This window comes from Gordonia rhizosphera NBRC 16068 (assembly GCF_000298195.1).
GTDB classification, from domain to species: Bacteria; Actinomycetota; Actinomycetes; order Mycobacteriales; family Mycobacteriaceae; genus Gordonia; species Gordonia rhizosphera.
In genome coordinates this window covers 1-115,343 of record NZ_BAHC01000197.1, presented here as the reverse complement: position 1 = coordinate 115,343, position 115,343 = coordinate 1, and the positions used below count along the sequence as shown (strand labels likewise).

Annotated in this window: 98 protein-coding genes, 1 tRNA gene and 1 pseudogene (1 of these 100 running past the window's edge); 37 read left to right on the top strand and 63 right to left on the bottom strand. The window is 67.3% G+C overall.

Features of this window, described 5'->3' with window-relative positions; genetic code table 11:
* Window positions 1–598, bottom strand: the 5' portion of a protein-coding gene (locus GORHZ_RS24100) for a sugar porter family MFS transporter (protein WP_006337739.1). It extends 869 nt beyond the left edge of the window; only the first 598 of its 1,467 coding nucleotides appear in the window; the start codon lies at window positions 596–598; the stop codon falls past the left edge of the window.
* A 195-nt stretch (window positions 599–793) separates the two neighbouring features.
* Here GORHZ_RS24100 and GORHZ_RS24095 point away from each other — a divergent pair.
* Window positions 794–1,810, top strand: a pseudogene (locus GORHZ_RS24095) (Gfo/Idh/MocA family oxidoreductase).
* Window positions 1,811–2,175: 365 nt separating this feature from the next.
* Here GORHZ_RS24095 and GORHZ_RS24085 read toward each other — a convergent pair.
* The 6 genes from GORHZ_RS24085 to iolC form a co-directional block, all read right to left on the bottom strand.
* On the bottom strand, window positions 2,176–3,672 hold the full coding sequence (locus GORHZ_RS24085) for a CoA-acylating methylmalonate-semialdehyde dehydrogenase (protein WP_006337736.1): 1,497 nt from the start codon (window positions 3,670–3,672) through the stop codon (window positions 2,176–2,178).
* Window positions 3,673–3,913: 241 nt separating this feature from the next.
* Complete coding sequence (locus GORHZ_RS24080) at window positions 3,914–4,972, bottom strand: Gfo/Idh/MocA family protein (protein WP_006337735.1); 1,059 nt, start codon at window positions 4,970–4,972, stop codon at window positions 3,914–3,916.
* Window positions 4,969–6,984: a 3D-(3,5/4)-trihydroxycyclohexane-1,2-dione acylhydrolase (decyclizing) gene (iolD, locus tag GORHZ_RS24075; protein WP_006337730.1), complete on the bottom strand. Its 2,016-nt coding sequence runs from the start codon at window positions 6,982–6,984 to the stop codon at window positions 4,969–4,971. The genes GORHZ_RS24080 and iolD overlap by 4 nt, the downstream gene beginning before the upstream one ends.
* A gap of 102 nt (window positions 6,985–7,086) precedes the next feature.
* The gene (gene iolB, locus GORHZ_RS24070; protein WP_006337722.1) at window positions 7,087–7,962 is read right to left on the bottom strand and encodes a 5-deoxy-glucuronate isomerase; all 876 of its coding nucleotides are present in this window, start codon (window positions 7,960–7,962) and stop codon (window positions 7,087–7,089) included.
* Between the two features lie 7 nt (window positions 7,963–7,969).
* Window positions 7,970–8,902 carry a Cgl0159 family (beta/alpha)8-fold protein gene (locus GORHZ_RS24065; RefSeq protein WP_006337720.1) on the bottom strand — a complete coding sequence of 311 codons (933 nt, stop codon included), beginning with the start codon at window positions 8,900–8,902 and terminating at the stop codon, window positions 7,970–7,972.
* A complete protein-coding gene (gene iolC / locus GORHZ_RS24060; RefSeq protein WP_006337718.1) occupies window positions 8,895–9,881 on the bottom strand; it encodes a 5-dehydro-2-deoxygluconokinase in 987 nt (328 codons plus the stop codon). Before iolC ends, GORHZ_RS24065 begins: the two co-directional genes overlap by 8 nt.
* A 186-nt stretch (window positions 9,882–10,067) precedes the next feature.
* Here iolC and GORHZ_RS24055 point away from each other — a divergent pair, with 186 nt between their 5' ends.
* The 6 genes from GORHZ_RS24055 to GORHZ_RS24030 all read left to right on the top strand — a co-directional run bounded on the left by GORHZ_RS24055 (window position 10,068) and on the right by GORHZ_RS24030 (window position 17,073).
* Window positions 10,068–11,291: a Gfo/Idh/MocA family protein gene (locus GORHZ_RS24055; RefSeq protein WP_006337716.1), complete on the top strand. Its 1,224-nt coding sequence runs from the start codon at window positions 10,068–10,070 to the stop codon at window positions 11,289–11,291.
* Window positions 11,261–12,706 (top strand): MFS transporter, encoded by a 1,446-nt coding sequence (locus GORHZ_RS24050; protein WP_006337715.1) that lies wholly within the window; start codon window positions 11,261–11,263, stop codon window positions 12,704–12,706. The genes GORHZ_RS24055 and GORHZ_RS24050 overlap by 31 nt, the downstream gene beginning before the upstream one ends.
* Window positions 12,707–12,826: 120 nt before the next feature.
* Window positions 12,827–13,837 (top strand): sugar ABC transporter substrate-binding protein, encoded by a 1,011-nt coding sequence (locus GORHZ_RS24045; RefSeq protein ID WP_006337713.1) that lies wholly within the window; start codon window positions 12,827–12,829, stop codon window positions 13,835–13,837.
* Between the two features lie 24 nt (window positions 13,838–13,861).
* Window positions 13,862–14,920 carry an ABC transporter permease gene (locus GORHZ_RS24040; RefSeq protein WP_006337712.1) on the top strand — a complete coding sequence of 353 codons (1,059 nt, stop codon included), beginning with the start codon at window positions 13,862–13,864 and terminating at the stop codon, window positions 14,918–14,920.
* 4 nt (window positions 14,921–14,924) lie between these two features.
* Window positions 14,925–15,737, top strand: coding sequence for an ATP-binding cassette domain-containing protein (locus tag GORHZ_RS24035; protein WP_006337711.1), 813 nt, complete (start codon window positions 14,925–14,927; stop codon window positions 15,735–15,737).
* A 139-nt stretch (window positions 15,738–15,876) separates the two neighbouring features.
* Window positions 15,877–17,073, top strand: coding sequence for a LacI family DNA-binding transcriptional regulator (locus GORHZ_RS24030; protein ID WP_006337710.1), 1,197 nt, complete (start codon window positions 15,877–15,879; stop codon window positions 17,071–17,073).
* A gap of 63 nt (window positions 17,074–17,136) precedes the next feature.
* Here GORHZ_RS24030 and GORHZ_RS24025 read toward each other — a convergent pair whose 3' ends face one another.
* From GORHZ_RS24025 to GORHZ_RS24005, 5 genes are read right to left on the bottom strand one after another with little or no spacing between them, the layout of a single operon-like run.
* Window positions 17,137–18,135, bottom strand: a complete 999-nt coding sequence (locus GORHZ_RS24025) for a Gfo/Idh/MocA family protein (RefSeq protein ID WP_006337709.1) — start codon at window positions 18,133–18,135, stop codon at window positions 17,137–17,139.
* Window positions 18,132–19,022, bottom strand: a complete 891-nt coding sequence (locus GORHZ_RS24020; protein WP_006337708.1) for a sugar phosphate isomerase/epimerase family protein — start codon at window positions 19,020–19,022, stop codon at window positions 18,132–18,134. The genes GORHZ_RS24025 and GORHZ_RS24020 overlap by 4 nt, the downstream gene beginning before the upstream one ends.
* Window positions 19,019–20,065 carry a Gfo/Idh/MocA family protein gene (locus GORHZ_RS24015; RefSeq protein WP_006337707.1) on the bottom strand — a complete coding sequence of 349 codons (1,047 nt, stop codon included), beginning with the start codon at window positions 20,063–20,065 and terminating at the stop codon, window positions 19,019–19,021. Before GORHZ_RS24015 ends, GORHZ_RS24020 begins: the two co-directional genes overlap by 4 nt.
* A complete protein-coding gene (locus tag GORHZ_RS24010) occupies window positions 20,065–20,871 on the bottom strand; it encodes an SDR family oxidoreductase (protein WP_006337706.1) in 807 nt (268 codons plus the stop codon). Before GORHZ_RS24010 ends, GORHZ_RS24015 begins: the two co-directional genes overlap by 1 nt.
* Before the next feature lie 32 nt (window positions 20,872–20,903).
* Entirely contained in the window at window positions 20,904–22,079 is a 1,176-nt protein-coding gene (locus GORHZ_RS24005; RefSeq protein ID WP_006337705.1) for a phytanoyl-CoA dioxygenase family protein, read from the bottom strand.
* Window positions 22,080–22,221: 142 nt separating this feature from the next.
* Here GORHZ_RS24005 and GORHZ_RS24000 point away from each other — a divergent pair, with 142 nt between their 5' ends.
* Window positions 22,222–23,250, top strand: a complete 1,029-nt coding sequence (locus tag GORHZ_RS24000) for a LacI family DNA-binding transcriptional regulator (RefSeq protein ID WP_006337704.1) — start codon at window positions 22,222–22,224, stop codon at window positions 23,248–23,250.
* A 54-nt stretch (window positions 23,251–23,304) separates the two neighbouring features.
* Entirely contained in the window at window positions 23,305–24,042 is a 738-nt protein-coding gene (locus GORHZ_RS23995; protein ID WP_006337703.1) for a GntR family transcriptional regulator, read from the top strand.
* 95 nt (window positions 24,043–24,137) lie between these two features.
* Here GORHZ_RS23995 and rsgA read toward each other — a convergent pair whose 3' ends face one another.
* The 5 genes from rsgA to GORHZ_RS23970 form a co-directional block, all read right to left on the bottom strand.
* A complete protein-coding gene (gene rsgA, locus GORHZ_RS23990) occupies window positions 24,138–25,178 on the bottom strand; it encodes a ribosome small subunit-dependent GTPase A (protein WP_006337702.1) in 1,041 nt (346 codons plus the stop codon).
* A 31-nt stretch (window positions 25,179–25,209) separates the two neighbouring features.
* The gene (aroA, locus tag GORHZ_RS23985) at window positions 25,210–26,475 is read right to left on the bottom strand and encodes a 3-phosphoshikimate 1-carboxyvinyltransferase (protein ID WP_006337701.1); all 1,266 of its coding nucleotides are present in this window, start codon (window positions 26,473–26,475) and stop codon (window positions 25,210–25,212) included.
* Between the two features lie 66 nt (window positions 26,476–26,541).
* A complete protein-coding gene (locus tag GORHZ_RS23980; RefSeq protein ID WP_006337700.1) occupies window positions 26,542–26,937 on the bottom strand; it encodes a VOC family protein in 396 nt (131 codons plus the stop codon).
* Between the two features lies 1 nt (window position 26,938).
* Entirely contained in the window at window positions 26,939–27,175 is a 237-nt protein-coding gene (locus GORHZ_RS23975) for a hypothetical protein (RefSeq protein ID WP_006337698.1), read from the bottom strand.
* Window positions 27,176–27,228: 53 nt separating this feature from the next.
* Window positions 27,229–30,372 (bottom strand): ATP-binding protein, encoded by a 3,144-nt coding sequence (locus GORHZ_RS23970; RefSeq protein WP_006337697.1) that lies wholly within the window; start codon window positions 30,370–30,372, stop codon window positions 27,229–27,231.
* A 245-nt stretch (window positions 30,373–30,617) separates the two neighbouring features.
* Between GORHZ_RS23970 and GORHZ_RS23965 the strand changes: the two genes are divergently transcribed.
* The 4 genes from GORHZ_RS23965 to GORHZ_RS23950 all read left to right on the top strand — a co-directional run bounded on the left by GORHZ_RS23965 (window position 30,618) and on the right by GORHZ_RS23950 (window position 34,494).
* Complete coding sequence (locus tag GORHZ_RS23965) at window positions 30,618–31,763, top strand: LLM class flavin-dependent oxidoreductase (protein WP_006337696.1); 1,146 nt, start codon at window positions 30,618–30,620, stop codon at window positions 31,761–31,763.
* Between the two features lie 104 nt (window positions 31,764–31,867).
* The gene (locus GORHZ_RS23960; protein WP_006337695.1) at window positions 31,868–33,613 is read left to right on the top strand and encodes an acyl-CoA dehydrogenase family protein; all 1,746 of its coding nucleotides are present in this window, start codon (window positions 31,868–31,870) and stop codon (window positions 33,611–33,613) included.
* Window positions 33,614–33,739: 126 nt separating this feature from the next.
* A complete protein-coding gene (locus GORHZ_RS23955; RefSeq protein WP_006337694.1) occupies window positions 33,740–34,108 on the top strand; it encodes a cupin domain-containing protein in 369 nt (122 codons plus the stop codon).
* Window positions 34,109–34,113: 5 nt separating this feature from the next.
* Window positions 34,114–34,494 carry a nuclear transport factor 2 family protein gene (locus tag GORHZ_RS23950; protein ID WP_245551503.1) on the top strand — a complete coding sequence of 127 codons (381 nt, stop codon included), beginning with the start codon at window positions 34,114–34,116 and terminating at the stop codon, window positions 34,492–34,494.
* Window positions 34,495–34,498: 4 nt separating this feature from the next.
* On the opposite strand, the gene GORHZ_RS23945 is transcribed toward GORHZ_RS23950, so the two are convergent.
* Complete coding sequence (locus tag GORHZ_RS23945; RefSeq protein ID WP_006337691.1) at window positions 34,499–36,202, bottom strand: nucleobase:cation symporter-2 family protein; 1,704 nt, start codon at window positions 36,200–36,202, stop codon at window positions 34,499–34,501.
* Between the two features lie 115 nt (window positions 36,203–36,317).
* Here GORHZ_RS23945 and GORHZ_RS23940 point away from each other — a divergent pair, with 115 nt between their 5' ends.
* A complete protein-coding gene (locus tag GORHZ_RS23940; RefSeq protein WP_040533234.1) occupies window positions 36,318–36,797 on the top strand; it encodes an NUDIX hydrolase in 480 nt (159 codons plus the stop codon).
* A gap of 97 nt (window positions 36,798–36,894) precedes the next feature.
* Here GORHZ_RS23940 and GORHZ_RS23935 read toward each other — a convergent pair whose 3' ends face one another.
* A complete protein-coding gene (locus GORHZ_RS23935) occupies window positions 36,895–38,391 on the bottom strand; it encodes an aldehyde dehydrogenase (protein ID WP_006337679.1) in 1,497 nt (498 codons plus the stop codon).
* 177 nt (window positions 38,392–38,568) lie between these two features.
* On the bottom strand, window positions 38,569–40,089 hold the full coding sequence (locus tag GORHZ_RS23930) for an APC family permease (RefSeq protein WP_006337678.1): 1,521 nt from the start codon (window positions 40,087–40,089) through the stop codon (window positions 38,569–38,571).
* 141 nt (window positions 40,090–40,230) lie between these two features.
* On the opposite strand from GORHZ_RS23930, the gene GORHZ_RS23925 reads away from it, so the two are divergent.
* Both GORHZ_RS23925 and GORHZ_RS23920 read left to right on the top strand, forming a co-directional pair.
* Window positions 40,231–41,136, top strand: a complete 906-nt coding sequence (locus GORHZ_RS23925; RefSeq protein WP_006337677.1) for a LysR family transcriptional regulator — start codon at window positions 40,231–40,233, stop codon at window positions 41,134–41,136.
* A 175-nt stretch (window positions 41,137–41,311) separates the two neighbouring features.
* The gene (locus GORHZ_RS23920; RefSeq protein ID WP_006337676.1) at window positions 41,312–42,997 is read left to right on the top strand and encodes an HNH endonuclease signature motif containing protein; all 1,686 of its coding nucleotides are present in this window, start codon (window positions 41,312–41,314) and stop codon (window positions 42,995–42,997) included.
* A gap of 103 nt (window positions 42,998–43,100) precedes the next feature.
* On the opposite strand, the gene GORHZ_RS23915 is transcribed toward GORHZ_RS23920, so the two are convergent.
* Complete coding sequence (locus tag GORHZ_RS23915) at window positions 43,101–45,203, bottom strand: oxidoreductase (RefSeq protein WP_006337675.1); 2,103 nt, start codon at window positions 45,201–45,203, stop codon at window positions 43,101–43,103.
* A gap of 247 nt (window positions 45,204–45,450) precedes the next feature.
* On the opposite strand from GORHZ_RS23915, the gene GORHZ_RS23910 reads away from it, so the two are divergent.
* The gene (locus GORHZ_RS23910) at window positions 45,451–46,053 is read left to right on the top strand and encodes a TetR/AcrR family transcriptional regulator (RefSeq protein ID WP_006337674.1); all 603 of its coding nucleotides are present in this window, start codon (window positions 45,451–45,453) and stop codon (window positions 46,051–46,053) included.
* 3 nt (window positions 46,054–46,056) lie between these two features.
* On the opposite strand, the gene GORHZ_RS23905 is transcribed toward GORHZ_RS23910, so the two are convergent.
* Genes GORHZ_RS23905 through GORHZ_RS23885 form a run of 5 tightly spaced genes read right to left on the bottom strand, consistent with a single transcriptional unit; the run spans window position 46,057 to window position 51,101 of the window.
* On the bottom strand, window positions 46,057–47,460 hold the full coding sequence (locus tag GORHZ_RS23905) for an aspartate ammonia-lyase (RefSeq protein ID WP_006337671.1): 1,404 nt from the start codon (window positions 47,458–47,460) through the stop codon (window positions 46,057–46,059).
* Between the two features lie 5 nt (window positions 47,461–47,465).
* Window positions 47,466–48,626, bottom strand: a complete 1,161-nt coding sequence (locus GORHZ_RS23900) for a M20 family metallopeptidase (RefSeq protein WP_006337669.1) — start codon at window positions 48,624–48,626, stop codon at window positions 47,466–47,468.
* Complete coding sequence (locus GORHZ_RS23895; protein WP_006337667.1) at window positions 48,623–49,297, bottom strand: DUF1028 domain-containing protein; 675 nt, start codon at window positions 49,295–49,297, stop codon at window positions 48,623–48,625. The genes GORHZ_RS23900 and GORHZ_RS23895 overlap by 4 nt, the downstream gene beginning before the upstream one ends.
* Complete coding sequence (locus tag GORHZ_RS23890; protein ID WP_040533228.1) at window positions 49,294–49,746, bottom strand: RidA family protein; 453 nt, start codon at window positions 49,744–49,746, stop codon at window positions 49,294–49,296. Before GORHZ_RS23890 ends, GORHZ_RS23895 begins: the two co-directional genes overlap by 4 nt.
* A gap of 41 nt (window positions 49,747–49,787) precedes the next feature.
* Window positions 49,788–51,101 carry a flavin-containing monooxygenase gene (locus GORHZ_RS23885; protein WP_006337650.1) on the bottom strand — a complete coding sequence of 438 codons (1,314 nt, stop codon included), beginning with the start codon at window positions 51,099–51,101 and terminating at the stop codon, window positions 49,788–49,790.
* Window positions 51,102–51,402: 301 nt separating this feature from the next.
* On the opposite strand from GORHZ_RS23885, the gene GORHZ_RS23880 reads away from it, so the two are divergent.
* The 8 genes from GORHZ_RS23880 to GORHZ_RS23845 are packed head-to-tail and all read left to right on the top strand — an operon-like array spanning window position 51,403 to window position 60,242.
* Complete coding sequence (locus GORHZ_RS23880) at window positions 51,403–52,623, top strand: XdhC family protein (protein ID WP_006337648.1); 1,221 nt, start codon at window positions 51,403–51,405, stop codon at window positions 52,621–52,623.
* 10 nt (window positions 52,624–52,633) lie between these two features.
* A complete protein-coding gene (locus tag GORHZ_RS23875; protein ID WP_006337646.1) occupies window positions 52,634–53,521 on the top strand; it encodes an FAD binding domain-containing protein in 888 nt (295 codons plus the stop codon).
* 34 nt (window positions 53,522–53,555) lie between these two features.
* The gene (locus GORHZ_RS23870; RefSeq protein WP_006337627.1) at window positions 53,556–54,086 is read left to right on the top strand and encodes a (2Fe-2S)-binding protein; all 531 of its coding nucleotides are present in this window, start codon (window positions 53,556–53,558) and stop codon (window positions 54,084–54,086) included.
* Window positions 54,083–56,482 (top strand): aerobic carbon-monoxide dehydrogenase large subunit, encoded by a 2,400-nt coding sequence (locus tag GORHZ_RS23865; RefSeq protein ID WP_006337626.1) that lies wholly within the window; start codon window positions 54,083–54,085, stop codon window positions 56,480–56,482. The genes GORHZ_RS23870 and GORHZ_RS23865 overlap by 4 nt, the downstream gene beginning before the upstream one ends.
* Before the next feature lie 53 nt (window positions 56,483–56,535).
* Window positions 56,536–57,513, top strand: coding sequence for an XdhC family protein (locus GORHZ_RS23860; protein ID WP_006337623.1), 978 nt, complete (start codon window positions 56,536–56,538; stop codon window positions 57,511–57,513).
* A complete protein-coding gene (locus tag GORHZ_RS23855; protein WP_006337621.1) occupies window positions 57,510–58,124 on the top strand; it encodes a nucleotidyltransferase family protein in 615 nt (204 codons plus the stop codon). Before GORHZ_RS23860 ends, GORHZ_RS23855 begins: the two co-directional genes overlap by 4 nt.
* Window positions 58,121–59,005 (top strand): AAA family ATPase, encoded by an 885-nt coding sequence (locus GORHZ_RS23850; RefSeq protein WP_006337619.1) that lies wholly within the window; start codon window positions 58,121–58,123, stop codon window positions 59,003–59,005. Before GORHZ_RS23855 ends, GORHZ_RS23850 begins: the two co-directional genes overlap by 4 nt.
* A gap of 49 nt (window positions 59,006–59,054) precedes the next feature.
* Complete coding sequence (locus GORHZ_RS23845; RefSeq protein WP_245551502.1) at window positions 59,055–60,242, top strand: vWA domain-containing protein; 1,188 nt, start codon at window positions 59,055–59,057, stop codon at window positions 60,240–60,242.
* 46 nt (window positions 60,243–60,288) lie between these two features.
* Here the strand turns inward: GORHZ_RS23845 and GORHZ_RS23840 are convergent, their stop codons facing one another.
* The 8 genes from GORHZ_RS23840 to GORHZ_RS23805 all read right to left on the bottom strand — a co-directional run bounded on the left by GORHZ_RS23840 (window position 60,289) and on the right by GORHZ_RS23805 (window position 69,320).
* Window positions 60,289–61,257, bottom strand: a complete 969-nt coding sequence (locus tag GORHZ_RS23840; protein WP_006337617.1) for a LysR family transcriptional regulator — start codon at window positions 61,255–61,257, stop codon at window positions 60,289–60,291.
* Window positions 61,258–61,296: 39 nt separating this feature from the next.
* The gene (locus GORHZ_RS23835; protein ID WP_006337616.1) at window positions 61,297–61,905 is read right to left on the bottom strand and encodes a TetR/AcrR family transcriptional regulator; all 609 of its coding nucleotides are present in this window, start codon (window positions 61,903–61,905) and stop codon (window positions 61,297–61,299) included.
* A gap of 50 nt (window positions 61,906–61,955) precedes the next feature.
* Window positions 61,956–63,767: a hydroxysqualene dehydroxylase gene (locus tag GORHZ_RS23830; protein ID WP_051999051.1), complete on the bottom strand. Its 1,812-nt coding sequence runs from the start codon at window positions 63,765–63,767 to the stop codon at window positions 61,956–61,958.
* A gap of 110 nt (window positions 63,768–63,877) precedes the next feature.
* Window positions 63,878–65,407 carry a PH domain-containing protein gene (locus tag GORHZ_RS23825; protein ID WP_006337611.1) on the bottom strand — a complete coding sequence of 510 codons (1,530 nt, stop codon included), beginning with the start codon at window positions 65,405–65,407 and terminating at the stop codon, window positions 63,878–63,880.
* Window positions 65,394–65,894, bottom strand: coding sequence for a PH domain-containing protein (locus GORHZ_RS23820; RefSeq protein ID WP_040533259.1), 501 nt, complete (start codon window positions 65,892–65,894; stop codon window positions 65,394–65,396). Before GORHZ_RS23820 ends, GORHZ_RS23825 begins: the two co-directional genes overlap by 14 nt.
* 196 nt (window positions 65,895–66,090) lie before the next feature.
* On the bottom strand, window positions 66,091–67,881 hold the full coding sequence (selB, locus tag GORHZ_RS23815; RefSeq protein ID WP_006337609.1) for a selenocysteine-specific translation elongation factor: 1,791 nt from the start codon (window positions 67,879–67,881) through the stop codon (window positions 66,091–66,093).
* 1 nt (window position 67,882) lies between these two features.
* Entirely contained in the window at window positions 67,883–69,199 is a 1,317-nt protein-coding gene (gene selA, locus GORHZ_RS23810; protein WP_006337608.1) for an L-seryl-tRNA(Sec) selenium transferase, read from the bottom strand.
* 26 nt (window positions 69,200–69,225) lie between these two features.
* A tRNA-Sec gene (locus tag GORHZ_RS23805) sits at window positions 69,226–69,320 on the bottom strand.
* A 67-nt stretch (window positions 69,321–69,387) separates the two neighbouring features.
* Here GORHZ_RS23805 and selD point away from each other — a divergent pair.
* Window positions 69,388–70,386 (top strand): selenide, water dikinase SelD, encoded by a 999-nt coding sequence (gene selD / locus GORHZ_RS23800; protein ID WP_040533222.1) that lies wholly within the window; start codon window positions 69,388–69,390, stop codon window positions 70,384–70,386.
* 252 nt (window positions 70,387–70,638) lie between these two features.
* Here selD and GORHZ_RS23795 read toward each other — a convergent pair whose 3' ends face one another.
* The 7 genes from GORHZ_RS23795 to GORHZ_RS23760 all read right to left on the bottom strand — a co-directional run bounded on the left by GORHZ_RS23795 (window position 70,639) and on the right by GORHZ_RS23760 (window position 81,076).
* Window positions 70,639–71,871: an HNH endonuclease signature motif containing protein gene (locus GORHZ_RS23795; protein WP_006337606.1), complete on the bottom strand. Its 1,233-nt coding sequence runs from the start codon at window positions 71,869–71,871 to the stop codon at window positions 70,639–70,641.
* 367 nt (window positions 71,872–72,238) lie between these two features.
* On the bottom strand, window positions 72,239–73,327 hold the full coding sequence (gene nrfD, locus GORHZ_RS23790) for an NrfD/PsrC family molybdoenzyme membrane anchor subunit (RefSeq protein WP_006337605.1): 1,089 nt from the start codon (window positions 73,325–73,327) through the stop codon (window positions 72,239–72,241).
* A complete protein-coding gene (locus GORHZ_RS23785; RefSeq protein WP_006337602.1) occupies window positions 73,324–74,322 on the bottom strand; it encodes a 4Fe-4S dicluster domain-containing protein in 999 nt (332 codons plus the stop codon). Before GORHZ_RS23785 ends, nrfD begins: the two co-directional genes overlap by 4 nt.
* Window positions 74,323–77,487, bottom strand: a complete 3,165-nt coding sequence (gene fdnG / locus GORHZ_RS23780; protein ID WP_006337601.1) for a formate dehydrogenase-N subunit alpha — start codon at window positions 77,485–77,487, stop codon at window positions 74,323–74,325. It lies immediately after the preceding gene.
* A gap of 142 nt (window positions 77,488–77,629) precedes the next feature.
* Window positions 77,630–78,394, bottom strand: a complete 765-nt coding sequence (locus tag GORHZ_RS23770) for an SGNH/GDSL hydrolase family protein (RefSeq protein WP_006337600.1) — start codon at window positions 78,392–78,394, stop codon at window positions 77,630–77,632.
* Between the two features lie 42 nt (window positions 78,395–78,436).
* A complete protein-coding gene (locus GORHZ_RS23765; protein ID WP_006337599.1) occupies window positions 78,437–79,198 on the bottom strand; it encodes an SDR family NAD(P)-dependent oxidoreductase in 762 nt (253 codons plus the stop codon).
* Window positions 79,199–79,264: 66 nt separating this feature from the next.
* On the bottom strand, window positions 79,265–81,076 hold the full coding sequence (locus tag GORHZ_RS23760; protein WP_006337598.1) for an acyl-CoA dehydrogenase: 1,812 nt from the start codon (window positions 81,074–81,076) through the stop codon (window positions 79,265–79,267).
* A 113-nt stretch (window positions 81,077–81,189) separates the two neighbouring features.
* Between GORHZ_RS23760 and GORHZ_RS23755 the strand changes: the two genes are divergently transcribed.
* The 3 genes from GORHZ_RS23755 to GORHZ_RS23745 all read left to right on the top strand — a co-directional run bounded on the left by GORHZ_RS23755 (window position 81,190) and on the right by GORHZ_RS23745 (window position 83,838).
* A complete protein-coding gene (locus GORHZ_RS23755; protein ID WP_006337597.1) occupies window positions 81,190–81,777 on the top strand; it encodes a TetR/AcrR family transcriptional regulator in 588 nt (195 codons plus the stop codon).
* 109 nt (window positions 81,778–81,886) lie between these two features.
* Window positions 81,887–82,909 (top strand): zinc-dependent alcohol dehydrogenase family protein, encoded by a 1,023-nt coding sequence (locus GORHZ_RS23750; RefSeq protein ID WP_006337596.1) that lies wholly within the window; start codon window positions 81,887–81,889, stop codon window positions 82,907–82,909.
* Between the two features lie 56 nt (window positions 82,910–82,965).
* Window positions 82,966–83,838, top strand: a complete 873-nt coding sequence (locus tag GORHZ_RS23745; RefSeq protein ID WP_006337595.1) for a helix-turn-helix transcriptional regulator — start codon at window positions 82,966–82,968, stop codon at window positions 83,836–83,838.
* A 585-nt stretch (window positions 83,839–84,423) separates the two neighbouring features.
* Here the strand turns inward: GORHZ_RS23745 and GORHZ_RS23740 are convergent.
* The 17 genes from GORHZ_RS23740 to GORHZ_RS23660 form a co-directional block, all read right to left on the bottom strand.
* The gene (locus GORHZ_RS23740; RefSeq protein ID WP_006337594.1) at window positions 84,424–85,548 is read right to left on the bottom strand and encodes a helix-turn-helix transcriptional regulator; all 1,125 of its coding nucleotides are present in this window, start codon (window positions 85,546–85,548) and stop codon (window positions 84,424–84,426) included.
* A 135-nt stretch (window positions 85,549–85,683) separates the two neighbouring features.
* Entirely contained in the window at window positions 85,684–87,075 is a 1,392-nt protein-coding gene (locus tag GORHZ_RS23735; protein ID WP_006337593.1) for an FAD-binding oxidoreductase, read from the bottom strand.
* A gap of 66 nt (window positions 87,076–87,141) precedes the next feature.
* Window positions 87,142–87,552 carry a RidA family protein gene (locus GORHZ_RS23730; protein ID WP_040533216.1) on the bottom strand — a complete coding sequence of 137 codons (411 nt, stop codon included), beginning with the start codon at window positions 87,550–87,552 and terminating at the stop codon, window positions 87,142–87,144.
* Between the two features lie 452 nt (window positions 87,553–88,004).
* Window positions 88,005–89,789 carry a sigma-54-dependent Fis family transcriptional regulator gene (locus tag GORHZ_RS23725; protein WP_006337591.1) on the bottom strand — a complete coding sequence of 595 codons (1,785 nt, stop codon included), beginning with the start codon at window positions 89,787–89,789 and terminating at the stop codon, window positions 88,005–88,007.
* Window positions 89,790–89,980: 191 nt separating this feature from the next.
* Window positions 89,981–91,630 carry a chaperonin GroEL gene (groL, locus tag GORHZ_RS23720; RefSeq protein WP_006337590.1) on the bottom strand — a complete coding sequence of 550 codons (1,650 nt, stop codon included), beginning with the start codon at window positions 91,628–91,630 and terminating at the stop codon, window positions 89,981–89,983.
* A gap of 63 nt (window positions 91,631–91,693) precedes the next feature.
* Window positions 91,694–92,719, bottom strand: a complete 1,026-nt coding sequence (locus tag GORHZ_RS23715; RefSeq protein WP_006337589.1) for an NAD(P)-dependent alcohol dehydrogenase — start codon at window positions 92,717–92,719, stop codon at window positions 91,694–91,696.
* The gene (locus GORHZ_RS23710) at window positions 92,716–93,495 is read right to left on the bottom strand and encodes an iron-sulfur cluster assembly protein (protein ID WP_006337588.1); all 780 of its coding nucleotides are present in this window, start codon (window positions 93,493–93,495) and stop codon (window positions 92,716–92,718) included. Before GORHZ_RS23710 ends, GORHZ_RS23715 begins: the two co-directional genes overlap by 4 nt.
* Window positions 93,492–94,538: an amidohydrolase family protein gene (locus tag GORHZ_RS23705; protein WP_006337587.1), complete on the bottom strand. Its 1,047-nt coding sequence runs from the start codon at window positions 94,536–94,538 to the stop codon at window positions 93,492–93,494. Before GORHZ_RS23705 ends, GORHZ_RS23710 begins: the two co-directional genes overlap by 4 nt.
* A gap of 151 nt (window positions 94,539–94,689) precedes the next feature.
* Window positions 94,690–95,028 (bottom strand): propane 2-monooxygenase effector subunit MimD, encoded by a 339-nt coding sequence (gene mimD / locus GORHZ_RS23700; protein WP_040533255.1) that lies wholly within the window; start codon window positions 95,026–95,028, stop codon window positions 94,690–94,692.
* An 8-nt stretch (window positions 95,029–95,036) separates the two neighbouring features.
* Entirely contained in the window at window positions 95,037–96,143 is a 1,107-nt protein-coding gene (locus tag GORHZ_RS23695) for an aromatic/alkene monooxygenase hydroxylase subunit beta (RefSeq protein ID WP_006337585.1), read from the bottom strand.
* A gap of 31 nt (window positions 96,144–96,174) precedes the next feature.
* The gene (locus GORHZ_RS23690; protein WP_006337584.1) at window positions 96,175–97,215 is read right to left on the bottom strand and encodes a 2Fe-2S iron-sulfur cluster-binding protein; all 1,041 of its coding nucleotides are present in this window, start codon (window positions 97,213–97,215) and stop codon (window positions 96,175–96,177) included.
* Between the two features lie 221 nt (window positions 97,216–97,436).
* On the bottom strand, window positions 97,437–99,074 hold the full coding sequence (locus GORHZ_RS23685; protein ID WP_006337583.1) for an aromatic/alkene/methane monooxygenase hydroxylase/oxygenase subunit alpha: 1,638 nt from the start codon (window positions 99,072–99,074) through the stop codon (window positions 97,437–97,439).
* Between the two features lie 264 nt (window positions 99,075–99,338).
* Complete coding sequence (gene acmB, locus GORHZ_RS23680) at window positions 99,339–100,541, bottom strand: methyl acetate hydrolase AcmB (RefSeq protein WP_006337582.1); 1,203 nt, start codon at window positions 100,539–100,541, stop codon at window positions 99,339–99,341.
* 138 nt (window positions 100,542–100,679) lie between these two features.
* The gene (locus GORHZ_RS23675) at window positions 100,680–101,858 is read right to left on the bottom strand and encodes a pyridoxal phosphate-dependent aminotransferase (RefSeq protein ID WP_006337581.1); all 1,179 of its coding nucleotides are present in this window, start codon (window positions 101,856–101,858) and stop codon (window positions 100,680–100,682) included.
* A 22-nt stretch (window positions 101,859–101,880) separates the two neighbouring features.
* The gene (locus tag GORHZ_RS23670; RefSeq protein WP_006337580.1) at window positions 101,881–102,717 is read right to left on the bottom strand and encodes an aldo/keto reductase; all 837 of its coding nucleotides are present in this window, start codon (window positions 102,715–102,717) and stop codon (window positions 101,881–101,883) included.
* A gap of 55 nt (window positions 102,718–102,772) precedes the next feature.
* Window positions 102,773–103,702, bottom strand: coding sequence for a quinone oxidoreductase family protein (locus tag GORHZ_RS23665; protein ID WP_006337579.1), 930 nt, complete (start codon window positions 103,700–103,702; stop codon window positions 102,773–102,775).
* Window positions 103,703–103,790: 88 nt separating this feature from the next.
* Entirely contained in the window at window positions 103,791–104,264 is a 474-nt protein-coding gene (locus GORHZ_RS23660; protein ID WP_006337578.1) for an NUDIX hydrolase, read from the bottom strand.
* A 119-nt stretch (window positions 104,265–104,383) separates the two neighbouring features.
* Between GORHZ_RS23660 and GORHZ_RS23655 the strand changes: the two genes are divergently transcribed.
* The 5 genes from GORHZ_RS23655 (at window position 104,384) to GORHZ_RS23635 (ending at window position 106,655) form a co-directional block, all read left to right on the top strand.
* Window positions 104,384–104,869 carry a hypothetical protein gene (locus tag GORHZ_RS23655; protein ID WP_157205342.1) on the top strand — a complete coding sequence of 162 codons (486 nt, stop codon included), beginning with the start codon at window positions 104,384–104,386 and terminating at the stop codon, window positions 104,867–104,869.
* A 62-nt stretch (window positions 104,870–104,931) separates the two neighbouring features.
* Window positions 104,932–105,141 carry a hypothetical protein gene (locus tag GORHZ_RS23650; RefSeq protein ID WP_006337576.1) on the top strand — a complete coding sequence of 70 codons (210 nt, stop codon included), beginning with the start codon at window positions 104,932–104,934 and terminating at the stop codon, window positions 105,139–105,141.
* Window positions 105,142–105,150: 9 nt separating this feature from the next.
* Window positions 105,151–105,666 (top strand): O-acetyl-ADP-ribose deacetylase, encoded by a 516-nt coding sequence (locus GORHZ_RS23645; protein WP_006337575.1) that lies wholly within the window; start codon window positions 105,151–105,153, stop codon window positions 105,664–105,666.
* Window positions 105,667–105,705: 39 nt separating this feature from the next.
* Complete coding sequence (locus tag GORHZ_RS23640; RefSeq protein ID WP_157205341.1) at window positions 105,706–106,329, top strand: hypothetical protein; 624 nt, start codon at window positions 105,706–105,708, stop codon at window positions 106,327–106,329.
* Between the two features lie 35 nt (window positions 106,330–106,364).
* Window positions 106,365–106,655: a hypothetical protein gene (locus GORHZ_RS23635; RefSeq protein WP_006337573.1), complete on the top strand. Its 291-nt coding sequence runs from the start codon at window positions 106,365–106,367 to the stop codon at window positions 106,653–106,655.
* Window positions 106,656–106,671: 16 nt separating this feature from the next.
* Here the strand turns inward: GORHZ_RS23635 and GORHZ_RS23630 are convergent, their stop codons facing one another.
* Both GORHZ_RS23630 and GORHZ_RS23625 read right to left on the bottom strand, forming a co-directional pair.
* Window positions 106,672–108,516: an MFS transporter gene (locus GORHZ_RS23630; RefSeq protein WP_006337572.1), complete on the bottom strand. Its 1,845-nt coding sequence runs from the start codon at window positions 108,514–108,516 to the stop codon at window positions 106,672–106,674.
* Window positions 108,517–108,600: 84 nt separating this feature from the next.
* The gene (locus GORHZ_RS23625) at window positions 108,601–109,050 is read right to left on the bottom strand and encodes a MarR family winged helix-turn-helix transcriptional regulator (RefSeq protein WP_006337571.1); all 450 of its coding nucleotides are present in this window, start codon (window positions 109,048–109,050) and stop codon (window positions 108,601–108,603) included.
* Between the two features lie 232 nt (window positions 109,051–109,282).
* Between GORHZ_RS23625 and GORHZ_RS23620 the strand changes: the two genes are divergently transcribed.
* Window positions 109,283–109,555, top strand: coding sequence for a GlsB/YeaQ/YmgE family stress response membrane protein (locus GORHZ_RS23620; RefSeq protein WP_006337570.1), 273 nt, complete (start codon window positions 109,283–109,285; stop codon window positions 109,553–109,555).
* A gap of 96 nt (window positions 109,556–109,651) precedes the next feature.
* Here the strand turns inward: GORHZ_RS23620 and GORHZ_RS23615 are convergent, their stop codons facing one another.
* Entirely contained in the window at window positions 109,652–111,043 is a 1,392-nt protein-coding gene (locus GORHZ_RS23615) for a NarK family nitrate/nitrite MFS transporter (RefSeq protein ID WP_006337569.1), read from the bottom strand.
* Between the two features lie 329 nt (window positions 111,044–111,372).
* Between GORHZ_RS23615 and GORHZ_RS23610 the strand changes: the two genes are divergently transcribed.
* Both GORHZ_RS23610 and GORHZ_RS23605 read left to right on the top strand, forming a co-directional pair.
* Window positions 111,373–112,020, top strand: coding sequence for an SDR family oxidoreductase (locus tag GORHZ_RS23610; RefSeq protein WP_006337568.1), 648 nt, complete (start codon window positions 111,373–111,375; stop codon window positions 112,018–112,020).
* Between the two features lie 68 nt (window positions 112,021–112,088).
* Window positions 112,089–113,462 carry an FAD-binding oxidoreductase gene (locus GORHZ_RS23605; RefSeq protein WP_006337567.1) on the top strand — a complete coding sequence of 458 codons (1,374 nt, stop codon included), beginning with the start codon at window positions 112,089–112,091 and terminating at the stop codon, window positions 113,460–113,462.
* Window positions 113,463–113,565: 103 nt separating this feature from the next.
* Here GORHZ_RS23605 and GORHZ_RS23600 read toward each other — a convergent pair whose 3' ends face one another.
* Window positions 113,566–114,855 carry an MFS transporter gene (locus GORHZ_RS23600; protein WP_006337566.1) on the bottom strand — a complete coding sequence of 430 codons (1,290 nt, stop codon included), beginning with the start codon at window positions 114,853–114,855 and terminating at the stop codon, window positions 113,566–113,568.
* Window positions 114,852–115,298 (bottom strand): RidA family protein, encoded by a 447-nt coding sequence (locus GORHZ_RS23595; RefSeq protein ID WP_006337565.1) that lies wholly within the window; start codon window positions 115,296–115,298, stop codon window positions 114,852–114,854. The genes GORHZ_RS23600 and GORHZ_RS23595 overlap by 4 nt, the downstream gene beginning before the upstream one ends.
* Window positions 115,299–115,343 lie beyond the last annotated feature (45 nt).

The window sequence follows — 115,343 nt, the reverse complement described above, 5'->3', positions numbered from 1 at the left end:
TGGCGGGCAGCGCCGCGACGGCCAGCATGATGCGCCAGACGCCCTCGTGCTCACCCCACACGTTGCCGATGATCGCGTTGACGACGAACGCGGCCAGCTGGCCCACGACGATCATCACCTCGTTGCGGCCGGCGAGCGATCCGCGGATCTCGTAGGGCGCGAGTTCGGCGAGATAGACCGGAACGACGGTGGACGCGGCGCCGACCGCGAGGCCGAGGATGACGCGACCAAGGACCATCACTCCGAAACCCGGGGCGAACACACAGGTGAGTGCGCCGATCAGGAAGAGAGCCGCGAGCAGGACGATGGCCTTGCGGCGCCCCCAGGAATCCGACAGGCGGCCGCCGATCATGGCGCCGAACGCCGCCGCAAATAGGAGCGAACTCGTCACGACGCCTTCAGTGAAGGCCGTCAGGCCGAGGTCGGTCTTCATCGGCTCGAGTGCGCCGTTGATCACGCCGGTGTCGTAGCCGAAGAGCAGGCCGCCCAGAGTGGCGATGAGCGCGACCGAGTGGAGACGGCGACGGAAAGGACCGTGTCCCAGCGGGGGTAGTGCGGCTCGTTCTCTGGCGAGCTCTGCATGCTCGGCTGTGGACATCGGCGCTCCTTCGTTGGGTTACATCGGGCCGTTGACGTGACTGTGGTCACGCGCTGAGTTAACCGTAAGTGTCTTAATGTCCTAACAATCTGTCAAGTCGTGTAGATCACGATTGTAGAGCCCCCTCGAGGCGTGGTAGCGCGCATAAGCAGCAGATTTGTCAAGAATATGTCAGTACAAATTGAGGAGAAATTGATGAGACTGGGACCGGTCGGATACGGGGTGGGCGGTCGACTCCTCCACGCCCCGTACATCGACGCGGTGCCCGAGATCGAACTCGTCGGTGTGGTGACCCGCAATGCGGAGCGTCGTCGAGAGGTTGCCGAGGACCTGCCCGGTGTCGCGGTGTTCGATTCGCTGGGCGCCCTGCTCGACACCGGGGTCGACGCGGTGACGATTACGACACCGCCGCAGACGCGTCGCGAGTTGGTCCTGGAGGCGGTGAAGCGGGGCGTGCACGTCGTCGCCGACAAACCTTTCGCACCCGATGCCGCGGGTGGGCGCGAGTTGGCCGACGCCGCGGAGAGTGCCGGCGGGCTACTGAGTGTCTTCCACAACCGTCGCTGGGACACCGATCTGGCCGTGGTCCGGGGCGTGCTGCCCGAGCTCGGTGACGTGTGGCGGTGCGAATCGCGCTTCGACCTCGATGAGCCGGGTTCGCTCGAGGTGGGATCGACCGGCGGGCTGCTGCGCGATCTCGGTGCCCATCTCGTCGACCAGATGCTCGCGTTGTTCGGTCCGGTCGCCACGGTCACCGGTCATCTGGATGTGGTCGAGCAGCCCACGGGGCGGACGGACTGCGGGTTCGTGGTGTCGATGACCCATCGCAGCGGGGTGTTCTCGACGGCGAGCGCCAGCAAGATCAACCACGTGGCGGCGCGGCAGTGGCGGATCTACGGCTCGGAGGGTGCCTAGGTCAGCGACGGCACGGACGTGCAGACCGATCTGATCAAGGCGGGTCGTCGGCCCGGCGACGATCCCGAATCGTGGGGCTATGAGCGGCCGGATCGCCTCGGCGTGCTGCATACCGACAAAGGGGCGAAGTCCGTCCCGTCGGCGCAGGGGCGCTACGGCGAGTTCTATCGGCAGTTCGCCGCTGCCGTGGACCACGGTGCGCCGCAGCCGGTTCCGGCGCGCGAGGGTATCTCGGTCCTCGAGGTGCTCGACGCCGTGCGCGTGAGCGACGAGACCGGCGCCACGATCCGCCTGTGACGTCCGCCGAGAACACACAAAGCTCGCACAAACACGCAAAGATTTCCGTGATTCTGCGAGTTTTGCGTGTGTAGCCGATCCTGATCCGGTCGGACGCCGAGTTGACGATGCGTGGCCGGCAACTGCTGGATCGTACTTGGCTTTCTTCTGGTGATGATCGCCGTCATGGCCATGATCAATCGGAGCGAACGCCGCACGATGGAACGAATCCGCGCTGAGTGGAGAGCTGGAGGCGGTGTCCCCGAGGAGGAACCCAAGTTCTTTTCGGGTTCTCCTTCGATGAGCGCGGCTGGGTGATAAACACGGGAAACTCCCACTTACACACGAGATCGCGTGTGTAAGTGGGAGTTCAGTGTGTTTGGGCCTCAGGCGTTCTGCGGGAAGCCCAGGTTCAGGCCGCCGTGGCTCGGGTCGAGCCAGCGGGTGGTGATGGCCTTGGTGCGGGTGAAGAAGTGCACTCCCTCGGTGCCGTGGGCGTGGGTGTCGCCGAACAGCGAGGCCTTCCAGCCGCCGAAGCTGAAGTAGGCCATGGGGACCGGGATCGGCACGTTGATGCCGACCATGCCGACCTCGACCTCGTTCTGGAAACGTCGCGCCGCGCCACCGTCGTTGGTGAAGATCGCGGTGCCGTTGCCGTAGGGGTTGGAGTTGATCAGCTCGAGCGCCTCGTCGTAGGAGTCGGCGCGCACCACGCTCAGGACGGGTCCGAAGATCTCGTCGGTGTAGATGCTCATGTCCGGGGTGACGTTGTCGAACAGCGTCGGCCCCAGCCAGAATCCGTCGGCTCCGCCGTCCGGCTCCACCGTACGGCCGTCGAGAACCACGGTGGCACCGTCCTCCTCACCGGCATCGACGTAGGACGCGACCTTGTCGCGGTGGACCTTGGTGACCAGCGGTCCCATGTCGCAGTTCTTGGTGCCGTCACCGGTCTTGATGGTCCGGGCGCGGTCGGCGATCTTGGCGACCAGTTCGTCGGCGACGTCACCGACGGCGACCGCGACGGAGATGGCCATGCAGCGCTCACCGGCCGAGCCGAAGCCGGCGTTGACCATGGCGTCGGCGGCCAGGTCGAGGTCGGCGTCGGGCAGCACGATGGCGTGGTTCTTCGCCCCGCCCAGAGCCTGCACGCGCTTGCCCGCGGCGGTGCCGGTGGCGTACACGTACTGCGCGATCGGGGTGGACCCGACGAAGCTGATGGCCTTGATGGCCGGGTTGGTCAGCAGCTCGTCGACGGCGAGCTTGTCGCCCTGTAGGACGTTGAACACGCCGTCGGGCAGGCCCGCTTCCTTCCACAGTTCGGCCATCCACAGCGAGGCGGTGGGGTCCTTCTCCGACGGCTTGAGCACCACGGTGTTACCGGCGGCAATCGCGATGGGGAAGAACCACATCGGCACCATGGCCGGGAAGTTGAACGGGGAGATGATGCCGACCGGGCCCAGCGGCTGGTACACCGAGTGCACGTCGACCTTGGTGGATGCGTTCTCGGTATAGCCGCCCTTGAGCAGATGCGGGATACCGCAGGCGAACTCGACGACCTCCTGGCCACGGGAGACCTCGCCGAGGGCGTCGGAGACGACCTTGCCGTGTTCGGAGGTGATGATCTCGGCGAGTTCGCCCTTGCGCTCGTTGAGCAGTTCGCGGAACTTGAACAGGATCGCGCTCCGCTTGGCCAGGCTGGTGTCGCGCCAGACCGGGAAGGCCGCGGCGGCTGCGTCGATGACGGCCCGGGCGTCCTCGATGTTGGCCAGCGACACCTCCTTGGTGACCTCACCGGTCGCCGGGTTGGTCACCGGCGCCGTGGCGCTGCTGGTGCCGGGGTAGGCCTTGTTGTTGACCCAGTGGCTGATGGTGGTTGTGGACATGCTGATTCTCCTGTGGGGGGTATTGCTGTGCGACGGTCGAGTCGGAACTACTCGACCGGCGGCTGGGGCGGTTGGTTCCTGCTGGTCGAGTAGTCGCGAACGGAGTGAGTGACGTATCGAGACCACGTGCGCGAGTTGATCTCGATACGCCGCCTCGCGCCGGGGCACTCGTGGCTACTCGATCAGCGGGGTAATCGGTGGCTACTCGATCAGCGATTGGGGACGGTAAGGACGAAAGGGCTCAGGCTCCCGGAATCGAAGCGCGCGAGACCATCTCGACGGTCTGCGGCTCGCCCGTCTCGAGGGCCTTGACCCCGGCCGCGCACACCGCGGCGGCGGCGTAGCCGTCCCAAGCGCCCGGGCCGTCGACGTTGTCACCGCGACGAACCGCGTTGACCCAACGCTGGATCTCGACGTCGTAGGCGGCGCCGAAACGTTCGACGAACGACGGTGTGATGTCGCTGGATTGGATACCAGCGACCTTGCGGCCGTCGCCGGATGCGGACTGAACCGGGTTGCGCTGCTTGCGGACCAGGCCCTGGTCGAGGCCGATGAACGCCGACCCGAGTTCGCCGACCAACTCGGTGCGCACCTCGTAGGCGACGCCGGTCGAGACGAAGCACTCGACGTCCACGTGCCGGCCGGATTCGGTGGTGAAGATCGCGATCTGCGGATCCTTGAGGCCCTCGGGTGCATTCGGGTTCGAGCCCGGAGCGATGATCTGCACCGAGGTGATCTCCTCGTCGAATAGGAACCGGGTGACGTCGACCTCGTGGACGAGCGAGTCCTTGACGATCATCGAGCTGTCGAAGCCCGGCGGCACCGCCGGGTTGCGATGCACACAGTGCGCCAGCAGTGGCTGGCCGAAGGTGCCGTTGTCGATGAGTGCCTTGAGCTGCTCGTACTCGTGGTCGAAGCGACGCATGAAGCCGACCTGGATGAGCCTGCGGCCCAACTCGGCCTCCCGCTTGACGACCTCGAGCGAGGTGGACACGTCGGTGGTCAACGGCTTCTCGCACATGACCGGCTTGCCGGCCTCCAGGCACGCCAGCAGCTGCTTCTCGTGTGTCGGGCCGGGGGTGGCCAGGATGACCGCGTCCACCTCGGGGTCGGCGATCGCGTCCAGCGGATCGTTGATGACCCGGCATCCCGGGATGGTGGCCGCGAGTTCCTCGGCCTTGTCCGGGAAGTAGTCGTTGAGGACGGTGACGGAGGCGCCCTTGGTGCGCTCGGTGATGCGGGCGACGTGGTCGGCACCCATCATGCCGACGCCGAGAACGGCGATGCGCAGGTCGGTCATTGGTTCTCTCCATTGGTCGAGGTGGACGGGTTGGTGGGGTTGAGGTACGGGCGTTGGACGGCCTTCCACTTGGCGTAGACGTCGTAGGCGTGCTGCGTTGACTCCAGGGTGGAGATCTCCGAAACCGGTACATCCCACCACGATTCGCTGTCGGGCGCGCCGATCAACGGGTCGGTCTCCACGTGGATCACCGTGGTGCGCTCGGCGGCCTTGGCGGCCTTGATCGCGTCGGCGAACTCGGCTGCTGTGTTCGCTCGGATCACGTCGGCACCCAGCGAGGCCGCGTTGGCGGCGAGGTCGACCGGCAGGGTCGCGCCCTCGAGGCGCCCGTTGTCGCCGCGGTAGCGGTAGTTGGTGCCGAAGCGCTGCGAGCCGAGCGACTCCGACAGCGAACCGATCGAGGCGAACCCGTGGTTCTGCACCAGCACGACGATGACCTTGAGGTTCTCCTGCACCGCGGTCACGAGCTCGGTGGCCATCATCAGGTACGACCCGTCGCCGACCATCACGAAGACGTCCCGGTCCGGGCAGGCCATCTTCACACCGAGGCCGCCGGCGACCTCGTAGCCCATGCAGGAGTAGCCGTACTCGACGTGATAGCCCTTGGAATCGCGGGTGCGCCAGAGCTTGTGCAGGTCACCGGGCATCGATCCGGCAGCGCAGACGACGACATCGCGTGGATCGGAGGTCTCGTTGACCAGCCCGATGACCGCACCCTGGGTCAGCGCCTCATCGCCGGTGGCGATGTTGGTGCCGACCGAGGTCGGGGAGTAGGCCTGCTCGACGATGGCGTCCCATTCGGCGGCGAGGGTGCCGACCTGCTCGCGGTAGGCAGGGTCGACCTCGTATCCGGCGAGGAGTTCGTCGAGGGCCTCGATGGATTCGCGGGCGTCGGCGACCACGCTGTAGCCGCTGTGTTTCACCGAATCTAAGGATGCCACATTGATGTTCACGAATCGCACGTTCTCGCCGGTGAAGGCGGTCCGGGATGCGGTGGTGAAATCGCTGTAGCGGGTACCGATACCGATCACCACGTCCGCCTCGGCGGCCAGCGCGTTGGCGGCGGTGGTGCCGGTGGAGCCGATCGCACCGACCGACTGTGGGTGATCGTAGGGGAGCGAGCCCTTGCCGGCCTGGCTCTGGCCGACCGGGATGCCGGTGCGGGAGCAGAACTTCGCGAGGGCCTCGGTGGCGCCGCTGTAGATCACGCCGCCGCCGGCGACGATCAGCGGACGCTTTGCGGACGCGATGATCTCGGCGGCCTCGGCGATCACGTGGCGCTCGGGCAACGGACGTGCCACGTGCCAGGTGCGCTCGGCGAACAGCGATTCGGGCCAGTCGAAGGCCTCGGCCTGCACGTCCTGCGGGATGGCGACGGTCGCCGCGCCGGTCTCGGCTGGATCAGTGAGCACGCGCATCGCACCGAGCAGGGCGCCTGGGAGCTGCTCGGGCCGCCAGACGCGGTCGAAGTAGCGCGACACGGGCTTGAACGCGTCGTTGACGGTGACGTCACCCGACGACGGCAGTTCGAGTTCCTGCAGCACCGGCGAGGTGGTGCGGGTGGCGAAGGTGTCGGCGGGCAGCAGCAGCACCGGCAGGCGGTTGATCGTCGCCAGCGCGGCGCCGGTCAGCATGTTGGTGGAGCCCGGACCGACCGACGCGGTGACGGCCCACGCCTCCATCCGGTCCTTCATCCGTGCGTAGCCGACGGCCGAATGCACCATCGCCTGCTCGTTGCGGCCGAGCACGTATTTCAGCGAGTGCTCGCGACCCGCGGTGACATCGTCGATCTCGTTCTGCAGCAGCGCCTGTCCGAGGCCGGCGACGTTGCCGTGACCGAAGATGCCGAAGCAGCCGGCGAAGAACTTGCTCCGCTCGCCGTCGCGCTCGACGTACTGGTTGGCGAGGAACTTCACCGTCGCCTGCGAGACGGTCAGGCGGACGGTCGGTTCACCGTGGGGGGTGCGGACGCCCGTGACGCCGCCGGCGCGTCCCTGATTGATCGGTGCCACGATGGCTTCTTTCTGGTCGGGGTTCGGTTGGGGGTGGTGGTTGTGTGATCTCGATACGCCACTCACTACGTTCGCGGCTACTCGATCAGCGGATGAGGAGGATCAGCGGGATCGTTTCTCGTGCAGCGGGAGTCGGGGATCGATCTCTTGGTGCTCCCAACTGCCGCGCAGCCAGGTATGCGCCGGGTCATCGCAGATCTTCCAGGCGCGTTCGTCGCCCGGTCCGGCCATCACATTGAGGTAGTACATGTGATAGCCAGGGGCTGCGATCGACGGTCCGTGGTAGCCGTGCGGCACCAGGACCACGTCGCCACTGCGGACCTCCTCGAGAACCTCGATGGGCCGCTCAGGTGTGCCGTAGACCCGGTGGTACCCGAATCCTGCCGAACCGTCTGGGCCGTCGGCGATCTCGAAGTAGTAGATCTCCTCGAGCTGCGATTCGACCTCGGAGTTCTCGTCGTGCTTGTGTGCGGGGTAGCTCGACCAGTTGCCGCCCGGTGTGATGACCTCGCAGGCAATGATCGAGTCGGCCTCGAACACGCCCGCAGTGCCGAAGTTGTGCACCTGCCGGCTGCAGTTGCCGGCGCCGCGCAACTCCACCGGGATATCGGCGGCGGGCCCGTAGCGGAACGGCAATTTCTTCTTCGCCCGGGCACCGCACAGGGCGAATCGGCCACCCGCCTCGCTGGACACCGTGAACTCGGTGTCGCGACCGACGTAAGCAAAGTCGCTCGGACCGTCGAAAACGCTGGCGCGTCCGGTCAGTTCGAACGCGATACCCTCGGCCTCCACGCTCGCCGACCCGGCGAGCGGGATGACGATGATCTCGTCGACCCCGCTCTTGCGGGTGACGGAATCGCCGGCGCCGAGTTCGACGACGCACAACGAGGACTCGGTCCAACCGGCCGACTCCGGTGTCACGTCCACCGTGAGCGGCGCGGATGCACTCTTGGCGGGGATGTAGTACTTGCTGTTCATCGTTGGATCACCTCACCAGGTTCACGGCCGTGTCGACCGCGGTCGCCACATCGTCGTCGGAGGGGTAGAGGAGGGTGCGGCCCACGATCAGCCCGCGCACCGACGGAATCTCCAGCGCGCGTCCCCAACTCGCGAACGTCTCGTCCGGGGCGGTCTGCGGGTCGCCGCCCAGCAGCAGGGTCGGCATCGTGGTCGCATCCATGACGCGCTCCATCTCGTCGACGACGGGCAGCTTCAGCCAGGTGTAGGCCGAGGTGGACCCGAGGCCCTGGATGATGTGCATCGACTTGATCACGGCGTCGGGGCTGAGATCGTTGCGGACCTTGCCGTCGACCCGCGACGACAGGAACGGTTCGAGCATCGCGATCGAGCCGCCCGCGGCGAGCTCGTCGATCGCGGCCGCACACGCGGTCATCATGTTCAGTGTGCCCGGGTCGGACAGGTCCACGCGGCACAGCATCTTCGCGCCGTTGAGGCCTGCGTCGATGGTCCAGGATGCGGTAGCGGCGGTCATCCGGTCGTCGAGCTCGAAGCTCGCGCCGGCGAGGCCGCCGCGGTTCATCGACGAGAACACGACCTTGTCCTCGAGCGCGCCGAGCAGCAGCAGGTCCTCCAGGATGTCGGAGGTGGCCAGCACGCCGTCGACACCGGGATTGGCCAGCGCGGTGCGGAGCCGGTCGAGCAGATCCGAGCGGCTGCTCATCGCGGTCGGGTTGGAACCGACGGCCAGTGCGCCGCGGGCCGGGTGGTCGGCCGCGACGATCATCAGCCGGTCCGAGCCGGTGACGGTGCTGCGGCGACGGCGGCGTGCCCAGGCCTCGGCGATCGCGGCCGGGTGCTGCGCGCGCACGGCGGTCACCTCGGCGTAGTCAGAGCACGTCGGGGTGGAGCCGAGGCGGTGCAGGCCTGCGGGCCCGGTCGTGGTGGCGACCTCAGACATTGATCTTCTCCTGTGTGTTCTGTGCGGAATCGGCGAGTTCGGCGACCTCATCGGCGGTGGGCATGGCGGTCGAGCATTCGAGGCGGCCGGCGACGATGGCGCCCGCGGCGTTGGCGTGCAGCAGGATCTTCTCCAGCGGCCAGCCGGAGAGCAGGCCGTTGCACAGCGTGCCGCCGAAGCTGTCACCGGCGCCGAGGCCGTTGACGACGTCGACGGGGATCGGGGCGACCTCGACGGTCTCGTGGCGGGTCTTGCCCAGCACGCCGCGCGGTCCCTGCTTGACGATCGCGAGTTCGACGCCGAGGTCGAGCAGCGCATCGGCCGCCTTGTGCGGGTCGGTCTCGCCGACCGCGATCTCGCATTCCTCCTTGTTGCCGACAGCAACGGTGACATGCCCCAGCGCCTTGCGGACCTGCTCGGTGGCGGTGGCCGGGCTCTCCCAGAACATCGGGCGGTAGTCGAGGTCCAGCACGGTCAGCGACTGTCGGCCGCGGGCTTCCCAGGCGGCGAAATGAGCACTGCGCGAAGGCTCTTCGGACAAGCCGGTGACCGTCGACCAGTACAGGCGGGCGTCGTGCACGGCCCCGGCGTCGATGTCGGCGACCTCGATCTGCAGGTCCGGCGCCGCGGGCTTACGGTAGAAATACAGCGGGAAGTCGTCCGGCGGGAAGATCTCGCAGAAGGTCACCGGGGTCGGGTACACTTCGTCGACCGAGACGTAGCGGTTGTCGACACCGAGGCGGGCCAGTTCGTTGCGGACGAAGCGGCCGAATGGGTCGTCGCCGACGCCGGAGATCAGCGCGCTACTCTGCCCGAGACGGGCCGCGGCCACGGTCACGTTGGCGGCGCTGCCACCGAGGAACTTGCCGAAGCTGGTCACCTCCTCGAGGCCGACGCCGATCTGCTGCGGATAGATGTCGACACCGCTGCGGCCGATGGCCAGTACATCGAAGGTCGGTGTCTCGCGTTCTGCGGTCACGTAGTGCTCCCTGCTCGTGGTTGGGACAGGTGGTCGTCCGAGGATGTCGAGTTCCGTCGTCGGCCTTGGCTACCACTGTGCGTCAGTTCACAGACAAATGTCAAGACTTTGTCCTGACATTCTTACCTGACATACTGGTGTCACAGATCACAGGGGTCCACCCGCCCGTGTCGAAAGGATGCTTACATGGCTCTGACCGCCGTGACCGAATCGCAGGTCGATGTCACTGATCGCACACAGGTGACTCTCCCGGTCGCCATCATCGGATTCGGTTGGATGGGCCGCGCACACGCGCAGGCCTATGCCCGGATCCGGCACCACTATCCGCAGCTGAACCCGATACCGAAGCTGAGCGTCATCGCCGACGAGGTGACCGACCGCGCGGCTGCGGCCGCGGCCCAGTTCGACGTGCCGACGACGGTGTCGGACTGGCGTCAGGTGGTCGACGACCCGACGATTGCCGCGGTCAGCGTGACCGCCCCCAACTTCCTGCACCGCGAGATCGGCTGCGCCGTGGTCGGGGCCGGCAAGCATCTGTGGATCGAGAAGCCCGTGGGACTGTCCGCCGACGACGCGCGCGCGGTCGCCGACGCGGCGCGTGTCGCCGGGGTCCGTACCGCGGTCGGCTTCAACTACCGCAACGTGCCCGCGGTCGCCGCCGCGCGTGAGCTCATCGTGGCCGGTGAGATCGGCGAGGTCACCCACGCCCGCTTCCGGCTGTTCAGCGACTACGCAGCCCACCCCGACGGCGCCCTGAGCTGGCGTTTCCAGCGTGACCGTGGCGGCAACGGGGTCCTCGGCGACCTCGCCTCGCACGGCGCCGACCTGGTGTGGTTCCTGCTCGGCGACATCGACTCGCTGGTCGCCGACACCGCGATCTTCATCCCCGAGCGGCCCAAGCCGACCGGGGCCACCGCCGGTCATCAGCTCGCCTCCGGTGGGGAACGCGGCCCGGTGGAGAACGAAGACTACGTCTCCGCTCAGATGCGAATGGCGTCGGGGGCGCGCTGCGTGCTCGAGGCCAGCCGTGTGTCGGTGGGCGAGCAGAACTCCTACGGCTTCGAGATCCACGGCACCACCGGCGTTGTGCGCTGGGACTACCGGCGTATGGGTGAACTCGAGGTCGGTGCCGGTGGCGCCTTCCAGGACCAGTCGGTATCGATGATGTACGTCGGACCAGGTAGCGGGGACTACGCGGCGTTCCAGCCCGGCGCCGCGAACCCGATGAGCTACGACGACCTCAAGGTCATCGAGGCGGCCCGGTTCTGCGCGTCGATCGGCGCCCCGGCGGGTGTCGCCCCGGTGGGCGCGACCATCGTCGACGCCGTGCGCAGCGCCGTGGTCCTCGACGCGATGACCACCTCGGTTCTCGAGGGCACATGGGTGGCGCCGGCCGCGCCGGAGGTGTGATCCGGCGGCTCGGCCGCAGCGGGATGGCCCCGCGATCGGACGGATTCCCCTATGCGCTCGCGCTGCTGGGCGCGGGTGCGATGTTCATGGAGATCCTCGACGCCACCATCGTCGCGACCGCGCTCCCCGCGATCGCCGACGACCTGGGGGTGCGGCCGCTGGACGCGACGGTCGTCGCGACCTCCTACCTCATCACCCTGGCGGTCCTGATCCCGCTGTCGGGGTGGGTCGCCGACCGGTTCGGCGTCCGGCGGGTCTTCCTGATCGCGCTGGCGGTGTTCACCGCCGCCTCCGCGGGATGTGCGCTGGCGCCGAGTCTGGCGGTGCTGGTCGCGATGCGGGTGCTGCAGGCGGCGGGCGGGGCGATGATGGTGCCGGTCGGTCGGTTGGCGGTGCTGCGCACCGTCGACCGACCGCAACTGGTCCGCGCCATCGCCTACCTGACGTGGCCGGCGCTGATCGCACCGGTGGTGGCGCCATTGCTCGGCGGCCTGATCGTCACCCACGCCGACTGGCGGTTCATCTTCGCGATCAACATCCCGATCGGGATCGTCGGTCTCGGGGCGGCGGCCCTATGGTGCCGACCCGTCGAGACGCGCGCCGGGCGGCGCCCGCTCGACGTGGCGGGTGTCGTCCTGACCACGCTCGCCGTCGGCGCGGCGATGACGGCCGCGCAGGAGGTCTCGGCCGAGCCGACGAGGTGGGCGGTCGTGGCGGCCGGTGCCGTGGCGTCGGTGGTCCTCGGCGTCGGCGCACACCGGCGATTGCGTTCGGCCCCCCACCCGTTGCTGAATCTCGGTGTGCTGCACGTGTCGTCGTTCGCCTCGGTAGTCGGCTACGGCACCCTCTACCGCGTCGTGATCAGTGCGGTGCCGTTCCTGCTGCCGCTGATGTTCCAGCTGCAGTTCGGCTGGACCCCGGTCGCCGCGGGCGCGATGGTCGCGGCACTGTTCGTGGGCAACGTGGTGATCAAACCGATCACCACACCGCTGATGCGGCGCTGGGGTATTCGGCGTGTCCTCGTGGTGGACCTGTCGGTGTCGGTGCTGGCGTTCGGTGCGCTGGCGGCTCTCGGACCCACGACGTCCGGGGTGGTGATCGCCCTCGTGCTGGTGATCTCGGGGGCGCTGCGCTCGGTCGGCTTCTCGGCGTACAACACCCTCGCCTTTGCCGACGTCGAGGCCGATGAACTCAGCGATGCCAACGCCGTGCACGCCGCGGTCCAGGAACTCGGGTCGGCGTTCGGTGTGGCGCTCGCGGCGGTGGCCGTGTCGGCTTTGGCCGGCGTTGCCGGGCTGCCGGCAGGCGCGTACTCGGCGACCTTCGTCCTCCTCTCCGCTCTGATGGCGGGGTGTGCGGTGGGTGCTCTGCGGCTGCCGTCGGGTGCGGGAGCGCGCGCCGTCGGACCGCGGTGACCTCGGATTAATCAGAATGTCTTGACAAAGTCTTGACACGAGGCGTGTGACGGGTATTACATCTTCACCAAGGGAGTGGCTCGCAGGACACTCTGGAGAATCGAAAGGGAAGGGACAACGATGTATTCCACAACGCGTCGTAGGACCGGAGGCCGCACCCGGCGGCTCCTCGGTCTTGCGGCAGCGGCATCGGCCGCGGTTGTGCTGGCCGCAGGTTGTTCGGGTACCGGTGGCAAAGAGGACGGCAGCGGCGGTGGCGCCGGGACCGACCAGCTGACCATCGCCATGGTTACCCACGAGGTTCCCGGCGACTCTTTCTGGGATCTGGTCCGCAAGGGTGCCGAGATGGCGGCCAAGAAGGACAACGTCACGCTGCGATACTCGTCCGACCCGGAGGCCCCGAACCAGGCGAACCTCGTGCAGGCGGCGATCGACTCGAAGGTCGACGGCATCGCGGTCACCCTGGCCAAGCCGGACGCCATGGCCCCGGTGGTCAAGGCGGCGCTGGCCGCCGGCATCCCGGTGAGCGCCTTCAACTCGGGCTACGACAACTGGAAGGCCATGGGCGTCCAGCAGTACTTCGGTCAGGACGAATTCATCGCCGGCCAGGCTGCCGGTAAGCGCCTGTCCGAGGAGGGTAAGAGGCATGTCCTCTGCGTGATCCAGGAACAGGGTCAGGTTGCCCTGGAATCCCGGTGCGCCGGCGTCAAGGAAAGCTTCACCAGCGGCTCGTTCGAGATCCTCAACGTCAACTCGAAGGACATGCCATCCGTCGAGTCGACGATGACCGCGAAGCTCCAGCAGGATCCGTCGATCGACGCGATCATGACCCTCGGCGCCCCGATCGCGCAGACCGCGGTCAAGTCCAAGGGGAACGCCGGGTCCACGGCCGAGGTGGCGACCTTCGACACCAATGCCGCACTGGTCGACCTGATCGAGAACGGTGACGTCGCCTGGGCCATCGATCAGCAGCCGTACCTGCAGGGTTACCTTGCGGTCGATTCGCTGTGGCTCTACCTCACCAACGGCAACACGATCGGTGGCGGCGACGCCGTCCTCACCGGTCCCGCTTTCATCGACCAGTCGAATATCGACAAGGTCGCCGACTACGCCAAGAACGGCACTCGCTGATCGCGGGCGAGAAGGGATTAATCGATGAGTACACAGTCAGAGATCGACCTGAACACTCACAAGGTCGTCACCGATGAGCGCGTGAAGCGCCAGAAGCCCATGCAGCGGGTGCTGCTCCGGCCGGAGATCGGCGCGCTGTTCGGCGCGATCGCGATCTTCGTCTTCTTCCTGATCGTCGCGCCACCCTTCCGGAGTCCGGAGGCCTTGGCAACGGTCCTGTACGCGAGCTCGACGATCGGCATCATGGCCTGCGGTGTCGCGGTCCTGATGATCGGTGGCGAGTTCGACCTCTCCACCGGTGTCGCGGTGACGTTCGCCTCGCTCGCCGCGTCGATGCTCGCCTACAACCTGCACCTCAACGTCTGGTTTGCGGCGATCCTCGCGCTCTGCCTGTCGTTGTCGGTCGGCTTCTTCAACGGGTATCTCGTGATGAAGACGAAGATCCCGTCGTTCCTGATCACGCTGTCGACGTTCCTGATGATCACCGGTATAAACCTCGCGGTCACCAAACTCGTCACCGGCCAGGTTGCGACCCCGTCCATCTCGGACATGCAGGGCTTCGACTCCGCACAGAAGGTCTTCGCGTCGTCGTTCGAGATCTTCGGTGTCTCGGTGCGCATCACGGTGGTCTGGTGGATTCTGTTCACCCTCCTCGCCACCTGGGTGCTGATGCGGACCCGGATCGGCAACTGGATCTTCGCGGTCGGCGGAAACCAGGACTCGGCCCGCGCGGTCGGTGTCCCGGTAACCATGGTGAAGATCGGCCTGTTCATGTTCGTCGGGTTCTGCGCCTGGTTCGTCGGCATGCACCTGCTGTTCGCCTTCGACACCGTCCAGTCCGGTCAGGGTGTCGGCAACGAGTTCTTCTACATCATCGCCGCGGTCGTCGGCGGCTGCCTCCTCACCGGCGGCTACGGCACCGCGATCGGAGCCGCGATCGGCGCCTTCATCTTCGGCATGGTGAACCAGGGCATCGTCTACGCCGGCTGGAACCCCGACTGGTTCAAGTTCTTCATGGGCGTCATGCTGCTCTTCGCAGTCGTCGCCAACAATGCATTCCGCAACTACGCCGCCAAGAGGTGATGAGATGAGTTCAGCAATCGAGACCCGACCCGAGTCCGACTCCAGCGGAGGCAAGACGCCCCTGATCGAGCTCCGGAACGTCGGCAAGTCCTACGGCGCGATCATCGCCCTCAAGGACATCAGTCTCCGTGTCAACGCGGGCGAGGTGACCTGCGTCCTCGGCGACAACGGTGCCGGCAAGTCCACCCTCATCAAGATCATGGCCGGGCTGCACCAGCAGTCCGAGGGGGAACTGCTCGTCGACGGCGAGGAGACCCTGCTCGAGTCGCCGAAGGATGCGCTGGGACGTGGTATCGCCACGGTCTACCAGGATCTCGCCGTCGTCGGCCTGATGCCCGTGTGGCGCAACTTCTTCCTCGGTCAGGAACTGCGCAAGGGCCCCTTCCGGTCGCTCGACGTCCAGGCGATGCGCGCGACCACCAAGGAAGAGCTGTTCAAGATGGGCATCGACCTGCCCGACGTGGACGCGCCGATCGGTTCGCTCTCCGGTGGTCAGCGGCAATGTGTCGCGATCGCCCGGGCGATCTTCTTCGGCGCCCGGGTGCTGATTCTCGACGAGCCCACCGCCGCGCTCGGCGTCAAGCAGTCGGGCACCGTGCTGCGCTACATCTCGGCGGCCAAGGACCGGGGCTTCGGCGTCGTGTTCATCACCCACAACCCGCATCACGCACACCTGGTGGGCGACCACTTCGTGCTTCTCAACCGCGGGCGCCAGCAACTGGACTGCACCTACGACGAGATCACCCTCGAGGAGCTGACCCAGCAGATGGCCGGTGGCGACGAACTCGACTCCCTGTCGCACGAGTTGCGGCACTGAGTCCCGGGGCGATGGCCCGCCAGTGAACCACCCGCCCGCCCCCGCACGGGGTCGGGCGGGTTTCCACGTCTGGGATGTCTGTGTACACGCGGCGCGCCGGCGGGATATGTTGTGAGGCTAACGAAGGGATCGGATCGAGATGAGTGAGTCGGGTCGTCTGGTGGGCGTCGTCTTCGGGGCATCGAGCCCGTTCGAGGCGGATCTCGTCGATGAGCTGTACGCGTCGGCCGACGCGGGCGGCTACCGTCTCGCCCTCGGTCTGCACAGCGGGACCCGGACCCGGGAACGTGCTGTGGCCGACCTCATCGAGCAGGGCTGCGACGCGGTGGTGGTGGTCGGCGCGGAATACGGCGACCGCCTCGGCGCGGACCCCGCGAGCTCGGCCACCGGGTCCTATGCTCCCGTCGTCCCGATCATCGTGGTGGGCGAGCGGATCCCGGATCTGGTGGCGGTCACCATCGGCACCGACGAATGGCGCGGGGCGCAGATGGCCGTGCAACATCTCATCGATCTGGGTCATACCGCGATCGCGCACGTCGAGGGCGGCGACCATCCGTGCGCGGCCGAGCGCCTGCGCGGGTATCTCGGGGCAATGGCCGCGGCCGGATTCCGCGACGAGTGCCGCACCATGGTCGGTGACTACACCGAGGAGGCCGGTGCGCTGGCGGCCGAGCGGATGCTCGCGGAGGGGGATCTGCCAACCGCGGTCTTCCTGGCCAACGACCGGATGGCCATCGGCTTCATTGAGGTGATGCGGCACAGCGGCCTGCGTATTCCCGAGGACATGTCGGTCGTCGGCTACGACGACGGGCCGCACGCGATCCTCGGTCACTTGAACCTGACCACCGTGCGCCAGGACGTCCCCGGTCTGGCGGGCGCCGCCATGGATGCGGTGGCGTCGTCGCTGGGGAACTCCGAGGTGGTCGCCGACACCGGCGGCTTCGGCTTCTACGGTGCCCGGACGCTGGAACCCGAGCTCATGGTGCGTGCGACCACGGCGCCGCCGGCCGGGTGGCTACCCGATGCCGGACGCGACGAGGGGCGACTGCGCTGGGGTCTGCTCGCGGACAGCTGCGACGACGTCCTCGTGCACGAATTGGGTACGCCGGGAAGGGTTTCCGGGCCCATCGAGGTGGTGGCGAGTTCGTCCACCGCAGTCGCCTGGGAGATCGCGGACCGGCTCGGGATCATGGTCAGCTACGGGATCTACGAAGACCTGATCGACGACCCGGATATCGACGCGATCTTTGTCGCGCTGCCCGGCGACGCGCAGGAGTTGTGGTCGCACAAGGCGCGTGAGGCCGGCAAGATCGTGCGGTGCTCGTCGGGCGGCTGAGTCCCGATCAGAGGAAGGTTGCCGTTTTGCTCGCGGGGCGAACCAAACGGCAACCTCGATCTGTCAGCGGGGTTCGAGACCGATCGCCCGGTAGGCGTCGTCGAGGTGGCGCATGTTGTCGACCGCGTCCTCGAGGTCGATCGGCAGCGATGCACCGTTGTGTACCGTGTCGGCGAACGCTTCGAGCTGATACGTGTAGGTCGACCTCGTACCGAGGTGCTCGACGGTGACCGCCCCCGTCGACGACGACACGAACGTCAACCTGTCGTCGCGGTTGGGGCCGAGATAGTCGTGCAGGTACAGCGAACCCCTGTCGCCGACGATGCGCAGGGAGAACACGAACTCGCCGGCCGCCATCGACACCGCCTGGGTTCCTCTGGCGCCGTTGGGGAATCGCATGTCGAGGACCGCGGACTCGTCGATCTGCGGGCTGCGCAGCACCGCGCGGCCGCCGGTGATCTCCGGCGTCCCACCGCACCAGCGTCCCAGTAGTCGCGACACGTGCACCGAATAGCACCCCAGATCCATCAGCGCCCCACCGGCCATCTCGTAGGACCATCGCGGGTCACCGTCGTCGGGGGAGGGCATGGCCATCACCACCTCGACCTCCTGGACGGCGCCGATCGCGCCGGCATCGAGGAGTTCGACGGTGCGGTGCATCAGCGGATGGAATAGGTAGTGGAACCCCTCCAGCACGGTGACCCCGGCGGCGCGCGCGGCGTCGGCCACTTCACGGGCCTCGATCGTGTTGCGTGCGAACGGCTTCTCCGACAGCACCGGCTTCCCCGCGCGGATCGCGGCGAGATTCCACGGCCCGTGCAGGGAGTTCGCCAGCGGGTTGTAGACGACGTCGACCTCGGGATCGTTGATCACGTCGTCATAGGAGTCGAGGACGCGTTCCACCCCGTACTTGCCGGCGAACGCCTCGGCGCGCCCGCGGTCCCGCGCGGCCACCGCCACCAGGCGATGGCCGAGTGTCTGGGCCGGCCCGACGATGGCGGACTCGGCGATCCGCGACGCACCGAGGAGACCGATCCGCAGGGGGCGTGCGGTGGCGCTCATACACGCACCGGCCGCTGTGCCGCCTTGCGCAGGAAGGACATCGAGACCGCGACATTGCCCGCAGCGGCGTCCCCGTCGGCCTCGTCGGCCAGGATGGTGTCCTGTTCGAGGACGTACCAGCCGTCGTAGCCGGCGTCGACGAGCGTCCCGACGACCCGGGCGATCCGGGCGTCCCCGGCCCCGAGCGGCACGTACATGCCCTGCGCGACGGCCTGGGTGTAGGTCAGCTCACCGCGCTGCACCTGCTCGGCCAGATCGATACGCACGTCTTTGAGATGCGCGTGGCGGATCCGGTCGGTGAACGACTGGGTGACCTCCAGCGGATCGGTGCCGCCGATCAGCAGGTGCCCGGTGTCCAGGCACAGGCCGATCGACGAGTTCTCCAGCACCCGGTACACCTCGTCGCGCTTCTCGATCATGGTGCCGACGTGTGGATGCAGCGCGGCGGTCACGCCCCGGGCGGCGGCGAGCTCGCCGAGCCGATCCAGATTGGCCAGCAACGTATTCCATTCGGTGTCCGACAGGTCGGGCCGTGCGTCGTAACCCTCGACGCCGGTGGCCGCGGCCAATACGAGCACGTCCCCACCGGAGGTCTCGAGCCGGTCGAGGACCTCGTTCACCTCAGGGGCGGGATCGTGGTCGGCCTTGTGAAGGACGACGGGGACGAAGGACCCGACGCATGTGAGGCCGTAGGAGGCGAGGGTGTCGCGCAGTTCGGCCGGTGCCGACGGCAGGAAGCCCTCCGGGCCGGTCTCGGCGGCGGTGACCCCGAGATCACGCATCTCACCCAGCACGCGTTCGGGGGCCAGTTGATAACCCCAGTCCGGGACCTCGCACACACCCCAGGAAATCGGGGCGGCGGCGATACGCAGGTCGGTGTCGGTCATGATGTGGTCCTCACTCGGGTTGTGCGGGTGGTGGTCTCGGCCCGGATCTCATCGATGCGGACGGGAACTCGGGTGGCGGCGGAGCGGCCGGCGGCCTCGGCGATGAGCGCGACCTCGAGGGCGTCCGCGGCGGTGCACGGCGACGGTGTCCCGTCGGTGACCATGTCGCAGAACGCGGAGAGCTCGGCACGGTAGGCTGCGGCGAAGCGATCCATGAAGAAGCTGTGTGGGGTTCCGGAGGGAAAACCGCTTCCGGGTTGGAGGTTTCGCACCGGGGTGCCGTCATCCCAGCCGGCGACCACCGAATCGGTGCTGCCGTGCACCTCGAGGCGGCAGTCGTAACCGCGACCGTTGTAGCGGGTCACCGACACGGCACCGATCGTACCGGAGGCGAATCTCAGCAGCACCGAGGCGCTGTCGACGTCGCCGACCTCGGTGAAGAACGGATCGCCCTGATTGCCGCCCATCGCGTGGACCTCGACGACGTCGTCGTCGAGAAGCCAACGGACGGTGTCGAAATCGTGTACGGCGCAGTCACGGAAGATACCCCCGGAGGCCGCGATGTAGTCCTTCGGCGGTGGCGCGGGATCAAGTGTGGTCGACCGCACGGTGGTGATGAAGCCGAGCTCACCCGATGCGACCGCGGCGCGGGCCGCGGCCATGGCCGGGTCGAACCGCCGGTTGTAGCCGATTTGCACCGGTGCATCGCCGCCGATGCGGCGCACGACCTCGGCGGAGTCGGCCACCGACATCGCGATCGGCTTCTCGCAGAAGGTGGGGATGCCGGCCGCGACGGCCCGCTCGATGAGCTCCGCATGCGTCGGCGTCGCAGAGGCGATCACCACCGCGTCGATCCCGGCCGACAACAATGCGTCCGCATCACTCACCGGCCGCGCGACGTCGAGCCGGGCGACTGCGGCGTCGGTGGCCGCGGGGTTGGCGTCGGTAACCACCAGTGCATCAACCGCAGGCAGCGCGCTGAGCGTGTCCGCGTGAAACGAGCCGATGCGGCCGAGGCCGATCACGCCGATTGTCAATCCCATCAGTCGAATCCACCCATCACGATCTGGTCCCAGTCGATGACCGAACCGGTCACCACCCCGCTGCGGCGCGACAGCAGGAACATCACGAACTCGGCGATCTCGTCGGGCTGGCCGAGCTTGCCCATCGGCACCGACGCGTTCGCCTGCTCCACCCAATCGTCGTCAGCGCCGTGGAAACGCCTCTGCACGTCGGCCTCACCGTCGGTCTCGCTCCAGCCGATGTTGATGCCGTTGATGCGGATGCGATCCCAGCGGTGCGCGTGCGCCGCGTTCTTGGTCAGACCGACGAGGCCGGCCTTCGTCGTCGCGTAAGGGGCGAGGTAGGGCTGCCCGCCATAGGACGTCATGGTGATGATGTTGACGATACCGCCCGGTTCCCCGCGGCCGACCATGTCGCGCACCGCCGCCTGCATGGTGAAGAACGGCGCCCGCAGGTTCACCGCGACGTGCTCGTCGAACAACTCGGGCGTGGTGTCGAGCAGGCTGCCCCGGCTGGTGGTGCCCGCGGCGTTGACCAGGCAGTCGATCCGGCCGTACTCGGCCACGGTCGCCGCGACGGTGTCGGCCGCGGCCGCCGGGTCGGATAGATCGGCGGCGATGAACTTCACCGCGGCGCCGTCGGGCAGCGTGTCTCCGAGTCGGCTCTCGAGCTCTGCGGCGAGGCGTTTGCCCTTCTCCGCGTTGCGGCCGCTGAACATCACCCGGGCGCCGGCCTCTGTGCCGGCGCGGACGATTGCCGCGCCGAGACCCTGCGTCCCACCGCTGACCAGCAGCGCCTTGCCGGCCAGCGCCGGTGTCGTCGTCATCTGTTCGTTCCTTCCCGTCCGGGGATGTGGCGTCAGGGGATGTGCCGCGCGTCGAGCGCGGACAGTTCCCGGTCGAATCGTTCCGGGGTGAAGTCGTCGGCGATCGCGCGGGTGAGCAGCTGCGCCTGCGACTCGCCGGTCAATCCGGTGATCGGCTGGTCGAGGTCGAGGTTGCTGGGAAACGGATAGCCCTCGGCGGAGGCCGCGATGACGTTGGCCAGCGCGTCGCGGTCGCCCTCGGCGGCGAGTTTGCGCAGCGACGGATAGATCCACCGCGTGATGGCCGACCGGTCGACGGCATCCATCGCTCGGCCGAACGCCGACGACACCTGCAGCAGGTTGGCCATCCGCTTGATGTCCGACGACGTGTTGTGGCCGGCCGCGTGGAACAGGGCCGGGTTGAAGAACACCGCGTCGCCCGCCGACAGCGGGAGCTGCACGTAGTTCTCCGCGAAGTAGGTACGGAACTCGGGCAGATTGAACGCGAGGTAGCCCGCCTCGTAGAGCTGCGAATAGGGCAGGTACATGGTCGGGCCGGATTCGATCGGCATGTCGACGTGCGCCACCGCGCCCTGCAACGTCAGCGCCGGTGAGAGGCGGTGGACGTGTGCCCGGAATTGCGCGGCGGTGTCGGTGGACATGAAGCCGAGGTGATAGTCGCGGTGCGGGTTCTGGGCCTCACCGCCCGGGTTGACCACGTTGACCGCCGAGGTCACCTGATACCACGATCCCAGCCACGCCTCGCAGATCAGTGCGAGAACCTCGTTGGCGTAGTAGCGGGTGAACAGTTCCGGGTCCCGCTCGGCGAACTTCTGCAGCGCGTTCCACACCCGGTCGTTGGCGCCCGGCTTGGCGAAGTGATCGCCGTTGCTGACCCCGGCGGCGTGCTGGTCGGCGATGATCTGACCGAACAGCGCGGTGGTCTCGGTGAGCGCATGCCGATCATCGAACGCCCCGGGAAAGACCACGATTCCGGGGCCATTGAGGAGGGCGTCGGCCAGTTCGTCGGCGATGGCCTCACGTTCGGCGCCGGTCGCCGCGCCGACGGCGGCCGAGTCGTAGAACAGGACCCCGCGCTCGGTGCTCGCGGCATGCGGATAGTCGGTGAGGTCGGTGACGCGGTCGATCAGGGCGACGAAGTCATCGACGTTGCACTCGGTCGCGGTGATCCGATTCGCGCGGGGGGTGACGGCGCTGCGCAGGGTCATGTGGGTGGCGTTCCTCTCGGGATGCAGGTCTGTCGTGAGTGCGGGCCCTCGGCTGTGTCGCCGTGATCACTTGACCAGGATGGCAAGATCTTATTGTCAGGACAAGTGCAGATTCCCATCAAGAATCCCTCAGGAGTGTTCCGTGCCACATCGGTATCCGGTCCGGGAGATCGCCCGGCAGGCGGGGGTGAGCGAGTCGACCGTCGACCGTGTCCTGCACAAGCGGCCGGGTGTTCGCGAGGGAACGGTGCTGCAGGTGGAACAGGCGATCGCGGATTTGGACCGTCAGCGCACGCAGTTGCGACTGTCCGGACGCCGGTTCCTGATCGACCTGGTGATGGAGACGCCCCGGCAGTTCTCCAGCCTGGCGCGCGAGGCGCTCGAACACGAGTTGCCGGGCCTGCGGCCGGCGGTGATGCGGGCCCGGTTTCATCTGCGCGAGACCTGGGAGACCGACGATCTGATCGCCGAACTCGACTCGATCTGCCGGCGCGGTAGCCACGCGGTCGTGCTCAAGGCCCCCGACGTCCCCGAGGTGGCCGCCGCGATCGGACGGCTGACCGCGGCGCGTATCCCGGTGATCACGCTGGTCACCGACGTGCCGATGAGTACCCGGATCGCATACGTCGGCATGGACAATCGTGCTGCCGGGGCGACCGCGGCCTACTTGATGTGCCAGTGGCTACGTCACGTGGACTCCGATGTCTTGGTGATCACCAGCAGCACGATGTTCCGCGGCGAGGAGGAACGCGAGATGGGATTCCGAGCGGCGATGCGGACCTACGATCCGGGTCGGCGCATCGTCGAAGTCTCCGACTCCGACGGCCTCGATGCGACGTGCGGAGCGCTGACCGCCGCGACGTTGCGCGCTCATCCGGGGATCGGTGCGGTGTACTCGATCGGCGGCGGCAACCGGGGCATCGTCGAGGCTTTCGCGGACGCCGACCGCACCTGCGAGGTGTTCGTCGGCCACGACCTCGGTGACGCGAACCGCGCGCTGCTGCGCAGTGGTCATCTGACCGCCGTGCTGCATCACGATCTGCGTGCGGACATGCGGCAGGTGGCGCAGACGGTGATGGGGTACCACGGCGCGCTTCCCGGTGATCAGCGTCCGCGGGCGTCGGGTATTCAGATCATCACCCCGCACAATGTCCCTGAGTACGAAGTCTGACGAGATTTTGTCGTGACATACTAATGTCCGTGTTTCGGATGTTAGTGTGACGGTGTGACGACGCCCATAGCGGTGGAACTCGACCGGTCCACACCCGTTCCGCTCTACCACCAACTCGCGCAAGCCATCGAGGCGGCCATCGTACGTGGCGATCTCACGCCCGGCGACCGGTTGGAGAACGAACTCGACATGGCGAGCCGGTTGAAGTTGTCGCGGCCGACCATCCGGCAGGCGATACAGGAGCTCGTGGACAAGGGTGTCGTCGTGCGCAAGCGGGGTGTCGGCACCCAGGTGGTGCAGAATCCCGTGCACCGGTCGGTCGAGCTGACCAGTCTCTACGATGACCTGTCGTCGGCGGGGATGCATCCGTCGACCCAGCTGCTCGAGTACCGGATCGGCATTCCCGACGAGGACCTGCGGGTCGAACTCGCCCTACCTGTCGGGGCGGAGGCGGTCACCGTCAAGCGTCTGCGCATGGCCGGCGGAGAACCGTTGGCGCTGATGATCAATCACCTTCCTGCCGATATCTGCCCACCAGCCGGTGAACTCGAGAACGGCGGCCTCTACAAGGGTCTGCGCGGGCGCGGCGTGCACATCCGGCTCGCCCGCCAGCGGATCGGCGCCAAGGCGGCCGACGCCGACGAGGCGTCCTTGCTCAGCGAGGAGGTCGGTGCGCCGCTGCTGACGATGCAGCGAACCGCGTTCGACGATGCCGGTCGCGTCGTCGAGGTCGGGCGGCACGCGTACCGTGCGGATCGGTACTTCTTCGAGACCACCGTCGTCGACCGCTGACCGGGCGACGCTCCGGCGGGAAATCGCTCCCTCATTTCGTATTCGCCCCCTCGATCGGAGGAGCGAATACGAAAAGAGGGGGCGATTTCCCGCCGTTACGGGACCTCGGGGTCGGCGGCGGGGACATCCTCGGAATCGGCGTGGCCGGACACCGCCTGCAACAGTCGGCGCACCGCCATCGCTCGCCGATACGAGTGCCCGTCGAGGGTGTCGAGGGCGCATTCGGGATCGGCGGGCGGGCCGAGATGGGTGCAGCCGCGCGGGCAGTCCTCGACGGCGTCGCGCAGGTCGTCGAAGGCGTCGATGATGTCGTCGGGGCCGACGTGGGCGAGACCGAACGACCGGATGCCGGGGGTGTCGATGACCCAGCCCTGCTTGTCGGGCGGGCCGGGGAGAGGCAGTGCCACCGACTGCGTGGAGGTGTGGCGTCCCTTGCCCACCCCCGACACCTCGGCGGTGGCCCGATCGGCGTCGGGCACAAGACGATTGACCAGCGTGGACTTACCGACCCCGGAATGCCCGATGAGGGCCGTGACACGTCCCGCGAGCATCGACGACACGCTGTCGAGCGGATCGCCGCGCCCGGCGAGCACGATAGGGAGGTCGAGATCGGCGAAGGCACGGGTGAATTCGGCCGGATCGGCGAGATCAGACTTCGTCAGGCACAGGATCGGGGTCAAACCCCCGACGTAGGCCGCGGCCAGCGCCCGTTCGACGAATCCGGTGCGCGGCGGCGGATCCGCCAACGCGGTCACGATGAGCAGCTGATCGGCATTGGCTACCACGATGCGTTCATACGGGTCGGTGTCGTCGGCGGTACGCCGCAACACAGTGGTGCGGTCGGCCACCTTGACGATGCGCGCCAACGTGTCCGGGCGTCCGGACAGGTCGCCGACCACCGCGACCTGATCACCGACGACGACCGGCGTGCGGCCGAGCTCGCGGGCGCGCATCGCGACGACACGACGATCGGGGTCGCCGCCGAGCACACATCCCCATCGGCCGCGGTCGACGGACACGACCATGGCCTCGAGGGCGTTGTCGTGGGTGGGGCGTTGTTTGGTGCGCGGTCGGCTGCCCTTGCCCGGACGAATCCGGACATCGGTCTCGTCGTAGCTCGACGCGCGGCGGCTCACCGGCGGCGCCGCATCCCCACCCGCGACGAGGTCACGGATGCCCGATCATCTTCTGCCACATGCTCACGAAATCGGGCAGCGTCTTGGCGGTGGTCTGCACGTCGTCGACGGTCAGGCCTTGGACGGCCAGCCCGATCAGTGCGCCCGCGGTGGCCATGCGGTGATCGGCATACGAGCGCCAGAGGGCGCCGTGCATCGGACGCGGCACGATCCGCAAGCCGTCCTCGGTCTCGGTGCAGTCACCGCCGAGTCGGTTGATCTCGGTGGACAGCGCCGCCAGCCGGTCGGTCTCGTGCCCGCGGAGATGCGCGATCCCAGACAGCACCGACTCGCCGTCGGCCAGCGCGCACAATGCCGCGACGGTGGGGGTGAGTTCGCCGATCTCGCGCAGGTCGATGCTGATACCGGTGAGTTTCTCCGGGCCGCGCACGGTCAGCGAGCCGTCGGTCGGCTCGACCGCGCATCCCATCTCGGCAAGGATGTCGACGATCTGCGCGCCGGGTTGGGTCGTGGCGGCGGGCCACCGCGGCACAGTGATCGCGCCGCCGGTGACCGCGCCTGCGGCCAGGAAGGCCGCCGCGTTGGACAGGTCGGGTTCGATGTCCCAGTCGACCGCGTGGATCGGTCCCGGCGCGACCTGCCAGACGTTGCTGCCGGGACGCCCCACGGCGACCCCCGCCGTGGTCAGCATGTCGAGGGTCATGTCGATGTGTGGCGTGGACGGCACCGGCGCCCCGACGTGGCGCACCGTGACACCATCGTCGAACCGCGCCGCCGACAGCAGCAGACCGGAGACGAACTGCGAGGACGCCGACGCGTCGATGGTGACCTCGCCGCCCCGCGCGGACCCGGTGCCCTTGACGGCGAACGGCAGCCGGTCCCCGTCGACGACGACCCCGAGGCCGCGCAGCGCATCGAGGATCGTCGAGAGCGGGCGCGTGCGGGCCTGCTCGTCGCCGTCGAAGCCGACGACGCCGTCGGCGAACGCCGCGACCGGCGGCAAGAAGCGCATCACGGTGCCGGCCAGGCCGCAGTAGACGTCGGCACCGTGCATGGGTGCCGGGTCGACCGCGATCGTGGTCGCATCCGCCGGGTCGACCCGGATCCCGATTCCCAGGCCGGTCAGACCGTTGAGCATCAGGTTGGTGTCACGGCTGCGCAGCGCACCGCGTACGGTCGACGGACCGTCGGCGAGTGCCGCGAGGATGAAGGCGCGGTTGGTGATCGACTTGGAACCGGGCAGGTCGACGGTCGCCACCACCGGTGACGTCACGTTCGGCGCGCTCCAGATACTCATGCGGTCCAGTCTGTCATGACGGTCCGGGGCGTCCGCGCAGCGTGTCGCCGCCCGCACGCACCGCCGTCACGAATCACCGCGGACGTCTCGTCGCAGCGGATGTTCCTCGGGTATCTCGACGACGATGATCGCGCGACCGTCCGGGTCGCGGACATGCATCTCGATCAGACCCCACGGCTCGGTCACCGGTTCGCGGACGATCGGCACGTCGGCCTCACGCAGTTCGCGTTCGGTCGCCTCGATGTCACGTACCTGCAGCCACAGGATCGCGTCGGCACCTCCGCCGGGACCGACGTCGTCGCTCATGTGCCCGGGGACCTCGATCAGGCCGTTCCCCGCATGGAACACGACGCCGCCCGGGTACTCCCGCGCGACCGCCAGCGACAGCGAGTGCCGGTAGAAATCCTGCAGGCGTTTCGGGTCCCGCGTACGGAGCAGGACCCGGCTGGTGAGGACCTCCACGTTACTGGCCTTCGGTGGTCCCGCCGCTACCGCCGAGGGCGTGGCCCCGGTTGAGGTCGTTCCCGTGCCGGGCGGCCTCGTAGATGGCGCGTTCCCGGGCGATCCGATCGGTCTCCCCGATGGGCGTGGCATCGCCGAACGCGAACGCGGACTCGTGCTCGTATTCGTGCGGCTTGTCGGGGTCGTCGGTGACGAGGGCGTCGTCCGGCTCGTGATCATGCTGAGGGCTGTCTGGCATGCACCCACGATAAGCGACCGGACCGACTTCCCGGGACCGTGCCGCGACCGCGGTCACATCTCGCGACGACACGCCCTCAGCACGGCGTGAGCTCCGGCCGGGCCTGCGGTCGCCTCGAGGTCGGCGACGAGCATGTCGACGTCGTCGTCGCCACGCGCCCTGGCCAGCAGGACGCGGGCCAGACGCGCCTCGTGATGGCCCAGCCCCGGCCCGGTGGCCAGCGCTGTGGTCACCAGATCCGCCGCGGAATCGAGATGTCCGGCCCCGATCTCGATCATCGCCAGCCGTGACCTCGCCCACGAACCGAACAGGTCGAGATGTTCGCTCGCGTCGAGCGAGGCGCGGAAGGCGATCCCGGCCGCGTCCGGATCGCCCGCGGTCTGGTGGGCGATGCCGATCGCGCGGTGAGCGGTCGCGGTCCAGCCCCGGTGGCCGATCCGGTGCGCGATCTCGAGCGCCTCGCGGCCGTCGCGCAGGGCGTCGTCGATATGCCCCAATGCCGACGACGCCTCGCTGCGGTGCCACAGCGCGTAGCTGATGCCCTCCTGATGGCCCAGGGTGCGCGCGATCTCCACGGCGAGAGAGGCCTCCTCGAGGCCTTCGTCCGGGCGCGCCGCGAACACCAGCGAGTGCCCGTGGGTCGATCGGGGGGTGACGACGCGGATCAGGTCGCCCGACGCCGCGAACAGGTCGGCGGCCCGGGCGAGCAGGTCACCGCCACGTTTGATCTGGCCGTTGAGGAATGTCGCCATCGCGCGGGCGTCGAGGACTCTCGCCACGCCGGCGGCGTTGCCGAGTTCGGTGTAGAGCGTGATCGCCTCCTCGGCGCGCTCCGCGGCCCGATGCTCGCGGGCCAGGTTCATGTCGAGCACCGAGCCGACCTCCAGGGCCCGGGCCCGTGCGGCCCTGTCGCGCCCGGCCCGGACGACAGCCATCTCGCACAGATCCGCGGCCCGGATCATGTCCTCCGACCCCGAGGCGACCATCGCGAGTTCGGCGAGCACGACCGCCTGCCGGGGCCCGGGCAGCGCGCATGCCAGTGCGGCCCGGAAGTCATCGCGGGCCCCGGGGAGATCGCCGGTCCGGGCCCGGGCCAGGGCGCGGACCTCGCGCAGTGCGGCGGTCGTGGCGACCGGCGTCTGGACCTCGATCCCCAGGCCGGCCGAGGCCAACGAGACCGCTTCGTCGTGGGCGAACCCGTCGAGGGCGGCCCGAGCGGCCGTCGCGTAGGCCGCGGCGGCCTTTGGCGCGTCCCCGGCCAGGCGCCAGTGATGCGCTGCCGCAACCGGATCGGCAGCTTCGTCGACCGCCGTCGCGGCCAGGCCGTGCAGTCGCGCCCGCCGGACCGGATCGAGTCGTCGGACCGCGACGTCGCTGATCATGTCGTGGGCCGCGGCCCAGCCCTGCTCACCGAGCCGCAGCAGATCCGCGTGGGCCAGACGGGTCAGCGAATCCAGCACGGCGGCGGGATCGGCACCGAGGACTCGCGCGAGCTCACCGGCCGGGGTCTCGCGCCCGACGATCGCCACGAGGTCGACGACATCACGGTCGGCGCCGCGGACCGAATCGAGTCGCCGGGTGAGGTTCTCCTGCTGATTCGCGTGCGCCACCGCGCGCAGAGCGTCCCGGTCGTCGCCGGTGGCGTGCCAGCGGCCCCGCCGGTCGGGCTCGATCAGCCCGGCCGCGGCCAGCGACCGCAGTCCCTCTACGACGGCGAGCGGCGAGCGGTCGGTGTGCTCGAGAAGGGTGTCGGCGACGACACGGTCGACGACCAGGTCGCGGACCGCCTCGTCGTCGAGGCCGCCGAGCGTCAGACGCAGATCGGGTTCCAGGGCGCCGACGGCGGCGTGCCGCGATGTGCCCGGATGGACATCCTCGGTCCGGTAGGTCAGCACCCATGACGATCCTGGTGAACGGCGCATCGCCACCGACACCGCCGACAGGCTGCTCTCATCGGACCACTGGACGTCGTCGAGCACGATGGTCGGCACCGCCGCGGTGCCGACCAGACGGACGAGCACCTCGATCACCAACGCGCGCATGGACTCCGGGTCCACCCGAGGATGCCGGCCGGATACCAGGTCGGGGACGAGCATGGCCAGTGCGCCACGCAGTGGCGGCGACAGGTCGTCGGCGAACCGGGCGTCGGCGGACAGCAGTTCGCGGACGAGCGACGCGACCATACTCCACACCTCGTCGCGCTGGGCGGCGAAACAGCGGACCACCGCCGCGTCTCGGTTGGCGTGGAATTCGGCGACGAGCCGGGACTTCCCGGTTCCGGAACGTCCTTCGACCACCACCACGGATCCTGCGGGTGTCGTTGTGGCGGAACGTAGTCGAACGAGCTCGCGGGACCGGCCGACGAAACGCACCGACCCCAGGCCCGAGGGTGCCACCGAAGTCCGGACGGTCGGTCGGTGCGAGGCGCGCGGCGGGCGGGAGTGCAGTAGACGCTGATACTCCGCCCTCGCCTCGGCCGTCGGGTCGACCCCGAGTTCGGTGGCCAGGTCGTGGCGAAAACGGTCAAACATGACCAGCGCGCGGTTGGGATCGCCGTGCGCGGCGTATGCCCGCATGGCAAGGACGACCGCGCTCTCCCGCAGCGGGGCCACGGTCTGCAGCACCACTGCCCACTCTGCGGCCTGTGCGGTGTCGGAGCGTTCGAGGCAGAGTTCGACGCCGCGTTCGAGGGCCTCGACGCGATACTCCGACATCATGTCCCGATACCGGATCGCCCAGTCGTCGTACTGATCCTCACCGAGCGGGTCGCCTGTCCACATCGCCACGGCGGTGCGGTAGGAGTCCAGGGCATCCGAGGCGTCGGCGGTGCGGGCGGCGCGGACTAGGGACGCGAAGCTCTCGGTGTCCACCCGACATCGGTCCTCGGGCAGGCCGATCCGGTATCCGGCATCACCCGACACGATGAGGTCGCGACACCCGACGGCGCGTCGAGCGCGCGCGGCGAGCACCGCGAGATTGGCCGCCGGGTCTCTCGGTGCGGTCGTGGGCCACAACATCTCGGTCAGCGCATCGAGACTGACGTGGGAGCCGCGGCGGGTCGCCAGGATGCGCAGCAACTGGCGAACCTTGCGCCCCCCGAACGCCGACGCCGGAACCTCGAGGCCGTCGGCGAGCACCACGAACCGGCCGAAGAGCCGCAACTCGACAGCCGTCGCGGCCGACGAGCCGTCGGTCATCGCTCAAGGATCCGCCCGTCGCACGGAAACCGCAACGTGCCGGCATGTCGCGTCGGTGTGCCTTCGGCTGAGATTGGCCCATCGCCATCTTGGCGCGTCGAGCCGAATCGATGCAGGGAACTTGACGCCGGATCACGGAAGCGGCGCCGGGATCGCTCATGGAGCCTGACTGCTGATTGGTGAATTGTCCGCCGCGTCCTTCCTCGGCCTGTGAATACTGGTGAAATCTGACAAGGAGGCCGATCATGACCGGGTTTCGTGTGGGTGTCATGAACCCACTCGTTGCCACTCGCCCGACGGCCGAGTGGCTTACGCGAGTTGACTATCTGGGCGCGCTCGGCGCCCGCGTCGACTCCTTCTGGGTTCCTGACCACCTCAACTCCTTGTTGCCGCGGTCGTTGTGGACGCCGAAGTATTGCGGGGCAGCCAAGTTGGTGCCCAGTATTGGCGCCGACTTGGAGCCGTGGACGATGCTCGGACACCTGGCGGCTCGCAACCGACTGGGTCGCCTGCGACTGGGCGTTGGTGTGACCGATACCGGTCGACGCAACCCAGCCGTCACCGCGCAAGCCGCCGCAACGCTGCACCTGCTCACCCGCGGGCGCGCGATCCTGGGAATCAGTACCGGTGAACGCGAAGGCAACGAGCCCTACGGGGTGGACTGGTCCAAGCCGGTCGCACGGTTCGAGGAGGCGATGGCCACCATCCGCGCGCTATGGGATTCCGGCGGCGAACTCGTCAACCGGGACTCACCCTTCTTCCCGCTGCGCAATGCGGTATTCGACCTGCCGCCCTATCGCGGAAGGTGGCCGGAGATCTGGATCGGCGCCCACAGCCCCCGCATGCTGCGCGCCACAGGGCGCTACGCCGATGCCTACTTCCCATTCGTCCCGCACCGACCGGTGGACTACCAGCACCGTCTCGATGTCGTTCGCACGGCGGCCTCCGACGCCGGGCGCGACCCGATGTCCATCATCCCGGCCGTATGGCTGCCCGTTGTCACCGGCCGCAGCCGAGACGACGTCGATGAGGCGCTGGACTCCGAGGTCATCAAGTCTTATGCGCTCATCGCGCCTGACGAGGTCTTCGCTCGTCACGGCGCCCGGCACCCACTCGGGGCTGGCTTCTCGGGGGCGCCAGATATTCTGCCGCACACCATGAACGAGGAAACGGCGTTGTCTCAAGCGGCTCAGGTCCCGTCGACACTGCTGCGCGAGATCTTCCTCAACGGAACACCCGATGAGGTCATCGAGCAAGCCGCTCAATGGCGTGATCGTGGAGTCCGCTACATCGTGTTGGACAACCTGAGTTTTTCGCAACCCAGCCTGCGTAGGGGCCTGGCCTCGGTGCAGCCGTTCAACAAGATCGCGCGTGCGCTCAAGAGGCTCTAGTTGCCACCTCGGTTTCGCCGAGCGGGCACGAGCCGGCGCCCGGGAAGCCGATCCCTTGAGCCATTTCCGGTCATGGCAATCCCGAGCAAGGGTAGAACAAGGGTATGGCGCAGACGGATGGCTTGCTCTTCGACCCGAACTCCTACGATCCGCAGCAGTTCGACGCAGAGACCCGCCGGTTGTTGCGTGCGACGATCCGGTGGTTCGAGGATCGGGGCAAGAAACGCATCCTCGACGATGACCTGTCGGCGCAGTGGCCCGCCGATTTCGTCGAGTTCGTGAAACGAGAGAAACTGTTCGCCACGTTTCTCACACCGTCGGAGTTTGCCGACGGCAACCCCGACAAGCGGTGGGACGCCACCCGTAACGCCGCGCTGGCCGAGATCCTCGGATTCTATGGGCTGACCTACTGGTATATCGAGCAGGTGACCATCCTGGGTCTCGGGCCGATCTGGCAGAGTGCCAACGCCGATGCCAAGCGTCGCGCCGCGCGCGACCTCGAGTCCGGGCAGGTGATGGCGTTCGGACTGTCCGAACGCGCGCACGGCGCCGACGTCTACCAGACCGATCTGGTCCTCACCCCGGCGAGCGCCGAGGATCAGGCGAACGGCATCCTCTACCGGGCGTCAGGGGAGAAGTACTACATCGGGAATGGCAACGTCGCGAGCATGGTGTCGGTGTTCGGCCGACGTGGCGACGTCGAGGGCAACGACGCGTACATGTTCTTCGTCGCCGACAGCCGCCACGAGAACTACCACCTGATCGACAACGTCGTGCACGCGCAGATCTACGTGAGCACGTTCCGGCTCGACAACTATCCGGTGCGTGCCGAGGACATCCTGCACACCGGCATCGAGGCATTCGCGGCGGCGTTGAACACCGTCAACGTCGGCAAGTTCAACCTGTGCAGCAGCACCATCGGGATGACCGAGCACGCCTTTTACGAGGCGATCACGCATGCGCACAATCGGATCCTCTACGGCAATCCGGTGACCGACTTCGCCCATGTGCGCGGCATTTTCGTGGATTCCTACGCACGCCTGATTGCGATGAAGGCATTCAGTCGCCGGGCGGTCGACTACTTCCGCAGTGCGAGTCTCGACGACCGGCGCTACCTTCTGTTCAACCCGATGACCAAGGCCAAGGTCACGATGGAGGGTGAGACGGTCATCCGGTCGTTGCATGACGTCATCGCCGCCAAGGGGTATGAGAAGGACACCATGTTCCGCGAGGTGTCACAACTCATCGGCTACCTGCCCCGGCTCGAGGGCACGGTGCACGTGAACATCGGTCTCGTACTCAAGTTCATGCCGAACTACCTGCTGAACTCGATGGACTACCCGGAGATCCCCACCCGCGACGACCCCGTCGACGACGTGTTCTTCTGGAATCAGGGACCGACCCGCGGCGCGGCGAAGGTGCAGTTCGCCGACTGGACGCAGGTATACGAGAAGCACGCCAGCATCCCCAACGTCGCCTGCTTCTACGATCAGGCGCAGGCGTTCAAGCAGTTGCTGCTGACCGCGGCCCCCGATGCCTCACAGCAGCAGGATCTGGACTTCATGCTGACCGTGGGCCACCTGTTCTCGCTGATCGTGTATGGGCAGCTCATCTTGGAACAGGGTGCTCTCACCGGGCTCGACGACGACCTCGTCGACCAGATCTTCGACTTCCAGATCCGTGACTTCAGCGCATATGCCATTGCGCTGCATGGCAAGTCGTCGTCGACGCAGGCACAACAGGAGTGGGCGATCGACGCGATCCGCAAGCCGGTCCGCGACACCGAGCGCTTCGACCGGGTCTGGGAGCGGGTCGCTGCCTACTCGGGTTCCTATGAGATTAGGCCGTAACCGGCCGACGATCGTGCGAGGCCGAACAGCAGGCCCGAAAGTCGCAAGGAAACCGCAAGGTCGGCTCCCTACCGTGAATCGTGCCGGCGCATCCGTGTCCGGAAACGATGCGAAAGAGGAGTCGCCATGACCACAATGCACCAACAGACCGAACAACGTGATTTCGCCGCACCCGACGAGGTCCGCACCTTCGACAACGGTGTCCTGGAACTGCTGGCCGTCGGCGATGCCGAGATCGGTCGGCTTGTCCTGAAACCCGGTTGGCGGTGGTCCAACGACGTCAAGCCGATCGCGGGAACCGAGTTGTGCCAGGCGCCGCACTTCCAGTACCACGTGGCGGGGACCCTGCACGTGGTGATGGCCGACGGTACCGAATTCGATGCGACGCCCGGCCAGATCACCTCACTGCCGTCGGGACACGATGCCTGGGTCGTCGGCGACGAACCGGTCGTCGTCGTCGACTTCTACGGTGCCAGCAACTATGCGAAGGGGTGATCGAGGTGTTGTCGCCAGAAGTCCCCACCGAGATGCGATCCGAGGCCGCCTCGGTCGTCGAGCGCTTCAACGACGCCTTTGACCGCGCCGATCTGACACGGCTGGCCGAATTGCTGACCGACGATGTCGTCTTCGAATCGACCGCACCGCCGGCCGGGATTCGCCACATCGGCCGGCCGGCGGTGCTCGCGGCCTTCGCCGAGTTCTTCGCCTCGACCACCGACCCGGACTTTCAGACCGAGGAGATGATCGCCGCGCACGACCGCGTCGTCGTGCGCTGGCGGTTCACCTGGGGCGGTGAGCATCCCGGCTTCGTGCGTGGCGTCGACATCTTCACCGTGACCGGTGGTCGGGTGGCGGAGAAGGCGGCCTACGTCAAGGGGTGACGGCTCAGCTGCCTCGTCGGGAGAATCCGCCGTCGGTGTAGCCGTCCCAGGTCTCGATCACACGCAGCACCTTCGGGTCGCCCTGACTCTTGATCTCCTCGAAGAGATCTGGCGGTGTCGACGGGTTGGTCACGATGAACTGGTGCAGGCCCGGGTCATGCTCGGCGAGGTAGCGCAGCGTCTCGGGCGACGAATCCGGATCGGCGGCGGCGAGCGCGTCGCGCGGGTCAAAGGCGGCGCCGGCCATCGAATCCGACGGCAACAGACCGGCAGCGGTCGGATCGACGACCTCGATCTCACCGGTGTTGTGGTAATCGACCGGATCGGGCGAGGTGCTGCGCGTGTTCAGCAACAGGTTGAGCAGGATCGCGGTCAGCGCGCCGGCGGAGATACCGGAGTGGAAGATCGTCTGGAACCAGTCGGGGAACTGGTGGTAGAGGTCCAGCGAGACGTTGACCGGAGAATCGCCGAGGTCGCGATTGGTGTAGTAGAGCTTGGCCTCGGTCAGCATCGCGACGCCGACCGAGATGGCGACGACCAGGATGTTGGTGTTGTTGAACTTCACCTTGGCCAGGGTCCGCACACCGCTTGCCGCGACCATGCCGAACAGTGCGACGCCCGCGCCGCCGAGCACCGCCAGGGGGATGCCCTCGACGACGGCCGCCATCTTCGGGAGCAGGCCCAGGATGACCAGAATGACGCCTGCGCAGGTCGCGACGTGGCGGGTCTTGACGCCGGTGATCGCGACCAGACCCACATTCTGCGCGAACGCGGTGTACGGGAACGTGTTGAACACACCGCCGAGGACGGTGCCCATGCCGTCGGCGCGCATACCGTCGGCGAGCTTGCGCGGGGTGATCTTCTTGTCGACGATCTCGCCGACGGCGACGATGTCGCCGGTCGTCTCGGTCATGATGACGAGGGCCACGATGATCATCGAGATGATCGCGCTGATCTCGAAGGTCGGCACGCCGAACTGGAACGGCTGCGGAATTCCCACCCAGGGGTTCTCGCCGACCGCGGAGAAGTCGGCCATACCGAACGGCAGCGAGATGAGCGTGCCGACGACGAGGCCGACGAGGACCGACACGCGACGGATCGCGTCCGGGGCGAAGCGTTCGATGGCGATGATGATGGCCAAGGTCAGGAAGCCGAAGGCGATGTCCTTGGGCGCACCGAAGTCTTCGCCTGCCCCGGTGCCACCGCCGAACCATCCGGCCGCGACCCGCATCAGCGAGACACCGATGATGAGGATGATCGTGCCGGTGACCAGCGGTGGGAAGAATCTGATCAGCTTCCCGACGATGGGTGCGGCGACGATCATGAACACGCCACAGCAGATGACCGAGCCGTAGATGGCGGTGATCCCGTGTGACATCCCGATGGTGATCATCGGCCCGACGGCCGCGAATGTGACGCCCTGCATCAGCGGGAGGCGGACGCCGAATCGCCAGAAGCCCACCGCCTGCAGGATGGTCGCGATACCGGCGACGAACAGGTCGGCCATGATCAGGTGGACGATGTCACCCTGCTCGAGCTGACCGACGCTGACCATCGCGCCGCCCACGATCAGTGGCACCGCGACGGCTCCCGCGTACATCGCGAGAACGTGCTGGATGCCGAGCGGGAGAAGCTTCGCCAGAGGCGGTATCTCGTCCACCGGATGCTGGGTCGTCTTGCCGTGTCTGATCGTATCGAGAACCGCCATACGCCGTGTTTACGAGTTTCAGGTTTCGGATTTGGCGCGCTGAGATGACGACGGTGTTTCGTCGAGAATATATTCCGCCGTGGCGGGTCGGGCTCGCCGGTGCACAATTGTTGGCGTGGCGGGTCACACGAGTCGGCGAAGTGCGGGTCTGCTGCTCTTTCGGCAAACCGATGACGGCATCGAGGTGTTGATAGCCCACCCCGGCGGACCGCTGTGGGCTCGCAAGGACCTGGGCGCGTGGACGGTCCCCAAGGGTCTCGTCGAGGATGGTGAGGACTTGTGGGCCGCGGCCCGACGGGAGTTCGCCGAGGAGATCGGGACCGCGCCGCCCGCCGGACCCGTCATCGAACTCGGCGAGGTCAGGCAGGCGAGTGGCAAGGTCGTGAGCGGGTTCGCCGTCGAAGGCGAGCTGGATGTCGCGACGGTCGTCAGCAACACCTTCGAGATGCAGTGGCCGCCGAAGTCGGGCCGGATGCAGGAGTTCCCGGAGATCGACCGCGCCGAATGGGTCGACCCCGCCACTGCGCGCGCAAAGCTCAATCCCGCCCAGGCCGCCTTCGTGGACCGGCTACTCGATGCGCTGGGTGTGTCCTGAGCTCTTCCCTCGGGTATCTCTTTGTCCCCTGCGTGCACACGCGGAGGAGATAGGGGTACCCGGGGGAGGAACTGTCGGCACCCGTTGGGAGGGGGCGCTACCCTCGCGCGATCCAGGTCGTCTTGAGGCCGGTGAACTTGTCGATCGCGTGCACCGAGAGATCCGATCCGAAACCCGATGCGCCGAACCCGCCGAAGGGGGTTCCCGGCGACAACGCGTCGACGGTGTTGATCGACACCGTGCCCGCGCGCAAGGCGTCCGACATGCGTAGTGCCCGATCGAGATCTGCGGTCCAGCAGGATGCCGCCAGGCCGTACGGGGTGTCGTTGGCGAGCGCGACGGCCTCGTCCTCGGTGTCGAAGGGGATCACGACGAGTACCGGGCCGAAGATCTCCTCGGTCACCACCGGGGAGTCGAGGGGCAGGTCGACGATGACGGTCGGCTCCATGAAGTAGCCGGTCTCGCCGATCCGGTCTCCGCCGAGCACGATCCGCCCACCTTCGCGTCCACCCTCGACCGCGGACAGCACCTGGTCGAGTTGCTTGTGCGAGACCATGGCGCCGGTGACCGACGACGGGTCGAGCGGGTCGCCCGGACGGTAGGTGGCGGCATGCTCGATCACCTTCGCGACGAACTCGTCGAGGATGTCGCGTTGGACCAAGAGACGGCTGTTGGCCGAGCACACCTCGCCCTGGTTGCCGAAGATGCCGAAGCAGGCCATCTCGGCGGCGTGGTCGAGGTCGGCGCAGTCGGCGAACACGATGTTCGGACTCTTGCCGCCGCATTCGAGCCACACCTGCTTCATGTTGGACTCGGCGCTATAGGCCAAGAACTTCTTGCCGACCTCGGTGGAACCGGTGAAGGTCAGGCAATCCACGTCGGGGTGCAGACCGAGGGCGCGTCCCGCGGTGGCCCCGAGACCGGTGACCACGTTCAACACGCCGGGCGGGATGCCCGCGTCGATCGCGATCTGCGCCATGCGCAGTGCCGATAGGGGCGATTCCTCGGCGGGCTTGAGGACCACGGTGTTGCCCGCCGCCAATGCGGGTGCCACCTTCCAGGCGGCGATGTCGAGCGGGAAGTTCCAGGGCACCACGGCGCCGACGACGCCCAGCGGCACCCGCCGCACCAGCGCGACGCTGCCGTCCGCGGTGGGTGGGAGTTCGCCGGGCAGCTTGTCGATGACCTCACCGTAGTATCGGAAGACCGCTGCCGCGCCGGGTACTTCGACCTGAATGGAGTCCCGGATGGGTTTACCCATCTCGAGGGTCACGAGCAGCGCGAGTTCCTCGGCGTGCTCCATCAGCAGATCTGCGAACCGATTGAGGACCGCGCCCCGCTCGCCGGCCGACAGGCCCGACCAACGGCCGTCGTCGAATGCCTTTCGTGCGGCCGCCACGGCCGTGTCGACGTCGGCGGAATCACCGGCAGCAACCGCGGCGATCACCTCTCCGGTGGCCGGGTTGACGACATCGAACGTGTCGCCGGACTCGGCGGCCGTCCAGCGTCCGTCGATGAACGCCAGCGTGGGGAATTTGACCGAGGACGCCTGCGCGCGCCAGTCGATCGAGGTCGGGTCGGTGAGATCAGCCATGTTTCCCATGGTGACGTAGTGCGGCACCCGACAACAAGTCCGCCTGCGCCGATTTATCTGATGATTTGCATCGGGAATAGTGATGACCCGGATCGGCTCCATCTCCACTCAGAGACGGCTGCGTCGCGCATCGAGACCGATGCGCGACGCAGCCGTGCGAGCCGAAGCTGGCGGATGTCAGGAGACCGCCTCGGGGACGTTCTCCGACTCCTTGGAAGCGAAGGAATACGTAGGTGCGGAGACACTCCGTGCCCGCAGGTACCCCGCGACCGCGATGGCAATGAGGATTGCCAGCGTGCCGAGGGTGAAGATCTCGAACCTGGCACGCGTCACGCCCCACTCGTCGAGGAATGCATAGTCCAGACCGAAGATGTTCTCGAGCGTGCCCGGGAACACGGCGACCCACACCCCGAGTGCCGACCATAACGTCGTCAGCCCGACCGCGATGCCCATACCGAGGAGACCGCCGGGGACGGCGTACGGTCTCGGCGTGGCCGCGTGGGTGAACCGGAGGCGCAGCGCCGCCGGGAAGACGAACAGGTAGGCGATGAGCGACGTCGAGATGGTGATGGTCAGGACGACGCCGAACGTCGCGGCGCTGTCGCCCCGGGAGAAGATCACGCCGGCGACCATGAACGCCAGCGCGATGGCGCCGGTGAAGATCCCGACACGCATCGGGGCCTCGGTGCGCTGGTCGAACTTCGCGAAGTACGGGAAGAACCCGCCGTCGCCGGCGGCGACGGCCAACGCGCGGTTGGCGGCTGACGCCCAGGTGGCACCGGTGATCGCGAGCGCGAGGATGAAGGCGACCACCGCGACGTTGACCAGGACATCGGCCGCGGGGCCGTAGACGCCGAAGACGGTGTCCAGTGCGGCCATGAAGCCGCCGATGCCGGTGATCTCGTCGGTGGGCAGGACGAGCAGCAGGGCCAGGACGGGGAGCGCGTAGACGAGCACTCCGACCATCCCGCTGAGCGCGATCCCGCGGGGCACGTCGCGCTGCGGGTTCTGCATCTCACCACCGGCCTGACTCGGGACCTCGAAGCCCACCAGCGAGAAGAGCAGCAGCGGAACGAGTCCGAGGAAGCCGGTCATGGTCGGCGACCAGGTGACCTCGCCGATCCCGTGGAAGCCGTTGCGGAGTCCGTAGATCACGGTGGTGACGAGGAAGACGGCGGCGAGAACGAGTTTGAGGTAGGTGCCGACGGTGAAGACCAACCGGGCGCGTCGCATCGGGAGCAGGGTGATCGCCACCGCGCCGACGACGAAGAGCGTCTTGAACACGAAGTCGCCCACGGTGCCCTCACCGATCGGATGGATGAATCCGCTGAACGCGGCGGTGCTGATGAACGCGAGCGAACCGCCGATCCACAAGGGGTTGATCGACCAGTACATGAGGGTGGCGATCGCTCCGGCCAGCTTGCCGAATGCCCGCTTCACCCATTCGTAGAGGCCACCTTCATCGGGGAAGGTGCTGCCGAGTTCGGATGTGACGAGGCCGTAGGGGATCATCCACAGCAGCGCCAGCACCACCAGCCAGGTGAAGGTTTCGCCGCCGAACGAGGAGATCTCGCCGACCATGTCGAGGCTGATCAGCGCCGACAGGATCATGATCGGGACGTCGAAGCGCTTCAGCGAGTGCCGGAGATGGACTCCGTCGTGCAATCCGGTGTCGGACTGCTTGGGTTGTGCTCCCATGGGGAAACTCCTGCTCAGAATGGGGTCTGTAATGCGTTTTACCAGCTTGCGGGTTTGCATAACATCTGTACAGTCGGTCTTTTCTTGGTTTAATATCGGCTGTGTCGAACCAATGGGTTTCGGTGTGAAGCGAGGTGGGCGATGGCCGATTACACGCTGCGGCAGCTCGAATACTTCGTCGCGGTAGCCGAGGCCGGCAGCATCACCCGGGCCGCGTCGACGGTGCACCTGTCGCAGTCCGCGATGTCGACCGCGCTGACGGATCTGGAGAGCGCTCTGGGAGTTCAACTTCTCGTCCGCCATCACGCGAAGGGGATCACGCTGTCGCCGGCGGGCCGGGAGATGCTCGTCGCCAGCCGGCGGCTGCTCGCATCGGCCGCCGATCTCCGGTCGGCGGCACAGGGGCTCGGCGGTTCACTCACCGGCACCCTCTCGATCGGATGCTTCGAGGTGACCGCCCCGTACCTGCTGCCCGAGTTGCTCGCCGCCGCGGCGGCCAAACTCCCGAAGCTGCGGTTGCAGACCTCCGAGGTCGATCTCGCCGACCTGGCCGAGGGCGTCGCCGACGGCACGTTCGAACTGGGTATCGGCTACGACCTCGTCGACGACCCGCGCCTGAAGCGTTGGCCGCTGCGCACCCTGCCGCCATATGTGTTGGTGGCCGGCGATCATCGCCTGGCAGCGCGCCGCAAGGTCCAGTTGGCCGAGCTTGCCGACGAGCCGATGGCGCTGTTGGATCTACCGCACAGCCGCGACTACTTCCGGCGGGTCTTCGCCGAGGCCGACGTGACCCCGAACGTGCGGTACCGCTCGACGACCGTCGAGACCTGCCGGGCGCTGGTCGGACGTGGGCTCGCCTACACCGTGCTCAACCTGAAGTCGGCGGTACCGATGGCGCTCGACGGCCACCAGGTTTCCGCGGTACCGATCTCCGACGACGTGCCGGCGCTGACGATGGTGCTGCTGAACGCCGTCGCCGCCAAGCCGACGCGGCGCGCGAGCGTGGTGGCGGATCTGTGTCGAAATCTGTTCGGGAGTGAATCGTGAGCGGCGCACCCTTCTCGCTGGCCATGAGTAAGGGAGGAGCTTGCGACGACCGCATCGAGACCACTCCAACATGCCGACAAGACTTGTCGGTGCCCGGTTGTAGGTTGTTGTCAGCAGGAAAGAGTGAACGAGCGCGCGCCTCCCGGGTGGTTCCGGGGTCGCAGATCAGAGATGAATGTGGGTGTCCTGCAGCCGTGTCCGCTTCTCTGGAAGGCCGCTCGTGTCCTCGTCTACCGGCTCGTCAGCCGATACGCCGTTGTGGCGTGGCCTGCCGGCCGAGTACGTGGGCAAAATCGACCTCGATCAGGCCGATGACGCCGACATCAACAACCTGCTGCGCGGGATGACCGACATCGACCGCGGGCACTCCTACCTGGCGTATGCGGACTATCGGTTCGCCGGCGTCCTGTTCGATCGTCTCGTCGCCACCCGCGAGCACACCGATGGTTACGTCGTCGACGGTTTCGCCGACGCCGCCACCCGGATCGCGCAGCTGCGCACGATGACCCGCCATCAGGCCGAGGTCCTGCTCGATGAGGCCATCACGTTGCGCGACCGACTCCCCAAGGTGTTGGAATGCCTGGGCGACGGGGTGATCACCCAACGGCAGGCCCGCACGATCATCACCGGCACCGCACTGGTCGACGGCCAGGACTACGCACCCCTGGTCGACGCGCAGATCGCCGAGCGCCTGCGCGCCGGATCGTATTCGGCACAGCGCCTGCGCGACATGGTCGATCGCATCATCTTCCGCCAGGACCCCGACGCAGTGCGTGAACGCCGCAAGGATGCACTCGACCGCCGTGGCGTGTGGCTGGACAACCGCCGCGACGGGACCGCGGAGCTGTCCGCGATCATGTCGGCGGAGAACGCCCGCATCGCGTTCGCGAACATCGAGGCGGTCGCCGCCCGGGTGTGCGAGCACGACGGTCGCACCAAGAACCAACGTCTCTCCGACGCCGAGTTCGCACTGCTGTCCGGCAGCGACTTCACCTGTGAATGTGGCCGCGACGACTGCCCGAGCACCGCGGCCACCCTCGACCTCGACCTCGACCTCGACCTCGACCTCGACCTCGACGGCGACTCCGGCTCCGGCTGCGCGGGTGGCGGGGCCGGTCCGGTCGGGTCGACCGCTGTGGTGGCGGTGGCGTCGAAGGTGGTCATCCATGTGGTGGCTGACGAGGCCACTCGGGCGGGCCGGGCGGACAATCCCGGCTTCATGGACGGGCACGGCGTCATCGACGGCGCGCATGTTCGTGAACTCGCCGCCCGCCCCGACGCACGGATCGCTCACCTGATCCCGCCGGGTACCCCGATGAACCCCGACGGCACCTTCACGGTGCCCGGGTCGCTGCCCTCAGACCCGTACCGACCCACGACCGCCCTGGACACGTTCATCCGCATCCGCCACGGCTACTGCTCAGAACCCGGCTGCGGCAAAAGTGCCTGGGAGTGCGACGGCGAGCACGTCGGCGAATACGACCACGACAACCCGGCCGCCGGTGGACAAACCACCTCGGACAACATGAACCCGAAATGCCGTCCCTGGCACCTGCTGAAAACCTTCGGTGAGTGGCTCGACCTGCAGTGGCGTGACGCCGCCGGCCGGCTCCGGACGCAGAGCGTCACGCCGGAGGGTTTGGTGATCGACGGGGAAGCCGAGACCCTCGAAGACCTCTTCCCCGGTCTGCGACGCATGCGTTACACCGCCACACCCCAGGCCCCACCTACCGACATGAGCGAACACCTTGAACGCCTGACCCGCACCCGCGGTCGGACGGCGAACAAACACGCCCGACGCCGGGCAGAGAGGAAACGAAACCACAAGCGCAACAACGAAGGTCCACCCCCACCCTTCTGAAGTACGGGCCCCTCAGGAGCGGGGCGCCGACCAAGTGACACGAAGGGTTTCGTGACACTCGGCCGGCGGTGGCGGGACGCGTGACGGTGTTCGCCGGTGGCGTCTACACCGATGCGACGGGCGCGCGGAACACCGGCTCGATCGACAGCTGCGTGACCTCGCGTCGGAACGGCACCGGGGCATCGTCGGGTGGCGTGTCGAGATCCTCGGCGAATCGGTGACCCGACCAGACGGCCGCCGCGATCGTCGACGGCGCCCACGCATCGCCGATACCCTTGACCGTGCTGATGCCCGCCGCGCTCCACTCGTCTTCGCGCGCATGCAGTGCGATGTAGAGCTCGTCATGCGGCAGTCGTGCGGTCACCAGGACCACGGAGTCGGTGTCGAGCTGTCCGGCCCGGCCGGTGAATCGGCATGCGGTGTCGACGCCGTCGGCACCGATCGCGGTCACCGCGGTGTCCGTGCGAACCTCGACGCCGGCCTCGATGATCCGGGCCCGGATGCGATGGGCCTCCATGGTGTTGGTCGTCCACTGCGACACCTGCGGTACCGGGGTCACTAGGGTGACCGTGTAACCTTCCTTGGCCAGCAGCTCGGCGATCACGGCACCGAGGTAGTAGTGGTCATCGTCGAACAGGACAACCCGATTTCCCTTGGGGCGCAGGCCCGCCATGATGTCGTCGGGGGTCAGGACGTCGGCGGCGGAGTCAACCGGTATCGGATGGGTGTGCCAGCGGCCGACGCCGTCGTTCCGCCACGACGATCCGGTGGCGATGACGACATGGTCGAAACCGAACTCGAGGATGTCGTCGGCGCTCATCGGTGACTCGCGGTACACCTCGACGTTGTCGAGCCGGTCGAGCTGCTGCAGGCGGTAGTCGATCACCCGGATCCAGGCGGACAACCCGGGCAGCTTGGCTTCCCGCGCCACGCGGCCGCCGAGCACGCGGCTCGCCTCGGTCAGCGTGACCGGGTAGCCGCGATTGCCCAGTGCACGAGCGGCTTCCAGTCCTGCGGGGCCGGCTCCGACGACGAGCACCGAGGAGTCGGAGGCCTTGGGCGCGATGCGTTCGGGGTGCCAGCCGCGGCGGAATTCCTCACCCATGGTCGGGTTTTGGGTACAGCGGATGGGGGACATGGTGAAGTCACCCGACACGCACATGTTGCAGCCGATGCACTCGCGGATGTCCTCGAGGTCGCCGCGTTCGATCTTGTTGGGCAGGAACGGGTCCGCGATCGACGGTCGGGCGGCGCCGATCAGGTCCAGGATACCGCTGCGCACATGCCGCACCATGGTGTCGGGGGAGGTGAATCGGCCGACACCGACGACGGGCTTGGTGGTGAGCTGCTTGAGCCCGGTGACGTATGGCTCCTGTTCGGCCTCCGGCCCGAACCGGGAGGTGACCGAGTCGTCCTCCCAGCTCCCGAGCACCAGATCCCAGAGGTCGGGGTGTTCGCCGATGAGGCCGAAGACATCCTCCATCTCGGCGCGGGTGATGCCGTCGTCGCCGAGGAGTTCGTCGACCGAGATCCGGCAGGCGACCGCGGCCTTGCCGTCGGCGATCTCGCGGGTGTCCTCCAGGATCTCGCGGATCAGGCGGACGCGATTCTCCAGACTGCCGCCGTACTCGTCGGTGCGGTTGTTGTAGCGCCGCGACAGGAAGTGGTGCAGCCCACCGATCGCATGGCCGGCGTAGACGTAGACGATGTCGTAGCCGGCCTTCAGTGAACGGTGGACCGAATCGGCGTGCCACTTGCGGAGGTCGACGATGTCGGCCTTGGTCATCGCGCGGGCCTGGACCGGGTCCAGGTTCCATGACACGACCGGGAGGTGTTGCGGCCCCAGCGGGGTCTCGCGGCTGATCAGGTTCGGGCTGTTGAGGCCGTTGTGGGCCAACTCGATTCCGGCGAGTGCGCCGCCTTCGTGGATCTGGTCGGCGATGCGGGCGATGGCCGGCATGTCCTGGTCGTCCCAGAGTCGCAGTTCGATGAACGGGCCGATGTCGGAGGTCGGGTGGATCTCGACCTGCTCGGTGCAGACGACGGCCCATCCGCCCTCGGCCTTGACCCGCCGCATGGCGGCCTCACCCGATGGATCGCGGTATCCCATGCCGTTGCAGTGGGGCACCTGGAAGAAGCGGTTGCGGGCCGTGACCGGTCCGATTTGGACTGGTTCGAAGAGGATGTCGTATCGAGGGTCACGCATGGATGTCTCCGTCAAGGGCTGTTGGTTTTGTGGGCTGCAGGTCCGCGCTGATCGGGCGGTGTGAGATGCTCGGTCTCATTCTTTGTGTTCAATCTCAAAGAATGATTCGACGATAACCTGCGCCGATACGGTCACGCCAGCCTGTCGCCCATATCTCGCCCTGCGATAATTCGAACCTGTCCATCGGTTCGACCGAAGCAATGTCCCGTTTGCTTCGGCGAGCCGGGAGAGGGCAGGATGCCCAACCATGGCCCGCCCTCGACGGCAGGACGCCCGTCGTGCCGAGATCATCAACGCCGCCGCCCTCGCCATTGCCGAGCGCGGTCTCGTCGGGCTGCGCATCAAGGACATCGCGGCGGCGGCGGGGCTCTCGCCGGGATCGGTCGCCTACTACTACCCGGAGCTCGACGATCTGCTCCTCGCCGTCCACGAGGCGGCCGTGACGCGCTTCTATCGCGCGCGTCGCGACGCCATCGCCGACGTCACCGACCCGATGCGGCGGTTGGGAGTCCTCATCGATCTCGGCATCTGCGATCCCGACGATCCGATGAGCCCCGCCCTCTACGAGCTGCATCTGCACAGTGCGCGCGCGGACCGGCACGCGGAGTTGATGACGCAGCTCTTCGAGCGAGAGGCATCGCTCTACCGTGAGGTCATCGATCAGGGCGTTGCCGAGGGTGTGTTCACCGTCGATGGGGATATCGCGCACGTCGCCTCCGCGGCGATCGCCATCGAAGACGGGTTCGGCCTGCATCTGGTGGGCCGGAACCGTCGCGTCGACCCCGCCTGGGTGCGTGCGTCACTTCGGCAGTTCCTGGCCGCCGCCCTGGGGTGTCCGGGGCTGGTGTAGGGCCTACTGCCCGCAGAGGTGCTCGGGGCTCAGGATGTGATCGAGAACCTCGTCGTCCACGAGCGCGGACCGTCGGACCAGTTCGGGGATCGACAGTCCGGTGGCGATGGCCTCGGCGACGAGCGCGGTGGCCGCCTCATAGCCGAGCACCGGGTTGAGCGCGGTCGCCAGGCCGGCCGAGCCGAGGACAGCGTCGCGCATGCGGTCCGGGTTGGCCGTGATCCCGCGGATGCATCGATCGCCCAACACGTCGACCGCCGCGCTCAGGTGGGTGAGCGAGGAGAGCAGGGCGCGAGCGATGATCGGTTCGAAGGCGTTGAGCTGCAGCTGTCCCGCCTCCGCGGCCATGGTGACGGTGAGGTCGTTGCCGATCACCTCGAAGGCGACCTGGTTGACGACCTCGGGGATCACCGGGTTGACCTTGCCCGGCATGATGCTGGAGCCGGCCTGCACGGCGGGCAGATTGATCTCCCCGAGACCCGAGCGGGGTCCGGACGACAACAACCGCAGATCGTTGCAGACCTTCGACAACTTGACCGCGGCCCGCTTGGTGACCCCGGACAGCTGCACGAACGCACCCACATCGGAGGTGGCCTCCACGAGGTTCCCGGCGGTGGACAACGGGAGCCCGGTGATCTCGGCGAGACGATCGCACACGAGCGCCGCATACTCCGGGTGGGCATTGAGCCCGGTTCCGATCGCCGTGCCGCCCAGGTTGATCTCGGTGATCAGCGTCGACGCCTCGTCGATCCGGTCCGCGTCCTCGCCGATGGTGACCGCGAAGGCGCCGAACTCCTGACCGAGCGTCATCGGGACGGCATCCTGCAGTTGGGTCCGGCCGATCTTGAGCATGCCGGAGAACTCGAGAGACTTTGCGCCGCAGTGTGAGACCAGTCGTCGCAGGGCGGCAGCGAGTGAGCGGGATGCGGTGCCCACAGCGATCTTCACCGCGGTCGGGTAGACGTCGTTGGTGCTTTGTCCGAGATTCACGTGTTCGAGCGGATGGACGACGTGGTACGCGCCACGCTCGTGACCGAGGATCTCCAGGGCGCGGTTGGCGATCACCTCGTTGGCGTTCATGTTGGTCGACGTCCCGGCCCCGCCCTGGATCTGGTCGACGACGAACTGGTCGTGCAGCCGCCCGCCACGGATCTCGACGCAGGCCCCGATGATCGCCTCGGCGATCGCGGCGTCGAGAAGTCCGAGTTGGCGGTTGGCTTCTGCTGCCGCCTGTTTCACCGACGCGAGCGCACAGACGAGGTCGGGGTGAGCGGAGATGGGCACCCCGGTGATGGGGAAGTTGTCCCGGGCGCGCGCGGTGTGGACGCCGTAGTAGACGTCGGCCGGCACCTCGCGTTCGCCGAGCAGATCGTGTTCGATGCGGACGGCGGCCTGGGGATCGGGCACGGAACTCACTCCTGGGACAGCAAATGACTGCGGATGGGGGAATCGGTGGCCGCGTCGACGATCGTGCCGGCGAGCGCGAGCGCTCCCTGCGCGATGGCGGTCTCGGCGGCCGGGGTCACGGTCGCGGCGGCAAACTCGGGTTGATGGTTGACCGCCGGCAGCGAGTCGATGCCGATGTACGGATGGATGGCAGGCAACACCTGGGACACGTTGCCCATATCGGTGGACGCCCGCGCCATCGTCGTGTCCGGGCCGGAGCCGAACCGTCTGCCGGCCGCGATCGCCCGCTTCTCATAGCAGGCGAGAAGCCGCTCGTCGGTGCGGAACTCGGCGTAAGGCTTGGATTCCGGAGTCACCGTCAGCGTCGCGCCGGATGCCAGCGCCCCGGCCTCGAAGCATCGCATGACCCGCGGTTCGGTCTCTGCCAGCTCGGCGAGTGTCTCGGCGCGCACATACCAGCGTCCCTCGGTGTGTTCGGGGATGGCGTTTGGTGCCTCGCCCCCGCGGGTCATCATGCCGTGCACCCGGACCGACGAGGGGAGTTGCTGGCGGAGCAGTCCGATCGCGACCTGCGCGATGGTGAACGCATCGGCCGCGTTGGTCCCACGCTCCGGGTAGGCGGCCGCATGTGCCGATTTCCCGTGGTACTCGATATGGCTGTGCGACACCGCGAACGGACGCGCGCGGGCGACGTCGGCCGGTCCGGGGTGGACCATCGCGGCCGCGTGCCGGCCGGCGAATCCATTGCGCTCGAGCAGTTCGATCTTTCCGCCGCCACCCTCTTCGGCCGGGGTCCCGATGACCGACAGGGTCACACCGAGATCGTCGACCAACGGAGCGAGCGCCGTCGCGGCTCCCACGGTGATGGCGGAGATCAGATTGTGCCCGCACGCATGACCGAGCCCGGGCAGGGCATCGTATTCGGCGCACAACGCGATGTGCAGATCTCCGGTGCCGATCCGGGCGGCAAACGCCGTGTCCAGGTCGCAGTACCGCTCGGTGATGTCAAATCCGTTGTCCGCCAACACAGAGGCCACTCGACGCGCGGAACGGACCTCCTCCCAGGCCACCTCGGGATGATCGAAGAGGTCACGCGACAGTGCGACGAGACCCGGGTGCGCGGCGGCCACGCGTGTGGCGAGGACGTCGTCGATGGTGGTGGTCACAGGTCCCCCGGTACGCCGTAGGAAGGTGCGCGGGTGGGATCGACGCCACGCATGCGGTAATCGTTCTTCTGCGGCTGCCAGATCTGCCACAGCGCCGCCAGGTCGGCGAGCGGTTCCTCGGCGAAGTCGACGCGCAGATCGGTCACCGGCCACAAGACATCGTCGACGACCAGCAGGCCCGCGGAATGCACCGGCCCCGCCTCGCCCCCGGCGTCCAGGGCGGCGTCCAGGCCGTCGAGGAGGCGCTCTTCGAAGGTGTCCGAACCGCTCTCGGCGTAGCCGGACAGCAACGCCGCGATGACGCTCTCGTCGGCGAGCAGATTGCCGGCGGCGACGGCCCCGTCACCCTGCGCATGGGCGTGCACCCCGAGGCTGTGCGCACCCGAGTGGACTGCGGTGTTGCCCTGGGTGTCGACCACGGTCAGCTGCCGATGATCCGGATACTTCTCTTGTGCCAGTGCGGATTTCAGTGCCGTCTCGGCGTTGGCGCCACCGGCCAGAAGGTCCAGGATGGCGGGGCCGAGTGCGGGGTTGGTGATGTTCTGCGAAGCCACCACCCCGACGCCGGCCCGCGGGTGGGCGCAGCGCGCGGCCACCGCCGGGCTCGACGAACAGATCACGATGCCGAACGCGCCGGTCTCGGGGTCGCGCGCGGCCAGTGACAGCGTCATCGGTCGGTGTCCCGCGGCTCGCTGAGCACGGCCGTGGCGTCGATCTCCACCAGCCACTCCGGGCGGGCGAGGGCCTCGACCACCAGTCCCGTCGACACCGGGAAGACACCCTTGAGCCAGCGACCCATCACGCGGTAGACGGTCTCGCGGTACCGGATGTCGGTGAGGTACACGGTGACCTTGACGATGTCGCGCACCGAACTACCGGCCTCGTCGAGGAGCATGGCGATGTTGCTCATCGCCTTCTCGGTCTGGGCCTCGACGTCGCCGATGCCCACCGATTCGCGGGTGTCGAGGTCCTGGCCGATCTGGCCGCGCAGATACACGACACCGCCGGCCACGACTGCCTGGCACAGATCGTTGTCGAGATTCTGCTCGGGGTAGGTGTCGCGCGTGTTGAACGGACGGATGCGGGTGTGGGTCACCTGTGGGGTGTGCGTGCTGGTCATCGGGAATGATCCTTTCGGCGATGGTGGTCGGGTCGCGGGCGTCAGCAAACCGGTTGCGGTTCGGTGATGTCGGCGCGTGGTGTCGCGTCGTCGGTGTCCGAATCGGAGGTGGCCTGATAGGCGGCCAGGTACCCGCGCTGGATCGCGATCTGGTCGGCGAGGAACTTGGCGTCGTGCCACACACCCCAGATGAAGCTCGACCCGCGCCGGGACAGCCACGGCAGACCCAGGAAGTAGACGCCCGGTTCCGACGACACACCGCGCTGGTGCCGGGGACGTCCGTTCTCGTCGAAAGCATCCACCTGCAGCCAGCCGTAATCGTGGGCGAAGCCGGTCGCCCACAGGATCGAGCTGATCCCCGCGGCGGCCAGGTCGAGTTGCAGGATCGGGTTCGTCACGCAGTCGGGGTCGGGGCCGAGGGCACGGGCTTGCGGCTCCTCGGGGAGATCGATTCCGGTGCGTTCGACGAAGGCGTCCGCCTCGTCGAGCATGGACAAGTAGTTCGCATCACCGGCGTCGATGTTGGCACGCAGATCCGGCGCGAACTGCAGAACGCCGTCCGTATAGGCACCGGCCCGGCCCAGGAGCGTGATGCCGTCGTCCGCCAGCGAACGGAAGTCGACGGTGTGGCCACCGTGCGCACCGCTGACGGCGATGGTCACGTGCTCGGCGCCCTGCGGCGGGGAGGCGAGGTCCCATTTGCCGAGAACACCCAGCCACCAGCAGAAGTCGCGGCCGCGATAGCTACGCGGCGGACGATCGTGCGGCCCGACCGCGAGGTAGACCTCACGCCCGGCCGCTCGAAGCTCGTCGGCGATCTGCACACCCGAGGAGCCGGCGCCGACGATCAGCACAGCACCGTCGGGCAGCTGCTGGGGATTGTGATAGGAGCAGGAGTGGATCTGGTGGATCCCGGCGTGCGCCGGCACGACCGCGGGGATGACCGGCTTCTGGAACGCGCCGGTCGCGGCGACGACGTAACGGGCATCGATGGTGCCCTCGGAGGTCTCGACGGTGAACCCGGGTCGCCCCTCGTTGCGGCGGACCGACGTCACCTCGACACCGGTGCGGATCGGCGCGTCGATCTTCTCCGCATACGTGCACAGATAGTCCGCGACCTGTTCCTTCGTGGCGAAGGCATCGGGGTCTGTGTCGAACTCGAGGCCGGGGAAGCGGTCGTGCCAGGCCGGCCCGTTGGCGACGAGGGAATCCCATCGCCACGAGCGCCATCGTTCGGCGACGCGGTCGCGCTCGACCACGAGGTGTGGCACGCCCTGCGTGCCGAGGTGCTCGCTCATGGCGATGCCGGCCTGGCCGGCACCGACGATGAGAACCTCGATTTTCTGGTCCGCCATCTAAACCTCCGCTGTTCATGGAATTTGGTCGTTGGCAACCATGATTCAGTCGGAATCTACATCTGTACAGCGCATATAATATGGGTTTAGGTTCGGTTGAACCGAAGATTCCGGTCGTCCCCGACCTCCTCGTGTTCTGCGAGGACCCGTCGAGGCAACACGAAACCGTAATTAGGTCTGCCTTACTTCAGTGAATACTGAGGTTTGGGTTGACGTTCTCTCGATCCGGCGCAGACTGGACGATGTCACAACTATGTGATGCGAGACACAGCGGTGTGTCCGCCGATCCGAGGATGTGCAGATGCGAGATGTCCTGCCCACGCTCGTCGAGCATTGGCGCAACGGCGAGACGGTCGGACTGACGACTGTCGTGACGACGTTCGGCTCCGCACCCCGGCAACCGGGTGCCGCGGCGATCCGTTCGGCAGACGGTAGTGTCCTGGGGTCGGTGTCGGGTGGTTGTGTCGAGGGCGCCGTGTACGACCTTGCCGGTGACGTCATGGAGTCCGGTGAACCGCAAGCCGAACGTTATGGAATCGCCGACGATGACGCCTTCGCGGTCGGCCTCACGTGCGGCGGCATCCTCGACGTCTTCTGCGAACCGGTGTCCCAGGAGACATGGCCCGAACTGGGGGACCTCGCCGAGGCCGTCGAGGCCCGCCGGCCGATCGCCGTGGCCACCGTGATCGAGAGTTCACACCCGCACGCACGAGTGGGCAGTCATCTCACCCTCACCCCCGACACCGTCAGCGGCACCCTCGGTGGAGACAACCTCGACCGGGTCGTCGCCCAAGATGCGCGCGGGTTGCTGGACCTGGGGGAGTCGTCAACCCTCCGATACGGTGCCGAGGGGCAGCGCATGGGCGACGACATCACCGTGTTCGTCAACTCCTTCGCGCCGCCGCCGCGCATGATCGTGTTCGGTGCCGTCGACTTCGCGTCTGCGGTCGCCGAGGCCGGTGTGCTGCTCGGCTACCACGTGACGGTCTGCGACGCCCGCAGCGTGTTCGCCACCCGGCCCCGTTTCCCGGCCGCACACGAGGTGGTCGTCGATTGGCCGCACAGATACCTGCGCGCCGAGATGGCTGCCGGGAGAGTCGATTCGCGCACCGCGATCTGCGTGCTCACCCATGACCCGAAGTTCGACGTTCCCGCGCTGCAGGCGGCCTTCGAGACACCGGAGGGTGTCTACATCGGCGCCATGGGCTCGCGGCGAACCCACGAGGACAGACTGCGTCGACTGCGTGAGGAGGGGGTGACCGACACGGACCTGACGCGGCTGCATTCACCCATCGGCCTTGACCTGGGAGCACGGACACCTGCCGAGACCGCGGTGTCGATCGTGGCCGAGATCATCGCCACCCGACGGGGCGGGAGCGGGGCCAACCTGACTGAGCTCACCGATCACATCCACCCCGGTGACGGCCGCAGCCCCATCGGGTCCCAAGAATCTGTCGAATCCAAAGAATCTGTCGAATCCAAAGAATCTGTCGAAACCCAAGAAGCTATCGAAACACAGTAGAGGAGACGCCATGCAGGTTCCGGCACCGTTCGAATACGAACGCGCGACAAGTGTCGAGGACGCCATTCGGCTTCTCGGTCAACTCGGGGACGAGGCGCGGCTGATCGCCGGTGGGCACAGCCTTCTCCCGATGATGAAACTCCGCCTCGCGACTCCCGAATACCTCATCGACATCAACGATCTGCACGACGAACTCGGCTACATCCGTTTCACCGACGACGCCGTCTCGATCGGCGCCATGACCAGACATCGTGAGCTGCTCGACAATGATGCGCTGTTCTCGACCTTTCCAATCTTTCGCGACGCCGAGCAGGTGATCGCCGATCCGGTGGTCCGCAATCGCGGCACACTGGGCGGATCTCTCTGTCAGGCAGACCCTTCCGAGGATCTGTCGAGTGTGTGCAACACGCTGGATGCGAGTTGTGTGATCCGTGGTCCGGGCGGTGAGCGAGTGGTCACGATGGACGAATTCCATCGCGGTCCCTACGAGACGGCCGTCGAGCAGAACGAGATGCTGATCGAGGTGCGGATCCCCATCCGCTCCGGCGGGAGTAGCGCCTACGAGAAAGTGGAACGTCGTGCGGGCGACTGGGCCATCTGTGCCGCGGGAGCGGCGCTGTGGGTGGCGGACGGCACGATCACCGACGCGCGGGTCGGGTTGGCCGCGGTCGGGGCGAACATCACGACCATCCCGGCGATCTCGACCGCGCTGCGCGGACTGGCGCCCGACGAGGACGCCTGGCGCCGGGCCGGCGAGATCGCCGCCGAGGCCTGCAACCCCGCGACAGACGCACGCGGCAGCGCAGAGTACAAGCGGCACCTTGCCGACGAGCTGACCAAACGCGCACTGCGCCGCAGCGCGGATCGACTGGGTGCCGGTGCGGTGACGACGGCGTGAGTTCCTCAGACAGACTGAGACAGAGGAGTATTCGATGCAAGTGACGATGACCGTGAACGGTGAATCGGTGACCCGTGACATCGAGCCGCGGCTACTGCTGGTGCACTTCCTGCGCGACACACTGGGGCTCACCGGAACGCACTGGGGTTGCGACACCAGCAACTGCGGGACATGCGTGGTGCAGCTCGACGGGGAACCGGTGAAATCGTGCACCGTGCTCGCCGCGATGGCCGGTGGCCACGACGTGCGTACCGTCGAGGGGCTCGAGCAGGGCACCACCCTCGATCCCGTGCAACAGGGATTCATGGAATGCCATGGGCTGCAATGCGGATTCTGCACACCCGGCATGCTCATGACCACCCGCGCGCTGCTCGACAAGAACCCGGATCCGAGCGAGGACGAGATCCGCGAGGCGATCAGTGGACAGATCTGCCGATGTACCGGCTACACGACGATCGTGCGTTCGGTGCAGTGGGCGGCGCGCCATTCCGACGGCGCGACCGCGGAGCAGAGCACGACCGAGGACGTCCCCAACGACGACGCGACAGCAGGAGCGGTCCGATGACCATCACCACACCCCCCGAGCCGGCCGCCGCGGATCTGGTCGACAACAACCAGAAGCCCGTCGGCTACGGGCGGATGCTCCGCAAAGAGGACCCACGATTCATCCGTGGGCTGGGTCGATACGTCGACGACGTGCAACTTCCCGGGATGCTGCACATGGCGATCCTGCGCTCGCCCGTCGCACACGCGCGGATCGTCAGCATCGACACCTCCGCGGCCGAGGCGCTTCCCAAGGTGAAGGCGGTGATCACCGGCGAGACTCTGAAGGGCCTCGGACTGGACTGGATGCCGACGCTGTCGAACGATGTGCAGGCGGTGCTGGCGACCGACAAGGTCCGCTTCCAGGGGCAGGAGGTCGCCGCGGTGGTGGCCGAAGACCGTTATGCGGCACGGGATGCACTCGAACTGATCGACGTCGACTACGACATACTCGAACCCGTCTGGGATGTGCGCAAGGCGCTAGATGAGTCGGCGCCGGTGATCCGTGACGACCTCGAAGGCAAAACCGACAACCACGTTTTCGACTGGGAGACCGGCGACAAGGCGGAGACCGAGGCGGTGTTCGCCAAGGCCGATGTGGTGGTGACCCAGGACATGGTGTACCCGCGGGTGCACCCCGCCCCGATGGAGACCTGCGGGGCGGTGGCCGATTTCGACCGGGTCGAGGGCAAACTCACGCTGTGGTCGACGAGCCAGGCGCCGCACGCCCACCGCACCCTGTACGCGATTGTCGCGGGACTCCCGGAGCACAAGATCCGCGTCATCTCACCCGACATCGGGGGCGGGTTCGGCAACAAGGTGCCGATCTATCCCGGATACGTGTGTGCGATCGTCGGGTCGATCGTCACCGGAAAGCCCGTCAAGTGGATGGAGGATCGGACCGAGAACCTGACAAGCACCGGTTTCGCCCGTGACTACGTGATGCGCGGTGAGATCGCCGCCACGAAGGATGGTCGCATCCTCGCCATCCGTACCAATGTGCTCGCCGATCACGGCGCGTTCAACGGCGTCGCCGCCCCGGTGAAGTATCCGGCCGGCTTCTTCGGCGTCTTCACCGGCAGCTATCAGCTCGAGGCCGCCTACTGTTCGATGACGGCGGTGTACACCAACAAGGCCCCCGGTGGGGTCGCCTATGCGTGCTCGTTCCGCATCACCGAGGCCGTCTACCTCGTCGAACGGCTGGTGAACTGCCTCGCGTATGAGCTCAAGATGGACCAGATCGCCCTACGGCGCAAGAACTTCATCCAACCCGATCAATTCCCGTACACCACGAAGACCGGATGGGTCTACGACTCCGGCAACTACGATGCGGCGATGCTCGAGTCGATGCGGATCGCCGACTACGACGCACTGCTCGCCGAGCAGGCCGAGAAACGTGCGCAGGGCGAGCTGATGGGGATCGGCGTCTCGTTCTTCACGGAGGCGGTCGGTGCCGGGCCACGCAAGGACATGGACATCCTCGGCCTCGGCATGGCCGACGGATGCGACGTGCGGATCCATCCCACCGGAAAGGCCGTGGTCCGGCTGTCGGTGCAGTCGCAAGGTCAGGGCCACGAGACGACGTACGCGCAGATCGTCGCCGAGGAGCTCGGGATACCGCCCGACGACATCGATGTCGTCCACGGCGACACCGACAACACGCCCTTCGGTCTGGGCACCTACGGAAGCCGCTCCACGCCGGTGTCCGGGGCGGCCGCCGCGGTGGCGGCCCGCCGGATTCGTGACAAGGCGAAGCTCATCGCGTCGGGCATGTTGGAGGTGTCGGTCGCGGATCTGGAATGGGAGAAGGGAAGTTTCCAGGTCAAGGGCGATCCCGGCAAGTCGGTGACGATCTCGGAGATCGCGATGAAGGCGCACGGTGCGGGCGATCTGCCACCCGGCGTCGAGGGCGGACTGGACGCATCCGTGGTCTACAACCCGGCCAATCTCACCTATCCGTTCGGTGCCTACATCTGTGTCGTCGACATCGATCCCGAGACGGCCGTGGTCAAGGTGCGGCGATTCGTCGCGGTCGATGACTGCGGGACCCGGATCAACCCGATGATCGTCGAGGGACAGGTGCACGGCGGACTCACCGACGGCATCGGCATGGCGTTGATGGAGATCATCGAGTTCGACGAATCCGGCAACTGTCTCAACGGGTCCTTCATGGACTACCTGATCCCGACCGCGCTCGAGGTCCCGCATTGGGAGACCGGGTCGACCGTCACACCGTCGCCGCATCATCCGATCGGCGCCAAGGGCGTGGGGGAGTCGGCCACGGTGGGTTCGCCACCGGCGGTGGTGAACGCCGTGGTGAATGCGTTGGAACCCTTCGGCGTTCGGCACGCTGACATGCCGTTGACACCGTCGCGGGTGTGGGAGGCGATGCAGGGCCGGGCGCGGCCCCCGATCTGAACGCAGTCGCAGCCGGGCGCACGCATCGTGACGGAGACCGAGAGGAGCAGGTCATGCCACCGGAGGGTCGGGAATCACTGACCGAACTCGCCGCGGAACTCAGCCGAGCACGCATCGCGTACGCCCGGGCGACGGTGGTGCGCGCGCAACCGCCGACGTCCGCGCACGCAGGAGATCAGGCATTGGTGACCGCGGACGGGCAGATGCACGGCTTCGTCGGTGGCCAATGTGCAGCCGAGTCGGTGCGACTCGCCGCGGTGGACGCGATCGATTCAGGCGAGGGGGTGCTGTTGCGCATCCTGCCCGACGACGCCGACACCTTCCCGGAGACACCGGGCGCCCGGGTCGCGGTGAACCCGTGCCTGTCCGGCGGTGCCCTGGAGGTGTTCATCGAACCAGTGCGCTCCGCGCAGGTCATCCACGTCGTGGGGGAGACGCCCATCGCGCAGGCCGTTGTCGACCAGGCCCAGCTGCTGGGGTTCGAAGTGACACAGGAGGACTCGTCATCGTCGGATGAGTCGGGTGCCGGGGTGGACGGGGCAGTGGCGTCGATCGTGTCGATGCACGGGGGTGACGAAGCGCGACAGATCCGCGCGGCTCTGGACCGCGACGTGCCATTCGTCGGACTGGTGGCGAGTCACACACGCGGCGCCGCGCTGCTCGACGCGATGGAACTGAGCGAGTCGCAACGCGACCGGGTCCACACTCCGGTCGGACTCGACATCGGCGCCGTGACGCCGGCCGAGATCGCGCTGTCGGTGCTGGCCCAAGTGGTGTCCGCCATTCGCCGCGACGGCATGAGGGCACCGCGGGCGGAGGCGGCGCGGGACACCGGTCGCGACGAACACCCGTATACCGCGATGACCCCGGACATCCTTCGGGAGGTCGATCCGGTCTGTGGCATGACCGTCATCGTCACCGACGACACGCCCCACCACCACGACGGATCGGGTTCGCACTGGTTCTGCTGCACCGGGTGCCGCGACACCTTCATCGCGCGCGCGAGTGGTGGCCTGCAGGCAGCCCGATGACGGCTCCGGTGTGCGCCGTCGTTCTGGCGGCCGGTGGGTCACGTCGGCTCGGGAGACCCAAACAACTCCTTCCGTACGCGGGTACCACCCTGCTCGGCGCCACCCTCGACAATGTGCGTCGCCAGGGGTTCGACCAGATCATCGTCACCCTCGGTGCCGCGGCCGACGACGTGGCGGCGCACGTGGATCTGCACGGCCTCACTGTGGTGATCAACGACGATTACGGATCCGGCTGTTCGTCGTCGATCAGTGCGGCGATCGACCACGTCGACGCGGCCGCCGACGGGGCGGTGCTGTTGCTCGGCGATCAGCCCGGTGTCCAGGCCACGGCGGTGCACGCACTGGTGGCGGCCGCATCCGGGGCGCCGATCGGTGCATGCCGCTACCGCGACGGACTCGGTCACCCGTTCTGGTTGGGACGCGAGATCTTTCCGCAATTGGCCACTCTGCACGGTGACAAGGCGGTGTGGAAACTGATCGACGCGGCGGGACCCGGATTGGTCACGGTCGACGTCGACGGCGACATCCCCATCGACGTCGATACCGAAGACGACTACCGGCGACTCCTCGCACAGACGGATTACGCGCACGTGACGGGACGGGCCCGATGACTGCGTCGAACAGTCTGTTCGAATCGCCGCAGGATGTCGTCGAACGGCTCGATGAGGTCGACTACCTGGCCGATGAGGGTCTGGCCACCGCGCTGTATCTGGCGACGTCGCTGGGGATGCCGCTGCTGCTGGAAGGTGAACCGGGGGTGGGCAAGACGTCTGCGGCGATCTCGCTGGCCACGGCGTTGGGTACCGATCTGATCCGGCTCCAGTGCTATGAGGGGCTGTCCGCGCACGATGCCCTCTACGAATGGAACTATCAGCGTCAGCTGCTGGCGATCAGGTTGTCCGAGGCACGCGAGGAGTCGATATCCGACGCCGACCTGTATGCGCCGGAGTATCTGTCCGAGCGGCCGCTGCTGGCCGCGATCCGATATCGGGGTGCGCGCCCTCCCGTCCTGCTCATCGATGAGATCGACCGTGCCGATGACGAATTCGAGGCACTGCTGTTCGAATTCCTCGGGGAGGGCGCGGTTTCGATCCCCGAGCTGGGCACCATCCGGGCGGAGCGCCGCCCGGTGGTGGTGCTCACCTCCAACCGCAGCCGGGAACTGCACGACGCGTTGCGACGGCGCTGCCTGTACCACTGGATCGCCTATCCCGGTGCGGCCCAGGTCGCGGCGGTGCTGCGCCGTACCGTGCACGGTGCCCCCGACAGCCTCATCGCCGACGCCTCCGTCTTCGTCGGCCGTGTTCGCGAACTCGACCTCGACAAGCCACCGGGGATGGCAGAGGCGATCGACTGGGTGTCGGCCCTTATCACTCTGGGCGTCAGCGAGTTGATGCCGGACACGGTGCGCCCCACGCTCGGCACGCTGGTCAAGACACCCGACGACCAGGACACACTGGTCGAGGCACTCGATCGGGGAGCCGTGCTGTGACCGGAGAGGCGCCCGGTGCGCGATGACGAGTGGGCCGATACTCGCCCGGGTGGATCGAGCGGCGTTCGCCGCCGGATTCACCGATCGGCTCCGCTCCGCCGGCGTCCCGGTCGGTCAAGCGGATGCCGCGGTCTTCGGCCGCGCCCTCGGAGGCCTGCCTCGCGACGTACTGTCCAATCGCCGGGGACTCTATTGGGTCGCGCGGATCACGTTGGTGCGCAAGAAATCTGACATCGATACCTTCGACGCGGTGTTTGCGGCCGTCTTCGACGACGCGGTGTTCTCGCTCGATCCGGTCGCCATGCGTGGGTCATCGTCGGCCCCGCCCGGAGATCAGGCGCTCCCGGTTCCCGGGTCGGGTGACGAAGGCGACGACGATACCGAGGGCCTGCCCTGGGCGACGCTGCCGCGGATGGCGGTCCGCGAGGACTCCACCGACGACGCCGACGGTTCGCCCGTGTGGATACCGCAACCGAGCGCCATAGAAGCCATCGCGCGGATTCCCTTTGACCAGTTGGACTCCCGGCAGCTGCAACGTATCGAGGACTGGCTTGACGAGGCGATCGAGGTGTGGCCCAGGAGACGAAGCCGCCGGGAGCGCGTGGTCTCCGGGGGACGGCGGATCGACCTGCGTCACACATTGGTGCGTGCCCGGCACACGGGATGGGAGATCGCCGACGTGGCATACCGCGGCCCGATGTGGCGACAGCGACGCATCGTGATGATCTGCGATGTATCCCAGTCCATGCAGGCGTATACGAGCGTCTATCTGCACGTCATGCGCGCCCTGTCGCGGCGCGGACGCGGCGAGACCTTCGCATTCGCCACGCGGCTCACCCGGATGACGCCCATCCTGGCCCGCTCGTCCATCGACGACGCGGTCGACTCGGCGAGCGAGAAGGTGGTGGATCGGTTCGGCGGTACCCGTATCGCGGCGAGTCTGGACGAGTTGTTGCGGTCGCGCCATGCGCAGACACTGCGGGGAGCGATCTGTGTGATCGCCTCCGACGGCTGGGATTCCGACGATCCAAGCGAGATGGACCGGGTGATGGCGCGGATCGCTCGACGCGCGTTCACCGTGATCTGGCTCAATCCTCGGGCGGGGGTCCCCGGCTATCTGCCGCTGGTGGGCGGGATGGCCGCGGCACTCCCGTACTGCGATCGGCTACTACCGGCCGCCACCGTCGACGACCTCGCGAGCATGATCACCGCCATCACCGAAGCCCGCCGCCGATGACGGCACCGCGGCATCGCCTCAACAGCAACATCAATGCCAGGCAATATCAATGCCACAGCGTGACGTAGACGGCCGGACGGAAGTTCTTCACCGGCACACCGGATCCGCGCAACATCGCCTGCATTGCTTTCGGTGAACCGACGAACCTCATGAGTTCACTGGCCGTGCGGGTGGGGTCGTGCGCGAGGGTCATCGCACTCCAGGTGTTGCGTCGATTCACGTCCGTACCGGATACCCGGGCCAAGCGGCCGGTGTGCAGGTCGGCGCGCACCGCGAACGTCGGCGCGAGGGTCAGTCCGGTGCCGCGCTGGGTCTCCTCCCACGCGGCGGCATCACTCTGGAAGATTCGCTGGCAGTCGTCAGGTATGCCGAGCCGAACGAGCATCTCGGGTATGGCGTCGTGGCCTGCTGCGGCCGACGGGCCGAGATTCCACGTTGCGTGGGCGAGCTCCTCCGGGCTGGCCCGACGCTGTGTGAAGGGATGCGTGGGCGCGGCCATCACCTCGATGTCGTAGGTGAGGAACTCCTTGGTCGTGAGCGTGTGGCCGTTCTCGGTCACCTCCGCGTCGAGCGGGGTCGGACCGATCGCGACGTCCACGGCGCGGGAGGCGAGCAGGGTCGCGAACTGGTCCGGTGAGTGCACGCTCAGCTCGACCTCGAGATCCTTCGCACGTTTGGTGAACAGATCGATCAGCCCGCTCGCCGCATGCTCGGCGAACAGGCTCGACGAGGCGAGCCGGATGGTCCGTCGCCCACCGGCGGCGGCCCCGACCTCACTGACCGTCTGATCCTGCAGCCCGAGAATCTCCACCGCACGCGCCGCAAGTCGCAGCCCGCCCGGCGTGAACGCGAGACCGGAGCGTGTCCGGCTGAAGAGTTGGTCACCGAGACTCTTGCGGAGCGCTGCCACGTGCATCGACACCGCCTGCTCGGTGAGGCCGAGCTCTGCGGCGGCTTGCTTCACCGACCCCGCCCGCACGATCGCGACGAATGCGCGCAGCTGGGCAGGGGTCATGGCTTCATGCTATGGCGCTCGGCGTTCCGCCACGGCAGCTCACAGCAGGTAGCTCCGCGTCATTGCCTTCCACAGATCGAGGTGTGGATCGGTCGTCGGATCGCGCCGATCGATCAGGTAGGTCACCGCGACCCCACGCATACTCGACAGCAGCAACGGATACAGATCGGCATACCGCGGACGCGACGTCAGCTCCTCGCCGAGGAATCCTGCGACGGCCTGCCGCACGGTCGGTCCGAGCCGACGTTCTGTGGGCAGCAATGCGCTGCGCAGCTGCTCGTTGGTCCGCGCGGCGATCCACAGTTCCATCGACGCGACGAAGTAGGGCTGATGGAACGTGGACCACCCGATCTCGATCGCGGGACCGATGCGGGCGGCGGGGTTTTTCGGCCACTCCACCTGCGCGGGCATCTCCTGGATGCGAGTACGCGCCAGATGGTCGACGGCCGCCATCAGCAGTTTGTCCCGCGACGGGAAGTGATGCAGCAGCCGTCCGCGGCTCACCCCTGCCTCGGCCTGGATGGCCAGCGTGCTGGTGTGTGCGTAGCCTCGGTTGACGAGCACGCGGATGGCGGCATCGAGGATGCGGGTCCGGGTGGCATCGCCGCGCTGCTGCTGACCAGGCCGCGCTGCCGGTGACGGATGCATCGTCGAATCGTAGGCCAGCGGGCGTCCACGGCGCCCACCTGCGGCCGCCGCTACACGTCCAGAATGTGTGGCAGACCGGCCCGGTAGCGATCCCGATCGATCTGCTTGAGGGGGTCGAACAGCGGAAGCTCCCACAACGGATGCACCACGGCCGGTGGGGCCGGACTGTCGGCGGCGTCGAGGATCGCGTTGGCCACCCGGCGCCCGGACTCGTTGGCGCCCTCCATCGTCGCGAGGTCGATGTTGGTGCGTACGTGGTCGCCGCCGACGAAGAAGTTGGGGATCTTCGTATAGGCCGTCGGGCGGTCGGCGTAGGAGTTCGCGGTGTTGACCATGAGCGGGGTGGCATTGGCGATCGTCGGTGACCAGGTGACCCCCGGGTCGAGCGACCAGGTGACGATGTCCTCCGACCGCAGCAGGCGTTCGCCGCCACCGTTCATGGCCCGGCTCATCTGCGCCCAGACCTCACGGGCGATCTCGCGTCGGGTGCACTGTTTGGCGTTCTTGCCGTAGAGGATTCCGGGGGTGTCCCAGTCGGAGATGTCGATCGACAGGCAATCGTGAACGCGGCCGTCCCCGTAGGTGGCGGCGAAGTCGACATTCCACGGCTGTGCCTGGAACAGGCCGGTCAGTGCCCACGGTGTGCCCATCGCCGCGATATGTCCGGGCGGCAGGGTCGACCGCCGCGACATGAAGTACTGGATCCCGACCATCCAGTCGTCCTGCAGCCGACGGATACGGGCCAGCGAAGGGTCGGCGTGCACGAGCGCCGGGGTCAGCAACGGTTTGAGCCGGTCCATCGGGATGGCGGAGACATACCAGTCCGCGGTCACCGTGCGACCTGACATCAGCCGAGCACCGGCGATCCGGCCCTGCGCCACCGAAAACTCCGCAACCCCCTCACCGAGCACGAATCGCACCCCGCGGCGTCGCAGATAGGCCACCCACGGGTCGATCCAGGCGTGGTTGGTGGGGGCGTTGAGGATCTTGTCGATCCCGCCGAGGACCAGCCCGGCGTCGTACTGTCCGATGAGACCGGTGGCCGAGGTCGCCAGGGCCAGTCCGATCTGACCGATGGTCCGCGCCGAGGCGGTGTGCGACTTCGCCGCGACCAGTGCCCGGGTCAGGGCGCCCGCGAGATAGCGCTCGTAGGCCGCCGACTTCCCTTTCGCCTTGACGAACTCCATCCACGACTGCTTTTCCCACTGGCCCAGACGGCGCTCCGTGCAGCTCGTGGCGATGATGAGTTCGCGGTTGACGAAATAGGCCAGCTCGGTCGGCGGGATGTCGATCACGAACTTCAGCCCGGTGGTCAACGCGTTGCGGACGTTGTCCAGGGTGGTGAGGGCCGGCAGGTGCTGCACGGCACCGATCACCGATGCGGGTGCCGCGAGCGGGGCGTAACCGGACTGGCCGAAGGCGACGATCGCGCTTTCCACGCTGATCAGGTGACGGTCCTTGACGTTGCCGCCGCCGGGCAGCGGGATGCGTTCCATCGTCTCGGGAACATGCTGATAACAGCCGGGGAAGAAACGGAACCCGTGCTCGCCGGGCAACGCCTTGCGGCCGCCCCGGGCGGTGCCGGGCACGTCGTGGCTGCGGGCCTTCCCACCGAGGTAGGTGGGTTCGTAGACGGTGACCCGGAACCCGCGTTCGATGAGTTCCTGCGCGGCGGCCAGCCCCGACATCCCGCCGCCGAAGACCGCCACCTCCCGTCCCCGCGCGGCGCCGGGACGCGGGACCGCGTTGGCCGAGGGCACGCGCACATTCGGCAGGGCGACGGCGGTGCCGGCGAGCACGGCCGCCGCAGCCGCTCCCGTCAGCACAGATCGTCGGCAGACTTCAGCGTCGTTGCTGGTCATGGGGACCCCCTCGGAATCAGTCAGTACTGACTGTTACTGAGGTCTACCACCTCCATGTGGGCGCGTGGGACTGATTTGACAAATCGTCTCACAAAAGTTGGTCGATTGTCTCAGTTGCGCTCGACGAAGGGACCGACCAGGTCGGGGGAGACGGTGCACATGAGGCCGGTCGCGTCTTCGGGCGTGAGATCGACCGCGGCGTAGGCCTCGTCACCGGCCGCGGTGGCCAGGGTCAGGGTCTCGACACCGCGTCGGCGCTGGAAGAACGAGGCCGACGTCGCCCACCCGACGACGCCGTCGCGGTCGACGACGTAGCGGTGCCGAGCGACACGCGGCGGAGCGATGACCACCGCCCGGTCGGTGACCCGGACGCCGAGATTGCGATAACGGACGACACCGAGCACGACCGCACCGACGATCACCGCTGCCCCGAGGATCAGCCACGGCCAGGTCAGCGGACCCGCCACTGCGGCGACCAGTGCGACCGCGAGGACCGCCCCCGACCAGAGCGCGCGAGTGAGCCGCCGGGTCAGGGCGCCGTGGCCGTGACGACGCAATCCGACGGTGAGTTCGTCGCCCTCGTGTGTGACGAGTTGACCCACCCCGATCACCTCCGCCGCGGGTGCGGGTGGCATCAGCAGCGGTTTCTTACTCGAACCGGTGGCGATCGCATTGAGCCGGGCGCCCCGGACGGGACGCATCAGGATCGGCTCGTGCAGGTGTACGCCACGGACCCGGTGCGCGTCGAGACTGGTCGCGATGGTGGTGAGCAGGCCACGCCGCAAGTGCAGCCGATCGTCGTCGGGGGTGCGGGTGAGAGTGAATCCCCAGAACGCGAGCAGGTAGGCGGCCACCGACACCAGCGCGCCGGCCGCGACGACCACGACGATGCCCGCGCTCACGACGATCGGCACCCCGATGTCGAGGATGCGGTCGGCGGCATGCTCTGCGGCGGTGGCGCCCCGTTCGAACAGTCCGGCCTCGTAGCCGGCCTGGAAACCCAGGCCGACGAGCGCGGCGACGGTCGCCAAACCGGCCAGTGAGAAGGGTGCGAAGCGCAACCAGGCCGGACGGAACCGCGCCAACACGTCCGGCGCGGCAACCGATCCCGGTCGGGCCGCGCCGGAGTCGGTGTCTTCGACGGAGCCCGTGACACCGGGTGACGTCCGTACGGCCGTGGCCATCAGGTGTCTTCGGAGTCTCTCGGCATCGACCGCCGGGATCGAGTTGAGTTCCACGACGGATGATTTGCGGTCACCGCCGGTTCCGATCCGCACCTTCTGCAGTCCCAGGATCCGATGGGGCGGCGAGGCGGTCAGATCGACACTGCGGATGCGGTCACGGCGGGCGGTGGCCGTCGTACGGGTGAGGACTCCGTGGCGCAGCCGGACGTGCTCGGCGGTGACCTGATATCGGGTCGCCAGCCAGGGTACGACGGTGACCAGAGGGAGCGCGACGAGTGTGATGATCAGGGTCAGATCCGGGGCGCCACGGCCGGCGAAGGCGATGGCGAGGAACAGGGGGATGAGCTGTGGCAGCTGCTCGACCGGTTTGACCGCGATCATCCACGGCGACAACCGATGCCATTCGTGCTCGTGGTCGTCGCGCCAGTCGCCGTCGATCCGGTCAGGTCGCGTCATCGGTGTGCGCCTGGGTACGGATGGTGACGTCGGCGGCGGCGGACCGTGCGACCTCGGCGTCGAGCCCGACGATCCGTATGGTGCCCGCCGACGATGCCGTCGTGACGGTGAGCGTCGCGAGATCGAGCAGTTGCTCGATGGGTCCGGCGGTGGTGTCGACGACCTGGATTCGGGCGATGGGGATGACGACCCGCGAGCGGACCCACCAACCGGACTGTGTGTAGATCGCGTCGTCGGTGATCTCCCATCGGTGAAACCGAAAGCGCCACAGCGGAACCACCGCTACGAAGAACGCCGTGAGGACGATGGTGACGAGTGCCGCGGCGACGGCGGGCCAGCGCGCCGGATCGACCAGCGCTCCGAGTGCGACACACGCCGCGAGCACGACGATGCCGGGGATCAACGGCGTCATCCGCCACATCGTGATCGCGCGTCGATCCACCCGGTTCACGGGTTCGCGGAACAACAGTGACGGTGACGGGTCCATTGTCGGCCAGTGTAGGTGCTGTCGACGCGGCCCCTTGGTGGTCCTGTCCGGAAATTCGTCGGGGTCTTCGGCGTTCGATGAACGACTGCCGGCGTTGTCGTCGGTCACGATGACGCTGTCATCGCTCCCTCCTCCGCCTTGCCAGTCGCCCATCGCTCCACCGAAATACCCCGGACGAATTTCCGAACAGCACCACCTAACGCACGACCTCGCGATGACCGGCGTCGAGGCGCCGCGTCCAGCCGCGTGCGTCGAGATGTTCGAGGAGCGGGATTACCACGCGTCGGGTGGTGCCGAGCGCCTGGCGTGCGGTGCTGGTCGTGAACGGCTGTTCGAGGCCGACGAGGGTGCGCATGGCCTGCGCCGGTGCCGACGGCAGCAGGACCACGCCGTCGCGCAGGCGCAGCAGTCGTCGGGTCCGTTCGGCCGCGGCGAGTTCTCGGGGGCCGAGACCCAGCGCGCTGAGATCGTCGGCTTCGGGGGCGTGGAACGGCCGCTGAGCGAGTCGTCGTTCCAGTGCGACGACGGCGTCCTCGGCCGGCCCGAGTCCGTAGTCCCGGACCGGCAAGGTGAGGTGTCCGCCGACGGACTCGAGGCCGGCGTCGGCAGCGACGACGGCAACCAGTGCGTCGTCGGGCAGCCCGAGCAGATCGCGGGCGGCTCCGTGCGACAGGCCGGCGGTGAGGGGGTCGTCGCGGAGGAGATCGGTGACCGCGGACCGCAGCTCCGCAGCCCATGCGGTGCACGAGGATTCGGCCAGCCACCATCGCCCGACGACGCGGACACCGTGCGGTGGGTCCGCAGCCGGAACGTCGAGCAGGCCGAGGTGGCGCAGATGTTCCTCGGGAACCGCACCTCGCCGGTTCACCTCCGCGGCCAGGTCACCCGACGATGTCATCGTGTGCAGTGCGGTCGCACGGCGCGACGCGTCGCCGCGCCGTCGGAACTCCGGCGGTTCGGTGTCGAGCACCAGCCCGCCGGCGATCAGTCGACTGCCGGGGTCACGGAGCACGATGCGGTCGCCGACCGTCAGCGGCAGCGCGCGGTCGAGGGTGAGTCGTGCGTGTTCGTCACCCAGTGGGCGCAGCCGGACGTGCAGCGATGCGGTGCCCAGGTGCGCGACGATGCGTGCCGGGATCTCGTCGAACGACGGCCCGCTGACGCGTCGGAGGTCGATGAGGGTCGTGGTCCGCCAGGTGTCCCGGCTGACCAGGGCCATGCCGCGCCACACGTCGTCGGCGGCGACACCGCGTAGGTTCGCCGCGACCCGGCTCACCGGGCCGGCCGTCGCGATGGCCCGGCCTTCGCTCTGCAGTCCGCGGACGGTGACGGTACGTGCATCCTCGCCGAGCAGGTCGAGGGTGTCGCCGACGGTGATCCGACCCGAGGTCAGGGTTCCGGTGACGACGGTGCCGGCGCCGGTCACGCTGAACGCACGGTCGACCCAGAGGCGGACGCGGCCGCCGTCGGGTGGCGGGGGTGCGGAGCGCAGCACATCGTCGATGGTGGCGCGCAGGGTGTCCAGGCCGGTACCGGTCGTGGCCGACACCGCGACCATCGGTGCGTCGGCCAGGCCGGTGTGCGCGAGTTCGGCGCGGACCGTCGTCGCCACCTCGTCGAGCCGGCCGGCAGCGACCCGGTCGGACTTGGCGAGCACGATCAGTCCGTGGTCGACACCCAGCGCGGTGACGACGTCGCGGTGCTCCGAGGACTGGGCCTGCCACCCGTCGTCGGCCGCGACGACGAACATCACGGTCGGGGCGGGCCCGAGCCCGGCGAGCGTGTTGGGCAGGAAGCGTTCGTGCCCGGGTACGTCGACGAAGGCCACGTCCGCGCCGGAGGGCAGCGTCGTCCAGGCGAACCCGAGGTCGATGGTCAGGCCACGACGACGTTCCTCCGCCCAGCGGTCGGGTTCGATGCCGGTCAGGGCCCGCACCAGGGTGCTCTTGCCGTGGTCCACGTGACCGGCGGTGGCGAGGACGAACATCTCAGTCCCTGGTGCCGATCGAGGTCAGCGCCCGCTGTACGGCATCGGTCAGTCGATCGTCGTCGGCGTCGGGTATGCAGCGCAGATCGAGCAGACACGCGCCGTCGTGGACGCGGGCCAGGACCGCCGGGTCGCCGAGCCGCAACGCCTTCGCCGCCGCCTCGGGTAGCCGCACCGCCAAGCCCGGGAGCGGCACGCCCGGCGCACCGCCCCCGCCGACCCGGCCGTCGTGCGGAACCACCGGCGCTCCGACCGCGGCGGCGAGCCTATCGGTACGTCGGTGAAGGTGTTCGGGGTCGGCATGCAGGAATCGGGTCACCGGCGGGATTGGACCGATCAGTGTGGCCTCCAGCGCCGCCAGCGCGAGCTTGTCGGCGCGGACCGCGCGGGCCAGCGGGTGCCGGGCGAGTCGACCGATCAGTTCGGCGGTGCCGAGCAGCAGTCCGGCCTGCGGGCCGCCGAGCAGTTTGTCGCCGCTCGCGATCACGAGGTCGGCGCCGGCGGCCAGCGCGGTAGCGGCATCCGGTTCGTCGGGGAGTAGTGGATCGGGTGCGAGCAGGCCGCTGCCCAGATCGACGACCAGGGGGACGCGCCGTTCACGGCACAGGTGGTGCAGGTCGGGCAGGGGCACCGCGCTGGTGAATCCCTCGACGCGAAAGTTGCTGGGGTGCACCTTGACCACACAGCCGGTGTCGTCGTCGATGGCGTCGGCGTAGTCGTGCAGGTGGGTGCGGTTGGTGGTGCCGATCTCCCGCAGCCGTGCGCCCGTCGACGCCATCAGGTCGGTGAGCCGGAATCCGGCTCCGATCTCGATCATCTCGCCGCGGCTGATCACGACCTCGCGGTCGCGCGCCAGCGCCGTCGTCGCGAGGACCAGCGCGGCCGCACCGTTGTTCACCACAAGGGCATCCTGCGCGGCCGGGCAGGACCGAAGCAGGGCGTCCCGGGTCGCCGCACCGCGCCGCGACCGTGCCCCGGTAGCGAGGTCGAGTTCCACATCGACGTAACCGGTCGCCGCCGCGACCGCCGCGACGGCCGCCTCCGACAGCGGTGCCCGACCGAGATTCGTGTGGACGATGACGCCGGTCGCGTTCAGCACCGGGTGCAGGCTCGTGCTCGGTGTCGACCCCAGCCGGTCGACGACCGCGCGGGACACCTGCTCCGGTGGCAGTTCACCGCGGCGGGCGCGGTCCTGCAGGTCGCGGATCACCGTACGGATCCGGGTGTCGCCCAAACGTTCCCGGGCGGCGGCGACCTCCGGCAGCGCCATCAGATGATCGGTTCGTGGGATCAGGCGTCGCGGGTCGACGTCGGTCACGTCACCTCCTGCTCTCCTGCGCCGTGTGGCGGAGGCGGACGGGAATCGAACCCGCCAGGCCGAGATACTCGACCTCCTCGGTTTTGAAGACCGGGGGGCCCACCAGGACCCGGACGCCTCCCTGCCGCTCGTGGACGATCGACCGTTCCCAAGTTAGCGAATCGCGGCGGGCTTTACTCTCGGACGTGATGACAACATCCGATGATCTCCGGACTCTCCGACTGACCGGCTTCGCGCATGGTGGAGGTTGCGCCTGCAAGATCCCGCCGGGCGAGCTCGAGGATGCGGTGCGCGGGCTGACCGGGCAGGCGGGCGGCGACATCATCGTCGGGGTCGACGACGGCGACGACGCGGCGGCGGTCCGGGTCCGCGACGATCTCGCAGTGCTGTCCACCGCCGACTTCTTCACCCCGGTCGTCGACGACGCCTACGACTGGGGACGCATCGCCGCCGCGAATGCGCTGTCCGACATCTACGCCATGGGCGGCGATCCGGTCGTCGCGATCAACCTGGTCGGTTGGCCGCGGGATCGGCTGCCGATGGAGTTGATGACCGAGGTGCTGCGCGGCGGACTCGCCATCGGGGCCGAGGCGGGCTGCCCGGTGATCGGCGGGCACAGCATCGACGATCCGGAACCCAAGTACGGGATGGCGGTCACCGGTGTCGCCGATCCGCACCGGTTGATCCGCAACGATGCCGCCGAACCCGGCCTACCGATCGCCCTCACCAAGCCGATCGGGGTCGGCCTGCTCAACAATCGGCATAAGCAGACCGGCGAGACCTTCGACGCCGCCGTCGAGGTGATGACCACGCTCAACCGGGACGCGTCGGCCGCGGCGCTGCGTGCAGACGTCGCCGCAGGCACCGACGTCACCGGCTTCGGTCTCCTGGGTCACCTGTTCAAGCTGTGCCGAGCCTCGGAGATCGGCGCGGTGATCGACCGATCGTCGGTCCCCGCGGTCGACGGTGCCCTCGACGCGCTCCGGGACGGCTACGTCTCCGGCGGCACACGGCGCAACCTCGACTGGGTACGGCCCCACCTACAGGTGGGTGGTGGGATCACCGACGACGATCTGCTCTTCCTCGCCGACGCGCAGACCTCCGGCGGGCTGCTGCTGATCGGTGAGGTGCCGGGGTATCCGGTGATCGGGGAGACGGTTGCCGGCGCAGGCATCAACATTCGCTGAACGACTCGATGAGTTGGCGCGGTTTACCGGAACGGTTGCGGTGCGGTTCGTCCACCGCCAGCGGATCACGCCGCGTTCCGAGTTGTCGGCACCGGTGTGCCCGTCGGATACCCGTCCGGCGAGCACACCGGTCCCCTCTATTTCTCACACTGTGGAGTTCTCAAGGTTCGTGTGCGTCCCGGAGTCGATCCGGGTCGCCGGTCAGGTTTGGCGAAAGGTGCTGCTGGTCAGTTCTTCTCGGTCATATTCGGGTCAGGCGGCGACCCCGTCCAGGCGCATGGTTCGGCGGTTGTAGGCCGGTATCGGGGTGCGGTTCGGGTCCTGTTCGACGGGTGGGAGCAGCCAGGGATGGCGGTCGGCGCCCATGATGATGTCCCAGCCGCTAGCGTGGATTTGGGCGTGGCACGAGGTGCACAGTAGGCATCCGTTGTCCAGATCGGTGGGCCCCCCGTCAGCCCAATGGGCGATGTGGTGGCAGACAGTATATCCTGCTGCCGCACCGCATTTCACGCACGACTGGTCGCGGACGATCAACGCCCGGCGTTGGTGGTGGGTGAACAGGCGTTGGGGGTGTCCCATGTCCAACGGCACCTTCTCGCCGTCGACGATGATCGCCGTGACGGTGGCATCACACGCCAGGGTCTGCAAGATCGGGCCCAGCCACTGCAGGGCTGCCGCATCGGGGGTGTCGGCCGGGACGGTCAGATTCAGCTGGGTTTTCGGTGCGGCCACCAGGTCGGTGACCCCCGACCCGGCGGCACGTGCAGCGGCATCCAGGATCATCTCCAACGCATCCGCACGGCGCTGCCCGGCGCTGCGGGCATCCTCGGAGCCGTCGGGTTCAGGGCGTTTGCCGGCCAGGGATGCGATCGCCGACACCAGTTTCTCCCCGATCACGATGTCCAGGTTTGCCGAGACCTCCAACCGCCCGTCATCGGTCGGCGTGGTCGCCCACTCGTTGATCGTCCGGTCGTCACCGGCCGGGGCCCCACCCTGCTCGTCGGCTATCTGGTTCCCGAGCGTGCGGGCGGTGGCGAGCACCTCGCGCGGGGTGGCCCCGGCAAACGCCTGGGCGATCAGGGCGAGTTGGTGTTCGATGCGTGAGACCTCGCTCAACGGTTCGGGCGACCTCTTCTCGATATGCCCCATCCCGCGGACCAACGCGTCGACGTGTTCACCGGAGAAGACCCCATCCCCGCTGTAGGCGGCGACCCGCTCCAACGACTCCAGCGCGGCGGCGATCCGCAGCCACCGATCCGCCACCGTGGGTGCGGCACCCATCTCGATCAGCAGGGCCCGGGTTTTGCCGCCGGTCTGCCGTGCCACCCCCAACCGATCCAGCGCACCGGCATGCACCGCGAGTTGGTGGTCGACCACGTTACGCAGCCCCATCAGGATCTTGGTGGTGTCGAACACCTCGCGGCCGGTGGCGTCGGAGGTGATGGTCAGGTCACGGACGGTGGGGAGCAGGGTGTCGATTGGCATGCCCCCATATTAGTCGAACACCTGTTCGAAGACAATGGTTCTGATGAGTCTATTTCGCTGCGCGGCAACAGTTTTCATCAGAAAGATCGGCTCAAACAAAGAAATCTTACCGTGCGGGTGTGACAGATTATGGCCGTCAACTGTGCAGCGCTACGAGGATGCTCTCGGCGCAGAGCAACGGCATCGCGTGCGTCGACGGATACGCGCAATGGGGCGCGTGCCGCGTTGCGACGCGCTCCACGCAACAACGCTGCAACCCGCTGTGTGTGTGCGGCTTTCGGGTTGCGAGCGCCCTTCGAGACGCTTGCGAGCTCGCTCATTACGGGGCGCGTCGCTCGCAATCGCTGCCGAGTCGATCGGTGGTGCGTCAGTCCACGGTGGTGATGGAGTCGTCGACGATCCCGGCCGCGCGTCGCTCCGCGAGTCGACGCTTCTGCGGTTCGATGGTGTAGCGCGGATCCTTCGCCGACTCGATGCCGGCCTCGAACACGCCGAAGCGGGTGAGCGCCGATGCGGTGAGGAGGGCCAGACCGGACAACACCGACACCTTGCGCGACCGCCCGCCGAACAGCGCGCCGATCCCACCGGCCACCGCGAGTTCCTCGCTGGCCTGAAGCATTTTCCTGGCATGGCCGTGATGAAGCGGTTCGGCCGCCACCGGATCCATCCGCCGCTCCATGAACCTCGTCGCCGCCACGTCTCCGATGACGCCGAGGACGGCCAGGGTGCGCGCCGGACCCGCCTCATCGACGGGGGTCGTCACCATCGCCAGGCCGGAGGCGGCGAGGCTCGCCGAGGAGACGAACACGAACGGCAGATCCCGGTGCGCCGCATTCCAGGTGGGTGTGGCGGTGTCGGAGAGGAGCACGGCGGTGTAGACGGCCAGCGGCGGCCCGGCGATACCCGCGGCGATCCCGGCCGGCCCTTCCGCGGCCCGCAACGCCCCGCGCAGTGGACCGAGAGGTAACCGTTGCCCCGTCATCCGGTCGATCTCCGCCGCGGTGGCAACCCCGAGCGCGCCGCTGAAGGCGGACAGGATCCAGGAGCCGACACTCATCGGCGAGGTCACCTTGAAGGTGCGCAGCATATTGTAGAAGCGGTCCGGCCGACCGAGATCCGCGACCAGGGCGACGGCACCCAGCCCGACGGCCGTCATCCCACTCAACCGTGCGTTGCGGCGCAGCCGGGTTTGGCTGCGGAGCTGCGCCCCGGCGGCGAGCACGCCGGAACCCCCGGCGACCCCACCGAGGAACAGATAGGCCGCGACCTCGTGTCCCCACGGCGGCGGTTTGACGACAGGATGGCCGTAGTACGAGGAGAATTCGGCCTCCGGAACCATCGACATCTCACGAGAACCGTCGGCCGGAAGGGTTGACCGACGACGGGCGAGTCGCTTGCCGCCGCGCCGTCGGCGTTGCGGTTCCGGCGGGCGGAAGGCGTCGAACTCGGAGGTCACCGTCGTGCTCCGGTCAGGAACGAGATCGCGGCGGCGGCGAGCATCCCGGCCGCCGCCATCCCGGCGCGCTTGTACATTGTCATCAGGTCCGCGGTGCACACCCGAGGGTCCGGTGGCAGGCCGTACACCTCGGGATCGTCGAGCAGCAGGAACACCGAGCCGGTGCCACCGACACCGTCATTGGGATTGGCGCCATAGAGCCGCGCCTCGGTCATCCCCTCGGCGTGCAGTGCCGACACGCGGGCCCGGGCCTTCTCGACCAGGTCGTCGTGGTCGCCGAATTTGATCGACGTCGTCGGGCAGGTCTGCGCGCAGGCCGGGGTCTGGTCGTTGACCAGTCGGTCGTAGCAGAGGGTGCACTTCTGTGCGACACCGCGTTTCGGCACCGGGGGTTGTTCACCCTTGCGGTGTCCCTGGCGAGTTGTCGGTGCGGCGGTGCCGTCGGCGCGACGCTCGACGACCCCGAACGGGCACCCGGCCACACACGTCCCGCAGCCGTTGCACACGTCGTCCTGCACGACGACGGTGCCGAACTCGGTGCGGAACAGCGCCCCGGTGGGGCACACGTCCAGACAGCCCGCATGCGTGCAGTGTTTGCACACATCCGACGACATCAGCCACCGGAACTCCGGCGTGTCCGGTGGGGTGGTATCCGGTTGCGTCGGTGCGTCATCGGTCGAACCGACCTGCGGCATACCGAGATCGACCAGGGCGCGACCGGATTCGCGGGCCGCGGTGATCCGGTCGCGGTCCTGCTCGATGAACGCCACATGCCGCCAGGTGCTCGCGCCGAGCGCGACGGTGTTGTCATAGGACATGCCGGTCAGTTCCAGGTCGCCGTCGCGCGGGTTGTGGTTCCACTCCTTGCAGGCGACCTCGCAGGCCTTGCAGCCGATACAGATCGACGTGTCGGTGAAGAACCCCTTACGCGCACGCTCGTCGTCGCCCCAAGCCGCGTCGGCGGTCGGGTCGGTGGGACCGGACAGCTGGCCCATTTAGCTGCGCCTCCTGGTGATCCGGATGTTGTCGGTCTCGGTGGTCACTCCGGCTCGTTCCTGGTACTGACGTACCAGATCGAGCAGCGCCTGCCCGGTCGGTCGCCGTCCTGCGATGATGTCGCAGGACCCCACCTTGGATTCCTGGATCTGCACATTCGGGTCGAGCGTGACGCCGATCAGGTCGTTGGCGGCGTCACCGCTGACCACCGCGTCCGAACCCACGCCCCAGTGGTAGGGAAGACCCACTTGATGCACGCTGCGCCCGTTGATCCTCAGGGCCTTGAGCCGGTCGGTGACCAGCACTCGCGCCTCGATCGCCGCGCGGGCCGAGATGATCGTCGCCCAGCCTTCGTTGACCAGACCCCGTTCGGCGGCCAACGCCGGTGACACCTCGCAGAACATCTCCGGCTGCAGCTCCGCCAGATACGGCGACCAGCGGCTCATCCCGCCCGCGGTGTGGTGTTCGGTCAGCCGGTAGGTCGTGAACACGTACGGATACACCTCGGTCCCGGGCTCACCGGCGCTCGGTGCGTCCATGTTGTCGGTGCGCGCGAAGATCACTCGTGACGGCGATTGCTGTTGATGGTAAAGGGCATTCGCGACGGGCGATTCCTGTGGCTCGTAATGCGTCGGCAGCGGGCCGTCGACGAGACCCTTCGGCGCGAACAGCCACCCCTTGCCGTCGGACTGCATGATGAACGGATCGTCGCCGGCCAGCGCGTCGGCCCCGCCGCGATCCCGGTCCCCGCGGGAGTGCGGGTCCTTGTCGACCGGGAAGTCGGGTACGTCGTGCCCAGTCCACTTGCCCTGGCCGGCATCCCACCACACATAGCGTTTGCGTTCACTCCACGGGTTGCCGTCGGGGTCGGCCGAGGCGCGGTTGTAGATGATGCGACGATCGGCCGGCCACACCCAGCCCCATTCGGACTGACTCACCGACGGCCCGCCATCCGGAACACGACGTGCCGCCTGATTGGTCGAATCCGTATAGACGCCGGCGTAGATCCAGCAGCCGCATGCCGTGGAGCCGTCGCTCTTCAACTGCGTGTACGACGACAGACTGGTGCCCGCATCGGTTCCCGACACGTGATGGCCGTTGATCTCCGAGAGCACGGCTTCGGGATCGGGGTTGCCGTGCTCGTCGAGACGATAATCCCATGTCATGTCGAGCAGCGGCCGGTCGCGCTCGTCGCCCGACTCGGCCAGACGCTCGCGGATGCGCTTGCCGAGTTCGTAGAAGAAGTCCATCTCGCTCTGCGCGTCGCCCGGCGGCTCGACGGCCTGATGGCGCCACTGCACCATCCGTTGGGTCTGGGTGAACGATCCGGCCTTCTCCACGTGCGTGGCTGCGGGCAGGAAGAAGACCTCGGTGCCGATGTCGGTGGTGCGCATCTCACCCGAGTCGATCTCCGGTCCCTCCTTCCACCAGGTGGCCGACTCGATCATGTTGAGGTCCCGCACCACCAGCCATTTCAGGTGCGACATCGCGAAACGCTGCTGACGACCGTTGGCCGACCCGACCGCCGGATTCTGGCCGAGCAGGAAGTACCCTTCGACCTTGTCGTCAAGCATGTCGACCGTCGTCTGGTAGGTGCCCGCGGGACCGTTGAGCCGCGGCAGGTAGTCGAAGGCCCAGTCGTTCTCCGCGGTGGCGGCGTCGCCGAACCACGCCTTGAGCAGACTCACCGTGTAGTCCTCGGCGTAGGCCCAGAACCCTTTCTGGTGCGGGGACGCGATCGCGGCGAGATAGTCGGCGAGGGTGTCGTGTTTGCCGACCGACGGCATCGGCAGATAGCCGGGCAGCAGGTTGAACAAGGTGGGGATGTCGGTGGAGCCCTGGATACTCGCGTGACCGCGCAGCGCCATGATGCCGCCGCCCGGCCGACCGATGTTGCCCATCAGCAGCTGAAGGATGGCCGCGGCGCGGATGAACTGTGCGCCGAGGGTGTGCTGTGTCCACCCGGTGGCATACGCGAAGCACGTCGTGCGCTCACGCCCGGAGTTGTCGGCGATGGACTCGGCGAGGTAGGTGAACTCCTCGACCGAGATGCCGCACATGTCACTCACCATCTCCGGGGTGTACCGCGAATAGTGGCGTTTCACGATCTGGAACACCGACCGCGGATCACTCAGCGTGTCGTCGCGGTCTGCGTCGGCGTAGGTCCACGTCGACTGGTCGTAGTGCCCGGTCTCGGGATCGAAGCCGGAGAACAGGCCGTCGAGGTCCTCGGTGTCACGGAAATCCGTGTTCACCAGGGTGGCGGCGTTGGTGTAGGCGACCACGTAGTCGCGGAAGTACCGCTCGCGAGAGATCATGTGGTTGATCAGCCCGCCGAGCAGCACGACGTCCGACCCGGCGCGGATCGAGATATGCCGGTCGGCCACCGCGGACGTGCGTGTGAACCGTGGGTCGACGTGGATGACCCGGGCGCCGCGCGCCTTCGCCTCACTGACCCACTGGAAGCCCACCGGGTGCGCCTCGGCCATGTTTCCGCCGATGAGCACGATGCAATCCGCATTGGCCATGTCCTGCAGCGATTGCGTGGCGCCGCCCCGTCCGAACGAGGTCCCCAGACTGGGAACCGTGGAGGAGTGTCATATACGCGCCTGGTTCTCGATCTGGATGGCACCCGCGGCGGTGAAGAGCTTCTTGATCAGGTAATTCTCTTCGTTGTCGAGGGTCGCCCCACCCAGCGAGGCGATGCCCATCGTGCGGCGCAACGGCCGCCCGTGATCGTCGACGTCCTGCCAGCCGTTGCGCCGGGAGGAGACGAACCGGTCGGCGATCATGTCGATCGCGGTATCCCGGTCAAGGTCTGCCCACTCGGTGGCATACGGGGCGCGGTAACGAATCTTCTTCTGCCGCAGGGGGTTATTGACGAGCTGCTCGCTCGACGCACCCTTCGGGCAGAGCCGCCCGCGGGAGATGGGGGAGTCCGGGTCACCCTCGATCCCGACGACCTTCTCGTCTTTGACGAACACTTTCTGCCCGCAGCCGACGGCACAGAACGGGCAGACGCTTGCCACGACGCGGTCGGCGGTGGCCGTCCGCGGTTCGGTGCGTCGGGTCGTCGCCGACGTCACGGCCGGGCCGCGGCCGAAGAGGTCACCGGACCGCACCTGCCGCATCACCGGCCACTCGAGCGGGCTCCACGCTGGCACGTCCCCGAGCCTATCCGACTCGGCCCACGCGGTCACCCATCCTGGACGGTTCGTCCGCCGGAAGTCGGATCGCCCCCCTGCAAGGCCCGGACGACCTGACTTCCGGGGGGAGGAACCGTGGGTCTGCGGCGGGGACGGCGCGTCAGTGTGGAGAAGGGCGGAGCGTGACCCAGGTGGGGTGCTTGGCGGAGCGGTCGTCGCCAGGTGTCCCGCGCCGCAGCCGTCGGCCCAGCCACGGTGCGAAGTGATCGCGATAGAAGCGCACCTCATCGGACAGCGTCCGCGCGGGATGCGGACCCATCGGCGTCGTGGTGGTCAGCGACGGGTCGTCGATACCGAGCGCGGCCAGCACGAGGCCCGCGACCCGACGATGACCGATCTCGTTCAGGTGCAGCCGGTCCGCCGACCAGTAGCCGGGATGGCGGATCTCGTCGTCGTGGAACACGTCGACGAAGTCCACTTCCTCATCGGCCGCGATCAAACCCACCTCGTCGGTCAGATACGCGCAGCGTCGTCGGATCGTGTCCCCGAACGGCAGGCCGCCGGAGGGATCCGGCCCCGCGAGCACGACGACGTGGATGCCGGCGTCGCGGCTGCGTCGTACCGCGGTGCGGATCATGTCGAGCAGGCGTTGCGGGTCGATGCCGGGTCGCAGTGTGTCGTTGCCGCCGCCGTTGAAGGTCATCATCGTCGGCGCGGGTGCCAGTGCGAGCGCGGCGTCGATCTGGTCGGTCGCGATCGGTTCGAGCAGCCGCCCGCGCACCGCGAGGTTGGCGTACTCGACGGCGTCATGTTTCGCCGTCAGCCCGGCGGCGACGAGATCCGCCCAGCCGCGGGGGATCTCGTCGCCGAACGGTTCATCGCCCACACCTTCGGTGAAGCTGTCGCCAACCGCGACGTAACGCATTGCGCCCCTCCCGAATCCGACCCTCCCGTGACCCTCGGGTGGCTACGTAACGGTGATGCCGCCGTCGACGGGGATGGTCTGTCCGGTCACGTACCCACCGGCCGCCGACGCGAGCCAGATGGCGGTGGCGGTGAGTTCCTCACCCCGACCCATCCGGCCGAGGAGGACGCGGGGCATCTGCGTGTCGAGGTAGCCCTCGTCATAGGTGTCGGTCATCTCGCTCTCGAAGAATCCCGGCGCGATCGCATTGACGCGGATTCCCTTACGGGAACCCCATTGCTGGGCCAGGTCGCGGGTCAACCCGATCACTCCGGCCTTGCTGGCGGCATATGCGGCCTGCGGCAGGCCGGCGGTGGTGATGCCCAGGATGGACGAGATGTTGACGATCGCGCTGCCGGGTTGCATGACCCGGCCACACGCCTGTGCCATCCAGTACGACCCGTTCAGGTTGACGTCGATGACCTGCCGGAACTGCTCAGGGGTCTCCCGCGTGGCGGGGAACGCGGTGCCGACACCGGCATTGTTGATCAGTACGTCGACGCGGCCGAAGGTCTCCATCGCGGCGTCGACGACGGCCTGGCACTGGTCGGGGTCGGCGACGTCGGCGGGCACCGTCAATGCCTTGCGGCCCAACGCCTCCACCGCCGCCGCGGTCTCCGCCAGCCGATCGGCGCGCCGCGCGGCCAGCACGATGTCGCAACCGGCCTCGGCGAATCCCTTGGCGAACGACACCCCGAGCCCCGACGATGCGCCGGTGACGATGACGACCTTGCCGGTCAAGCCGAACAGATCCAGTACGCTCACGTGCTTCTCTCCTTCGATCGGTGTCGGGTTCTTCACTACCAGACGTTCTTCACTACCAGGCGGGGCTCAGAGCCAGGCCGGGTCCGTGTTCAGGGTGGTGCGATCGAGCGCCTCGAGCAGGTCCAGCTGCGGCCCGGTCTTCGGCAGCTCGTACCGGTAGAAGTACTGCGCGGCAGCACGTTTGCCGTCGTAGAAGTCGCCGCTCTTGTCTCCGACCGCGAGCAGCTGCTCGAGCCACATCCATGCGATCACGATATGACCCGCGGCCTCGAGGTAGGCGGTCGCGTTGGCCAGGGCGAGCGACGGATCGCCGGCGGACCAGACCTTCGCCGTCACCTCGACGAGCCGGTCGAGCGAGGATCGCAGCTCGGCAGCGTACGTGGCGGTCGCGTCGTCGGCGGAGGCGCGCTCGATGCTCGTCGCGATGGTCTCGACCAACAGTGCGAGTCCGGCACCTCCCTGCATCGTCACCTTGCGGCCCAGCAGGTCGAGGCCGTGGATGCCGTGCGCACCCTCGTGGATCGCGTTGAGCCGGTTGTCGCGGTAGTACTGCTCGACGTCGAATTCCTTGGTGTAGCCGTATCCGCCGTGTACCTGGATCGCGAGGTTGTTCGCCTCCAGGCACCACTGCGACGGCCAGCTCTTGGTGATCGGGGTGAGGACGTCGAGCAGCAGGGTCGCGCGGTCGCGGTCGGCGCCGGTGGTGGTCAGTTCCTCGTCGACGAGGGTGCTGCAGTACAGGCCCAGCGCGAGGGCGCCCTCGACGTAGGACTTCTGTGCGAGCAGCATGCGTTTGACGTCGGCGTGCTCGATGATCGGCACCGGCTTGCTGGTGGGATCCTTCTGGTCGACGGGACGGCCCTGGGTGCGGACCTTTGCGTACTCCAGCGATGCGAGGTAGCCGGCGTACCCGATGGAGGTGGCCAGGAATCCGACGCCGATGCGGGCCTCGTTCATCATGTGGAACATGTAGCTCAGGCCGCGGTGTTCCTCGCCCACGAGGTATCCGACCGCGCCGGGAACGGAGTGAGCGGGCGGGTTTTCTGTAGCGCCGGATTCGGTTGCGGGGGAATATGTTCCGTCGCCAAAGTTGAGCAGGGTGTTGGTGGTGGCCCGGTTGCCCATCTTGTGGTTGAGGCTGACGAGCGCGACGTCGTTGCGGGTGCCGTCGGCCAGGTACTTCGGCACGATGAACAACGAGATGCCCTTGACGCCGGGGCCGCCGCCGGGGGCCTTGGCGAGCACGAGGTGCACGATGTTCTCGGTCAGTTCGTGGTCGCCGGCGGAGATCCACATCTTGGTGCCGGTGATCCGGTAGGTGCCGTCTGCCATCGGCTCGGCCTTGGTGGTGATGTCGGCGAGCGACGACCCGGCCTGCGGTTCGGAGAGGCACATGGTGCCGGAGAAACGGCCCTCGACCATGGGGCGTACCCAGGTGTCGATCTGCTCGGGCGTCCCGTATTCGGCCAGCAGATTCGCATTGCCGACGGTCAGGAACGCATAGGACGACATCGATGCATTGGCGGCCTGGAACCAGGCGCTCGAAGCGCGGTTGATGACCGTGGGCAACTGCATGCCGCCGAGCGATTCGTCGAACGAGCTCGCCATCAGCCCGGCCTTGACGAACTCGGCGATACCGGACCCGATCTCGGCGGGCAGCACGACCTTGCCGTCGTCGCCGACGTAGGGCTCGTTCTGGTCACCGAGCTTGTTGACCGGGGCGAAGCACTTGGTGGCGAGGTCCTCGCTCAGTTCGAGCACGGCGTCGAAGGTCTCGCGCGAATGCTCGGCGAACCGTTCCCGGGCGGTCAGCTTCTCGACGTCGAGCCACTCATAGAGCAGGAACTCGAGATCGCGTCGTGACAGGGGGGTGGCCATGGGACTCCTCCGAATCTAAGCATTCGCTCATTTCATAAGCGCTCGCTTATGATGCACCGTACAGTGCGATCAGGTCAACCGGGCCGAATCCGTTGAGATGAGCGGGAGGCGAGATGACGCGGAGTCGCGCGGGTGAGTCCGCGGCCGCCGAACGCATCCGTCAGGCGGCGATCGCCTCGTTCGCCGAGGTCGGCTACGGCGGCACGTCCACGCGACAGATCGCCAAGCGCCTCAACATGAGTGCGGCCGCGATGTACCCGCACTACCGGTCGAAAGAGGAACTGCTCTACGCGATCGCGCTGGAGGGGCACCGCGGGGTGCTCGCCGCGCTGCGCGCTGTGGACGACGAGTCGCTTCCCGACGCCGACCGGCTGCGGGCCGTCGTCGGGGAGTTCGCTCGCTGGCAGGCCGAACGCCACGACCTCGCCAAGGTCGTGCAGTACGAACTGCACGGGCTCACCCGCGAGCACTATCGCGCCATCACCGCGATCCGCCGCGAGACCACCGCGGTGCTGACGGACATCGTGCGCAGGGGTGTCGAGTCCGGGCAGTTCTCGGTCGACGACCCCGACGACGCCGTCCTCGCGGTGTCCTCGCTCTGCGTGGACGTGTGCCGCTGGTTCCCGTCGCGGACCCACGACGATCCGGTCGCGCTGGGCCGGGTGTATGCCGAGGTGGCGGTGCGGATCGTCGGGGGGTGACTGATCTGGGGGGTCACAACGTGCCCTCCCACACAGCGCCCAAGGGCGGTTGCATTGACGGTGAAAGGTCGGCGGCACAGAGGCCGACCGGACGCGACAGGAGAGTTCAATGCGTGGAGTGGTGATGTATTCGGCGGGCGACGTGCGGGTGGAGGAGCGCCCTGATCCGCGGATCATCGAACCGACCGACGCGATCATCCGCCTGACGGCGACCTGCGTCTGCGGGTCGGACCTCTGGCCGTATCGGGGCGTGGAGCCCGCCGACCATCAGGTGATGGGCCACGAGTACGTCGGTGTGGTGGAGGAGGTGGGCGCGGAGGTGAAGACCGTCGCGCCCGGCGATTTCGTGGTCGGTTCGTTTGTGATCTCCGACAACACCTGTGAGATCTGTCGGGCAGGTTTCCAGTCCAAGTGCGTGCACGCGGAGTTCGTCGCACAGACGATCGGTACCCAGGCGGAGAAGGCGCGTATCCCGTATGCGGACGGCACTTTGGTCAAGACCCCGGGAGAGCCCGACCCGGCGATGATCCCGGATCTCCTCGCCGCCTCGGATGTGCTCGGCACCGGCTGGTTTGCCGCCGTCGCCGCCCAGGCGGGCCCCGGAAAGACGGTTGCGGTGGTGGGTGACGGTGCGGTCGGGCTGATGGCGATCCTGGCCGCCAAGCAGCTGGGGGCGGAGCGGATCATCGCCATGTCCCGCCACCCCAGGCGCCAGGAACTCGCCCGCCACTACGGTGCAACCGACATCGTCACCGAACGCGGCGACGCCGGAGTAGCGAAGATCAGGGAACTGACCGGTGGGCTCGGCGCGCACTCGGTCGTCGAGGCGGTGGGCACCCAGGAGTCGTTCATGCAGGCGGTCGGCGCCACTCGCGGCGGTGGCCACCTCGGCTACGTGGGCGTGAACTACGACGTTCAGATCCCCGGCATCGAACTGTTCTTCGCGGGCATCCACACCCTGGGTGGTCCGGCGCCGGTACGCCGTTTCCTGCCTGATCTGATCGCGCTCATCTGGGATCGCAAGATCGACCCGGGCAAGGTTTTCGACCTGACCCTGCCGTTGGAAGCGGCCGCCGAGGGTTATCGGGCGATGGATGAGAGACGGGCGACCAAGGTCCTGCTCACCCTCTGAGCCCGGTTCCCGATGCCACCGGTCGGCGTTCACGACCGACGTACCCTGGGAGGATCATGAGCACGAAAGACGACGTGCGCGAGTTCCTGATCGCCCGGCGCGCGAACATCACACCCGAGCGGGCGGGACTTCCCGCCCGCTCGGAGGACCGGCGTGTGCCGGGGCTGCGCCGGGAAGAGGTCGCGATGCTCGCGGGCGTGAGCGTCGACTACTACACCAAGCTCGAGCGCGGCAAGATCCGCACCGCATCCGAGAGTGTCCTCAACGCGATCGCCACGGCCTTGCAGCTCGACGGTGTGGAGCGGGCATACCTGTTCGACCTCGCGCGTGCTGCTTCCGCCGGCGCCGGCCGGCGGAACCCGGAGCGGGCCCGCACCTCGGTGCGCACGTCGGTGCAGCGGGTACTCGACAGCATGACCGTGCCCGCGCTGGTGTACAACACGCGTCAGGACATCATCGGTTCGAACCTGCTCGGCCGGGCGATGTTCGCGCCGATGTTCGATACCGAGCAGCCGAATATGGCCCGATTCATCTTCCTCGACTCACGGGCTCCCGCCTTCTTCGGTGACTGGCGTCTGGCGTGCAGCCTCACCGCGGCGATGTTGCGGTTCGAGGCCGGACGCGACCCCCTCAACGCGGATCTGACCGCGCTCGTCGGTGAGTTGTCGGTTCGCAGCCCACAATTCCGAATCTGCTGGGCCGAGCAGGACGTGCACGAACACCGCACCGGGCGCAAGAGGTATCGGCACCCGGAGGTCGGTGACCTCGACGTCACCTACGATGTGCTGGAGTTGCCCGGCGAGCACGGTCTGTCGATCACGACCTACTCGGCAGAGGAGGGCAGTGAGACGGCAGAGAAGTTCGTCCTGCTGGCGAGCTGGGCGGCCGCGCGCGATCTCGAGGCGCCGGCAGTGTCCCTCGACCCCTGACTCTCCGGCGCCGGCACAGCCGTTGGGCGGCGTCGGAGAGTGCTCAACTGTTCGCGATGATCCGTTCAGCCGTCGCGACGGCGCCGTTCATCGGGATGGCGAAACCCATTCCCACGTTGTGACGGTGCTCGCCAGGCCGAGTGGGGGCCCGACAGTGATGACCGGCTGACCGACGCGCAGCGATGTGCTCTCGCCGAGGATCGCTGCGGGCGGTGGCGTGCCGAGGATCCTGAGAACCGTTGACCAGAAGCCACCGTCGAGCTCGCGACGACACCGGCCCGCGCCGACGATGCCACTGATCAGGATGCAGGCCGTCGGCAGCAGGACCGACCGGGCCGGCCGGTGTCCCGAGTCCGTCAGTGCGCGTCATGGGCGAGATTATTTGTTGGACAGTACGGTCGGACGAGAGTCTCAGACGAGAGAGGCGAACCAGCGCAGGGTTGCAGCGAGGCCAATTCCGCTGCCAGGACCGGTGATCGGCCAAGATGGCCGAACGATTCGGAGGTGTCGATCGCCACGACGATCGTGGCACGTTCGTACGGGACACGAACCGCACTCCGGATGATCGCGACGCGGCTTACTGTGCTACGCCAACGAACCCGACGACGTCAGCGGGTCGTTGAGCCGTGGGGCGTACTGATCGAAGTAGACCCGGGCGATGAGTTCGCGGCGGCTGCGGACGCCGGCCTTGTCGAAGATCGACTTGAGGTGGTCCTGGACGGTGTACGCCGAGACGTGCAGGGTGGCCGCGATGTCCTTGGTCGCGATGCCCTGCAGCACCATCTGGGTGACGTCGCGCTCCCGGGCGGTGAGCCCGAAGGCGGCCACGACCAGCGGAACGATCTCCGGCGGGCGTGCCTCCTCGATCGTCACGACGACCTCGCCGACGCGGCCCTCGGCGGCCGACAGCGGTGATGCGTGGACGACGAGCCACATCCCCGAGGCACCCCGAACCCGCAGCCGCGGCGGCACATCGGTCTCTCCGCGGCCGTACCGTCGTGCGGCACCCACCAGCGCACTGATCACGGTGGTCACCGCACCGCTGTTCCTCCCGGCCAGCAGGTCGTCGAGGCGCTCGTCGGCTCCGGCACTCATCTGGATCATCTGGTCGTTGCTGTCGACGATGAGTACGCACGGGCCGGACGGAGTCGTCTGCGGCTCGGCGACGATCGTCGCGAGCAGCCCAGTTCGCATACCGAGCGCCATCGGTTGGGACAGCGTTCGAAGATACTCGATCTCGGTGGCATCGAAAGGTTTCTCGCCGCGGTCGCGGAACAGCGCGAAGCCGCCCCAGACCTGGGAGTTGTCCCGGACGATCAGCCGTGCCTCGTCGCGAAAATCGAAGTGCGGCGCCATGAAGTCGGTCATCCGGGGTGAGATGCCGGGCTTGCCGCAGGTCAGTTCGTGCATCCCGATCGCATCGAGGCCGCAGAGCGCGAGTTCACGAAAAGAGGTCGTTTCCGGGCAGCCGTACTCGATCAGTCCCCACTCGTCGTCGTGGCTGTTCTGGCCGAGCAGCGACCCGTACTTGCGTGCGCTCGTCAACAGCAGGGTGTTCGGATCAACGGTTGCCGCGCACGCCCCCGAATGAGGCACGGCACGCGCCAGGGATGCCATCGCCTCGCCGAGGAACTCGTCGACACCGAGACCGGCGTGCGCAAGGACGTCGATATCGCGCCGAACCCGTTCGGCGGTCAGGGCTGAGGTCATGGTGACAAGTCTCCGTCCGTGCAGGTCAGATGTCCATCCCAGAAGTGTGGGGCGCACCGGCGCACCTCGGGGAGCGGGTGGGTACCCGGTCCCCGAGGTGCGAGCGGGCGAGCCACGAGGGGCGGGAACCCCGATTCAGATGCCCCGGCCGAAGACTCCGGTGGGATCGTGGCGGCGGCGGATCTCCGCGAGACGGACGCGATCTCGCTCGGACCAGAGCGTGGGCAGCTCGGCCGAGGACCGGCGCCCGGCGAAGTTGAGCAAACCGCTCGAGGCCCACGGTGCGATCGCGCCGGCGACGGCATCGAGATGCGGGCCGGCGAGGTCGCCGAGCGGGCCGTCGGGGACGGCGACGGCGAGCACGACATATTCCGCGTCACGACCCGTCACGGAGTTCGGTATGCCCTGAGGGGTCGCGAGCTTCCCGCCGAGCCTGCGGACCTCGACGATCGCGAGCGGGCTCACGACGTCGGGACCGACGGCGGCCAGAATGGCGTCGACCGCCTCGGACGGCAACTCGCTGAGCCCATCACCATGTTCGACGCTGGGCAGCGGACCCGGAGGGTCCATGTGCACGGCGTCGAGTGCGGCGGCGGGTATCACGTCGATGTTCTGCAACAGGACCGGCCCCGTCGTGGTCATGGGTTCGAGCAGCTGGGCACCCACCGCAGGGTCGCCGACGTAGGTGAATCGCAGATGGACCACGGTCTGACCCTGCAGCGGCAGCGGCAGCTGTGGGTCCGGCGGCAGTCGCAGGATCGCGATTGACGTGCCGGCCTCCTCGGGGAGGTTCGGGGCCCAGCGCTGCCAGGCATGCAGGATGTTCTCCGCCGCGGCGGCCGCGAAGAAGATGCCACCCCCGTACAGGGTGGCCAGCTCGACCACCTCGAATTCGAGCGCGGTGACGATCCCGAAGCCGTCACGGCCACCGAGCAGGGCCCAGAACAAGTCGGAGCCGGCGCCCGCGTCGACGGTGCGGACCGTTCCGTCGGCGGTCACGACCTCGATGCTCCGGACTCGGTCGGCGGCGAAGCCGAAACGGCGTCCCAGGGGGCTCAGTCCTCCGCCGAGCGTGTAGCCGACGACGCCGACCGACGACGACGAGCCGGAGATGCCGGCCAGGCCGTGGGGCGCGGTCTTGGCGATGACGTCACGCCACCGGGCGCCGGCACCGACCCGGGCGGTCTTGGCGACGGGGTCCACGGTGACGTCGTTCATCCGGGAGGTGGTGATGACCATGTAGCCGCGGCCTTCGGGGATCGGACCGTGACCGGTGGCCCGGACACCGATGCGCAGGTTATTGGCACGGGCGTACCGGACGGCTGCGGCGACGTCATCGGCGTTCGTGGCACCGACGACGACCTCCGGGGTCAGCACGTTGGCGACGTTGAACCCGGCGATCTCGTCGTCGTATCCGGGATCGCCGGCGATCAGCACCGGGCCGACGATGGTGGCGTCGAGGTCGCGGATCGCGGCGCCGACGATGCGGACCGGATAGGTGGGGTCTTCGGGAGTGGTGATGGACATGGGTGTCTCCTCGGGTCAAAGGGTACTGCGCGGTGATGGTTCGGATTCGTACTTCGGTGACTCTGGTCAGTGGCCGGCCTGGGCCGTGATCTCGACGGCCAGCCCGGGCAGGGCGAGGGCGGCGACGCCGACCAGCGTCGCCGGCGGTGTCGCGCCGACGACGTCGAGGCGTTCGGTCAGCGCTTCGTAGGCGGCCAGGGTGCCGGGAATGTCGGTGGTGTAGAGAGTGAATGAGAAAACGTCGGCGAGGGTCATGTCGGCCTCGGCGAGCAGCTCCTCGACGCGGTGGACGGCGAGTGAGAGTTGCGCCTCGACGTCACCCTCGTGCAGCACGCGGCCGTCGTCGTCGATGGAGGCCTGCCCCGCCAGCGTCATGATTTCGCTTGGGGCGGGACGTAATTGGGCTTGGTCGAAGCGTAGGGGTGTGTTCCAGTTCGACGGGTTGATCCGTCTCGTGGTTGGGGTTGTGGTGTTCATGCATATGAGATTCGCCTGTGCGCAGTGCGATTCCCATCCCGATGCAGCGGGGATTTCCCCGCCCAGATTTCTGGGGGTCGATCGTTCGGCGGACCTGGGACCACCACGTCGATCGTGCGCACCTGAGCGTCGAGCGTGCGCACCTCATCGTCGAGCGTGCGCACCAGAGCGAGATCTGTGCACGCTCGACGCCGACGTGTGCACGGTCGACGGGTCTGAACGTTGACCGTGCACGTGTGGACGTCGACTGTGCGTGCCCGGCCCGTCGATCACGCACGCTCGACGGAAATTCGTGCACGCTCGACAGAATGGTGTGCACGGTCGACGGAAATTCGTGCACGCTGGACGCCGGGGTTTGCACGGTCGACGTGGGGGGTGCACGGTCGACGGGGCGGGGTGGGGCGGGGTGGGGTGGGGCGGGGTGGGGCGGGAGGCTCGACGCGCGTCAGGCGTCAGACGTCGATGCCGAATTCCTTGATCTTGCGGTAGATCGTTGCGCGCGAGATCCCCAGCGCCGCGGCAGCGGCAGCCTTGCTGTGGCCGTTCTCCTCGAGACTCCGGATGATCGCATCGCGTTCGATGGCCTCGATCCGCGTCAGTGTGTGCCGACTCAGCGAACGGCAGGAGGGCGGGAGCTGGGCGACGTCGATGACTCCGGACCGTTGGTGAGTGACGATCTCGCGCAATATCTGCCGTAGCTCTGCGACATTGCCCGGCCAGCTGTACTTACTGAGCTGCCGCATCGCATCCGACGACACCTTCAACTCGCGGCCGCGGGTCAGCTGACGCAGCAGCGTCGGAATCAGATCGTGGAGGTCTTCGATCCGGTGACGCAGTGGCGGTATCGGCACGGTGTGAGCAAAGAATGGGAGCAGGAACGCCGCCGCGCCGGTATCGTCGTCGGAACCGGCCCCTCCGTCGCCGATCGTGACGCCGATCCACCCCGCCTCTTCACGCCCCGTCAGCAGACCTGCCACGGTGACGAGTGTCTGCTCGTCGACCTGGTCGATGTCGCGCAGGATGATGGTGAAGTCGTCGCGGTCGAGCTCCGCGGCCAGGGCGTCGAGTGTCTCCGCCGACCGCAGGTCCTGTGGGGCGAAGACGCGGCTGCTGCCTCGTGCCCGGGTCGCGGCCGCACGAAGGAGCGCTGACCGACCGGAGCCGTCCTCGCCGGACACCGCCAGCCATTCGGACGCCTCGACGGCCCGGACGATCCGGTCGCAGCACTGCTGCCACGACGAACTGCGCCCGACGACACCGGGCAGTGACATGCCGGTGCGGGCGATGGGGCGGGATGGCGGCCGTTCGGCCGCGGACAGCATGTGGACGTGGAACACCGCCATCCCCGTCTGCTCGTCCCAGTACTCGTCGATCGGGGAGAGCCGTGCGATCCGACCGCTCGCCAGGGTACGCACCCGCCGTGCCGACGACGCGTCGAGCGTCTGATCGACGGCGTGCTCGAGTAGTGCGATCTGGTCCTGCGGGTCGACGGCGAGACGGAGTCGGTGATTCATCAGCACGACATCGCCGGCGATTGCGAGCACCATCATCTTCGGTGCCCGTCGGCACGTCGCGAGGTAGGCGTTGAGCAGACGGGTTTCGCGTTCGCTGGCTTGGGAGAGCAACCGCTGCTCGATCTGGGCGGTGGCGGATTTCGCGAGCGAGAGCAGCAGTGGCCCGCCGTCGTCGGCGAGTCCGGTGAGATCCAGGACTCCGATCACGGCGCCGGATACCGGGTGGACGATCGGCACCCCGGCACACGAGAGCTGTGCGAAGCAGCCCGCGTAGTGCTCCGAACCGCGGACCAGCGTGGCCTGTCGGTTCTCCAGGGCGGTGCCGATGCCGTTGGTGCCCGCGTGCTCCTCGCTGTAGGAGTAGCCCGGAGCGAGGCTGACGACGTCGAGCATCTTGTCCAGGCGTCGGCTGGCCGTCTTGCGCGACAACACGACGCCGTCCGGGGAGGTCAGAATGATGCTCACCGGTTCGGTGGACAAGTCGTCGGCGAGCTGGTGGATGACCGGCCGTGCCGCGGAGACCAGCGGGCTCTCCAGGTTGGGTTCGCGCACAAACGGCAGATCCAACCGATCGGCGTGCACGTTGAACGCCCGGGATCGTCGCCACGACGTGGAGATACTGTCTCGGACGTCGCCGTCGATGTCGTCGTCGGTGAGGAAGCGTTCGCGCGCAGCAGCGACCCCGCCGCGTGCGCCGGCGGGAAAGCTGTGCTGGGGACTCACAGAAACAGCAGACTCCTCTGTGATCTGGATCTCACTCTCAATTTTCAGTCTAGCGGACACCGCGCCGACGCCACACGGGGTGCCGGTGCGGGTCTCGCTGGGGAGGGCCGGTCACGATCTACGCCGGAGAACAACTATGTGTTCCGATCGCGACCGGCCCAGCTCGGGTTGCGGAACTAACCGGCGTCGCGTCAGTAGATGTTCGAGGGCCGCACCATCCCCTCGGCCAGATCTCCGAATCCGGGCGCGACGATGGCGCCGGGATTCGTCAGGACCTCTTCGACGACGGCGGTCTCGGTGGTGATCAGCAGAGCCGCGATCGAGGCGGCGCTCTCCAACGCGGCCCGCGTCACCTTGCACGGATCGATCACGCCCTCGTCGAACATGTCGCCGTATGCGCCGGTCAAGGCGTTGAAACCGTGCCCGATGGGCAGCCCGGTGACCACCTTGACGACTTCCTCACCGTCGAATCCCGCGTTCGTGGCGATCCAGAACAGCGGTTCGGCGAGCGAACGGCGCACCACGTCGATCCCCACCGCTTCGTCGCCCTCGGCGACCAGCGACTCCAGCGCTCGGTGTGCCTGTGCCAGCGCCGTCCCGCCGCCGGACACGATGCCGGCCTCCACGGCGGCGCGGGTTGCGGCCAGTGCATCCTCGACGCGGAGCATGCGTTCCTTGAGCTCGACGCTGGTGACCCCGCCGACCCTGATGACAGCGACGCGTCCGGTCAGTCGGGCGATGCGCAGTTCGAGGCTGTCCCGGTCGGGATCCATCCGGGCGCGGCCGAGCTGTGCCTCGAGTTGTGCGACGCGGGCGTCGACCAGGGTCTGGTCACCGTGCGCGCCGACGATGGTCGTCTCGTTCTCGGTGACGGTCACCCGATCACAGGTGCCGAGGCGGTCGATGGTCACCTCGGACAACTCGACGCCGGTGTCCTTGGCGATCACGTGTCCGCCGAGCGCTATCGCCAGGTCCTCGAGTTCGGCGACGCGGCGATGGCCGAAGCCGGGTGCGCGCACCACCACCGACTGCATCGTCTTGTGCATGTTGCCGCCGACCAGCAGCTGCAGCGCCGGTCCGTCGACGTCCTCGGCGAGCACCAGCAACGGGCGGTCGGCCCGCTTGGCCGCCTCGATGCTCGGCATGATCTCCTGAACCGCGGTGATCTTCTTGTTGGTGAGCAACACCACTGGGTTCTCCAGCACCGCTTCCATGCGCTCGGGGTTGGTCACCATGTAGCCCGAGATGTAGCCGTGGTCGAACTCGATGCCGTCCACCACGTCGACCGTCAGGCCGAGTGTGTCACTCTCCTCGGTGGTGATCACTCCGTTCTTGCCGACGTGCTCGACGGCGGTGGCGATGACCGCACCGATGACCTCGTCGTCGCTGGCTGCCAGGCTGGCGATCCGTTCCAGATCGCCGCGCCCACCGATCTGCACGGCCTGCTCGGTCAGCGCGGCGGTCACCGTGGCGACCGACCGTTCGATGCCGCGGCGCACCCGCATCGGGTTGGCGCCCTGTTCGACGGCGCGCAGGCCCTCCCGGACCATGGCCTGAGCCAACACGGTCGCGGTGGTGGTGCCGTCACCGACGACACCGTTGGTCTTCATCGCGACTTCTTTGACGAGTTGGGCGCCCATGTTGGCGAACGGATCCCGCAGTTGGATCTCCCGCGCGATGGTGACACCGTCATTGGTGATCGTGGGTGGACCGGTCAGTTTCTCCAGAACGGCGTTGCGGCCCTTGGGGCCCAGCGTCACCTTGACAGCGTCTGCGAGGGCGTTGACGCCCCGCTCCAGCCGCAGCCGCGCCTCGGCGTTGTAGCGCAACTCTTTGGCCATGATCGAAGAACCTTTCGTGATGTGTATACGGGAGATGTGTTCGGGGGGAAGGTAATCGGTATGTCAGGGAATCAGGATGGCGCGCCCTCTCACCCTGCCGGCATCGAGATCGTCGATGGCCTGCTGGAAGTCGTCGAGGGCGTATTTGGCGGTGTGCAGGGTGACCTTGCCCTGCGCGGCAAGGGTCATCAGTTCCGTGAGATCGTTGTAGGAACCCACGAGGTTGCCGATGAAATTGATCTCCGTGGAGATGATGTCGATGGTGGGCACGTCGATGTTCTCGCCGTAGCCGACCACGAAGTAGTTGCCGGCACGCCGCAACATGGCCACACCCTCGGCGGTCGCGCCGCCCTCACCGACGAAGTCGAGGACCGCTTCGGCACCCGCACCGCCGGTCAGGTCGAGTACCTGCTGCACGTGGGTCCCGTCGGCCACGATGCCGTGGTCGGCGCCGACCTCGACGGCGAGCGCCACCGCGTCGGGATTGCGGTCGACCACCACGATGGTCACCCCGGAGATGGCCTTGAGGACCTGAATCCCGATGTGCCCCAGTCCTCCTGCGCCGATGACCACGCAGTAGGCACCTGGATAGGTGGCCCGTGCGACCTTCGCCGCGGCGTGATACGCGGTGAGTCCCGCGTCGGCGAGCGCCGCGACGTCCGCTGGTTCCAGCGAATCGTCGATCTTCACCACGCTACGTGCCGTGGTCTTCAGGAAATCGGCGTAGCCCCCGTTGGTGTCGATACCGGGAAAGGCGCTGTTCTCGCAGTGCACGTCGTCGCCGGACCGGCAGGCCCGGCACAGTCCGCAGGTGATCAGCGGGTGCATGATCACGGTGTCGCCGACGGCGACGTTGGTAACGGCATCACCCACCGCGTGCACCCAGCCGGCGTTTTCGTGGCCGATCGTGTAGGGCAACGAAACCCCGCTCTTCTCGGCCCACTGGCCTTCGAGGATGTGCAGATCCGTGCGGCACACACCGGCGCCGCCGATCCGCACGATCACATCGAGCGGCCCGGTTATCTGCGGATCGGGGATCTCGGTGAGCTGCAGTTTGTCGTGATAGCCGACGACCTGTACGGCCTTCATGATGCACTCCTGTGGGTTCTCAGATCGGTGATGACGGGTCCCGACGTGCCGTTGCAGTCGGCGTCGTCGGCATAGCGGGTGGCGAGCAGTCCGCGACAGAAGTGGCCGTTGCCCTCCATCGAGATCCGGACCGAGCGCGCGAAGCGGAACCGGAGGCCGACGCCGTCGGCGGGCACCGGGTGTCCGTCGTCGTCGACAAGGACGAGACTGTTGGGGCACAGACTCAATCCGGCGTTGGCGCGGCGGCGCAGCAGCGCGCCCTTCTTCGGTCCGGGCGGCAGGTCGCGCAACGTGACGTGCCCGAGATCGTCGAGTTCGACCAGCCCTCGGGCGAGCACATCGGTCAGGGCACGTTCCATGGCGGCGATGTGTGCCTTGCGGACGAAGATGTCGCGCAACTCGTCGAGGCTCTCCTCGGCCTCGACCCCGAACGTGCCGACATAACCTGCCTCGACGGCCAGTCCCGCGTTGATCTTGTCGCTGTCGTGATGGTCGTCGAGCATCACCCGGACAAGCCCGACGTCATCGACGTGTTGCAGCGCGTCCTGTGCGTCCGAAGCCATCAGGTAGGCGAAATTCGGTGAGCAGAACGACGTCGGGAGCCGCAGGTGGACGGTGACGCCGTCATCGTCGAGGGTGATGGACCGCACGAACCGCAGATCGGTGATCGGCTCGTCGAGTTCGGGGTCGACGACGGTCGAGAGCGCGGCCAGCACCGCATCCGTGACGTCGCCGGTCGCCGACGTCGGGTGCCCGACGGTGGCGACCGCGGTCATGACGTCACCGTGTCCTGGGCGCCGGTGGCGACCTCGGCACCGGGATCGGCTGCCGCGGTGGGGATTCGCAACTCCTCGGGCACCTTGATGTTCGGGTACAGGGCGGCGGCGTTGAGGCCGAGGATCTTCTTCTTCTGCTCGACGGTGATCGGCGCGTACTCGGTCATGTCCTCGGGGATCTGGAAGTCCACGAAACGGTCGACGAGCCAGCGCGGATTCCACAGGGCGTAGTCGGAGGCGAACAGGATCTTGTCCTCACCGATCCAGTAGAGGAGTTCGCCGATGATCTGGGCGAAATAGCGAGGCCGGGTGTGGATGAACGGGATCGCCACGGCCAGACCCCCGTACACGTTGGACTCCTGGGTGGCGATCCAGCAGAAGTCCTCGAGCCGGGGCAGTCCGACGTGCTCGATGATGAAGTTGAGGTCGAGATAGTCGGTGGCCACTTTGTCGACATCGGCGACATCGAACGCGTCGCGATCCAGCGGACGGATCGTCGGCCCCTTGTGGACGTGGATGTTCTTGATCCCCAGTTCGATACATTCCTCGAGATACCGTCGCGACCAGTGATCGTCGAGCTTGTAGCCGCGCGAGTCGCCATGCCACTCGGCGGTGTAGAGCTTCACGCCCTGCAGGTGCATGGCCTCGGCGTCGCGGCGCAGCTGGTCGAGACCCTGCTCACCGTCGCGCGGATCGTAGGCGTGGTTGTAGGTGAGTTTGTCCGGGTTGTCCGTCGCGAGTTTGAACGAGTCGTCGACCTGCGCGAAACCGTTGACATAGAAGTCCCGCAGGATCGTCGCCTGGAAGATCGCGTGATCGGCCGGGCCGTCGGTGAACAGGTCATGCATGAACCGGTCGGGCCCGTAGTAGCAGTAGGTGTCGTAGTCCCACACCTCCTCCTCGGGACTGAGGTTCCGGTGATAGTCGTAGAAGCAATCGATGAACTGTTTGCCGTGGATGTTGCGTTGATTGCTCTCGCGTCCGTCCCAGAGGTGGACGTGGGCATCGACGACGAAGTACTTGTCCCCGTTCTTCTCGTACATTTCTTCACTCGCAATCTCGTGAGGGCTGATGGTGGGCTTGGTGGTTCTGTCCGGAACAGCACCACTTGTCGGCGGGTCGGCGTAGGGTCCGCCGCCGAGGTTGGAGTTCACCGCCCGGGGGTGTGGCGGCCACCCCCGGGCGGTGAGGCTGTCAGGAGGACGCGGTGAGATCGAAGCCGATGAACTCGGCGGCATCCTCGGGGCTGGCGAACAGGATGGTCATGTCGTCGAGATGGACCATCCGGCCGTAGTGGGTCGAGCTGATCTCCTCGAAGATCGAACCGTCGAACTCCTGGCCGAGCGCGTCGGTCAGTTCGTCGTAGTCGAAGGTGAGGCGGTTGACGCCGTCGACACGGATCATCGAGGGGTACTCGGTCAGCTCGACGCCGTCCTTGGCGCCCATGACGTCGGCGACCACCCGACCGACCGGCGTGTTCATCAGGGTCACGCCGCACATGTTGGAGAACTCGGTATCAGTGCCGAAATGCATGGTGCTGCTCACTGGTTCAACTCCTCGGGGATATCGACATCGATGGAGGACAGGACGTCTCGGAACTTCGTCTTCGCAGCGTCGAGGCTGGCGGAGAAGGTGATGGACTTGTCGGTCGGCTGCGACCAGATCGGCTGCAGTCCCCGGGCCGCGTCGAGACACCGCGGGACCCACTCGGACATCCAGTCGGAGAACAACTTCCGGTTGTCCACCGCATATTGTTCGTCCCGCGCGAGCATCTGGAAGAGCGCACGCGAGTAGTTCAGATCCCGCGCGTAGTCGTACTCGCCGGTGCCGACGATGGTGGGGGTGATGTAGTCGCCGTTTCGGGCCGCGACCTGCATCACCAGGTCTGACCGGAACAGCGAGCCGACCAGTTGTTCGAAGACGATGTTGGTGGCGAACAGCAATTCGCACCAGTCACCGATCGCCGTGAGGCGTTCGACGGCCTCGCGGGTGGGTTGCCATTCGGGAGCGGACTGCCAAACCTCCTTGTGCGCCGAGCCGTCGAAGGGTTCTTCGGCCTCGGACAGGTCGAGGTTGAACAGTGCCAGATCCTGTGCGAAACGCAGTTTGTGAGCTGCGTTGACCGCGACCGCATTGTTGATCATGTTGGTCGGGGCCGATCGTTGGATCGAGGTGAACACGTGCAGCCCCATGCCGCTCTCGGCGTGCATCCACGCGCCCAGATTTCGTTCGATGAACTTCATCCATGCCGAGTTCCAGTTGTCGTAGGCACGTGCCCGTTTCGCGTTCTGCAGGCAGAGATCGACCTGGTGTACGACCGCTGAGTTGTTGCGGTAGATGGACTGTTCCCACTCCTCGTTGGGGTCCAGGAACGCGTGCCAGTTGGTCGACTTCGCCGTCGTCCACTCAGGTGGATATCCGCCGGGGCCGTCGCCGAAACCGTAGATCCAGCCCTGGGTCAGATGTCGTTCCGGGTCGGGCTGTACGTCGACGGTGACGTCCTCGTACATGGTGGCGCGCTTGCGGGCAGGTTGATAGTAGTTGTACTTGCGGCTGGTGCTGCTCGGGAACACCTTGGCGCCGGCCTCGGCGTCGGTGAACTCGATGGACGGGAAACTGCGTTCCCGGGGTGCTGCTGGTGCGGACATGCCTTCCGTTCCTGTTCTCGCGGCTGACTGGTCAGTCGAATGCGGGGCTGGTGAACTTGTCGAAGAAGATCTGGTCCCTGGGCATCTCGTGCTGTTCGGCGAGCGCGAGCGCCGCGTCGACCATCGGTGGGGGACCGCAGAAATAAACCTCCGTTCGGGCTAGGTCTGTCTCGTTGTCGTTGACGATGTCGGTGACGTTGCCGCCGAGCACCCTGACCCCCTCCGGTGCGTCGGCGGTCGATTCCGACAGGCAGGCGGTGAATGTGAAATCCTTGATCTTCTCTCCGAGAGAAGCGATCTCGTCGAGACAGAACAGGTCGGCCGCGGTGCGGGCTCCGTAGTAGAACCGGACCGGACGATTGATCTCGTCCTCGGCGATGTGCCGGATCAGCGACAGCAGCGGGGCCATACCCGCCCCGCCGCCGATGGCGACGATCGGCAGCACATGACCGTTGCGCAGGGTGCACGATCCGTACGGGCCGTTGACCATGATCTCGTCGCCGGGGGAGAGGCCATCGTCGAGCAAGCCGGCGAACAGGCCGCCCGGATACTTCTTGATCAGGAACTCCAGCCGGTCCGGTGTGCTCTGCGTCGTCGCGATCGAGAACGAGCGCTTCTGGTCGGTGCCGGGGATGAGCAGATCGGCGTACTGGCCGGGCTTGAACTCGAAGGTCTCCGGTTCGATGACGTCGAGTCGCAGCGAGACGATGTCGCGGGTCAACGGTTCGATCGCGGCGATCCGGGTGCGGATGTCCTGAATCGGTGCGCCGCCGAGCAATTCGTCCTCGTCGAAGTTGAGGAGTTCGATCTCGCAGTCGCTGTAGGCGTACGTCCGGCACAGCAGGACGTATCCCTCCGCCTCCTCGGCCTCGTTGCATGCGAAGGTCGAGTAGTCATCCATCTGGACGTCGCCGTCGAGCATGTAGGACTTGCACGCCGAGCACCGACCCTCCCGGCATCCGTGCATCAGGTGGATACCTTGCCGGAAGGCGGCATCGAGGATGGTTTCGTCCTCGCTGACCTCCATCTCGATATCGACGGGTTCGAAATTGATGCGGTGGGTGTCGGCCACGTCTTCTCCTGTTCGATTGCTGCCGAGGTGGTCTCGATACGTTCCTCGCCCAGCGGCTCGGATCTACTCGACCAGCGGGTGGGGTGGTGGTTGTCCCGCTGGTCGAGTAGAGGTCCCTTCCGCTGGTCGAGTAGCCGCGAACCTTCCCGCTGGTCGAGTAGCCGCGAACGGAGTGAGCGGTGTATCGAGACCAGTCGACCAGCGGGTGGGGCGTCGGGACGTCAGGCCGTGACAGCGCCGTTCTTGTTCGCCCGATAGGCCGCCATGTGAGCCTGACGCTCGTCGTCGGACATCTCGTTGAGCGCGATGTTCGGGCTGCCGAACTGGATGCCGCGCACATCGTCGAGGGTCCACATCTTGTCCGGGTCGAGATTCAGATGCGGTTGGCCGATGAGCGTCTTGCCGTCATCGCGGACATAGCCGAGGTTCGAGATGATGTCGGCAAGATCCCCGCCGTGATGCAGGGTCTCCCATTCGCGGAACCCGGTGAGACGACCCATGTTCGGTGTCGCGCGTCCTTCGTACTCAGGACGGAAGGCGGTCTTGTCGGTCCAGGCGCAGGTCTCCGAGCAGTAGGTGCGCCACTGTCCGTCGACCTTGTCCATCACGGTGTCCTCACGGATGAGGCACGGGACCATGCAGGTCCAGCAGCGGTGCGGGTACTCGTAGTCGACGTCCTCGAACGCGATCGGCTTGTTCTTGCCCGGGTACTTGAGGCGGTTGTAGTTCTCCCACCACTTGCCGAACCTGTTGTACCAACCGGGGTACTTCTCTTCGAACCACTCGAAGTCCTTGTCGGTCATCGGGTCGATGCGCCAGTAGTTGACCGGCCAGCCGGTGGCGAAGAAGCGGGCCACCTCGTGCACGTAGAACTTGTCGACGATGCGGTTCCACGCCTCCTCGACGAGGTCGTGCGGGATCACCAGCCCGTACTTCTCCAGCGGCAGGAGGTAGCTGCGGTAGTAGTCGTCGTAGATCCACCGGCGCCACATCTCGGCGTAGCTCTCGCGGTCCTTGCGACGGTCCTTCGTGCCGTACTCGATGAAGGTGCCGATCGCGGCGTCGACCACGCAGTGGTTGTTCCACCACGCGTAGCGCAGGTCGCGTTCCAGCAGAGGACGGTTGCGCTCGTCGGCGAGCGCCATCAGCAGGATCGAATAGCCGTTGGAGATGTGCCGGGACTCGTCGGACTGCACCGAGTGGAACACCGTCGGCAGCAGATAGTCGCCGTTGGCGGCGGCCTCGTCGGGCATCGCGACGAACAGGGTGTTGGTGAACGCGGTCTCGGCGACCACGGTCAGGTAGATGTTGGCGGCGGTGATGGCGTCGCCGGTGATGAAGCCCTCACCGAACTGCCGGCCGATGGTGCCCGCGTAGTTGTTGGCGAACGCCTTCTCGGTGATGTCGAAGCCGGCGGGATCGATGTAGTTGTTCATGTACAGCTTCTTGAGGTTCATCTGGATCGTCGAATGACGAACCTCGTCGATCATCTGCACCGCGAGACCGTTGTGGATCTCCGGATTCGGCACCGCGTCGATGGCCATCGGCATCGCGCGGGCCGCCGAGATCTCCGGGAACGGAATGATCGACAGGAACAGCTTCTGCCATTCCAGCCAGCGTTCCTGGACCTGGCGGAACATGTTGCCGCGGATCGCGCCGTCCATGGCGCCGTAGACGCGGTTGTCCTTCTCCTCCTCCATCGGGAAGTACGACCGCATGATCTGCTTGAGCGGATCCTTCTTCGGTGCTTTCTCGAATGTGTAGTCGGTTCCGAACCGGGTTGCCGGGGTGGCGAAGGTGGGCTCCCACGACAGCTCGGTGATCTTCGCATGGGCCTTGGTCAAGCTCTGCCTGCTCAATGTGCGCCTCCTGAGAGAGAGCCGGCGCGGTGCCGGCCTGCTGGGCTGAAGCGCTTTCGATACAACAGGGTGATCTGCGACACACCCGTCTCACTGTGAGACAGCGCACGATTTGCTGCGCTACACCAGGGCTGTAGGTCCCATATCTGTGCAGGTGACCCCCAAGAAAGGGCTCTTCCCCCGGACTTCCGAAGATTCCCAACCTGCGACAGTGGGCGACCCGAAGTCCGGGGGAAGAACTGCTAGAGGGCTCAGCCGAGCGGCTCAGCCGAGGGCGCGGTAGGTGGCGGTCTCGAAGTCGAGGTAGCCGCCCACGGAGGTGGGATCGGCGAAGGGGAAGATCTGGGTCGCCCAGTATCCGCCGATCTTGTTGCGTCGATCGATCCAGTAGTAGAGGTTCGCCAGTCCGGCCCAGGCCAGCGAACCGGCGGGACGTCCGGTGGGCGCGTCCTCGTCGTTGACCATGAAGCTCAGCGCCCACGACTTGGGCATACCCGGGAAGAACTCGGCGTCGTGGGACAGGGCCGGGATGACCCCGGGCAGCACCGTCACCTTGAGATCGCCGATGTGGCTGCGTGCGGCATCGGCGATCGTCTCCGGTCGCAGGACCTGGTCGCCGGAGTCGGATTCGCCATCGTTCAACCACATCCGGATGAACTTGAGATAGTCCCCGACGGTCGACCACAGGCCGTGCCCACCCATGTGGATGGCCGGATCGGAGGGCAACGACCACTTGTGATTGGGGGCCAGTGACCCGTCGTCGTTGCGGTGATGCATGACGGCCCGTCGCCCGGCCATGTCGCGGGTGAGGGTGAACCCGGTGTCCGACATCCCCAACGGGGAGAACAGGTACTCCGACATCGCGTCACCGAGGCGCATCCCGGTGATCCCCTCGATCACCAGACCCGCCCAGTCCATGTTCGCGCCGTACTCCCACCGGGTGCCAGGGTCGAACAGCAATGGCGTGTTCAGCGACTCGATGGTGGCGCTGATGATGCTCGGGACGCCGTGGTCGCGGGTCAGTCGCAGATAGTCCTCGTTGAAGAAGTCGTACCCGAATCCTGCTGTGTGGGTGAGCAATTGGCGGGTTGTGGGGTCGGACTTCGGCGCTCGCAGCAGGGGTGCGCCGGCGTCGTCGAAGCCCTCGATGACCGCGACGTCGGCGAGATCGGGCACGTACTCCTTGGCGGGGGCGTCGAGGTCGAGTCGGCCGTCCTCGACGAGTTTGAGGGCGACGGTCGCGGTGATCGCCTTGGTGGTGGAGAAGATCGCGAAGACGGTGTCGGTGGTCATCGGGTCCGGCCGGTCGAGGGCGCGCACGCCGGACGCGGTCAGCGCGATCGTCTCCTTGTCGGTGGTCACGCCGGCGACGACGCCCGGGACGTTGGGTGTTCCACCGGTGGTGGCGGTGACGACCTGGCGGACGGCCTGGACGATCCGGTACGGGTCGGTGATCGGTGTGCTCACGCTGACGACGCCATCCTCTCTGATGTGCCATTCTCCGTGCTGCCCCCGGGGAAGACGAAGGGCCGCCGAGTGCAGTCTATGGAAGTCTAGGGACGCCGGGTCGGCTGCGGAACTGGCATAGCGGACAGGTGCGGTCGGTCACCCACCCAGCGACGACACGAACTCCCCGAGACGCCGCAGGCCCTCGCTGAGCTCGTCGGCGGACGCCGCATAGGACAACCGGATGTGGTCGTCGGCGGTGTGATGGCCGAAATCCTTTCCCGGCGTAAGGGATACGTGCGCTTCGCTGAGCGCGCGGTCGCAGAACTCGGCCGACGTGAGGCCGGTGCTCGCGACGTCGATGTAGACGTAGAACGCGCCGTCGGGAACCACCGGGACATCCAGGCCGATCCGGGCCAGCCCCTCGACGACGAGTTCGCGACGAATGCGGAACTCCTCGCGCCGCGCCTCGGTCAGCGCCAGAGACTCGGGTGTGAAGCACTCCAGGGCCGCATACTGCGCCGGAGTCGGCGGGCAGATGTAGTAGTTCTGGGCGAGCCGTTCGAGGACGGGTACGAAGTCCTCGGGGACCACACACCAGCCCAACCGCCACCCGGTCATGCCGAAGTACTTGGAGAAGCTGTTGATGACGATCGCGCCCGGATCGTCGGCCAGGATGCTGCGGGGCGGCGTGCCGTCGGTGTCGTCGTCGGCGAGGCCGAGGTAGATCTCGTCGACGATGCGCCATCCGCCGCGCTCTTCCACCGCACGACACATCCGGACGAGTTCGTCGTACGGGACCGACGTGCCGGTGGGATTCGACGGTGACGCGATCATCACCCCGCGGGTATGCGCACCCCACGCGTCGGCGACGAGCTCGGTGGTCAGCTGGAAGCGGGTCGCCGGTGTGGTCGGTACCAACCGCACGTGCGCGCCGAAGCTTTCCGCGAACCGGCGGTTGCACGGGTAGGACGGATCGGCGACGAGGACCTCGTCGCCGGGATCGATCAGCCCGGCGCAGCTGAGCAGCAGCGCCGCCGACGCACCCGAGGTCACCACCACCCGCTCGGGGTCGACCTCGGCGCCGAAACGGTGTGCGCAGAACCCGGCGATCGCCACCCTCAGCTCGGGCAGGCCCAGCGCGCCGGTGTAGGTCAGCGGACGCCCGTCGGTCAGTTCGCGCACCGCGGCGAGGAAGGCCGGCGGCGCGCCGAAGTCCGGCTCGCCGATGCTGAGTTTGACCACATCGGCGCCGCCGGCCTCGAGTTCCGCGGCACGCTTGCCGAATTCCATCGCATAGAAGGGCGTGACGGCTTCGGCGCGCGCGGAGATCCTCATGGGATCATTGTGGCGTAGCCGCTCAGCGGCCCGGAATGAAGTTGAACTCGTCGGGATCCGGGCCGGTGCGGTAGTTCCTGTTCAGGCCATCGATGGCGGCGACGTCCTCGACCGACAACTCGAAGTCGAAGATGTCGAAGTTCTCCTCGACCCGCGAGCGGGTCACCGACTTGGGGAACACGATGTCGCCGCGCTGGATGTGCCAACGCAGCGTGACCTGGGCGGCGGTGCGGCCCTTCTCGGTGGCGATCTTGGTGATCACCGGGTTGTCGAGCACCTCGCCCTTGGCGATCGGCGACCACGCCTCGGTCGCGATGTCGTGCTCGGAATCGAAGGCGCGCAACACGTTCTGCGTGAGGTAGGGGTGCACCTCGATCTGATTGACCGCCGGCACCGTCTCGGTTTCGGCGAAGAGCCGTTCGAGATGGGTCTGCTGGAAGTTCGAGACGCCGATCGCCCGGGCCTTGCTGTCGGCGTAGATCTTCTCCATGGCGCGCCAGGTCTCCACGAAGTCGCCGACCGCGGGCATGGGCCAGTGGATCAGGAACAGGTCGACCGCGTCGACGCCCAGGTCGGCCAGCGTCTGGTCGGTGGCGCGCAGCGCGTCGTCGTAGGCGTGGAAACCGTTGTTGAGTTTACTGGTGATGAACACCTCGTCGCGCGGGATGCCCGACTCGCGGACCGCCTCGCCGACCCCCTTCTCGTTGCCGTACATCTCGGCGGTGTCGATGTGGCGGTAGCCGACCTCGAGCGCGGTCAGCGTCGCGGCCTTCGTCTTGTCGGGCTCGATCTTGAAGACGCCGAAACCGAGCTGTGGGATGGTCACACCATTGTTGAGAGTGATTGTGGGAATGGACAACTGATCACCTTTCATCTTGGATGTGGAGAGTGCGGTGGTGGGTGGGTCCGTGCTGTCAGGGAAGCAGGACGAACTTGCCGCGCGGATGCGCGGAGAGTAGCTCGTTCATCGCCGCCGGCGCGTCGCGCAGCGCGAAGGTCTTGGCGACCTCGATCACCAGCGCTCCCGACCCCGCGTCGGCGAGCAGACGGTCGATCGCCTCGGCGCGGTGCCGTCTGCTGCTCGGTGAGCTGCCGTCGATGACGACGATGCCGTCCGCGGTCCGCGTGAACGCCGCGATGCTCACGATCGAGGCCGGATCGTCGACCAGCGCCAGGGAGGTGTCGATCGCCTCGTCGTTGCCGACCGTGTCGATCACCTTCGTCACCGGTGCGCTTGCCGCGGCGCGCACTCTGTCGAGGAGTCCCTCGCCGTAGGCGACCGGGACCGCGCCCATCGAGCGCAGGTGTTCGTGGTTGGCGGGGCTCGCGGTGGCGATCACCGTGGCGCCGACCGTGCGGGCGAGCTGGATCGCGATGGTACCGACGGCCCCGGAGCCGCCGTGGACGAGCACGGTGTCGGCGTCGGTCACCTCGGCGGTGGCGACGGCGTCGGCCGCGGTCACCCCGGCCAGGAGCAGGCCGGCGGCGTGCGGAAAGTCGAGGGACGCGGGTTTGCGGTGGACGGCCGATGCCTTGACCGCCATCGTCTCGCAGTAGCAGCCGGCGGCTGGATAGACGACGACCTCGTCGCCGACGGCGAGACCGGTGACATCGGCGCCCACCGCGGTCACCACCCCCGCGGCCTCGAATCCGAGGGCCAATGGCAACTTGGCCTCGTTGCGGCCCATCAGCCCGCGGACCGCCTTGACGTCGGCCGGATTCATCCCGATCGCCCGGTTCTCGACGATCACCTCACCGGGTCCGGGGTCATCGACGGTGACCTCGACGACCTCGAGGACGTCGACGGGATCCCCATACGTCGTTGCGACAACTCTGTACGCCATGCCTGGTTCAAGGGACCCGGCGTGCCCACTATTCCGACGGGCATCGCCGACGTTGGTGAAATCGCGCGCGTCCCCGGCATACCGGACACTAGCGTCGGAACCACGCGGCCGGATCGTCGCGCAGCGCCTTCGCGATCCGTAGTCGCGACGTCTCGGCGAGGTTCTCGGGCAGCTCGTCGACCCCGAACCACGCCACGTCGGTGTTCTCGTCGTCGGCCGGGTGCGGGTCACCGTCGAGGTGGCGGGCCGCGAAGCACACGTCGAGGTATTGCGTCTGGTCGCCGTTCGGGTAGGTGATCATCGGGGTGACGTCCACGCTGGTCAGTCGCAGTACTTCGGCGACGATGCCGGTCTCCTCGCTGATCTCGCGGACGACGGCGCGGGCCGGCTCCTCGCCGGGTTCGAGCACCCCGGACACCACCGCCCACTGTCCGGTGTCCGCACGTCGGGTCAGCAGGATGTGGCCGCTGTGGTCGCGGACCACCGCACTGACCCCCGTCAACCACAACGGGTCGTGTCCGACATGGTGGCGGAGGGCGCGGATGAACTCGGGTATCGGCACGTCGCCATCCTGCCCGGTCCGCGGATCCGGCGCATCGCGGTGGTCGGCCGGAATTGTCGGTGGCCGATGCTTCACTGTTTTCGCAACTGGTTTCGCAGTCGGAGACACAGGAGGTTTCGGTGACGCAGCAACCCGACGCCCGCGCGGACGCGTCGATGGGCATGGACTGGGAGTTCATGGAACGTTGGCTGGTCGATTCGATGGGCGACATGCCCCGGGCGGCGGTCCTCGACATCGGGCCGCACGACGCCCCGGTCGACGCCGACGCGCCCGACGTCGACTGCGCACAGATCCAGGCGCTCAGCTCGTCGACCTTCTTGCTGCGTCTGTCCACGACGGTGATGTCGGTGCCCCTGCTCGGCGGATACGGCGTGCCTCGTGAGTCACGCGACATCTGGCACTACGACGGCGCGTTCTCCGACTGCACGCACGGCTACCTGATGAGCCGGTCGCGCCGGCGCGTCGCGGAAATCTGCGTGGCGTGGTTCCGGGACCGCTGCGGTTTCGCGGCGCCCGAGCAACTGGGGTGCTCCTACACCGAGCCGGTGGTGCTGGGTGAAAACCGCACGTCACCGCCATCCGGTGCACGTCAGGGATACCCCTGATCTTTCCCCGAATTAGCCTTTCGCCTGGTGATTTCCCGAAGGAATGGGGGCACAGTGGAGTCATGACCTACTCAACACAGAACAACACCAAAAACGGACTCGGCTTCTGGAAGGTGCTCGGCGTCATCGCAGTGGCGTTGATCGCACTGATCATCATCGGCCCACTGCTCAAGGGGCTCTTCTGGCTCGCCCTGTTCGCCCTCGCGATCTACGGCGGCTACATGCTGTTCCGGTCGTCGCGGTCCCGCAACCATACCAACGGATCGGTCTAGCGCCGTAGCATGCCCGCCATGGGTATCGACGTCGTCGTCGGAGACATCACCACCGTCGCTGTCGATGCCATCGTGAACGCGGCGAACTCGTCGCTGCTCGGTGGCGGCGGTGTGGATGGCGCGATCCATCGTGCCGGCGGCCCGTCGATCCTCGACGAATGTCGACTCCTGCGGGAGACCACACTGCCGTCCGGGCTCGAGCCCGGGGCGGCGGTGGCCACTACGGCCGGCAACCTGCCGGCCCGGTGGGTGATCCACACCGTCGGCCCGGTCTACTCGACTCGCGACGACCGGTCCGCGGTGCTGCGGGCCTGCTACAGCCGCAGCCTGCGCCTGGCCGATGCTCTCGGCGCCGGATCGATCGCGTTCCCACTGATCTCGTCGGGAGCCTACGGATGGCCCCTCGACGACGCCGTCCACCAACAGATCCGTGGTGTCAAAGACGCGGATTGCGCTGTCGAACTCGTTACGCTGGTGGCGTTTTCGGCCGATATCGCGGAACTCACACGCCGCGCCCTGCGTTGATCGGGGCGGTTGCGCGCGTCCCTGACTATCCTCGCCCTCGTGGCCGAATCGAGGCGGGAACCCCTACTCGCGGAACCGACCCTGCGGCGTCGGAACACCGCGGCGTGCGACACCTCCGTACGACCTTGGCATCCCGGGCGGCCCGACCGTCGCGACATCCCGATCCTCGATCGGTTGCGACGGATGGCTGTCTCGGCGAGCCGGGTCGTCGACGAACGCTCCATCCCGGGTGAGGTCGTCATCGACCTCGACGCCGGCTGCTGGCGTTCGACGAGCGCAGCGGGGTATCTGCGGCTGTTCGTCGCCGATCACTGTCACGACGGGACGATCGCGGTCGTGCTCACCCGCTTCGTCGTCGATCACCCGATCGCGGTGTCCGGGCTGATCGACCACGCCTTCACCGAGACCCGCTCGCTGCCCGACTGGCGTGAGCAGGAGGCGACTCGCACCCAGCCCGGGTTCCGGACCGAGGGTTCCTCCATGCAGACCGGAACCTACCTGGGCGACGATCAGATCTGGTTCTGCGCACTGCGGTATGCGGCCTACCGGCGGGGCAACGTCGCCTACCTGCTGCATGCCACCGGAACCGCTCCGGCAGCCGAACCGGCGTCGTTCCGCGCGTCGATCGCGGCCGCCGTGAGCAGCGTCCGTTTCGAGGACTGACCGGTGCGAGGACCGACCGCAGGAGGAGCCCTGCCATGGTGAGACGTTCGGATCGTGTCGAGGACCTCGAGGCCGCACTCGCGGCCGTCGTGGTCTTCGGCGACGACCCCGACGATCAGGGCTGGGTGACCGCACGCGCGGGCACACAGACCCTGTTCGTGCGGCTGGGTGACTTTCCCGACGAGGACCGCTGGTCGTTGTGGCTCGGCGACGGCCGCTGGATGGACTTCAGTGTGCCGCCCGCCGGCTGGACCATGCGGGTTCGGGACCGGAGGTGGCCGGCCGGGGCCCGGCCGCGGCTACCGAAGAACGAGTTCCACGACTGACCGCGGCTGACGCCGGTCAGTGCCGCACGGTTTCCGACGCCCGATCGGATTCGACCCGAGTCGGCTCGACCAGATCCGACGGCGCCTCGCCCGAGGCGAAGGCCGCCACCGCGGCCAGTTCCTCACCCACGGACTCGGTCGCGGTGGTCGCGTCCAGATCCTCTGCCGTCGTCTTTTTGCCGCTGGTGAACAGGCAGAAGACGGTGCCGAGCAGGCAGCAGACCAGGGCGAAGGTGAAGGCCGCGGCCAGCCCGTCGGAGAAGGCGTTGCTGATCAGATGCGGGAAGAAGTCGAGTCCGGTGAGGTGATCGACGCTGGATTGCGGAAGACCACTCAACGCCTGGCCGCCGATCTCCCGGATCGGGTTGTAACCGAGGAAGGCCGCGAACAGGATGGCGACGGTGGGCAGATGAGCAATGCCCTGCGCGGTTCCGTCCGGCATGCCGTTGGCCGTCAGCCCACTGAACATGGCCGTCGGCAGATGGGTGCTGAGTCCGGCGATCATGAGCGAGAAGAACAGGCCGATCGACAACACCATGGCCGCGTTCTGGAAGGTGGTCATCATGCCGGCGCCCGATCCGCGTGAGGTGACCGGCAGGCTGTTCATGACCTCCGCGCGGTTGGGCGAGGCGAACAGGCCCATCCCGATGCCGTTGATCAGCAGGATCAGGGCGAACGCCCAGTAGTTGAAGTCCACCGGGATCGCGATGAGCGCCGCGAAGGTGCCGGCCGTGATGAGCATGCCGGTCGTCGTGAACATCTTGGTGCCCAGTCGGTCGGACAGCGCGCCCGAGACCGGTGCGCTGATCAGGAATCCGACCGTCATCGGCAACATGTAGATGGCCGCCCACAGCGGGGTGCGTGTGTAGTCGTAGCCGTGCTGAGGCAACCAGATGCCCTGCAGCCAGATGATCAGGATGAACTGCAGTCCACCGCGACCGATCGAGGCCATCAGGTTGGCGGCGTTGCCGAACGCGAACGACCGATTCCGGAACAGCGACAACTCGAACAACGGACTGTCGACCCGTGTCTCGATGACCGTGAACAGCACGAGCATCGCGATACCGCCGACGACCGCCCCGATGACCCACGGATTACCCCAACCCATGTTCGACGTGCCATAGGGCTGGATGCCGTAGGTGATGCCGACCAGGATCGCGATGAGTCCGACGGCGAAGGTCACATTGCCCCACCAGTCCATCTTCGCCTTGCGGCGGACACCGGTGTCGCGCAGTTTGAGATAGGCCCAGACGGTGCCGATCACCCCGAAGGGCACTGACACGAGGAAGATGTAGTGCCACGCGATCGGCGCGAGAAGACCGCCGATGAGCAGGCCGAGGAAGGACCCGGAGATGGCGGCGACACCGTTGATCCCCATCGCCAGGCCGCGTTCGTTGGCGGGGAAGGCGTCGGTGAGGATCGCCGAACTGTTGGCCATCAGGAAGGCGCCGCCGACGCCCTGGATCACCCGCCAGAAGATCAGCCACAGCGCGGCCTCGGTGCCGTCGAACCAGGTGATGGCCAGGAAGATCGACGACACGGTGAAGATGGCGAAACCCATATTGTACATGCGGGCGCGCCCGAACATGTCGCCGAGTCGGCCGAAGCTGACCACGAGGACCGCGGTGACGACGAGGAAGCCCATCATCATCCACAGCAGATAGCTGGTGTTCTGGGGTTCGAGCGGGTTGAGGCCGATGCCCTTGAAGATGTCGGGCAGGGCGATCAGCACGATCGACGAGTTGATCGTGGCGATCAGCATGCCCAGCGTTGTGTTGGACAGAGCGATCCATTTGTAGTGGGGTCCGAGGTCGGTGGGAGCCGTGCCGGGCGCGGCCGTGAGGGCTGTGGCGGATGCCATGGATGGATAGTCCTTTGCGTGGGGGATGCGGCGATGTGAGATGCCGGGGGCGGCGCGGCGAGACGGGTCGGCGCGCCCACCGGTTCAGGTCGTTCCGAGGGCGTCGGCCAGGATCGTCAGGCCACGCCCGACGGTGGCACGGTCGTCGGGGTCGAGACCGTCGATCGCCTCGGCGAGCAGTCGTGCCCGCCTGGTGCGTGTGTTGGCGATGATCTCGATGCCCTGGGCGGTGGGATCGAGCAGTCGGGCGCGGCCGTCGTCGGGATCGGTGGTGCGTTGCACGTAGCCCTGTTCTTCGAGCGACGCGACGATACGCGACATCGTCGGGGCCGACACAGATTCACGCTCGGCGAGGGCGGACAACCGGATCGGCGCGTGGTTGATGATCGTCCAGAGCGCTGCGGCGGCGCCCGCGCTGAGGTTGCCGTTGCCACCGCGGGTCCGCAGGGTGCGGTTGATGCGGGTCAGCAGGTGATAGAGCGTCGGCACCGAGGTGGCGCTGTCGATGCGCTCGGCTGTGGACGGACTGGTCATCGCGCTCCCTTCGGATCGGAGTCGACCACCATTTGGTTGACTGATGCAACCAGATTAGTTGCTTAATGCTAAGTAATCGAATCGTAAAGTCCGTCGATGGCGGTCTCGCGGTCTCGTCTTCGACACGAATTCCGTCGGGAACTCGGCGCTGTCGGTGTCGCGGCGTACCGTCCGCGATGGGGCGGTCACTCACGCGTCGGTGTGTGCCGAAGCCCCGGAATCGGAGGGAGCCATGCTCGGACTAGGAATCATCGGCTGGATCATCATCGGCGGCCTCGCCGGATGGGTGGCCAGCATGATCATGAAGACCAACGCCCAGATGGGCATCCTGATGAACATCGTCGTCGGCATTGTCGGCGGTCTGGTCGGCGGATTCATCCTCGCTCTGTTCGGTGTCGACGTCGAGGGCGGCGGACTGATCTTCAGCTTCGTCACCTGCTTGGCCGGTGCGTGCCTGCTGATCTGGGTCGTCGGCCTCGTCCGTGGTCGAGGTTCGCGCGTGTGACCGCCTGAACCCGAAAGGACGCCCACGCGAGACTGCGCCCCGCCACGTGATGTGGCGGGGCGCAGTGTGGTTATGACGAACGTCTTCCCGGATGTGTCAGACGCCTGCCTGGGCCATCCGGGTGCCGGGACGGATGTAGAACGCCCAGGTGACCACGAGCAGGCCGAGGAAGAAGAATACGTAGAACCACAGGGCCGGTTCGATATTGCCGAAGTTGCTCTTCGACCAGGCGTAGGCCAGCGGCACGATGAACCCACCGAAGGCGCCGACCGAGGAGATGATTCCCAGGGCACCCGCGGCCTGCCGCCGCATGTTGGTCATGATCTCCGGGGTGCCGCCGGCATCCTCACCCTTGACGCGGAAGATCTTGGAGATCATCCGGTAGGTCGAACCGTTGCCGATGCCGGTGGCGACGAACAAGAACATGAACGCCATGAAAAAGACCGGCAGGTTCACCGCCTTCACCGACCAGAGCGCGGTGGCCGCACCCGCAGCCAACATGACGAAGCTGACCGCGGTGATACGGGCGCCGCCGATCACGTCGGAGAGTTTGCCACCGAGCGGCCGGGCGATCGACCCGATGCCGGCACCCAGGAACGCCCAGGTCAGGGCGATATCACCGCGATCGAATACGGCCTTGAGCAGGCTCGGGAACGCGGCGGAGTAGCCGATGAACGAGCCGAAGGTGCCGATGTAGAGCAGCGACATGATCCAGGTGTCCTTGTGCCGCAGTGATTCCCAGACGGGCTTCACGTCGGCCTTGGCCTCCGACAGGTTGTTCATGAACAGGAACGCCATGACCGCCGCGGCCACCGCGAGCGGGACGTAGAACAGACCAGCGTAGGACAGCGTCACCCCGGCGCCGATCGCGACGACGTACGGGATGATCTTCTGGGCCACCGCGACACCGATGTTGCCGCCGGCGGCGTTGAGGCCCAGAGCCCAGCCCTTCTCCTTCTCCGGGTAGAAGAAGGAGATGTTGGCCATCGACGAGGCGAAGTTGCCGCCGCCGAAGCCCGCCGTCGCGGCGACCAACAGGAGCAATCCGAACGGGATGTCCGGGTTGGACACCGCCCAGGCGAGCCCGAGGCACGGCACCAGCAGCAGCAGTGCCGAGATGACCGTCCAGTTGCGCCCGCCGAAGACCGGGACCGCGAAAGTGTATGGCAGACGCAGGAATGCGCCCACGCCGCTCGGAACCGCGACCAGCCACAGGGCCTGCGTGGTGGACAGGGCGAACCCCGATGCGGCGGCAGTGCCGTCGGCGTTGGCGGTCATCTGTACCACCACGATGCTCCACAAGAGCCACACCGAGAAACCGATGTGCTCGGCGAAGATGGAGAAGCAGAGGTTCTTGAGGGCGACCTTCTTGCCGACCGAGTTCCAGAACGTCGGGTCGTCGGGCTGCCAGTGGTGGATCCAGTGGCCGCGCTGGTCGAGGGTGACCTGCGCGGGTGTACGAGTGCTGGTCTCGAGGGTCGATGTCATTCGGGTGCCTTCTGGGCTCGGTGTGGCTTGATGATGTGGTGGGCGACACTGCCCATGACGAACTGAGGAAAAGGTACGGGCGTCCAGTAACGCACCGTTCACCCTTCAGTTACGCGATCATCAAGGGCAGCGCACATCACCGAAAGGTGGCGGTGAGGTTTACCGGAAACGACAACAGCGCAGGTCAGAACCTCACAGTGCGTTCCGTGCGCTGTGCGGAAAATCTCTCGGAGACCCATCCGGTGCGGCCGCTGGTATGACTCACGCCCACCGGTTCGGTGATCTCGCATAGCCTGGCCGAAGACCCTCGATGAGAAGGAGAAACTTCCATGACCCAGGTGGCCATCGTCGGTGGACACGGGAAGATCGCGCTGCGGCTGGCGAAGATCCTCTCCGACCGGGGTGACGCGGTGACGTCGATCATCCGTGATCCGGCACAGTCCGACGACGTCCGCGCAACGGGTGCGCAACCGTTGGTCGCGGATGTCGAACACCTCGACGAGGCCGGGCTGGCGAAGGCGATCGCCGGGGCCGACGTCCTGGTCTGGTCGGCCGGCGCCGGCGGAGGCGACCCGGCCCGCACCTACGCCGTGGACCGCGACGCCGCGATCCGCTCGATGGCTGCGGCCGACGCCGCCGGGGTGCGCCGCTACATCATGGTCTCGTATTTCGGGGCCGGCCCCGGCCACGGTGTGCCCGAGGGCAATTCGTTCTATCCCTACGCCGAGGCGAAGGCCGCGGCCGATACCCGGCTGCGGCAGACGTCGCTGGACTGGACCATCGTGGGCCCCAGTAAACTCACCGACGAACCGGGCAGCGGCACCATCGCGGTGGGCGGTGCGCGGACCCCGGGCAGCGAGGTGAGCCGCGACAACGTGGCCGCGGTGGTGGCCGCGGTCCTCGCAGAGCCGTCGACAATCCATCGCACCATCGAGTTCGACGACGGTGGGACACCGATCGCGGAGGCGATCCGATGACCGGCGACTCGATCCCGTACGACCCCTCGTGCCGCGATCATCTCGCCTGAGCAACGGAAGGTGTCCGAATGCAGCCGTTCCTCGACGAATGCCGCGCGGTCGTCGGCGACGCCCATGTGCTGACCGATCCGCAGGCGATGGCCGGCTTTCTGACCGACTGGACCGGTCGGTGGACCGGACACGCCGAGGCGGTGATCCGTCCGCGCACCACCGACGAGGTCGCCGCGGTGATGCGTATCTGCAGCTCCGGGGACGTCGACGTGTGCGTCCAGGGCGGCAACACCGGGCTCGTCGGCGGGTCGGTACCGCCGTCCGCGGCGGCAACCGGGCGGCCGGCGGTCCTGCTCAGCACCACACGGATGACCGACATCGACGACATCGACACGGTCGGACGCTGCGTCGGGGTCCAGGCGGGCGCGACCATCGACGCGATCGACACCCACGCCGCCAGGTCCGGGTTGATGTTCCCGATCGACCTCGCCTCCCGCGAATCGGCGACCGCAGGCGGAGTCGTGGCCACCAACGCCGGCGGCACCCGCATGATCCGGCACGGCAACACCCGCGCCCAGGTGCTCGGTATCGAGGCGGTGCTCGCCGACGGCCGGCTCCTGCGGCGGTGGTCGTCGCTGGTCAAGGACAACGTCGGCTACGACGTGCCCGGCCTGCTCGCGGGTAGCGAGGGCACGCTCGCGGTGATCACCCGGGTCCTCTTTGCCCTGGCGTCGCCACCGCCTGCCACCACGGTCACCGTCGTCGCGATCGACCACGTCGAGACCGCGCTCGACCTCATCGGGCTGCTGCGGTCCGCCGGCCTGACGATCGAGGCGGCCGAGATCATGACGCAGGCCGGGGTCGACCTCGTGCACGAGCACGGACAGCGCCGGCCGGTCTCGACGTCCGCGCCGTTCTACGCCCTGATCGAGGTGTCCGGGGTGGGGGAGGTGGAGTCCGAGATGATCGATGTGCTCGAACGCGCCGATGGCATTGTCGACGCGGTGCTCGAACCCGGCCCGGCGCGGGCACTGTGGGCGGCCCGTGAGAACCACACCGAAGCCATCTCCCGGTCGACGACCACACCGGTGGTCAAGCTCGACGTGTCCTTCCCGCTGCGTGCTCTGCCCGAGGCGTTCGGTGAGCTGTCCGCCATCGAGGGACTCGTCGGTCATCCGTGCCGCGCCATCCTGTTCGGGCACGTCGGCGACGGCAACATCCACGTCAACCTGCTCGACGTCCCGCCTGAGCGCACCGAGGAGATCACCGCGCGTGTGTTCGCCGTCGTCGCGGTCAACGGCGGCAGCATCAGTGCCGAACACGGCATCGGTCGGGCGAAGACGGCGTGGACCCACCTCGGCCGCAGCGAGGTCGACCGGACGACGATGCGCGCGATCAAGACCACTTTGGACCCACAGGGCCTGCTCAACCCCGGCGTGCTGTTCGGATAGCCACCAAAGACGCCCCACTCAAGCGCCCACCGGGCTGCACGGTCGAGGTCACGTCGATGGTGCAGCTGGAGGGCGCTCGTGTGGGGCGCTTGGCCGGGGCCCGTCAGTGCGGATGAGTGCTCAGTTCGGGAGCCGGAACAGCTTCAGGGACCTCCGAGGGAGCACTTTGCGACCGTGTCCGCCCGAGTGCAAGGATCACGACGAGTGCGATGCCGACCGGTACGCAGGCGATGAGCACGATGGCGCTGGTGGCGAATCCGAGTCCGATGAGTGCACCGCCGACGATCGGTCCGACGACCGAACCGATGCGGCCCATCGAGGACGCCCAGCCCACGCCGGTCGCCGCGGTCGCCTGGGGGTACAGCGACACCGACACCGCGGCCTGCCCGATCATGCCGGCCTGCAACCCGAGGCCCACGCCACCGAAGACGAGCAGCAGCAGCGCCTTGTCCGCGCCGAGGAACGCCGAGATCACGAGGAACACGATCGCGACCGCGGTGGTGCCCGCCAGCACCGACGTCATCCGGAACCGCATTGCGCCGACCATCAGCACACCGGCGCCGATGATGCTGCCGACGCCGAGGGCGGCCGAACCCAGCGGTGCCAGTTTGGTGGTGAAGCCGTAGCTGGTCAGCAGGGTCGGCAGCCACGACGAGAAGATGTAGAAGACGGAGAAAACCAGGAACGAGAAGACCCACAGCAGTATCGTGCGGACCCGGACCTCGGGATCGAACAGCCGAGCCACCGAGGCGTGATGCTTGGCCGACGACGTCGCCGTGCCGGCGATGGCGCGTTCGTCGGGCAGCCAGAGCCACAGGAACGGAAGCAGGACCGCCGACGCGATCGCGCCGAACACGAAGACCGACGGCCAGCCGAACGAGCCGATCAGCCGGGTGCCGAGGAGTCCGGCGATGAGTGCACCCAGCGAGATACCCATGGTCACGAACACCGCGATGGACTGGCGGTAGCGGGTCGGGTTGAGTGCGGTGGCCTGCGCGACCGCGGCCGGCATGACCGCTCCGAGTCCGAAACCGGTCAGCAGTCGCAGAGCGCTGAGTTCCAGGATGCCGCCCGACCAGGCGGTGAGCAGGGAGCCGACGGTGAACACGCCGACGGCGACCAGCACCACCCGGCGACAGCCGAAGCGGGCCGTCAGTCGTCCGACCGCGATGTAGCCGAGTGCGACGCCAAGGCTGGTCAGCGACAATGCGGGGGTGAAATGGGAGGCGGGGACGTCCCAGTCCTTGGCCAGGGCCGGGACGGACAGGCCGAGCGCGATGGTGTCGTAGCCGTCGAGGACCACCGCGACGAAGGCGAGGATCAGTACCGACCAGTTCGGCCGGGTGATGACGGGGTTGCTTGTGGGTGTGGAACTCTGTGTCGGTCCGCTCATGATGGCGTCCTCGGGGTAGTCGGCGTGGTTGACGCCGGTTTGATTGATTCTAGTGCGGGGATCGGGATGAATCCCTGGGCTTCGACCTCGACGGTGAGGCCGGGTTCCACCAGTGCGGACACCTCGACGAGGGTCGAGCACGGGAAGTCTCCGGAGAAGACGGTGCTCCGGGCACGTCCGACGGCCGCCTTGTCGGCGATGTCGGTGAGATAGATACGCACGACGACGATGTCGTCGACGCCTGCGCCGCACGCCTCGGTGAGGGCCTGCATCCGACGGAACGCCTCGATGGCCTGCGCGTGGGTGTCGTCACCGCCGACCGGTCCGTCCGGACTGCCGGCGTGCATACCGGACAGGAAGAACTGGTCGCCGACGACGCGGGCGTTGCTGAACATGCCCGGCCGGGGCGGTTCGGCGACCTCTGGGTGTCCGACGCGGGTCATGCGGCGCCTCTCCGCAGGTCGGATTCGCGGGTGAGGCGTTCCCGG

Bases quoted from the DNA above. Each gene is read 5' to 3' on its own strand.
- GORHZ_RS24005 (WP_006337705.1), bottom strand. From the start codon at position 22,079: ATGACCCTGCGCAGCGCCGTCACCCCCCGCGCGAATCGGATCACCGCG.
- GORHZ_RS23770 (WP_006337600.1), bottom strand. From the start codon at position 78,394: ATGCGTTACGTCGCGGTTGGCGACAGCTTCACCGAAGGTGTGGGCGAT.
- GORHZ_RS23735 (WP_006337593.1), bottom strand. From the start codon at position 87,075: ATGTCCATCACCACTCCCGAAGACCCCACCTATCCGGTCCGCATCGTC.
- GORHZ_RS23860 (WP_006337623.1), top strand. From the start codon at position 56,536: ATGCCACCGGAGGGTCGGGAATCACTGACCGAACTCGCCGCGGAACTC.
- GORHZ_RS23890 (WP_040533228.1), bottom strand. From the start codon at position 49,746: ATGACCAGCACGCACACCCCACAGGTGACCCACACCCGCATCCGTCCG.
- iolB (WP_006337722.1), bottom strand. From the start codon at position 7,962: ATGAACAGCAAGTACTACATCCCCGCCAAGAGTGCATCCGCGCCGCTC.
- GORHZ_RS24080 (WP_006337735.1), bottom strand. From the start codon at position 4,972: ATGACCGACCTGCGCATCGCCGTTCTCGGCGTCGGCATGATGGGTGCC.
- GORHZ_RS23645 (WP_006337575.1), top strand. From the start codon at position 105,151: ATGCCCGCCATGGGTATCGACGTCGTCGTCGGAGACATCACCACCGTC.
- GORHZ_RS23955 (WP_006337694.1), top strand. From the start codon at position 33,740: ATGACCACAATGCACCAACAGACCGAACAACGTGATTTCGCCGCACCC.
- GORHZ_RS23830 (WP_051999051.1), bottom strand. From the start codon at position 63,767: ATGACCAGCAACGACGCTGAAGTCTGCCGACGATCTGTGCTGACGGGA.
- GORHZ_RS23625 (WP_006337571.1), bottom strand. From the start codon at position 109,050: ATGACCAGTCCGTCCACAGCCGAGCGCATCGACAGCGCCACCTCGGTG.
- GORHZ_RS24050 (WP_006337715.1), top strand. From the start codon at position 11,261: ATGGGTGGCGCCGGCCGCGCCGGAGGTGTGATCCGGCGGCTCGGCCGC.
- GORHZ_RS23715 (WP_006337589.1), bottom strand. From the start codon at position 92,719: ATGAAGGCCGTACAGGTCGTCGGCTATCACGACAAACTGCAGCTCACC.
- GORHZ_RS23895 (WP_006337667.1), bottom strand. From the start codon at position 49,297: ATGACGCTGTCACTGGCCGCGCGCGACCCCGAGACCGGCGCGTTCGGC.
- selD (WP_040533222.1), top strand. From the start codon at position 69,388: ATGACAACATCCGATGATCTCCGGACTCTCCGACTGACCGGCTTCGCG.
- GORHZ_RS23710 (WP_006337588.1), bottom strand. From the start codon at position 93,495: ATGACCGCGGTCGCCACCGTCGGGCACCCGACGTCGGCGACCGGCGAC.
- GORHZ_RS23925 (WP_006337677.1), top strand. From the start codon at position 40,231: ATGGCCGATTACACGCTGCGGCAGCTCGAATACTTCGTCGCGGTAGCC.
- GORHZ_RS23705 (WP_006337587.1), bottom strand. From the start codon at position 94,538: ATGTACGAGAAGAACGGGGACAAGTACTTCGTCGTCGATGCCCACGTC.
- GORHZ_RS23595 (WP_006337565.1), bottom strand. From the start codon at position 115,298: ATGACCCGCGTCGGACACCCAGAGGTCGCCGAACCGCCCCGGCCGGGC.
- GORHZ_RS23945 (WP_006337691.1), bottom strand. From the start codon at position 36,202: ATGGCGGTTCTCGATACGATCAGACACGGCAAGACGACCCAGCATCCG.
- GORHZ_RS23880 (WP_006337648.1), top strand. From the start codon at position 51,403: ATGCGAGATGTCCTGCCCACGCTCGTCGAGCATTGGCGCAACGGCGAG.
- GORHZ_RS23610 (WP_006337568.1), top strand. From the start codon at position 111,373: ATGACCCAGGTGGCCATCGTCGGTGGACACGGGAAGATCGCGCTGCGG.
- GORHZ_RS24015 (WP_006337707.1), bottom strand. From the start codon at position 20,065: ATGGGATTGACAATCGGCGTGATCGGCCTCGGCCGCATCGGCTCGTTT.
- GORHZ_RS23870 (WP_006337627.1), top strand. From the start codon at position 53,556: ATGCAAGTGACGATGACCGTGAACGGTGAATCGGTGACCCGTGACATC.
- GORHZ_RS23835 (WP_006337616.1), bottom strand. From the start codon at position 61,905: ATGCATCCGTCACCGGCAGCGCGGCCTGGTCAGCAGCAGCGCGGCGAT.
- GORHZ_RS23920 (WP_006337676.1), top strand. From the start codon at position 41,312: ATGTGGGTGTCCTGCAGCCGTGTCCGCTTCTCTGGAAGGCCGCTCGTG.
- mimD (WP_040533255.1), bottom strand. From the start codon at position 95,028: ATGCATTTCGGCACTGATACCGAGTTCTCCAACATGTGCGGCGTGACC.
- GORHZ_RS23630 (WP_006337572.1), bottom strand. From the start codon at position 108,516: ATGGCATCCGCCACAGCCCTCACGGCCGCGCCCGGCACGGCTCCCACC.
- GORHZ_RS24035 (WP_006337711.1), top strand. From the start codon at position 14,925: ATGAGTTCAGCAATCGAGACCCGACCCGAGTCCGACTCCAGCGGAGGC.
- GORHZ_RS23855 (WP_006337621.1), top strand. From the start codon at position 57,510: ATGACGGCTCCGGTGTGCGCCGTCGTTCTGGCGGCCGGTGGGTCACGT.
- selB (WP_006337609.1), bottom strand. From the start codon at position 67,881: ATGTTCGTCCTCGCCACCGCCGGTCACGTGGACCACGGCAAGAGCACC.
- GORHZ_RS24025 (WP_006337709.1), bottom strand. From the start codon at position 18,135: ATGAGCGCCACCGCACGCCCCCTGCGGATCGGTCTCCTCGGTGCGTCG.
- GORHZ_RS23960 (WP_006337695.1), top strand. From the start codon at position 31,868: ATGGCGCAGACGGATGGCTTGCTCTTCGACCCGAACTCCTACGATCCG.
- aroA (WP_006337701.1), bottom strand. From the start codon at position 26,475: ATGAGTATCTGGAGCGCGCCGAACGTGACGTCACCGGTGGTGGCGACC.
- GORHZ_RS23750 (WP_006337596.1), top strand. From the start codon at position 81,887: ATGCGTGGAGTGGTGATGTATTCGGCGGGCGACGTGCGGGTGGAGGAG.
- GORHZ_RS23865 (WP_006337626.1), top strand. From the start codon at position 54,083: ATGACCATCACCACACCCCCCGAGCCGGCCGCCGCGGATCTGGTCGAC.
- GORHZ_RS23760 (WP_006337598.1), bottom strand. From the start codon at position 81,076: ATGGCCACCCCCCTGTCACGACGCGATCTCGAGTTCCTGCTCTATGAG.
- GORHZ_RS23935 (WP_006337679.1), bottom strand. From the start codon at position 38,391: ATGGCTGATCTCACCGACCCGACCTCGATCGACTGGCGCGCGCAGGCG.
- GORHZ_RS23635 (WP_006337573.1), top strand. From the start codon at position 106,365: ATGGTGAGACGTTCGGATCGTGTCGAGGACCTCGAGGCCGCACTCGCG.
- GORHZ_RS24040 (WP_006337712.1), top strand. From the start codon at position 13,862: ATGAGTACACAGTCAGAGATCGACCTGAACACTCACAAGGTCGTCACC.
- GORHZ_RS23695 (WP_006337585.1), bottom strand. From the start codon at position 96,143: ATGTCCGCACCAGCAGCACCCCGGGAACGCAGTTTCCCGTCCATCGAG.
- GORHZ_RS23665 (WP_006337579.1), bottom strand. From the start codon at position 103,702: ATGGCGTACAGAGTTGTCGCAACGACGTATGGGGATCCCGTCGACGTC.
- GORHZ_RS23605 (WP_006337567.1), top strand. From the start codon at position 112,089: ATGCAGCCGTTCCTCGACGAATGCCGCGCGGTCGTCGGCGACGCCCAT.
- GORHZ_RS23840 (WP_006337617.1), bottom strand. From the start codon at position 61,257: ATGACCCCTGCCCAGCTGCGCGCATTCGTCGCGATCGTGCGGGCGGGG.
- GORHZ_RS24065 (WP_006337720.1), bottom strand. From the start codon at position 8,902: ATGTCTGAGGTCGCCACCACGACCGGGCCCGCAGGCCTGCACCGCCTC.
- GORHZ_RS23740 (WP_006337594.1), bottom strand. From the start codon at position 85,548: ATGACCTCAGCCCTGACCGCCGAACGGGTTCGGCGCGATATCGACGTC.
- GORHZ_RS23730 (WP_040533216.1), bottom strand. From the start codon at position 87,552: ATGAACACCACAACCCCAACCACGAGACGGATCAACCCGTCGAACTGG.
- GORHZ_RS23675 (WP_006337581.1), bottom strand. From the start codon at position 101,858: ATGAGGATCTCCGCGCGCGCCGAAGCCGTCACGCCCTTCTATGCGATG.
- GORHZ_RS23875 (WP_006337646.1), top strand. From the start codon at position 52,634: ATGCAGGTTCCGGCACCGTTCGAATACGAACGCGCGACAAGTGTCGAG.
- GORHZ_RS24055 (WP_006337716.1), top strand. From the start codon at position 10,068: ATGGCTCTGACCGCCGTGACCGAATCGCAGGTCGATGTCACTGATCGC.
- GORHZ_RS23930 (WP_006337678.1), bottom strand. From the start codon at position 40,089: ATGGGAGCACAACCCAAGCAGTCCGACACCGGATTGCACGACGGAGTC.
- groL (WP_006337590.1), bottom strand. From the start codon at position 91,630: ATGGCCAAAGAGTTGCGCTACAACGCCGAGGCGCGGCTGCGGCTGGAG.
- GORHZ_RS23850 (WP_006337619.1), top strand. From the start codon at position 58,121: ATGACTGCGTCGAACAGTCTGTTCGAATCGCCGCAGGATGTCGTCGAA.
- GORHZ_RS23620 (WP_006337570.1), top strand. From the start codon at position 109,283: ATGCTCGGACTAGGAATCATCGGCTGGATCATCATCGGCGGCCTCGCC.
- GORHZ_RS24030 (WP_006337710.1), top strand. From the start codon at position 15,877: ATGAGTGAGTCGGGTCGTCTGGTGGGCGTCGTCTTCGGGGCATCGAGC.
- GORHZ_RS23970 (WP_006337697.1), bottom strand. From the start codon at position 30,372: ATGACCGACGGCTCGTCGGCCGCGACGGCTGTCGAGTTGCGGCTCTTC.
- GORHZ_RS23600 (WP_006337566.1), bottom strand. From the start codon at position 114,855: ATGAGCGGACCGACACAGAGTTCCACACCCACAAGCAACCCCGTCATC.
- GORHZ_RS23915 (WP_006337675.1), bottom strand. From the start codon at position 45,203: ATGCGTGACCCTCGATACGACATCCTCTTCGAACCAGTCCAAATCGGA.
- GORHZ_RS24045 (WP_006337713.1), top strand. From the start codon at position 12,827: ATGTATTCCACAACGCGTCGTAGGACCGGAGGCCGCACCCGGCGGCTC.
- GORHZ_RS24010 (WP_006337706.1), bottom strand. From the start codon at position 20,871: ATGACGACGACACCGGCGCTGGCCGGCAAGGCGCTGCTGGTCAGCGGT.
- GORHZ_RS23825 (WP_006337611.1), bottom strand. From the start codon at position 65,407: ATGACGCGACCTGACCGGATCGACGGCGACTGGCGCGACGACCACGAG.
- GORHZ_RS23755 (WP_006337597.1), top strand. From the start codon at position 81,190: ATGACGCGGAGTCGCGCGGGTGAGTCCGCGGCCGCCGAACGCATCCGT.
- GORHZ_RS23975 (WP_006337698.1), bottom strand. From the start codon at position 27,175: ATGCCAGACAGCCCTCAGCATGATCACGAGCCGGACGACGCCCTCGTC.
- GORHZ_RS24020 (WP_006337708.1), bottom strand. From the start codon at position 19,022: ATGACCGACACCGACCTGCGTATCGCCGCCGCCCCGATTTCCTGGGGT.
- GORHZ_RS23795 (WP_006337606.1), bottom strand. From the start codon at position 71,871: ATGCCAATCGACACCCTGCTCCCCACCGTCCGTGACCTGACCATCACC.
- GORHZ_RS24085 (WP_006337736.1), bottom strand. From the start codon at position 3,672: ATGTCCACAACCACCATCAGCCACTGGGTCAACAACAAGGCCTACCCC.
- GORHZ_RS23650 (WP_006337576.1), top strand. From the start codon at position 104,932: ATGACCTACTCAACACAGAACAACACCAAAAACGGACTCGGCTTCTGG.
- GORHZ_RS23965 (WP_006337696.1), top strand. From the start codon at position 30,618: ATGACCGGGTTTCGTGTGGGTGTCATGAACCCACTCGTTGCCACTCGC.
- GORHZ_RS23615 (WP_006337569.1), bottom strand. From the start codon at position 111,043: ATGACATCGACCCTCGAGACCAGCACTCGTACACCCGCGCAGGTCACC.
- GORHZ_RS23785 (WP_006337602.1), bottom strand. From the start codon at position 74,322: ATGGGCCAGCTGTCCGGTCCCACCGACCCGACCGCCGACGCGGCTTGG.
- GORHZ_RS23885 (WP_006337650.1), bottom strand. From the start codon at position 51,101: ATGGCGGACCAGAAAATCGAGGTTCTCATCGTCGGTGCCGGCCAGGCC.
- GORHZ_RS23820 (WP_040533259.1), bottom strand. From the start codon at position 65,894: ATGGACCCGTCACCGTCACTGTTGTTCCGCGAACCCGTGAACCGGGTG.
- GORHZ_RS23745 (WP_006337595.1), top strand. From the start codon at position 82,966: ATGAGCACGAAAGACGACGTGCGCGAGTTCCTGATCGCCCGGCGCGCG.
- GORHZ_RS23910 (WP_006337674.1), top strand. From the start codon at position 45,451: ATGGCCCGCCCTCGACGGCAGGACGCCCGTCGTGCCGAGATCATCAAC.